Source organism: Salmonella sp. 32031103-2018-00083-FB-01-SM-01, assembly GCF_017571995.1.
GTDB lineage: Bacteria > Pseudomonadota > Gammaproteobacteria > Enterobacterales > Enterobacteriaceae > Salmonella > Salmonella enterica.
Window position 1 is genome coordinate 629,636 of record NZ_JAGEQL010000001.1, and the last position, 114,849, is coordinate 744,484.

Genomic DNA, 114,849 nt, shown 5'->3' on the forward strand with positions numbered 1-114,849 from the left:
GAAATTCGGCCTGCGGCGGCGAAATAAACATTGAGAATGGAACGTTCAGGCCCGTCGCAATTTTCCACAGCGTTGCGACTGTCGGGCTGGATTCATTACGCTCTATCTGCCCCAACATGGCTTTTGAGACGCCGGAGATCTCTGCCAGACGCGATAAACTCCAGCCTCGCTGATGGCGTAACGTTCTTAACGTGGTCGCCAGATAGTGTGTCAGGTTATCCATTTTCCCCCCCTGTAAGACCATAGCGTATCACTTGTACGCTATAACGCACAATGCTACATTGACTGACCGTTATAACGCACAAGAGGCGATCATGCGTCTGTTATCACTCCCGTTACCTACTGTATTATCTGGTCTGGTCGCCGTTCTGGTCGGCTATGCGAGTTCCGCCGCCATTATCTGGCAGGCGGCGCTTGCCGCTGGCGCAACACCCGCAGAGATCGCCGGCTGGATGACCGCCCTCGGTATAGCCATGGGCATAAGCACACTAACGTTAACCTTGTGGTATCGTGCGCCGGTTTTAACCGCCTGGTCAACGCCTGGCGCCGCCCTTTTGGTGACAGGGCTTCAGGGATTATCGTTGCCAGATGCCGTGGGCATATTCATTGTCGCCAATGCCCTGATTGTGCTGTGCGGCGTCACGGGATTGTTTGCGCGTTTGATGCGGATAATCCCCCATTCTCTTGCCGCCGCAATGCTGGCGGGAATACTGCTACGCTTCGGCCTGCAGGCGTTCGGGACGCTCAATGGAGAATTTGTCATGTGCGGCGGTATGCTATTGGCGTGGCTACTCTTTAAAGTATTCGCGCCCCGCTATGCCGTTATTGCTGCCATGGTGATGGGAATAACGGTGGCGCTCATCCAGGGTAAGGTGGCGATGAGCGGTATTCATTTCGCGCCGGTGTGGCCCACCTTCGTTCCCCCCCACTTTTCATTCGCTCAAAGCCTGAGCGTCGCGGTACCGCTCTTCCTGGTGACGATGGCATCGCAAAACGCCCCCGGCGTCGCCACAATGAAGGCGTCTGGCTATCAGCTTCCTGTCTCTCCGTTAATGATTTTTACCGGATTGCTGGCGCTGCTGCTTTCGCCATTTGGCGTTTATTCTATCTGCATTGCCGCCATTACAGCCGCCATTTGTCAAAGCCCGGACGCGCACCCCGATCCAACGCGTCGCTGGTTAGCGGCCGCCGCCGCAGGCGTTTTTTATTTACTTGCCGGGTGGTTTGGCGGTTCGATAACCGCGCTGATGGTCGCCCTGCCGGTTAGCTGGGTGCAAATGCTGGCTGGTCTGGCACTGTTAAGTACGATTAGCGGTAGCCTGTATCAGGCGCTTACTCACGAAAGCGAGCGTGACGCGGCAGTTATCGCATTTCTCGTCACCGCCAGCGGGCTAACGCTGATGGGCATCGGATCGGCATTCTGGGGGTTGATCGCTGGCGGGATAGGCTACGCAGTATTAACGAGAACGCGCCGCCCATCGTTGTCTGGCTGATGGCGACCGCTAATCTGCCGGGGTTTGCGCCATCTTGCGATGGCGCCGCAGAATTATTTTTTGTTAACGTCAAACATAGAGGTATCCGTCGCCATATCATCCACGACCTGTTTCAACGTCTCAAACGCCATTGGCGTACTGGAATTGCTCAGGTCTTTACCTTCACCCTGACGTACTACCTTGACGACCGGCTTGTTGGTCGCGGCATCTATCAGCTCACCCTCAAAATAGAGGTGGGTATCCATGGTCCGGTGGCCTGTCGCCATTTGCGTGCCCGCCACAATCAGCGCTACAGGGATCACCTCATAGAATTGCAGCCCTTCTTTGCTGGTATCCACGCCCGTAATCGCCCCGCGGAAAATCAAACTGCGCGGCCCTGGCGTCGTGACCAGCGGTTTGCGCTGTTCAATTGCTGATTTTACTTTAGTGTTCGTATAAGCCAGCAGTTTATCAAGAACTTGCTGCCCGACCTGGGTCGTTGGTTTGGGGACGGGATAGTATGTTATCGGATTGTAAACAATACTGTCATAGTTAGAGTCATTGAAATGTGGATCTACCCAGCGCAACACCGGTTTCCCCGTGGCGGAGGTAGTTTCCTGCAGGTCCGAATAATTTTTTAAGAATCCAGAATACTTATCCGGCTGTGTGACTTTAGACGCACAGCCGGATAACGCCAGCAAGCCAGTAAGCACTGCAACTTTAAATAAAGTATGAGTACGCATGAAACGATCCCTTTAGTCTTCGCAATGATGCAAAGGAAATAATAGCAAAACGAAATCATTCTGGATGCACTAAAAATGGTAACGACAGCACAATTTGAACGCAGCGCCCGACAAAAAAATGCCGAACGCAGCGAGACTTACAGAACTTGCATCGGTCAGGCCGTTTTTCTCGCCAGCATCGTAGCAAAGCGCAGTTTGATACGGTTGCCGTTTTCGTCCGTGCGGTGAAGCTCGCCGACATCTTCGTTGTATTTCAGCATGTCCCATCCTTCGTAATAGCGGCGTAATTCGCCTTCTTTAAAAGCAAACGGGAATCCCACCGTACAGGGAAAATCCGGCGTATCCATTGCCGCAACAATCAAATTATACCCGCCGGGTTTTGTGCAGCGTTGCATATTGGCAATTAAACCGGGAATGGTTTGCGCCTCAAGAAACATCATAACCACCGTCGAGAGAATAAAATCGTACTCGCCGTCAAAGGTCAATGTATTCAGATCGACTAGGTCGGTTTGCAGATTATCCAGCCCCTCTGCCGCTTTAATACGCTCAAGGTTAGCCATACTGGCCGGATTTTTATCCCACGCGGTAACGTCATAACCGTTCGCGGCCAGATACAGACTATTGCGGCCATTGCCACATCCCAAATCTAGCGTTCGGCCCGGCGCGACAACCTTTGCCGCCGCCAGCACATCCGAATGCGTGCGGGTTAATCCGTATTTCTCAGTAAAATAATTTTCGTCACGAACGGTCATTTTTTTCCTCCGTTTTCAACAGTGCAGCGCGCTCAGTGCGAATAAGCAACGTCCCCTGCACCAGCAATAGAAATGTACGAACCAGCAATAAGGCGATAATAGCGTTAGTGAAAATAAACAGCGGGACGGCCAGAATATGGAAAAGCCCTGATTCACTACCGTGACCAAGATGTAACCCCGTGGTCGCCAGCGCGGAAACGCCGAACGAAAAACTCCAGAAGGAAGCATTAAACGGTTGTGATAAATACCAGGGCATTAATCGCAGCATAAATAAAAGCTGTAACAGACCGTAGCCGAATAGCATTTTCGCCAGCGTGTCGCCCTCCCCGCCATTGACGCTCAGCCAGGCGCTACAGGCGACCAGCGCGGGTGCCAGTTGGATACCCAACGACGTACGCAGCACCGCCGGTAATTCGCCGCAGCTACGCAGTCGCTGCAAAATAACCGGTTCCAGACTTAACCACGAAAAAACGCCTGCGCCTAAAAACACCAGTCCGGCATCATTGTAGCCGAGCGCTCCACAGGCCATGGCGCTGATAAAATTATTCGCTACCGTGGGCAGATAAAGCCCCGGGGTTGTCGCTTCTTCCGGATGCGCTCCGCGCCAAAGTCCCGCCGTCTGCCAGGCGGCATACGCCAGTTGTATGACGACACCCACGCTGAATAGCGCAACGGCCAACGGGCGATACCAGGGAACGAAGCCGATCGCGACCAGCATCGTGGTGGCGGGAAACAGGCTGACAAAACTGCTCATTACCGGATGTCGCACTTCAGCCATCACGCTATGGGGAAAGCGCACCAGACGGCTAAGGAACGCCAGGGTCAAGAGTGCCCAAATAATCATCGCCAGGATCACCATGATGTCGCCGGGCCAGTGGCTTATTGCCCATATCTGGCTGGCATAACGCCAGGCGAATCCCATACCGATAGTGCCAAGGACGATGCCAAAATAGCCCGCAGGCAGATTGAGCACGCGATCGCTCTGCTTGTGATTACGCATTTTGTTTAATTTATAAAGTATATTTGAAATGCATTTTATGGAATTTCTGGTTGTTTCGCCAGTACCTTTGCTACGGTTATCTTAATCGTTCACACGGAATTTCCCTATGACCAAATATCGACTGAGTGAAGAACCTCGTGCTTTTACTTATCAGGTAGACGGTGAGAAGAAAAGCGTCTTATTACGACAAGTTATTGCCGTAACGGATTTTAACGATGTTAAAGCCGGAACCTCCGGCGGCTGGGTTGATGCCGATAATGTGCTGTCACAACAGGGGGATTGCTGGATTTATGATGAAAACGCGATGGCCTTTGCGGGCACGGAAATTACGGGTAATGCGCGTATCACGCAGCCGTGCACGCTCTACAATAACGTGCGAATAGGCGATAACGTCTGGATTGATCGCGCTGATATCAGCGATGGCGCACGAGTAAGTGACAACGTCACCATTCAGTCCTCTTCCGTGCGCGGAGAGTGTGCGATTTATGGCGATGCCCGCGTGTTAAACCAGTCAGAAATTCTCGCCGTTCAGGGACTAACGCATGAACATGCGCAGATTTTACAAATTTACGATCGCGCCACCCTGAGCCATTCGCGGATTGTCCATCAGGTACAGCTTTATGGCGACGCCACTATCACACACGCTTTTATTGAGCACCGGGCGGAGGTCTTTGATTTCGCGCTCATCGAAGGCAACAAAGACAATAATGTCTGGATCTGTGACTGCGCCAAAGTCTATGGCCATGCGCGGGTTATCGCAGGCACAGAGGAAGATGCTATCCCTACCCTTCGCTACAGCTCGCAGGTAGCGGAACATGCGTTAATCGAAGGCAACTGTGTGTTAAAACATCATGTGCTGGTAGGCGGACATGCAGAGGTACGCGGAGGCCCGATTTTACTGGACGACCGCGTGCTGATTGAAGGCCATGCCTGTATACAGGGCGAAATTCTGATTGAGCACCAGGTCGAGATTAGCGGACGGGCGGCGGTGATAGCGTTTGACGGCAATACTATTCACCTGCGCGGCCCAAAAGTGATCAATGGCGAGGATCGTATTACGCGTACCCCCTTAGTCGGTTCCCTTTAATCCGTATCAATAATGCGGGCATACATATTAACGTCGTGATAGCCGCCGTTAAGATACTCTGCCTGTTTCATACAGCCTTCCAGCGTAAAATGGTTGCGCCGTGCGACCGCATTACTGGCCTGATTATCAACGCGGCATTTAATGACGAAGCGCCGAATATCGCCGCGCCGGGCATAATGTGTCATCAGCGCCTGTAATGATTGCGACATTATCCCTTGTCCCTGGAGGGACTCATCCAGCCAGTAACCGATATAGGCGGCTTTGTTTACCGGTTCGATGGCATTAAATGAGAGTACGCCCGCCATCTCATTCTGGCAGAAAATCAGGTACATTTTGGCGTAACCACGCTGGTGCAACAGTATATTACCCTGCACATGCTTACGCGTTTCCTCCTGCGACGTGACATATTGCGGCCAGTCGAGCGACTGTTGTAGCCACGCTTTGTTTTTGAGTACCAGTTGGTGCAGCGCCGGAACATGACTTTCATCTGCCGCTTGCAGTTCCAGCGTCGTGCTAACAGGAATAATTTCCACCATCGCGTTGCCCTTCTTCGTTGTTGGTCGTGATCACATAAATAGCCTGGTTTACCGATAACCCGCAGGTGATATGAGCGTTTTTATTGTATCGCCATCACATTATTTTTTATTGGCCCTATTTAGCGTATTTCCGCGTGACACATTTCACACTTATCCAACCATTCTCCGCCTATAAAACGCTCAACGACTGATTGTTTTATCACCACGGAGACGCCAATGACCTTTTCTGTGCAGGAAACGCTTTTTTCTTTACTGCGGCTAAACGGGATTTCAGGACATGAAAGCAGTATTGCAAACGTTATGCAGCACGCGTTTGAACAGCAGGCCAAAGACGTCTGGCGGGATCGCCTGGGCAATGTCGTCGCCCGTTATGGCAGCGATAAATCCGACGCGCTTCGCCTGATGATTTTTGCGCATATGGATGAAGTGGGTTTTATGGTACGCAAGATCGAACCCTCCGGTTTTTTACGTTTTGAACGCGTGGGCGGCCCGGCGCAAATTACTATGCCCGGTTCGATTGTGACGCTTGCCGGACGTTCAGGCGATATCATGGGCTGTATCGGTATTAAAGCATATCACTTCGCGAAGGGTGACGAGCGCACCCAGCCTCCCGCTCTCGATAAACTCTGGATTGATATCGGCGCAAAAGATAAAGCGGATGCCGAACGAATGGGTATTCAGGTGGGGACGCCAGTAACCCTTTACAACCCGCCGCACTGTCTGGGCAACGACCTGGTATGCAGTAAGGCGCTGGATGACAGGCTGGGGTGTACGGCGCTACTGGGCGTCGCCGAGGCCCTCGCCTCCACACCGCTCGATATCGCGGTATTCCTGGTCGCGTCGGTGCAGGAAGAGTTCAATATTCGCGGCATTATTCCCGTTTTACGACGCGTGCGCCCCGACCTGGCGATTGGTATTGATATCACCCCATCCTGCGACACGCCTGACCTGCAGGATTACTCTGATGTGCGGGTCAACCACGGCGTCGGCATCACCTGTCTGAACTATCACGGACGCGGTACGTTGGCGGGACTGATTACGCCGCCGCGTTTGCTGCGGATGCTGGAGACCACCGCGCACGAAAATAATATTCCCGTACAGCGAGAAGTCGCGCCAGGCGTCATCACCGAAACCGGCTATATTCAGGTTGAACTGGACGGTATTCCCTGTGCCAGTCTTTCTATTCCCTGCCGCTATACCCACTCGCCAGCCGAAGTCGCCAGCCTGCGCGACCTGACTGATTGTATCCGTTTACTGACTGCGCTGGCCAATATGTCGCCAGAACAGTTTCCCATTGAGCCTGAAACAGGCGCTACACAAGAGGCACGACCATGATGAAAAAGATCCTTGTGGCATGTGGTACCGGCATGTCGACATCAACCATGATTGCACAAAAACTGCAGGACTTTCTTGCGGAGCAAGGCATTGCGGCAACCACGGCGCAATGTTGTCTGAATGAGATCCCGTTGAACTGTAACGGTATGGATCTCATCGTAACGTCCATGCGTACGCACAGTGACTATGGCATCCCGACGCTCAACGGCGCCGCCCTGCTGACAGGCATCAACGACGACGCATTAAAACAAGAAATCAAGGCGCTGTTAACACAATAAAGGGGGCATTATGTTTGATTACATCCTGTCTCTCGGCGGCACCGTCTTTGTGCCCATCATTATGATTATCATCGGCTTAATCTTTCGTATTCCCTGGCTGCAGGCGGTGAAAGCCGGGGTGACGGTCGGCATCGGTTTTGTCGGCATGGGGTTGGTGATCGTCATGGCGATCGACAGTCTCAGTCCGCCGATCAAAGTGATGATTGAGCGTTTTGGCCTGACGCTGCATGTGTTTGACGTCGGCGCCGGGCCCGCATCCGGCGTCGGCTATGCGACGGCCATCGGCGCGATGATCATTCCCGTTATCTTTCTGCTCAACGTCGGTATGCTGGTGACTCGTCTGACCAAAACCATGAACGTTGATATTTATAACTACTGGCACTACGCCATTACCGGAACGGTCGTCCAGTTGATGACCGGCAGTCTGATTTATGGCGTACTGGGCGCGATTTGTCACGCCGCCTTGTCGTTGAAAATGGCCGACTGGACGGCGAAACGCGTACAGAACATTGTGGGTCTGGAAGGGATTTCTATTCCGCAAGGGTATGGCTCCAGCTCCGTGCCGTTGTTCGTATTGCTGGATGCGATATACGAAAAAATACCGTTTATGAAAGGACGCAATATTGACGCTCAGGAGATCCAAAAACGGTATGGGATGGTCGGCGACCCGGTGATTATTGGCGTTGTTCTCGGGCTGATCTTCGGGCTTGCCGCAGGCGAAGGCTTTAAAGGGTGCGCAACCTTAATGATTACCGTGGCGGCGATTATGGTGCTGTTTCCGCGCATGATTCGCCTTATCGTTGAGGGATTAATGCCCATTTCCGACGGCGCGCGTAAGTTCTTCCAGAAACACTTTAAAGGGCGCGAAGTCTTTATCGGTCTGGATACCGCAGTGACGTTAGGCCACCCGACCACCATCGCGGTTGGACTGCTGTTAATTCCCATCATGTTAATTCTGGCGAGCATACTGCCGGGCAATAAAGTCCTGCCGCTGGCTGATTTACCGGTTGCGCCGTTTTTTATCTGCATGGCCACGGTTATTCATCGCGGCGATCTGATTCGTACTCTGCTCAGCGGCATCATTGTCATGATTACCGTTCTGCTGATCGCCACCCAGTTCGCACCGTACTTTACCGATATGGCGCTCAAAGGCGGCTTTAGCTTCGCCGCTGAAAACGCGCAAATTACCGCGCTGTCGGTGGGAAATATGTTTGGCTGGTCAATATCTGAATTGATGTCGCTGGGCATGATTGGCGTGGTTATTGTGGTCGGCATTGTCGCCAGCATCATACTTGTCTTACGTAAACGTGAACTACCGGAATAAGGAGCAACCCAGAATGAGTTGGCTAAAAGAGGTAATAGGAACAGAAAAAGCCGTTATCGCCATGTGCCATTTACGGGCGTTGCCGGGCGATCCCGGGTTCGATACCAGGAAAGGCATGAACTGGGTAATTGACCGCGCCCATGACGATTTAATGGCGCTACAAAATGGCGGCGTGGATGCAGTGATGTTCTCCAACGAATTTAGTCTGCCTTATTTAACGAAAGTCAGACCGGAAACGACCACCGCGATGGCAAGAATCATCGGTCAGTTAATGAGTGAAATCCGCGTACCGTTTGGGGTAAACGTGTTGTGGGACCCTGTGGCCTCGTTTGATTTAGCGATGGCGACCGACGCAAAATTTATCCGCGAAATTTTCACCGGCGCTTACGCCAGCGATTTTGGCGTCTGGGATACGAATGTCGGCGAAACCATTCGCCATCAGCATCGCATCGGCGCAGGCCACGTGAAAACGCTGTTTAACATCGTTCCGGAAGCGGCGGTGTATCTGGGAAACCGCGATGTCTGTTCAATTGCGAAATCGACCGTATTTAACAATAACCCCGATGCCCTGTGCGTCTCAGGCCTGACGGCGGGTGCCCGCACGGATAGCGCCATACTGAAGCGGGTAAAAGAGACCGTTCCCGACACGGTCGTGCTGGCGAATACCGGGGTGTGTCTGGAAAACGTTGAGGAGCAGCTCTGCATTGCCGACGGATGCGTAACGGCAACCACGTTTAAAAAAGACGGCGTCTTCGCCAACTTTGTCGACCAGGCGCGCGTGGCGAAGTTTATGGAGAAAGTACGCCATATCCGACAATAAAATGGGGATAAGCAAAACGCTTATCCCCTGCAGAGAGCGATAACTCTTCTGCCGATCTCCGTCGCCTTCGCCAAAAGACACGCCGGGGATCGGTTTCAGAGTAACCCGAACCGGCAAGGAGTCAACGATCGATGATTAATGATGTTAAGTGGGTTCAGGCGCAACGCCATGCCAGCGACTGGCGACACGCGCTGGATATCGCCGTTCGTCCGCTGATTACCTTCGGCGCGGCGGCCCCCTGCTACCTGGACGGTATTATTGAGAACACCCTTAAATGGGGGCCATATTATCTTATCGCGCCGGGGATTGCGCTGCCCCATGCCAGACCAGAGCAAGGCGCCAACCATAATCAAATCAGCGTCACTACGTTAGCAACGCCGGTCGCTTTCGGCAATGCGGATTGCGATCCCATCTGGCTGTTGCTTTGCGCCAGCGCCACGGATGCCGAAGCACATATTCGCACCATTCAACGCATCAGCCAGTGGCTCGACTCGCCGGAAAGCGTCGCGATGCTGCAAGATGCGCCAAATGACGCCGCGCTTTTCGCGCAATTAACCGCATTGCGCTGATGGAGGTTCCGATGATCCTGCACCCTTCACTGGCCTCCGCCGATCCGCTGCGCTATGCCGAGGCGTTGACCGCTTTACACGATGCGCCTCTCGGCTCGCTGCATCTGGATATCGAAGATACCAGTTTCATCAACAATATTACCTTCGGTATGAAAACCATTCAGGCAGTCGCACAACACACTCGCCATCCGCTCTCATTTCACCTGATGGTCTCATCACCGCAACGCTGGCTACCCTGGCTTGCAGCTATCCGCCCCGGCTGGATTTTCATTCATGCCGAAAGCGAGCAAAACCCCTCGGAGATTCTGGCGGATATTCGCGCTATCGGGGCGAAAGCAGGACTGGCGCTTAACCCGGCAACGCCGCTATTGCCCTATCGTTATCTGGCATTGCAACTGGATGCGCTGATGATCATGACCAGCGAACCCGACGGGCGCGGGCAGCAATTTATCGCCGCGATGTGTGAAAAAGTGAGTCAGAGCAGAGAGCATTTCCCTGCTGCGGAATGCTGGGCGGACGGCGGTATTACACTTCGCGCCGCACGGCTGCTTGCCGCCGCAGGCGCACAGCATCTGGTGATTGGCCGGGCGTTGTTCACGACGGCGAACTATGATGTGACGTTGTCACAATTCACCGCGCTATAAAGGAGTCATATGCTGATGAGCCAACAGCGCCCCGACCGTATCAAACAGATGTTGCATTACCTTTGGCAACACAGGCACCTCTCAACACAACAAGCTATTGAGCTTTTTGGCTATGCAGAGGCAACCGTGCGCCGGGATTTTCACTATATCGCCAGCCGTTATCCCGGAATGGTTCGCGGCCATGGTTGTATTGACTTCGACGACAGTACGGAAGATAAAGAATATGTTTTCGACGTTAAGCGAACGTTACAAAGTGAGGCGAAACGCGAAATCGCCGCCCTCGCCCGCACGTTCATCAAGGATGGAGACTGCTTTTTTCTCGACTCCGGCTCCACCTGTCTGGAACTGGCAAAATGTCTGGTTGACGCCAAAGTAAAAGTCATTTGCAATGACATCAAAATCGCTAATGAACTGGGTGGCTTCCCACACGTAGAGAGTTACATTATCGGCGGACTGATCCGCCCCGGTTACTTTTCGGTGGGCGAGAGTCTGGCGCTGGAGATGATTAACGCCTTTGCCGTTGAACGCGCCTTTATCTCCTGCGATGCGCTGTCGATTGAAACGGGCATCACCAACGCTACCATGTTTGAAGTGGGCGTTAAAACGCGCATTATTCAGCGCTCATGCGAGGTCATATTGATGGCCGATCACTCAAAGTTTGATACTGTAGAACCCCATGCGGTGGCGACGCTGTCCTGTATTACTACCATTCTTAGCGACAGTGCGCTCCCGTCTGCTATCGCCCGACGTTATCAGCAGGCGGGATGCCGTCTCATCATGTCAGACCCCTCATCAGGAGCGCGTTAATGGACATCAGGCACATGAACAAAACCCATCTGGAGCACTGGCGCGGATTGCGAAAACAGCTCTGGCCTGGTCACCCGGATGACGCCCATCTGGCGGACGGCGAAGAAATCCTGCAAGCCGATCATTTGGCATCATTTGTTGCGATGGCAGACGGGGGGGCGATTGGCTTTGCGGATGCCTCAATCCGCCACGATTATGTCAATGGCTGTGACAGTTCGCCCGTAGTTTTCCTTGAAGGTATTTTTGTTCTCCCCTCGTTCCGTCAACGCGGCGTAGCGAAACAATTGATTGCAGCGGTGCAACGATGGGGAACGAATAAAGGGTGTCGGGAAATGGCCTCTGATACCTCGCCGGAAAATACAATTTCCCAGAAAGTTCACCAGGCGTTAGGATTTGAGGAAACAGAGCGCGTCATTTTCTACCGGAAGCATTGTTGAGGAAAATCATACAGGAAAAGGTCGGGTATAGTACCCGACCTTTATATTACTGGGGCAGCTCTTTTTCAGTTAACAAGCGTGTCGTTTTCACTTGTTCAATATTCCTGGCGCCACCCAACATCATGTTAATTGTCAGCTCTTTGTTTAGCTGTTCAATCACTGATGCCACACCCTGAGCGCCGCCAAGATTAAGACCGTATAATACAGGCCGGCCAACCGCCACAATATCCGCTCCGCTGGCTAACGCTTTGAATACGTGCGAACCACGGCGTACTCCACTGTCAAAAATAACAGGCACTCGCTTGTTGACAACTTTTGCAATCGCAGGAAGCATATCGAATGAGGACGGCCCGCTGTCTAATTGACGGCCACCATGGTTAGAAACCCATATTCCTGCGGCTCCGGCCTGGATAGCAATTTCAGCATCCTCCGGCGACTGAATGCCTTTTACGATAACCGGCAGACCGGAAATACGATGTACATAGGCAATATCCTCCGGCGTAAAGGCTTGTTTAGCCTGCGCGTAAATTTCACTTATCCCTGCCCCTTTGCCGGTTTTTGAACCATCGTCATTTTTTCTGGCGAACATTTCCAGGTTTGCAAAGCCCAACGGGAACTGGAAGTTATTTTTAATATCTTCTTCCCGATAACCACCGACAGGCGAATCTACGGTCAGAATAATCGCTTTAGCGCCATGCTTTACCGCTTGTGCAAGAATAAATTCGTTAAACTGATTATTCTTACTCATATAAAGCTGGAAGAAGAACGGATTTTTCCCGGAAACGTTAGCCACCTCTTCGATGGTCTTGTTGCCATAAGTGCTCAACGAGAAAATCGAACCGACCTGCGCCATGCCTTTCGCCGTCGCCAACTCTCCGGAGGCGTGGGCCAGGCCCTGCGCTGCCATCGGTGCCTGGATTATAGGCGTTTTAAGCGGAATACCCAGTAGCTGCGTTGATAAATCGATCTCTTTTAACTCAATGCCCTGTAATACGCGCGGCATAATGTATTTTTTGTCAAAGCTTTCGGTGTTGCTGCGAAGATTATTCTCATCTTCGGCTCCACCGCGAATATAACCAAATGCCCCTTTCTCCATTCTGGCCTGAACGCGCGCTTCCAGAGAGGCTACGTTCGTAATTTTTATTGCTTTTTCGTCCGTGCTGGCTTTGTACTCTTCAGCATAAGCCAGGCCTGACGTTGCCAACATCGCCAGCGAGGCCACTACCCGAATGAGGTGATGAGTTTTCATCATTATTCCTTTTATTGCTTAACCGCTTCTGCCTGGATTTTTATATCAACAACTTTCGTCATCCCCATATCGACCAGATAATCTACACCCCATTGGGTGCGATCTATTTGCGTGACAAAATCACCACCGCAAACCTGCGCCTTGAATATCGGGCTCATATAACAGCCAAACTTGGTGGTGGTTAAGGTGACGGGCTTAGTTACCCCCTTCATTGTTAACAAACCGTCAATTGAAACTGGTTTATTATCTTCAAAATGCCATTTTGTCGATTTAAATACTATTTCTGGATATTTTTCCGCATCCAGAATATCGCTACTGCGAATATGGTTATCAAACGCATCCACCCCGGTATTTAAGGCGCTCACGGGAATCGTCACGCGCATCTCTGCGACTTGCTTTTCCGGCTGATATTTCAGTTCGCCGCTAATAGCATAAAACCCGCCATGATTGGTTGAGGTCTGGAAATGATCGATATTAAATACCGCATTGGTATGCGTATTATCAAATTTATATACATCTGCATGAGCAGCACTTAATAAACCCAGAGACAGGACAGCACCAAGAAAACTCTTTTTCATTATATTCACTTTATATCTTAAATAAGGTGAAGCTATCTTAATGTCCCCTGTCCGCAGGATCGAGAGGGATAAACAGGAAGGACTGTTGCAAAAATAGAACGATGGAAAGGCCGTGTCACAAAAACAGCGGCTCACGAATGAGTTTATGCCAGGGCAATTTCCGCAACCTGTACCGCCTTTGTGGCGGTACAGAAGGCAAACTGACTAACGCATGATACGATCGTCGACATAACGGCGCTTATCCGGCGCGGGCGGGAAATACTGATACAGCCAGGTTTCGCTGATAGCCTCCCCCTGGCAGCGCAGGAACATACGCATATCCACCGGTGCCGTAGAATCCGAGGTCGGATACCAGTCAAACTGGATACGATAACCGTCGAAAGGCTCTACGTAGAGGATCTCAATCTGCTTCGCCTCGCCACTGGAGAGCGTAATCACCGGCTCAATGCCTTTTGGCGCGGCCGCTTTCAGATCGCCGCCGACAAAATCAATAGCAAAACGGCGCGCCCATTTATCCGGGTAATGTTCGCCCGGCGCCCAACCTTCGGGAAATCCGCCCATCCCTGTACGGGTCGCCATGACCCGCGCAAGCGGCGATTGTACCGGCGGCTGCGCGCTCCAGTACAAACGATAATTGAACGCCAGCGCATCCCCGGCTTTGATCGCTTTTTCCGGCTGCCAGAAACAGACCACATTATCCAGAGTTTCACCAGTGGTTGGGATCTCCATCAGGCTAACCGCGCCTTTCCCCCACTTACTGCGCGGCTCCACCCACAGGCTCGGACGTTTATTGTACCAGCCCATCACATCCTGATAATGCGAGAAATCACGATCGAGTTGCAGCAGGCCGAACCCTTTTGGGTTATCGTCCATATATGCATTGAACTGCAATTTCTGCGGATTATTCAGCGGGCGGCAAATCCACTCGCCGTTACCCCGCCACATCGCCAGCCGATCGGAATCGTGAATTTGCGGATGAATGGTGTCGCATACCCGGCGTTCATTATTCCCACAGCTAAACATACTGGTCATCGGCGCAATGCCAAGTTGCTTAATATCTTTACGGGCGTAGAGATGGTTTTCTACATCCATGATCACCTGCGATTTTTCGCAATGAATCACAAATTTATACGCGCCCGTCACGCTGGCGCTGTCCAGCAGAGCGTAAACGGTAAATGTAGTATCGCCCGGCTTCGCGGTGTCAAACCAGAATGCGGTGAAGTCAGGGAACTCTTCCTGACCGTCAGTATAGGTATCTATCGCCAGCCCGCGAGCCGACAGGCCATACTGATAAGTATCATCTACCGCCCGGAAATAACTGGCGCCCAGGAAGGAGACGACATCGCGCCGCGCCAGTTCCGGTGCTTTAAAGACACGGAAACCGGCGAAACCGAGATCGCTCTGCCCTTCCAGTTGCGTCGTATCGACGCCGGCATCGTTGTATTTAAACAGTTCCGGACGAAAATGAATCTCGCGAGCAAGATGCGTCGTCGTATCAACGGAAAACATGCGTACGCGACGACGAAAGCCCATCCCTACGTGGAAAAACTGAATATCGAGCTGCCGGTTGGCAACACCGTTCCAGAGTGAATGCGCCGCGTCATACTGAATGCTGTTATAGGCCTGCGGCGTCAGATTGGCGAGCGTATCCGGCAAGGGGCCCGGCGCGCCGCCCCAGGGCTTTTTCGCTAACGCCTGGGCCATTGATTGCAGACCAGCAAAATCAAAACGGACAATTTTACCATCCGCAATATCGGATTCCGCGGCAAACGCCGCCTGAGAAAAGAGTGAAGCAATACCGCTGGAACCGCACACGGCGGCCATTGCCATTGAACCTTTAATAAATCGTCTACGATTCATACCTGAAAATGAGTCCTTCTGGTCTTGTGAATGGTCCCGCGCTGGTTTTTTCAGCAGCAAGAATGTGCCCGTTTCTGACCGCTCACTCTAGACAAAATTCATTAATAATCCAATTGTTGGTCGCCTGGAAACTGTGCAAAAGCGTAAATATTTTATGTCGATAAGAACCGACCTAATCGGATGTAAACCTCACGCAGCATTCTTCAGGTTATGAAAAGTTTATTCCAGACTAACGTGATGTTTCATGACTCGTTTAAACAGCGCCAGACGCGCACGCATAAAGCGGTTTTCCACTTTAAAACCGGCAAGTTTGTTCAGCCCAATCCGCAACAGACGATCTCGCCCCCGAATGCTGGCGGGCCAGCGAACCGGGCCGTGCAGCACGTCGCGCGTGCGGCTGGCATGACGAGCGAAATTCACCCAGTAATCCGCCACCTGCGAGGCAAAGGCCAGGTCATTCTCATTCACATAATGGCATGTGGGCTCAGCCCGCGTTAACGTATCGAATACATACGGTATTTCATTGCCATGACAGGCACCATTCGCGTAGGTGTTATGCTCCGCTTCGGCGACATAATCAAACCAGTAACGCCAGCACGGTTCGCCGATCCGCTGCTGCGCTTGCATGACGACATAACCCAACGTGGTAAATACCATATCCCGACAGACCTGCCGCCCTAGTGCTTCGTCGCCTTTCACTCCAGGATAAAGCAGCCGGATTAACCCCAGGCCAACACGCCGCTCACGGCGCATTTTTTGAATTTGACCGGCAATATCGACGCCAAAAACTGCCAATACGCTGGCTTCATCGCTATTCGAGCCGATCATCACCGGTATGGGATGCTGTTTCGCCGCAAAGAAGGTTTCCAGCATCGGATGCGGCAGCACGACGTCGCCGGAAATCGGCGTCGGCGCAATTTTAAAAGGCTCGTCCAGCGGCCAAAACGTCTCTGCCGGTAAAGCGCGTAGCTGTTCGGCAGTGGCATTGGCTAAACCAAGATGTTCTGCCAGCGCAACGCCTTTTTTTAGCGCCACCTCGCGGGGCGTATCCGGCAGCGTATAACCACTCTGAATAATCGCTTTATGAAAAAGCCCCTTCGCCAACGGCGAAGCCATCAACGACAGCACGCTGCGGGCGCCGGCGGATTCGCCAAATAACGTCACATTCTGCGTATCGCCGCCAAATGCGGCAATATTGTCCTGCACCCAACGCAGCGCAGCGATTTGATCGAGTAAAGCGAAATTATGAATACACTCCGCCTCTCCGCCTTCCAGCGCCGGATGCGCGAAAAAGCCCAGATGGCCAAGCCGATAATTGACCGTCACCACGATCGCGCCGCGCTTCGCCAGCGCATGTCCGTCATAGGGCGGCAAACTCCCCGCGCCAATGGTGTAACCGCCGCCGTGTAGCCAGACCATGACCGGCAACGGTTCATGACGTACGGCGGGAGCCCAGACGTTCAGATAGAGACAGTCTTCGGAAAAATTTCCCGGATCGCCGCCGCCGAGTTCGCGACACCAGGTAATATCCTGCCAACTGGCGCACGAGAAACAATCCGCCTGGCGCACATCCTGCCAGGCTGTAACAGGCTGCGGCGCACGCCAGCGTAGCTCCCCTGTTGGCGGCGCGGCATAAGGTATACCGCGCCAGATATGGATTTCTTCCTGTACGACGCCCACGATTTTACCGTGACGCGTCGCCACCAGCGGGATGGAGGGATTCAACATAACGCCTTCCTTTTACAGTATCCTCACAGCCTGTGAAGCTTACCGCTTTTAAAGCAGACCGCAACGGCGTTTACTGCGTTCTTCCGCTTCCTGATATAACGAAAATTCATCCCGTACTGCACATCCCAGCGCCTGTTCAAAGGCGTCGCGGCTGGCATTACCGTGCCTTCTGGCCAGCGTTTCATTTCCCAAATTCGACTGAAAAATGCCGGCTGCGCTGACCGGAAGAAAATCTTCATAGGTAATCGGCTGCGCGATCACCCAACCGCGCTCAATAAGCGGCTGCGGATCGTCGCCAGGATGAATCGCCTGACGATGCGCCTCGCCGGAAGGCGTTAAGCGATAGCGGAACCAGGCAAGCCCCTGCTGGCGAAGCAGAAATTCGCTATCCGGAAAGGCGTTAAAGACCTCCTGCAAATGGAGTTGATGCGTGAAGTTATCCTTACCCGTTCCCGCCTTGTGCAATAGTTCATCATATAATCGACGACCTTTTGGCGTCAGCGCGACGCCACGTTGCTCAATTTCGCCGAAGCGCGCCGTGTGCGTACCCTGCTTTTCATCAACGAAGAGCACCTGCTCTTCCAGGGCTTTGAAACTGGTTTGCCGCAACAGAATAGGCACTTCGCGGCGAGGCGGACCTTCGATAAGAATTTTAGGCGTAATGCCGCACTCCGGCATCATGGCCTGTACCCGGTCGATATCCAGAGTACGCGGCGTCAGATGGTTAATGTGACATCCCGGAAAACAGACCACGTCGGCAATTAAACGATGCTCACGATGCAGGCTGCGGTACGTTTCTTCATCAACGGTAGCCTGACGATGCCAGCGAAAAGTCTCCAGCGTTTCACGGACGAACTCTTCGGCCTGAGCAGCGCTAAAACCGCCCTGCTCGTCGTACTCATCCAGCAATTGTCGGCAGCGCGATGTAAAAATATCCCGCTGCGATAAGATTTCCGCCGCCCGCTGGCGTAATGCCGCGTTTTCAATGAGCTCCAGGCGTAATAGCGAAGTGAACATGCGAAAGGGATTACGCGAGAGCGAAGCCTCGTCAATGGGACGAAATGCCGTGGAGTGCACAGGCACGCCCGCCTGAGAGAGATCGTAATAACTTACTGGGTACATCCCCATGATGGCGAATATCCGACGCAAGGTAGAAAGTTCTTCTGCGGTGCCAACACGAATGGCGCCATGTCGTTCCACGTTCAATCGCGCCAGTTCATCGGCATTAGCCAACTGCTCATGCAGTTTGGGATTATTTTCCAGCACCGCCAGATTCACGTCAGCCACAAGTTCCAGTAACGTACCGTACTGCGGAACTTCCTGCTGGTACATTGCCGACATTGCCTGCGAAAAGTGTTCCCGAATCTCATCTGCCGTGATGGTGTTCGCCATAATGTCATGCCTCCAGTGAATGTTACCTGGAGTGTAGAAAACCTCATCCATTCCGGGGAGAAGAATTTACAAACTGTGATCCGGCCTGAATTCATTGTGTAGGACGGATTGACATGAGCTGGCGTATCCCCAACCAGATCGCGGCTTAACACGCTTAACGGCAGTTGAATCATCAGTAAAATAAAACAGTTGTAACTTGAAATGGTAAAATGTTAATAATATTTTGCTATCAGGTTATCAAAAACAAACAACTTTACTTGTCACCTGCACGGCTCTGTTTTTAACATCGCTTATGGAAAAAAATGGTCTGTTTAGTCAGCGCATTCGGTTGCGCCACCTTCATACATTTGTCGCCGTTGCGCAACAGGGAACTCTGGGGCGCGCGGCTGAAACCCTTAACCTGAGCCAGCCAGCGCTTTCTAAAACGCTGAACGAACTGGAACAACTCACCGGAACCCGTCTGTTCGAACGCGGGCGACTGGGCGCGCAATTAACGGTTCCTGGCGAACAATTTTTGACTCATGCGGTAAAAGTATTAGATGCATTGAATACCGCCGGGCAGGCGCTGAATCGCAAAGAGGACGCCAGCGCCGATGTGGTGCGTGTTGGCGCGCTCCCCACCGCTGCGCTGGGTATACTCCCGGCGGCTATTGGGCGGTTCCATCAACAGCAAAAATCGACCTCGTTACAGGTCGCGACCATGAACAATACGATGTTGCTTGCAGGTCTGAAATCAGGCGAGATCGATCTGGGTATTGGCCGCATGTCAGACCCGGAATTAATGGGCGGTTTAAATTACGAACTGCTGTTTTTAGAATCGCTTAAATTAGTGGTACGCCCCGGTCATCCCCTGTTACAGGAGACGATCACGCTCAGTCGGGTTATGGAGTGGCCGGTAGTCGTCTCGCCAAAAGGCACGGTACCGCGCCAGAATGCGGAAGCCCTGTTGCAAAGCCAGGGGTGTAAAATGCCTGCCGGATGTATCGAAACGCTATCCGCATCGTTATCACGACAACTGACCGTAGATTACGATTACGTCTGGTTCGTCCCCTCTGGCGCGGTTAAAGAAGATCTTCGCCAGGCAACGCTGGTCTCATTACCCGTGCCGACCCAGAGCGCAGGCGAACCGATAGGTATTCTTACGCGAGTTGATATCCCGCTCTCAACCGGGGCGCAAATGCTGATTGCGGCGATCCGTAAATCGATGCCGCTGTGATAGCGGCTGTCGGGCATTAAACGCGCCCGCGGCTAAAATAGCCCGCTGGCGCGACGCTTACTAAAGGAAGGATGAGCGCATCGTCGCGCCAGTATCCTGTAAACGAAACGCATCAACGGCTTGCGTCAAGCGGGCAGCCTGTTCTTCAAGCGAAGCTGCCGCCGCGGACGCCTCTTCGACCAGCGACGCGTTTTGTTGCGTAACCTTGTCCATCTCAGAAATCGCCTGACTGACCTGAACAATACCGCGACTTTGCTCATCAGAGGCTGCCGCGATATCGAGCATAATATCGGTGACGCGTTTGACGGCATCCACAATCTCATTCATGGTGCTCCCCGCAGCGATAACCTCTTCGGAGCCTTGTTCAATCAGGCTGACCGATGCGCCGATCAAGCCTTCAATCTCTTTTGCCGCCTGCGCGCTGCGACTGGCGAGGGTACGAACCTCACTGGCGACCACCGCAAAACCGCGTCCTTGTTCCCCGGCGCGTGCCGCCTCAACCGCCGCGTTTAGCGCCAGAATGTTGGTCTGGAAAGCGATACTGTTAATGACGGCGGTAATTTCCGAGATTTTTTTCGAGCTGGTGGAAATATTCCCCATCGTTTGTACGACCCCGGAAACCATCTGGCCTCCGCGACTGGCTTTACCGGAAGCATCTTCCGCCAGTTTGCTGGCGTGATGCGCATTATCCGCATTCTGCTTAACGGTTGCCGTCAACTGTTCCATACTGGCCGCGGTTTGTTCAATGGCGGCAGCCTGCTGTTCAGTACGAGAAGATAAATCCGTATTACCGGCGGTAATTTCGCTGGTGCCTCGATAAATTTCCTCCGCCCCCTGACGCACCGCCCCTACCGTTTGTTGCAACGCATGCTGCATCTGCTGAAGATGATGACTCAGACGACCAATTTCACTGCGTCCTGTGGGCTCGTCAGCCATGGTCAGATCGCCCGCCGCAATGCGTTCGATACGTGACGCAGACTGCTGCAAGGGTTGTATCACCGTGCGACGCAGCACCATGAAGGTCATTAACGTCAATACCAGCGCCAATGTAAATGCGCCAATCATAAACATCATACCGAGCCGGGTACGTTGGTAAGCCTGCTCGCTAAGTAGTCTCGCCCGCTCGGTGCGCAGTTCAATCGCTTTCAACAGAACATGGTTATATGCGGCATCCAGTTGTTTTGCCTGCTCGTTTTCATGATTAATGATCGCTTCGAACATGCCATTTTTGGCAAATTTCAGCATCGGTTGCAGGCCGTTGATATAGGCGGTGTAGCGGGCGTTTAACTCGTTATCCAGCGCGTCATCGGCGGGTGTTTTCACCGCTCTGGACATATAAGCGTTAAAGCCGTCCTGAGACTGCTTGATCCGCGTTTCCGCAGCGGCAATATTGGCTTTCATTTCATCCATTTCAGCAATCCGGCTCGCCGCGCCAGCGTGGATCATATTGATACGTGCGGTACGTAAGTGGTTAGCGCTGTTGGATAATCCCATCCGTACCTGAATCTCGTCCGTGACATCACGCTGATCGCGATCGGCCTGTAACAGAAAATAGCCTGCCAGCCCGGCGCTCAAAGCAAAAAGAAGAAGGATGCCACCGAGAATGGAGGAAAACAGCGGAACCAGCCGAATATGATGCAGGAAGCCCAGTTTATGCGAGGCTTGCATCGAGAATGTGTTGCCCATGACCGTCGACTCTCTTGTAAGTTTTATGCGTAAAACACGCCCGTTAGATAGTCATCGGCACTTCGTGACGTTTGCTTATCGCGAAAAGCATCGCCTTCGTCACATTTTCACAACATTCATTCCAGAAAATTCAGAAAAGCGCCAGCGGAAAATCCGCTGGCGGATGAATCAGTTATCGCTAAAGTGGATAACAGTACGGATGGATTTACCCTGATGCATCAGTTCAAAGGCATCGTTAATCTGCTCCAGCGGCAGGCGGTGAGTAATAAAAGGATCTAAACGGATTTTACCGTTCATCGCATCTTCGACCATCCCTGGCAGCTGCGTGCGCCCTTTCACGCCGCCAAAAGCGGAGCCACGCCAGACGCGACCAGTCACTAGCTGGAAGGGACGGGTTTTGATTTCCTGCCCTGCCCCCGCTACGCCAATAATAATGCTTTCGCCCCAACCTTTATGACAACATTCCAGCGCCGCTCGCATCACGTTAACGTTGCCGATACATTCAAAACTGAAATCTACGCCGCCATCAGTAAGCTCAACAATAACGTCCTGGATCGGTTTGTCGTAATCATTCGGATTAATAAAGTCCGTAGCCCCCATTTCGCCCGCCAGCGTAAATTTTTCCGGATTCGTGTCGACAGCTAAAATACGCCCGGCTTTAGCCTGAACCGCGCCCTGAATAACCGCCAGCCCAATACCGCCTAAACCAAAAACGGCAACGGTGTCGCCCGCTTTCACTTTAGCGGTGTTATGGACGGCGCCAATACCAGTCGTCACGCCACAGCCCAACAGACACACTTTATCCAGCGGCGCCTGCGGGTTCACTTTCGCCAGAGAAATTTCCGCGCAAACGGTATATTCGCTGAACGTGCTGGTTCCCATATAGTGATAAACGGGTTCGCCGTTATAAGAAAAGCGGGTAGTGCCATCCGGCATCAGCCCTTTTCCCTGAGTGGCGCGTACGGCCTGACAAAGGTTAGTTTTACCGGACTTACAGAACTTACACTCGCCGCATTCCGCCGTATACAGTGGAATAACATGGTCGCCGGGTTTCAGGCTGGTGACCCCCTCGCCGACCTCGACTACCACGCCGCCGCCTTCGTGACCCAGGACTGCCGGGAATACGCCTTCCGGATCATCGCCGGAAAGGGTAAAAGCATCGGTATGGCAAACGCCGGTATGGGTGATTTTGACCAGAACTTCGCCTTTTTTCGGCGGCGCAACGTCAATCTCGACAATTTTTAGCGGCTGACCGGGACCAAAAGCAACTGCTGCACGTGATTTCATATATCTCTTCCTGTTACGGTGAGGGAAATTGTTATTTTAGATAAGCGCGAAGGAGATGGCCGATTTCCGCCATCCGAACCGCGCGCTGATCTGGCGTAGTTTCCCCGCTGACCAGCTCATCTTTCAGATGGATTTCAACCATTTCACTCATCAGGCCATTAGACGCGCCGCGCACGGCGGCAATCTGTTGCAGAATCGCTAGACAAGGTTCGCCAGACTCAAGCGCCCGCTCCAGCGCTTCGACCTGCCCGCGTATGCGACGAACACGGGTAAGGATACGTTTTTTATCTTCAGGTGAATGCGGCATTCGACCTCCATATACTATAGGGGGGTATACTATCAGAATTTTATATTTATGTAATTGTAAAATTACACACAATATAAAAATCAATAGCTTATAGCTTTCCGGCATAGACCATTAAGAATCAGTTCACATTCAGCATATTCAGCTCACGGGAACTTTTTCAGGCCACAGACAATAAACACCAAAGCTTTCTTTCTAAGCTGCAATGTTCTGCCCGACTGGGGCACAGAGGTAATGCCGGTAAATCCAGTCCCATTACCCAGAAGTAAATATTTGCTTAATAGTTTTTATTTACTCACCAGGTGGTAATGAATAAAGGTTATGATATGCAGATGTCAGTCTTGTAAGAACGTAACATCACAACTGCGATACACCGCCGACGGGTAGCGAAAATATCTCAACCCTGTGTCTTTCCAGACTTAGTTAATAGTGGACAAAAAATCAAATGAGCGTTATTTGAAAGATTTTTAATACTCAAAAGCGTCATCATTATTGTTAATTTGAAATCAATCTCAGGTAATAATCCATGCCTATTTCGATTTGTAAACATGGTGCTCCTTTTGTTGTTCAACATGAAAATCGGTACGGTTCCGGTGCAAGTCAGTCATCATCACTTTTCAAATCAATACGCCATATTAGCAACTCTCATGAGGCAATAAACTTTATAAGTTGCTATAGTGCAAATGGAAGCTGTTTTTCCAATGCACAGATGCTAGCCAATGCCTCAGGGAGCCCTGTTATAGGCTACTTTGGGAAAATAAATAAGTTAACAGCCAATCTGGATAATAGCGGTCGTATATTCCGCCCACAGCATAAGCTTGCGGCCAGGATTTGTTATGTAGGTAATCGGCTTCTGAGCGGTCCAATTCAACTTGGGTTTGGCCTGAAACATCTGCTAAACTGCCACTCAGATGGTAATGTCAGATAAAGTGTCATGCCATGCCCTTCCCGGCATTGCTATTCCACAGCCTACAGATATAGGCGCTCAGTTCTTTCTCTAATCTCTGCCATGGGAAGCTCTGGCGTCATTTCACGCTCTTGCCAACCAGTATTTTATTAAAGTCTGACTTTTACCAGGGTAATTTCATAAGAGTGTCCATCTTCTGGTCTAAAAATAATAAATCTATTGTTATTTTTAGTAAAGGATTTCGACAAAATAAAACTATCATGATACCTGGCCAGGACGTAGTACCAGCCTCCATCATACAATATCATTTCGTATTCTTTCTTTAATTGTGGCTTATAGATCCCAACAAAAAAAGAAAATATAAAAAAATATATAATAAAACCAATCATAACTATAGTGAAACAATGTCTTCGCACCCAACTGAGTTGCGTAAAACAAATCACTGGCATCAATTTACTATAAAAACGCATCCCCACCGATAGGCATAAAGCCACCAGTAAAATGATAAAAAAAAGCTCCCACAAAAACGATTCTGTTAAGAGAGAAAACTCGATAACAATTGGAATAAAGAACAAAACCGCTGCCAAAAAAAGGCGTAAGAAGCTAAGGTCGTGGATACGTGCTTTTTGCTTTACTAAAAAAAATAATAGAATACCCACTCCCCACGCTATTATGAATATAGCCATCAGGCTAATCGCATGGAATAGACTTCGGGCAATGTTGTCAGGGCCGACGCCTACATACCACCACGGGAAACCATAGTACGCGGAGACGCCCCAGCCATAAAAATAGGCGCTCCCCCATCCCAGACCACCTAAATAGGCCAAAAGCATTGAAGAGTTTTTAATAATTGAATCATCACTCATTATAGTTAACTCACTTAAGAAATATTTAATATGAAAATAGAAATCAACACGTTATATAAAACACCACCCCCTTGGAAATAATAGCTTGATGATAAGCTTACCTAATTTTCCTGAGTATCAAGCCAGCTCATACCCACGCCAGCACACTAAAATCAGGAGTGGCTACTTTTTTTAGAGGTTTGCCTTAACCAGACGCACAGTCAATAATGATAGCAGTCAGATAATATGTACCCGGCATTAACCTCACGTTGTTGATGATATATTTACTTCGTTGAAAAATAATAAATATTGCATGTGTTTTTTTGGCGGCGACAAACTGTAAAAGAAGCGCAATTCTATATACACCATTTACCTGATTACTTTTCTTGCTAATATTTGTTAATTAATGTTTTGCTAAAGCGTGATTAATTAGTAAGGAGGACACTATGCCATTGAGTGTTGGACAGGGTTATTTCACATCATCTATCAGTGCTGAAAGATTTAATGTGATAAAAGAAAGCGCACGCCCTCCGGAATTAAGTTTATGGGAGAAAATCAAAGCATATTTCTTCACCACTTACCATGCAGAGGCGCTCGAATGTATCTTTAAACTTTACCACTATCAGGAACTGAATCTAACACCGGTACAGGTTCGCGGAGCCTACATCAAACTTCGAGCCTTAGCGTCTCAGGGATGTAAAGAACAGTTTATTATAGAATCACAGGAACACGCCGATAAGTTGATTATTAAAGATGATAATGGTGAAAATATTTTATCTATTGAGGTTGAATGTCATCCGGAAGCTTTTGGTCTTGCCAAAGAAATCAATAGATTACATCCCAAGCCAAAAAATATTTCTTTAGGTGATATTACCAGACTGGTATTTTTTGGCGACAGTTTATCTGACTCCATGGGGCGTATGTTTGAAAAAACACATCATATCTTACCCTCCTATGGTCAATACTTTGGCGGAAGGTTTACTAATGGATTTACCTGGACTGAGTTTTTATCATCTCCACACTTCTTAGGTAAAGAGATGCTTAATTTTGCTGAAGGGGGAAGTACATCGGCAAGGTATTCCTGCTTTAATTGCCTCGGTGACTTTGTATCAAATACGGACAGACAAGTCGCATCTTACACCCCTTCTCACCAGGACCTGGCGATATTTTTATTGGGGGCTAATGACTATATGACACTACACAAAGATAATGTAATGATGGTCGTTGAGCAACAAATTGATGATATTGAAAAAATAATTTCCGGTGGAGTTAATAATGTTTTAGTCATGGGGATTCCCGATTTGTCTTTGACGCCCTATGGCAAACATTCTGATGAAAAAAGAAAACTTAAGGATGAAAGCACCGCTCACAATGCCCTGCTAAAAACTAATGTTGAAGAATTAAAAGAAAAATATCCCCAGCACAAAATATGCTATTTCGAGACTGCCGATGCATTTAAGATGATAATGGAGGTGGCCAGTAATATTGGTTATGATACGGAAAACCCTTATACTCACCACGGCTATGTACATGTTCCCGGGGCTAAAGACCCTCAGCTGGATATATGTCCGCAATACGTCTTCAATGACTTTGTCCATCCAACCCAAGAAGTCCATCATTGTTTTGCCACAATGTTAGAAAGTTTTATAGCTCATCATTATTCCACTGAATAATGTTCCATCGGCTGCGGTACGCCTTGAGCAAAACACCGCTCAATATCATAGTGCCGGTGGCATGAAAATATGAGGTTGTCTTTGCTGCCGGTTGGTCAATAAGTGATCCATACTCTATGTTCAGTAGGACAAAAATGGATAGAGTCGATAGATCGCCACCGTAACTACAATACTCACTATCACACTGACGATAAAGTATGTTTTGAATGGCTGCTTTTGCGTTTTATGACGGAAGAGTTGTTGACCAACAATCGCACCAGGCCACCCACCGACAACCCCAAACACCAACAAAGTGGATTCCGGCACTCTGCGCCAGGTTTTACGTGCCGCCGTTTTGTCTATACCGTAGATCGCCAGCGTTAGCACGTTGGCGAGCAGGAACCACATCGCGACGGGATGCGATGTAAAAATGCTTCCGACCGCAGCGGAGATCAGGAGTAAATAACAAAAGCGGTTAAGATACATATTATTATGTCATAGCAATGATTAGGGACATCGGAGCCCATTATACGCGATACATGCGCCTATGTGATGTAGAATTTTCTTTTCATTCAGCCAACGAGTCATCGAGTCATCGAGTCATCGAGTCATCGAGTCATCGAGGATTCATTTTTAATTACCATGGTAATCATAAGGTAATTAACGTGTTGTGAACACGATTAAAATGGGTAAAGCCACCAAAAATGTTACCACCTTAACCATTGCCAGGATAACTTAATGAAGAGCCCTCTTTATTGCTGTTTGTTATCCGGTTGGCAGTCTCAGTTTTGGATTTATTTATCGTATTTATATTTATTACATAAGATGTACGATGTTAATTTGAGAATTTTATCTCGACAACCGCATATATTAAGATATTTCTGAATTAAGATTATTGTCGATTAAAACAAGTTAACGTTTTGATAAACATAACAACATCGTCAGAACTCCTGATTTGTTGTCGTTTGTTCATAGGATAAATAATTTATATGCTTGCAAATATAGATAGCACGCAAATCAAATTAGCTCAGAAAATGTATTTGACAAGCAAAGATAAGTCTTTATATTGGCCCTGGATAGAGTGGCAAGATGATACTTAGAGACATTAAATACACCGTCACTGAAGCAATTATCTGCTTATCATGTAAATATGTATGCGTAAATGGAGCATAAACTATGTCCAGTATACTAATGTCTATGGTATTTTTACATTTTCACCTTTCATGGGGTCGCTGCACTCATATCCAGTTGATATCTCATGGTATATTCAATCCATTCCCTTTGATGATTCCTGTCAAACCTCCTGATTAAATTAGTTAACAGCGATGGAATACATAACGTTAAGTACTTTACGCCTGCAAATGTCAGGTTCACGCCCTAATGCTTAATTTATAATACACATTACCTTACTACAGGAAATAGATAGCATGTTATTCAAAAAAATTGGCTTATCGATGATAGTGTTGGGAATAATGTCGTCTTCAGCTTTTGCTGATAGCATCGTTGAAGGGAAAACACTCAATGTCGCAGTATCACCGGCCTCTCCCCCTATGTTATTTAAAAGTGCTGATGGCAAATTGCAGGGGATAGATCTGGAGCTTTTTTCGTCTTACTGTCAGTCACGGCATTGTAAGCTAAACATCACCGAATATGCCTGGGATGGAATGCTTGGCGCAGTGGCGAGTGGTCAGGCAGATGTCGCATTTTCGGGAATTTCAATCACAGATAAACGTAAGAAAGTTATTGATTTTTCTGAACCTTATTACATCAACTCTTTTTATCTGGTCAGTATGGCTAATCATAAAATAACGCTCAATAACCTCAATGAATTAAATCAATATTCTATTGGATACCCTCGAGGAATGGCTTACTCCGACCTTATCAAAAACGATCTGGAGCCCAAAGGATACTACTCGTTAAGTAAAGTAAAATTATATCCAACATATAATGAGACGATGGCTGATCTAAAAAATGGTAATCTTGATCTGGCTTTTATAGAAGAGCCGGTTTATTTTACCTTCAAAAATAAGAAAAAGATGCCGATAGAAAGTCGTTATGTTTTCAAGAATGTTGATCAGCTTGGCATTGCCTTTAAGAAAGGCTCTCCCGTGCGCGATGATTTCAACTTATGGCTTAAAGAGCAAGGGCCACAAAAAATATCTGACATCGTCGATAACTGGATGAAATAGTAAGCTATGTCATCAGGTAATATGCTGGCTATCTTTTATTTCCTATTGGAAGGGATTGGTAATACGCTGCTTGTAACCTTTACCTGTTTTCTCTCAGCGTTTTTTACCGGGCTTACAGTCGCCGTATTACGGCGACTATCCCCCCTTCCACTACAGAAGATACTCGACGCAATGGTCTTTATTCTTCGGGGAATTCCAATACTTATTGCTGTTTTTCTTGTTTATTTTGGATTGCCATCGATTGGCATATATGTTTCACCTCTGGTAGCCATGAACCTCAGCGTCGGCTTAATCAGCGGGAGTTATCTTGCCGAGGTGTTCAGAGGGGCGCTTAAATTAGTTGAGCCATTCGAAATCACGGTAGCGAAAGTAGCAGGAATGCGTCAATTACAGATTATATTAAATATTGAGTTGCCACAGATGTTGCGATTTTCTGTGCCCGGTATTATCAATGAGTTTTCTTCTGTATTAAAAGCGACGCCCTTTGCTTATACTGTAGGTATCGCTGAAATAACGAAGCAGGCAATGTCACTGACAGCCATCACGCTGAACGGGTTACAGATCTATACTCTTGCCGGGGTATTATATTTCATTATTTATAAAATTTTTACTCTTCTGGCCGGAGTGTTTGAGAAAAAATATCGCATCAGTTGAAGCATAAAAATAGAGGTGATACTCATGGCTTTACTGGAACTAAAAGAGATAAGTAAGGAATATTCAGGAAAAAAGGTTCTTGATACGGTTAGTCTAAAAATTCAATCGGGAGACATGAAAGTAGTCATGGGGCCATCGGGTTGTGGAAAAACGACGCTTTTACGCTGTCTGCTTCGATTAGAAGAGCCTGATTATGGTGATATTTATTTTCACGGGAGAAATATTTATGACAAGGAATTTACTATTCTTGAGTTCAGAAAAAAAGTTGGTTGTGTCTTCCAGAATTACGCTTTGTATCGCCATCTTAACGTCATGGATAATATTACCCTTGCCCTATGTAAAGTGTTTGGCATGCCGGGACAACTAGCCCGGGAGAAAGCCTTACATGAGCTACAAAAACTTGATATGGTCTCGCATAGCGCGAAATACCCTTCGCAATTATCGGGCGGGCAGCAACAGCGCGTCGCCCTGGCCCGTACAATGGTCACCGACCCAGAACTCATTATTTTTGATGAGCCGACGTCTGCGCTTGATCCGCTCATGACTCGTGAAGTCGGAATGTTGATCAAGCAACTTCACGACAATGGCGTCACTATATTATGCGTCACTCATGATATTCGCCTCGCCAGATTACTAAGCGATAACGTAACGTTTCTTAATCATGGCAAAATTCGTGCAGAAGGCGCTTTTACCGATCTTGCTTTACGAGAAACGGATCCAGATATCCACTGTTTTTTTAGCGAGGCACAACGATGATCGCTGGCTGGTCTCTCTTCTTTAATGACCTGACTGAACAACTGCCACTTGTTGTGGACGGTATTAAAGAAACCTGTAAACTTGCGCTGATTGTTTCCATCACCGGTTTTTTGTGGGGAATTATTATTTTCTTTCTGAGCCTGAGCCATCGCCCCGTGGTAAAAGCCATAACTCGACTGTACATGGATTTCTTTATCGGTACGCCACTCATTCTTATTCTGTTTGTTATCTATTATGGTTTACCTCAATCTGGCATTCACCTGTCCTCTTTTACCGTGGCGGTTACAGGGTTTACTTTAAACGTCGGCGCATATAATGCCGCGTACATGACAACGGCCTATAACGCATTGAATAAATATGAAACGGAGGCCGCAGTCGTTCAGGGGTTGAACAAACGGCAGGTCTTTTTGTGGATTATACTGCCTCAGGTATTGCTGTCTTCCATTCCAGCCTTAACGAATCAGGTGATTAATAACCTTAAAGACAGCACCATCGTTTTTCTTATCCAATATACTGAGTTTTTCGCGCGAATTCAGGAGGTTGCTGCAACCAGCTTTAAATTCTTCCATGCTTACCTTTTTGCCGCCATAGTGTACCTTATTGGCGTTACCTTTATTGTCGGTTTGACCCGGTTTTTAGAGCATAGACTGCTTCGCCATTACGGTCAGGATTACTGAGTTGCACTGCACTATTCTGATTAATTCATCGCTGACATTATCAAAGTTATTTTTATTTAGTGTTGGTTAAGATTTTAACCTTCATTATTGCGTTAGGTGTCCATTCTGGTCTAAGTCTTACTCCATTGAGGATATTATGGCGCTACCACAACTATCAATATGGCAGCCCGGCGATGGGTTAAGAAAAATAAAGTATAAATATCATGTTTGTCTCATTGTCATATTCTCCCTCCTTATACGGTTGCTGTTTATAACTGACCGCTACCTTTGGTGTGACGAAGCGTCCAGCGTGCTGATTAGTCGACATAGCGTAGATAATCTGCTATTCCATGCCGCTTTTGACGTGCATCCCCCGCTTTATTATCTGTTACTGCATGACTGGATCATATTATTGGGTGATAGCATTGCAGCGGTACGCTCTCTCAGTCTACTCTTTGGGATCCTGACAGTTGTGCTGGTTATCGCGCTTACGCGATGGCTGGCAAATGAGCGTACAGCCTTATTGGCGGGATGGTTCGCCGCCTTGATGCCGATGGCAGTCCATTACAGTCAAGAAACGCGCATGTACGCGTTAATGGGAATGCTAACGCTCGCTGCCGCGTTAGCATTGATGATGTGGATAAAAACACCTACCCATAATCGCTATCTTGTCGCGTATGCTTTACTTATGACGTTCAGTTTTTACACCCATTATTTTACCCTGTTTGCACTTATTGCCCACTGGCTCGCAGTAACAATATTATCCTGCCAAAGCCATAAAACGGCCTGCTACCTTAAACTTCCTGGCTGGTGGTTTGCTAACCTGGCGATTGCTGTCGCTTATCTCCCCTGGTTGCCCGTATTGTTTAATTTACTGACTCATCTGGCGCAGTTGAGAGCCGGTAATGATATCGGTTGGATTCCCCCCGTAACATGGCGTGATCTGCCTGCAATGTACTGGCATTTCTTTACCGGAAACAACGGACAGGGTTTTCCGTCGATCATTCTGTGGCTGGCTGTGGGAAGTTTTATCGGTACTGTGGGGCGAATATCTTTATGCAACGGAGAATATGAAAGATATCAGCTGATATTATTTTGTAATCTGGTCATCCCTGTAATGCTGGTCTTCATCATTTCCTGGTGGATGCCGTTATTTATCGATCGTTATTTCTTCTTCTCATCGCTGAGCATTCCTCCCCTGCTCGCGGTATTACTTACCCGCGCAAAAAAAGCGGTTTGTGGCTTCGGTTTTATCTTATTCACCTTATTATTCGGCTATGGTTCATATCATAATAATCCTGAGCACATAGACGAGTTTAAACCATTGGTAAACTATATTAATACCCGTCACCAGCCTAATGATGCCGTGGTAGTCAGTAAAATGTTCGATTATTTAAGTTATGTGTATTATAATAAACGAGATTATCGTGCGTTTCTTTATACACCACCTAACGCACACGGAACATCAGGCAGACCGAATGCCTATGGCTTTGGTTCACTGTTTTATGCGCAAGCCGACCAGACATATATTGATACTCTGACAACGCTTTCAAAAAGTCACCATCGTGTCTGGTTGATAAGCGGCGGTAACTTTAGTCAGGATTACCCCTTGCCGTCAGAATGGCAAAATATCGCAAAATTCAGAAGTGGTAGATTTCAGGTACAATTATTTGTAATACCGACTCAACAGGCGCATCAAATGCAATGATTACCGTTTTTTATCCAGTGCAGTGATAAACAGTACTGCCACTGCCAGACCGCCTAAAAGTAAGGTCCAGCCAAACGCTTCAAAAACCTCAATCATATCGCCTCCGGGTAGGTGATATTAAATCAAGATGGCTATCTCATCGTAACATTTAAAATATCAATTAATGTGCAATAATCGCTTTATATGTATGAATAAATATTGTTCCTCATGTATTTAATTGCATTGCTATTATCATAGGACTCAATATGTGTATATTAACGATTATTAATTATCAGCTTATAATAATATGAATGTCCAATTCATTTATCAGCTATTATTATCCTCTACCTTCTTTAAGATAGCCGCTTAATTCATAATATCGCCTTTATTCGTCGCATTAAATTACTCACTCACCTGATTAATGCTTGCCTAACGATTGCTTCGTTGTTTTAATTCCAGCGCGAAATTATTTAGTGAGAGAACAATGAAGCATACACAACAATCAGGCGCAAAAGTCTATAACCCATTCACGCTTAGCTTATATGACTGGTGGGTACTCAATATCTCAAACAAATATGCCTGGAAGTGTCCTACTGATACGCGACTACTTCCTTTCTTCCTGCATCACATGGGCGAGACTCACCTGGATATTGGCGTAGGTACAGGTTATTACCTGAAACATGCACCTGCGACTCATGCCATTTCGCTGATGGATTTAAATCCGGATAGCCTGAAAATAGCCGCCAGCCGAGTGGGTAATACGAAAATCCGCGCCACACTACAACACGATGTTTTCGACACGTTCCCGGCGGACTGGCACGGGCGCTTCGATTCCGTTTCGATGTACTATCTTCTGCACTGCTTACCTGGTGAGATGACAACAAAAGCGAAGGCAATTAAAAATGCCAGTATGGCGCTTAAACCCGGCGGCACACTTTTTGGTGCCACGATTCTGGGCAAAGAGGTTCCTCACAATGCTTTTGGCAAGAAATTAATGGCTGTTTATAACAAGAAAGGAATATTCAGTAATACCAATGATTCAGCCGATACGTTACGCAGCGTGTTGGACGAACATTTCGCTAAGGTGACTTTGGAGCAACATGGCGCCGTTGCGCTATTTTCCGCCACTATGCCACGTTCATTGTAAGTGTAGTCACTTCCGGGCGGTCGGCAGCGCGATCATGTGGGTTTAACCCGTTGATTAAACATTGGATTACGGAATAGCAATTGCTTATTTTATTTGTCATACAAATAAGTATAATACCCGCTTCCGATGTAGACCCGTCCTCCTTCGCCTGCGTCACGGGTCCTGGTTAGACGCAGGCGTTTTCTGTATGGAATACGCCATCCCCTCTGATAGATGCCTTGTTTGCCTAAAGCGGTTAACCCCACCAGCGACAAACGTCATGCAGGACGGTCAGTCACGCTTACGCGGCATCATCCGTAACAGCGTATTGTCTTTCCAGAAATAGTGATGCATCAAAGCAGCGATGGCATGAAGTCCAATAACAAAATAGCCCAGATTCGCCAGCGTGACGTGCCAGGATTTCAGCATATCTACGCGTTCAAAGTTAGCTTCGGCGGCATGCGGCATAGTAATACCAAATGCGATCCAGGGATTGCCGCGGTTATACATCATGACCAGACCAATAACAGGCAGCGCGATAAATAACAGGTAAATCACCAGATGTCCTAAATGCGCCATTCCGGTCATCATCGGTTTTGGACGAGGAACAATGGGCGGCGTGGGATATTTCAGCCGAATAATCAAGCGCGCCACCATTAAAAGCAAAATAGTGATACCACATGAAACATGCGTCATATTAAACCAGGGCCGATAACTACGCGGCGCAAAACCGCGTAGCTCCATCGCGGCGTAAGCCACAATAACCAGAAAAAAGACTAACCAGTGAATACCAATTTGCAGGCCGGAATACTTATTGCCCATAGCGCGTCCTGAATGAAAACCGTAAAGCGACAACATAACCAGCTTTTATAAATAATTCATCAAATTTATGAGATGGTGGTCGCACTTGCCCGTTCACCCTCGCAAACGGGCGATTTTTAGCGTAAAGCTCTCTGTTCTAACGCACTGCGCAGCGTCGTATCTGCCTGCAATACCTGCCATGCGTTTTCAATATCGCGTGGGATATCAACGTGAATGATAAAATCTTTACCACGCGGTCCATACCCTGTTTCATCGTCACGCAAACGTGGCAGCTCGCCGGCAATCAGAGACAAATAACGCTCCACCGTCCAGATGCCCTCTTCAACATTGGCAAAACGTGTACCGCCATTAAGGTGGCTCAGTACCGGAACAAAACCAGGAAAACTCAGCCAGCGCGGCGCATCGGTGTCGTCGTTTGTCACGCGCCGGAATGCCGCGATAGTGCGCCGCTGCATGGTGGGGTCTTGCACAACGATAGCCGTGTTAATGTTTTCTTTCGCCTGACGGATCAGTGCGCAGGAGAAACGGGCATTTTCGCCGCAATTAGTTGACCGATCTTCCAGCCAAATTTTCTCAGCCGGAATATGCCAGAACTGGTTCGCGATATCCGCGAGGATAGCGGCTTCAGCGCGTCCGCTTGTGCGAATAGTGTGGTAGCGCGGATGCCGGGCAATCACGGCGTACAAAAACGGCGTCGAATGGCCTATACCGCCGCTAATCAGTAAAGGAACGCCTTGCGCTTTGGCGATGCGACAGGCCGCGTCGATAGTGGGGATCACCGCATTGCCCGCCAGGACGACGCAATCCGACGAATAAGGTTGTTCGCCGGAAAAATCATTTTGCGCCAGCCACTGTCCGACGGTATTCACCGCCAGCAATGTTGCCGCAGAGAGCGCCGGAAATGGCGTTGTATTCATAATTCCTCCTTTTTGTTCCGAACCTGTACCGGATCTCTTTGAAAGACGTCGTCGCCTGGCTTTTTAGGCCGTAATCTGATCCATGGCCTGTAAAATACGCTTATCGGAAATAGGATAAGGCGTACCGAGCTGTTGCGCGAAATAACTGACACGCAGTTCTTCAATCATCCAACGGATCTCTTTAACATCATCATCTTCGCGACGCGCTGGAGGCAATTTATTTATCCATTGTTGCCACGCCTGCTGGACGCTTTCGACTTTCAGCATTTGCGCCCGATCGCGGTGCGGATCGACAGCCAGTTTCTCCAGCCGCTTTTCAATTGCCTGCAGATAACGCAGCGTATCGCCGAGACGTTTAAAGCCGTTGCCAGTCACAAAACCACGGTATACCAGACCGCTCATCTGCGCCTTGATATCGGAAAGCCCCAACGCCATGCTCATATCCACCCGCCCTTTCAGACGCTTATTGATATTGAATACGGTCGTCAGGATGCGCTCAACCTGCTTCGCGATATCCACCACAGTATCATTCAGCTCGGCGCGTACCTTTTCGTGCAGCGCGGTGAAACTTGCTTCGCTCCACACCGGTCCGCCGTTGGCATCTATCAGTTTATCTACCCCGCAGGCAATACAGTCATCAATCAACTCCAGTACTTTGCCGTACGGGTTAAAGTACAGCCCCAGCTTGGCTTTATTCGGCAATTTCTCATGCAGATACTTAATCGGTGAAGGAATGTTGAGCAACAGTAGACGGCGTAAACCGCACCACATCGCCTGTTGTTGTTCCAGCGGATTATCAAACAATTTGATAGCGACGCTGTCACGCTCATCCACTAACGCCGGCCACGCCTTCACTTTATAATTACCGCGTTTCTGTTCGTAGCTTTCCGGCAGCTCGCCGAAACTCCAGATATGCAGCCCGCTCTGCTCGATGCCGTCATCCGCCACCGCCGAGAGCGTCTCCTGCACTTTGCCTTTCAGCGCATTTTTAAGCTCGGCGAGCGAACGCCCTTCCTGCAGTTTCTTGTTTTTGTCATTCACCACGCGAAACGTGATTTTCAGATGCTCGGGCACCTGATCCCAATGCCAGTCTTCCCGGTCGACCGTGACGCCGGTCATCCGGCGCAGTTCACGCTCCAGAGCGTCCAGCAGCGGCAGCTCCAGCGGCGTTACGCGACCTAAAAACGCTTCAGCATAGTTTGGAGCCGGAACAAAGTTGCGACGTACCGGTTTTGGCAACGATTTAATCAGCGCAATAACTAATTCACGGCGCAGTCCTGGGATCTGCCATTCAAAACCGCTCTCATCAACCTGGTTAAGTAGCGGCAACGGAATATGGACGGTCACGCCGTCAGCATCCGCGCCCGGTTCAAATTGATAGCTCAAACGCAGCTTGAGATTGCCCTGGTGCCAGAAATTCGGGTAATCCAGTTTGCTGATTTTTTCCGCGCCTTCTTTAATCAGCATACTTTTTTCAAAGTTGAGCAGATCCGGCGTCTCGCGGCTGATTTTTTTCCACCAACTATCAAAGTGGCGGGCGGAAATAACGTCATGGCTAATACGCTGGTCATAAAACTCAAACAGGGTATCGTCATCCACCAGGATATCGCGGCGGCGAGATTTGTGCTCAAGTTCCTCGACTTCCGCACGCAATTTTAGATTCTCACGGAAGAAGGCATGACGGGTTTGCCAGTCCCCCTCCACCAGCGCATGGCGGATGAACAACTCGCGACACAACGCCGGGTCAATCTGGCTGTAATTCACCTTGCGCGCGGCGACAATCGGCAGACCGTAGACAGTAACCTTTTCCGTCGCCATCACCGCGCCTTGCGCCCGCTCCCAGTGCGGTTCGCTATATGAACGTTTAATCAGGTGCTGGGCTACCGGTTCCACCCATTCTGGCTCAATGCGGGCAGCGATACGCCCCCACAAACGGCTGGTCTCCACCAGTTCTGCGACCATTGTCCATTTCGGCGGTTTTTTGAATAAACCGGATCCGGGGAAAATAGAGAATCGGGCGTTACGCGCGCCGGTGTACTCTTGTTTATCGGCATCTTTCATCCCGATATGCGACAACAGCCCCGTTAACAACGCAACGTGAATTTCCCGGTACTCTGCGGGTTCGCTGTTTACCGGAATCCCCAGTTCTTTTACCACCTGACGCAGTTGGGTATAGATATCCTGCCACTCACGCACGCGTAAATAGTTCAGATAGTCGGTGCGACACAGACGGCGGAATTGATTCGACGACAGGGCCTTTTGTTGCTCGCCGAGGTAATTCCACAGGTTAACAAACGCCAGAAAATCGGACTCCTTATCATGGAAGCGCCGGTGTTTCTCATCGGAAGCCTGCTGCTTGTCCACTGGGCGCTCGCGCGGATCCTGAATAGAGAGTGCGGAAGTAATGATCATCGCTTCGCGCACACAGCCATGCTTTTGCGCTTCCAGAACCATACGCGCCAGGCGCGGGTCGACCGGCAGCTGAGATAATTGTCGGCCCAGCGGCGTCAGCTTATATGCCGTTTGCTGTTCGTCGGCGGTAATCGCCCCCAGCTCTTCCAACAAACGCACGCCATCCTGAATATTGCGCTTATCCGGCGCTTCAACAAACGGGAAGGCAGCGATGTCACCCAGCCCCAGGGCGGTCATCTGCAAAATAACCGACGCCAGGTTGGTACGTAGAATTTCCGGGTCGGTAAATTCCGGACGTGACAAAAAGTCATCTTCCGAATACAGACGAATGCAGATCCCTTCCGATACGCGTCCGCAACGCCCTTTACGCTGGTTGGCGGAAGCCTGTGAGATCGGTTCAATCGGCAGGCGCTGCACTTTAGTGCGGTAGCTGTAGCGGCTGATGCGCGCAGTGCCAGGATCGATCACATACTTGATACCCGGCACCGTCAGCGAGGTTTCCGCCACGTTAGTCGCCAGCACGATACGGCGTCCGCTGTGCGACTGGAAAACGCGGTTCTGTTCGCTGTTCGACAAGCGTGCATACAGCGGCAACACTTCGGTATGCCGTAAGTTCAGCTTGTTCAGGGCGTCGGCGGTATCGCGGATTTCCCGCTCTCCGCTCATAAAAATCAGGATATCGCCGGGACTTTCACGCCCCAGTTCATCAACAGCGTCAAAAATTGCCTGTAGCTGATCGCGTTCAGTGTCGTCAGCCTCTTCCACGATAGGGCGATAACGAACTTCTACGGGATACGTTCGGCCAGAGACTTCGATAATCGGCGCGTTATTAAAGTGGCGCGAGAAACGTTCCGGGTCGATGGTCGCAGAGGTAATAATCACTTTCAGATCGGGGCGACGCGGCAGAAGCTCTTTCAGATAGCCGAGCAAGAAGTCAATATTCAGGCTGCGTTCATGCGCTTCATCAATAATGATGGTGTCATACTGCATCAATAGCCTGTCCTGCTGGATTTCCGCCAGCAGGATACCGTCCGTCATCAGTTTGACCATGGTGTTGCTACTGACATGATCGCTGAAACGAACTTTATAGCCGATGCAGCCGCCAGGCTCCGTTTGCAACTCTTCGGCAATGCGGTTAGCAACGGTGCGCGCCGCCAGGCGACGCGGCTGAGTATGTCCAATAAGTCCTTTAATTCCGCGTCCCAGTTCCATACAAATTTTCGGCAACTGGGTGGTTTTACCGGAACCGGTTTCCCCTGCCACGATCACCACCTGATGATCGCGGATCGCTTCCAGAATGTCCTGTTTTTTCTGGCTAACAGGTAAATTTTGCGGATAAGTGATTGAGGGGCGCGCCGCTTCGCGTAGAGCGACCTGCGCCGCAGCCTGTTCAATTTCTTTCGCCATCGTCTGGAAAATAGCCTGTTGCGCATCAGGATTTTTTACTTTCTTTACGCCATGCAGGCGGCGAGCAAAGCGCTGTTTGTCGCGCAGCATCAGTGCATCCAGCCGCTGCTGTAACACCTGAAGCGTCAACGTAGATTGTTCAGTCATAAAGCTCTTGGGCAGCATTCTGCCTGTTTAAAATCGTTTTAAATGATAGGTATAGAGTACCACATTGGGGCTTTTTTTGTGTTGTTCAATAATTTCGAACAAAGGGTTCGATATATTGCGCTATCCCTGCGACATATTTGTGAATAAAGTGTCAACAAGCAACGGGGCCCGCCCCTTCAAACACATAAAAGGAAACACCCATGAGCAAGGTATTAGTTCTTAAATCCAGTATTCTGGCAGGGTACTCTCAGTCTGGTCAGTTGACTGACTATTTTATTGAACAATGGCGCGAAAAACACGTCGCAGATGAAATTACTGTCCGCGATCTGGCGGCCAACCCTGTTCCGGTGCTGGATGGCGAGCTGGTGGGCGCGATGCGTCCGGGCGATGCGCCTTTAACGCCACGTCAGCAGGACGCTCTGGCGCTGTCTGATGAACTCATTGCTGAACTGAAAGCCCACGACGTCATCGTTATTGCGGCACCGATGTACAATTTCAATATCCCGACGCAGCTGAAAAACTACTTTGATCTGATTGCCCGCGCCGGTATCACTTTCCGCTATACCGAAAAAGGCCCGGAAGGTCTGGTAACCGGTAAACGCGCGGTGGTTCTCTCCAGTCGCGGCGGTATCCATAAAGACACCCCGACGGATTTGATTGCGCCTTACCTGAAAGTGTTCCTTGGTTTTATCGGTATTACCGACGTGAATTTTGTCTTTGCCGAAGGCATCGCCTACGGGCCGGAAGTGGCGGCTAAAGCTCAGGCCGATGCAAAAGCCGCGATTGACTGCGTAGTGGCCGCTTAAATATTTTTGCCTCCCGTTTCGACGGGAGGTGACTTCTTCGGTTCGTAGCGCAAATATCCTACCACGCCGCTACTGCCGCCATCGCTGGGATGCGTTACCCCATCATTGACTTCAACGCAGGCGAAATCAAAAGGCGACACATTTTCGATGCACGCCACATTGACCCCATATTGATCGGGATTGGATCGGCGCTGATGAAAAGTATATATCCCGCATACCGAACAGAAAAAATGCACCGCCTTGCCCGTATTGAAGCGATATTCGGTAAGCTTATCCTGCCCTTTTAGCACTTTAATACCCGATAGCGGCGCAGACACTGCCACCGCTCCGCGCATCCGGCAAAACGAACAGTTGCAGCGCCTGGCGGTATGAAAGCCATCGCTAAGTTGAACGGTAAACACGACGCTGCCACAATGGCAGGCAGCAGATAATTTTTCAGACGTCATACCTGGTTACTCTCGCGAATAGTGATACCAGTCAACAGTATAGAAATGGCGTTTCCGGTTCGCCTAATATAAATACGACCTTCATATTCAGAAATTACCAATATAAAAATGCATTTTGCGGTAAAAAAATTGTCGGAAAGCGGTTATTTACGCATCCATTTGCCATTAATTCCCTGGACATATTCTCCCGGCCTGGCACGCTCAACCAGTTTTTGCCCTGCCATCTTCGCCACCTCGTCCACGGGAAGATGATTGCTATCCGCTAACTGCTGATAACTGGCGCGGCGGGCATGATTGATATCAAGCACCAGCTTCTGGGTTTCGGCATCATTCTTTAAGGCCACCAGATAGCCATTCAGCGTTTCCCCGACCCGGCCCTGCGTGCGCGCTTCGTCCAGGGTTAAGGCCCACACAGAAGGTGTGAGCAAGCTCAGCGTCAGCACCCATAGTATTAAATACTTTTTCATTATGGCCTCAGAATAGATCGCTGCGTGATTTCAGGAGTTCTTCAACGTCTTTATCGACTTTGATATGTATTTCATGCTCGATCTTTACATTCATGTTGATGGTAATCGGCTGTTCCGGCGCGGCGACTTCAATACGTGGCGTGCACCCCACCACGATAAATGACGCAAGCGCTGACAGCATGGCAATACTCATTTTCATTATTTATCCTCACAGTCCTTGTCTTTCCGGCAAGGAGGTTGCGGCAACGCTGTATTTTGTTCAAGCCATGCCTGTAAATTGTCGCCAAAACGCAAACTGCGCCACAGCGTAAACACATTTTCTTCATGGGTATAGTTCAAGTTAACGATCGCGGTTTCACCATCTACCCGGCTTTTGCCGGTAATAGCCGCCTGCATCGTTAGTACGCCCAGGTTATCAACGTTAATTTTCGTCCACGAATGCGTAATCTCCATATAACGTAGCCAGTTAATCGCCGAGCCTGCCGTGACATTATCCTTCACCACCGCATCCGCAGTATCTTTATCGATGCGCAACGTCATTGGCCCGGGATTCGTAAGCCAGCCATCTTTGATTATCCATTTTTCATTGTTCAGCCACAGCGGCAGCGCGCCGCTAACCGGACCAGACATGGCGAATTGCTTTGGATTTATGGCGCTAATCAATTCGCTGGATGAAATATTTTGCACCCGCAAAAGCGCCGGGTCGTGCTGCGGCATTCGCAACTGTTTCATAATGATTTGACCGCCCAGCACGTCTACGCTGACATCGCTTAGCAGTAATGGATTCGACTCGCTCCAGGGATAACCGCCCTGTAAATCAGCAGTGATATTTTTCGCCGTGACCTGGTTGACTATCCCGGCAATACGCAGCGAGACGGGCCCGCGCGTCCCCAATTGCCACGCGCCGTTGTGGAAGCGAAATGGCAGAATGAAATCGACGCCGTTGATTTTGTTATCCGGCATCCAGGCGCTACCGCCTTTTAACACGCCGTGTCCACCTGCTTCAAACCCCTGCCCCTGTGCGGCGGAAAAAGCCACCTGCGCATACAGTGAGCCTTCGCGCAGCGTCATTTTCCAGTCTGGTGGAAGCAACGGCTGGAAAACGATAAGCGACTGCTTCGGCCACCAGGCCTGTCCGCGAAGGCGTTCGCCATCCCAGCGCCCATTCAGCCGTACCGGCCCTATCGCCCCCGCCCGAAGGTCGCCTTTAAACTGGAACAGGGTTGGCTCGCGCCCTTCAACGCTAAAATTAATGGTAGAAGGCGGCAGCACGCTCCCGCTGGTAAATACGGTTTTTCCCGCCTCCAGAGACAGCGCGCCCTGTAGCGACGGCGTTGTGGCGTCGCGAACCCAGACAATAGGTTTATTCAGCGCCAGTCTTGGCGATGTGACGGTCATTGCGCCATAGTGCAACTGATCAAAGCCGGTGGACAAACTGGTCAACCTGATGGTGTTATCATGCCATTCGCCCTGTCCGGCAATATCCCAGCGGGCGCGCATTGGTGTAAAGCTTCCTTGCCCCCAATAGCGCCAACGCCAGCGACCAGCATCAGGGAGAAAATCATTCGCCAGGCCATCAAGATGAAGAACGAAATCGCCCATCTCATTTTCGTGCGCCCGTAAAATAGCCTGTAATCGACCATCAACGCCGCGCGGCGTCACCTTAACGCCCGCCAGCGGCCAACGAATTTCATCAATATCTAACGCATCAATCACCCGTCCGCGCGAGCGTAGCAATGCGCCAGGTGCAAAGGTGAGCTGCGGATCGGCCAGACTGCCGCGGAACATAGCGGGCAATACGGCATAAAAGATTAAATCCTTCTGTTTAGCCTCGCCGGTAAGCTGTAGAGGCATCTCACTGCTATCCATGCTGAGTTTTCCCGGGCCGATAGTCAGTACAGCGTTCGCTTTACCGGCATCGCCCTGGGTCAGAATATTCAGGCGTCCGCTGACTCGCGCATTATCCGGCCCGGCTTGCCAGTTATCGATATTAAAAGCCAGACGTCCGCTCAAGGGGAATCCCTGATATGGCCAGTTCCAGCGGCCATCGCTGATGGTAAGCCGCTGACGCGTTACCGCCCAGGGGAGATCGAGAATCGGGTCAGGATTACCTCGCGCCATCACGATGAGCTGTCCGGCGTTATCACGCCACTCCAGTTCCGCATCCACCAGCGACGGTTCCTGCGGCAGACGCAAGGTCGCTGCCGCATGACCGCTGACCGACAGGCCATCCGGTACCAGCGGCAACATAAACTCCCCCGCCAGGCTAACGGGAGGCTGGTTGGCCAGCGCGGCGATCTCCAGTTGGCTCACCGTCAATGCCTGACCGCGTAACTGCCCTTGAAATTTTACTTTTTCGCCCTGATAACGTATCTGCTGAATGAGCGGCGTCATGGAGATCGCCAGCTTGCCCTGCCATTCCGGCCAGGGCGCGAGAATGACATTATCAATGTTAATCCAGGTATTGGGCAGCATTGACTGCCACTGCGCCAGCGTACGCGGCGCGGCGGGAGAAGCTTCCGAAGCGGGCAGTTTCGCCAGGCACGCGGCATCCAGTTTAAGGCTTTTAATATTCAGCAACCAACGGCTGGGATGCGTCAGTTCCGCCTGGGTAATATGCGCTAACGAACAATCATTGACCAGATAGCGAAGATCGGGAATCACTAACCCATGACGTGTCAAGCGTGGACTTTGTTCCAGAGCGATACGGGTACCGACGGGTAGCCAAATTCCCGCCAGAGTGGGAACCCACAGCCCGAGGGTCATCAGTAGCGTCAGAGGGACAAGAATCAGCAGTAACAGTAGCGCAAGGGCGGCTTTATATTTACCCTTCATGGGCCATTAATTTCCTGATTTAACGAAAAATTCAGTCGGCTATCTCTTTATTTTGGCATGATTGCCCGTACATAGCCTAATAGTTCATGTTGCAAGCGGGTGATGCGTTATGCATGTTGCAGGGGCGCCCTCCGGCTATTTGAGGCGTTGTGGAGAATGATAACCTAAAATTATTCATTATATGTATGACTATCAATTATTTTTGATTTTTTGTAAGATAATTTTAAGTATATTTGTGTGATTCTAACATCACTGGAGAAGGTCATATGAAACTCGCCGTCTATAGTACCAAACAGTATGACAAGAAATATCTACAGCAAGTGAACGAAGCGTTCGGTTTTGAACTGGAGTTTTTTGATTTTCTGCTGACCGAGAAAACGGCGAAAACCGCCAATGGATGTGAGGCAGTTTGTATCTTCGTGAATGACGACGGGAGCCGACCGGTACTGGAAGAGCTGAAAAAATACGGCGTGAAATACATCGCGCTGCGTTGCGCCGGATTTAATAATGTCGACCTGGATGCCGCTAAAGAGCTCGGTTTGCAGGTGGTCCGCGTGCCGGCTTATTCTCCGGAAGCCGTCGCTGAACATGCGATTGGCATGATGATGACATTGAACCGCCGTATTCACCGCGCTTATCAACGCACCCGCGACGCTAACTTTTCCCTTGAGGGACTGACCGGCTTTACCATGCACGGAAAAACCGCTGGCGTCATTGGTACCGGTAAAATCGGCGTCGCCGCGCTGCGTATCCTGAAAGGCTTCGGAATGCGTTTACTGGCGTTTGATCCCTATCCCAGCACCGCCGCGCTTGACCTCGGCGTCGAGTATGTGGATCTGCAAACGTTGTTTGCCGAATCGGATGTCATTTCCCTGCACTGCCCGCTCACGCCGGAAAACTACCATTTACTGAACCATGCGGCATTCGACCAAATGAAAAATGGCGTTATGGTCATTAATACCAGTCGTGGCGCGCTGATTGATTCCCAGGCGGCTATCGAAGCTCTGAAGAATCAGAAAATCGGCTCGCTGGGGATGGATGTGTATGAAAACGAACGCGACCTGTTCTTTGAAGATAAGTCAAACGATGTTATCCAGGATGATGTTTTCCGCCGTCTGTCGGCCTGCCATAACGTACTGTTTACGGGGCACCAGGCATTCCTGACCGCAGAAGCGCTGATCAGCATCTCTGAAACCACGCTACAAAACTTAAGCCAGCTTGAGAAGGGCGAAGCCTGCCCGAACGCGCTGTTCTAATCCTGTCGCTCCCCTGCGCTCAGGGGAGCATTTTCGGATAACCCCTGAAGATCTATCCGGTCATATTATTACTATAGTCAGTGTTAACTATCAGATTACAGAGAATATCAATGAAGAAAATCGTCACGCTGGTCGCCCTGAGCATCATAATCACAGGGTGCGTGAGCAGTGGAAAAGTGTCCGTCAAACGCGAGCAACTGGAGCACCACCGCTTTGTTCTGGAAAGCGTAAACGGTAAAACGGTCACCGGCCCGGAGCTCAGCTTTGGCGAGGACATGACGGTATCTGGCAAAATGTGCAATCAATTCACCGGCGAAGGAAAACTGTCGGACGGCGAATTAAAAGTGAAAAATTTAGCGATGACCCGAATGATGTGCGCCGATCCGCAGCTTAATGCGCTGGACGGTACCCTCAGCGAGCTCTTCAGCAAAGGCGCACAGGTCGATTTAACCGCGAACCAATTAACGCTGGCGACGGCAGAAACAACGCTAATGTATAAACTGGCAGATTTAGCGCACTAAGCCATTAAGTGAAAAGTTATACGCGTCAGGCGAAACGCCGCGCTTAATAACTCCCGCAGCTTCCGGCGGCAAGCGACTGTTCGCTACAACGTTTGCCGTTGGGGAGCGCGCACATACCAATTACTGAACCATCAAGCTGCCGGGCCGCTGAAAGCGAACCGCCAATCATAGCGCAATTCGCTTCGCCGGCGCTGGACATCGCCGCTTTCATCCCTGGCGAAACATGCGCCGCGGTTGCCTGCTGAACAGGTTCGCTACTGCAAGCCGACAATAATAACGCGGCACATCCCACCCAAAACGCTGCGCGCATTTCTCTCCCCTCTGTTTATTCATCCAAACGACACCGCCCTAAATAATAGGCAGCAGAAACTGACGCGTCGAGAGGCAAAGCGCGCATTTATGCGCTTCATTAACATTTATTGGCAATTTTTTACGTCTTTTCGGCAAGAAATCGCCATTCTCCTCCCGCCAGGGACACAAAAGCGAAAATGGGGCTTGAAGGGCTTTGCTAAAATAAAAGGATAACTACAGGATGCGCTCACGATTATGCGTGTCCCTCTTTTTTGCGCAATGTAAGGGTGTCATATGCAAACAATTGACGGTAATGGCGCGGTAGCGTCGGTGGCGTTCCGTACCAGCGAGGTTATCGCCATTTACCCGATTACGCCCAGTTCAACAATGGCTGAACAAGCGGATGCCTGGGCCGGTAATGGGCTTAAAAATGTCTGGGGCGATACGCCGCGTGTGGTAGAGATGCAGTCGGAAGGCGGCGCGATCGCCGCCGTTCACGGTGCGTTACAAACCGGTTCGCTTTCCACGTCATTTACATCATCGCAGGGGCTGCTGCTGATGATTCCAACGCTGTATAAACTGGCGGGGCAGCTCACGCCGTTTGTACTGCACGTTGCCGCGCGCACCGTCGCCACACACGCGCTTTCTATTTTTGGCGACCATTCCGATGTGATGGCGGTCCGCCAGACAGGCTGCGCGATGTTATGCGCCGCCAGCGTTCAGGAAGCGCAGGATTTTGCGCTGATCGCGCACAGGGCTACGCTGAAAAGCCGCGTTCCGTTTATTCATTTTTTTGATGGCTTCCGTACATCGCATGAAATCAACAAAATTATACCGCTAACGGATGAAACCATTCTGAACCTGATGCCGCAGGCGGAGATCGACGCTCACCGCGCCCGCGCGCTGAATCCGGAACATCCGGTGATTCGTGGAACTTCAGCGAATCCGGACACCTACTTCCAGTCTCGCGAAGCGACCAACCCGTGGTACAACGCCGTTTATGATCATGTTGAAGAGGCGATGAAGGCATTTGGCGACGCTACGGGCCGTCAGTACCAGCCATTTGAATATTATGGCCATCCCCAGGCTGAACGCGTCATCATTATGATGGGCTCCGCCCTCGGCACCTGCGAAGAGGTCGTGGACGAGCTACTGATACGCGGAGAAAAGGTCGGCGTTCTGAAAGTCCGTCTGTTCCGCCCCTTCTCCGCCAAACATTTGTTACAGGCATTACCGGAAACCGTTCGCGCTATCGCCGTGCTGGATCGCACCAAAGAGCCTGGCGCGCAGGCCGAGCCGCTTTATCTGGACGTGATGACCGCACTGGCGGAAGCCTTTAATAATGGCGAGCGCGAAACGTTGCCGCGCACCATTGGCGGCCGTTATGGGCTATCATCCAAAGAGTTCGGCCCGGCGTGCGTACTGGCGGTCTTTAATGAACTCAGCCGCGCGAAACCCAAACCACGGTTTACAGTGGGCATTTATGATGACGTCACTAATCTCTCGCTGCCATTACCGGAAAATACCCTGCCCGGCAGCGCTAAACTTGAAGCGTTATTTTACGGTCTGGGAAGCGACGGCAGCGTATCCGCCACGAAAAATAATATTAAAATTATCGGTAATTCTACGCCGTGGTATGCGCAAGGTTATTTCGTTTATGACTCTAAAAAAGCTGGCGGGCTCACGGTATCGCACCTGCGCGTCAGCGAAAAACCCATTCGTTCCGCTTACTTAATTGCTCAGGCGGATTTTGTCGGCTGCCATCAATTACAGTTTATCGATAAATATCAGATGGCGGAACGTCTGAAGCCAGGCGGAATCTTTCTGCTTAATACGCCGTACAGCGCCGACGAGGTCTGGTCGCGTCTGCCGCAAGAAGTTCAGGCGGTGTTGAATCAGAAAAAGGCGCGTTTTTACGTGGTTAACGCGGCGAAAATCGCCCGCGAATGTGGACTTGGCGCCCGCATCAATACCGTCATGCAAATGGCTTTCTTCCACCTGACGCATATTCTTCCGGGCGATAGCGCCCTGGTTGAGCTGCAGGGCGCGATTGCCAAAAGCTATAGCAGCAAGGGTCAGGATCTGGTTGAGCGTAACTGGCAGGCATTGGCGCTGGCGCAGGCATCGCTGGCGGAAGTGCCGTTGCAGGCGGTTAATCCGCACAGCGCGCATCGCCCGCCGGTCGTCTCCGACGCCGCGCCGGATTTCGTGAAAACCGTTACCGCCGCCATGTTGGCGGGCCTCGGCGACGCACTGCCTGTTTCCGCCCTGCCGCCGGACGGAACATGGCCAATGGGCACCACCCGCTGGGAAAAGCGCAATATCGCCGAAGAGATTCCTGTCTGGAAAGAGGAACTGTGTACACAATGTAATCACTGCGTCGCCGCCTGCCCTCACTCGGCGATTCGTGCGAAAGTAGTTTCCCCGCAGGCGATGGAGAACGCGCCAGCCAGTCTGCATTCGCTGGACGTGAAGTCCCGCGATATGCGCGGCCAGAAATATGTGCTGCAGGTCGCGCCGGAAGACTGTACTGGCTGTAATTTATGCGTAGAGGTCTGCCCGGCTAAAGATCGGCAAAATCCACAGATCAAGGCGATTAACATGATGTCACGCCTTGAGCATGTGGAAGAAGAGAAAGTGAATTATGACTTTTTCCTCGACTTGCCGGAAATCGATCGCAGCAAACTGGAACGAATTGATATCCGCACATCGCAGCTTATTACGCCGCTGTTTGAATATTCCGGCGCCTGTTCCGGCTGCGGTGAAACGCCGTATATTAAACTGCTGACTCAGTTATATGGCGACAGAATGTTAATCGCTAACGCCACGGGGTGTTCCTCTATTTACGGCGGTAACTTACCCTCAACGCCTTATACCACCGATGCCAACGGACGCGGCCCGGCATGGGCGAATTCGTTATTTGAAGATAACGCGGAATTTGGCCTCGGTTTCCGTCTGAGCGTGGATCAGCACCGGGCGCGCGTCATGCGTTTACTGGCGCAATTCGCCGATCGCATTCCGGCGGAATTAAACGATGCGCTGCATGCCGAAGCAACGCCTGACGTTCGGCGTGAGCAGGTCGCCGCATTACGCCAACATCTGAAATCGGTTGCGGGCGCAGAGGAACTGTTAAAGGATGCTGATGCGCTGGTAGAAAAATCAATCTGGCTGATTGGCGGCGATGGTTGGGCATACGACATCGGCTTTGGCGGTTTAGACCATGTGTTAAGCCTGACGGAGAATGTCAATATTCTGGTTCTGGATACGCAGTGTTACTCCAATACTGGCGGCCAGGCGTCGAAGGCGACGCCGCTTGGCGCCGTCACTAAATTTGGCGAACATGGCAAGCGTAAAGCCCGTAAAGATCTTGGCGTCAGCATGATGATGTATGGTCATGTTTATGTCGCACAAATTTCGCTGGGCGCGCAGTTAAACCAGACGGTGAAAGCGATCCAGGAAGCCGAAGCCTGGCCAGGGCCGTCGCTGATCATTGCCTATAGCCCCTGTGAGGAACATGGTTACGATCTGGCGCTAAGCCATGACCAAATGCGCCAGTTAACGGCGACCGGTTTCTGGCCGTTATACCGCTTTGATCCCCGCCGTGCGGATGAAGGCAAGCCGCCGCTGGCTCTGGACTCTCGGCCACCGTCAGATGCACTGGCGGACACGTTGCTTAATGAACAGCGTTTCCGTCGCCTGAATGCGCAACAGCCTGAAGTAGCTGAACAATTATGGCGAGATGCCGCATTGGATTTGCAAAAACGCTATGACTTTCTTGCCTTGCTGGCAGGAAAAGCGGAAAAAACCGGCGCAGATTAAAAAATATTCTAAGGATTAGCCTGGAAACAAAAAAAGCCCGAACATCCGTTCGGGCTTGTCAATTTATACGCTGGAAAGCAAAGGTTAACGCAATGGCCCAGCGATAAAATGAATATGTGACAATAAAGGCATATAACAGGCGTAGAATATCGTAACCGAATGATATTGTATAATTTTTATTTCATATAATACCCCCAAAAGCATTCGTATAAATTATATCTATTTCACTGCGAATTATTTCATTAATTATTGAATTAAACGGTAACATCTCTTTTTAGGTCTTTCCTGACAAGGCAGAAATAACGTTTTAACGTCAACTCGCTGATTATTTACGGGGAATGCGCGTAATATTACGTCGCCCTCCCCTGTAGGCAGTCCCCGCAGAGTATCGTGGAGCAGCACCTAAAATGTGACGTATGTCATTGTACATAAAGTGCCTTTAGGGAGTAGAATTTCAGTGGATACTTAAACAGGAGGTTTTATGAACAGAACGATTCTTGTACCCATCGATATTTCAGATTCAGAATTAACTCAACGCGTGATTTCACATGTTGAAGCCGAAGCAAAGATTGACGACGCTAAAGTGCACTTTTTGACTGTAATCCCGTCTTTGCCCTATTACGCTTCACTGGGACTGGCTTATTCAGCAGAGCTTCCCGCAATGGACGATTTGAAAGCCGAAGCCAAATCTCAACTGGAAGCGATTATCAAGAAATTCAACCTTCCTGCGGACCGCGTGCAGGCTCACGTTGCAGAAGGCTCTCCTAAAGATAAGATTCTGGAAATGGCAAAAAAATTACCGGCCGATATGGTGATTATCGCCTCGCATCGCCCGGATATTACTACCTATCTGTTGGGTTCCAACGCCGCAGCCGTTGTGCGTCATGCGGAATGCTCCGTACTGGTGGTACGCTAAATACCCGAGCCCGCATAAGAGAGTGCGGGCTCAAATCAATCATCATCGCCTAGTGACTGACACTTTTTGAAAACAGATTGATTACGATTACGCCGCAGATGATAAGCAACATGCCAATAATAGCCGGCATATCCAGTTTTTGGCCGAGAAATAACCATCCTATCAATCCAATAAGAACAATCCCTACCCCAGACCAAATAGCATAAATGATACCCGCAGGGATGGTTCGCATTGGGATGGTAAGACACCAGAACGCAATACAATATCCGATGATAGTAACGAGGCTCGGTACCAGACGCGTAAAACTATCTGATAATTTTAATGAGATCGTGGCGATAACTTCTACCACGATGGCGATAAATAGAAAGATTACAGCTTCTTTAGTCATACATCTCTTCGTTCCAATATTTTTCGGGTCGTGATGATATCTTAAGTAATACGGATGACAGAATAAAGACGCTTTTGAACCATTGCGTATCTTGCCATAAAAACGTGCTGGCATTCGTCGCCGTAATCCGTACCATACGCGACATACTTTTGCCTGCTGGCTGTTGACGGCAGGAGCGAACCCGGCATTTATCGCCAGCCAAATGGGGCATGAAACTGCACAGATGGTGTATGAAATTTACGGTATGTAGATTGATGACATGAACGACGAACAAGTAGCGATGTTGAATGTGCGGTTATCGTAGTTGCAAAGTTTGCCCCCAATTTGCCCCATTTAGTACCAGAGAACTGAAATAATGCAAGAAATTCAAAAGAATACAAAGAAAGAACAATACAACCTGAACAAGTTGCAAAAGCGCCTGCGCCGTAACGTTGGCGAAGCGATTGCCGATTTTAATATGATTGAAGAAGGCGATCGCATTATGGTTTGCCTTTCTGGCGGCAAAGATAGCTATACGATGCTGGAAATTTTACGTAATTTGCAGCAAAGCGCCCCGATCAATTTTTCACTGGTCGCCGTCAATCTCGATCAAAAGCAGCCAGGTTTTCCGGAGCATATCCTGCCAGCCTACCTTGAGCAGCTGGGCGTAGAATATAAAATCGTCGAAGAAAACACCTACGGCATTGTGAAAGAGAAGATTCCGGAAGGAAAAACCACCTGCTCGCTGTGCTCGCGTTTGCGTCGGGGTATCCTGTATCGTACGGCGACTGAACTGGGCGCTACCAAAATCGCCCTGGGCCACCACCGCGACGATATTCTGCAAACCCTGTTTCTGAATATGTTCTATGGCGGAAAAATGAAAGGGATGCCGCCGAAGCTGATGAGCGATGACGGCAAACATATCGTGATCCGCCCGCTGGCTTACTGCCGCGAGAAAGATATTATCCGTTTTGCTGAGGCCAAAGCCTTCCCTATCATTCCTTGTAATCTGTGCGGTTCGCAACCCAACCTGCAACGCCAGGTGATTGCCGACATGCTACGCGACTGGGATAAGCGCTATCCTGGACGGATCGAGACGATGTTTAGCGCCATGCAGAATGTCGTGCCGTCTCACCTTTGTGACACTAACTTGTTCGATTTCAAAGGGATCACTCACGGTTCCGAGGTCGTCGACGGCGGCGATTTAGCGTTCGATCGTGAAGAGATTCCCTTGCAGCCCGCTGGCTGGCAGCCGGAAGAAGATGACACCGCCTTAGAGGCGTTGCGGCTTGATGTTATCGAAGTGAAATAATCTGCAGGCGTCTCAGCACTCCGCTGAGACGCCATGCTATCGATCATTTTAATAGCCGTACCCGGCATGACTTGCCTTTGATCTTCCCGTTTTGCAACTGCTTCCAGGCTTTTTGCGCTACTGCTTGACGTACGGCGACGTAAACGTGCATGGGATGCACGTTAATTTTGCCAATATCCGCCCCGTCTAATCCAATATCGCCGGTCAGCGCGCCCAAAATATCTCCCGGACGCATTTTCGCTTTTTTGCCGCCGTCAATGCATAGGGTAGCCATCTCTGCGGCCAGAGGGAGTAACGGCTGCCGGGCGGGCGCATTCAGCCAGTTCAGCTTGAGTTGCAGCATTTCTGAAAGAATATTCGCCCGCTGCGCCTCTTCCGGCGCGCAGAAACTGATCGCCAGGCCGCTGCTTCCCGCGCGCGCCGTACGGCCAATACGATGGACATGCACCTCCGGGTCCCAGGCCAGTTCATAGTTAACCACCAGTTCGAGCGATTTAATGTCTAATCCTCGCGCGGCAACGTCGGTGGCAACCAGAATGCGCGCGCTACCGTTTGCAAAACGCACCAACGTCTGGTCGCGGTCGCGTTGTTCCAGATCGCCGTGGAGCGCCAACGCGCTTTGTCCTACCGCATTAAGCGCATCACAAACGGCCTGACAATCTTTTTTGGTATTGCAAAACACCACGCAGGACGCTGGCTGATGCTGGCTAAGCAACGTTTGTAGCAGCGAAATTTTTTCATGCGCAGATGTTTCGAAGAACTGTTGTTCGATAGCCGGTAGCGCATCTACCGTATCGATTTCAATACGTATTGGCTGCTGCTGTACACGACCGCTAATCGCCGCAATGGCGTCAGGCCAGGTTGCTGAAAACAATAACGTCTGGCGCGTCGCAGGCGCAAAGTGGATCACCTCATCAATGGCGTCACTGAATCCCATGTCCAGCATTCGGTCAGCTTCATCCATTACCAGAATATGCAGCGCATCCAGCGATACGGTTTCTTTTTGTAAATGATCCAGCAGGCGCCCCGGCGTCGCGACAATGATATGCGGAGCGTGCTGAAGCGAGTCGCGCTGTGCGCCAAAGGGTTGCCCGCCACACAAGGTCAGAATTTTGGTATTTGGCAGAAAACGGGCCAGGCGACGTAACTCTCCGGCAACCTGATCCGCCAGCTCCCGCGTCGGACACAGCACTAACGCCTGTGTCTGGAACAGCGTGACATCAATTCGATGCAAGAGCCCAAGACCAAACGCCGCCGTTTTGCCGCTACCGGTCCTGGCCTGCACACGCACATCATTTCCCGCCAGAATGACGGGTAATGCTGCGGCCTGAACAGGCGTCATCTCAAGATAGCCCAGCTCAGTAAGGTTATTGAGCTGGGCGGCGGGCAAAACATTCAGGGTTGAAAAAGCGGTCACAATTTACTCTCGCGGTAACGACTCATAGTCAGCAGGCGCGTATCCTCGCAGATCCGGGCGTTTGATGCGACATTTTAATCGGTTCTTCGTCCGGCGGCGGGTCGGGCATCGGCTGAGGACGGGGAAGCGGCTCAGGAATGGGAACAGGGTCAGTGGGAATCGGGTCCGACAAGGACGAGTGTAGATATAATAAGGTCAAAAGACAGCTCATATTACCCTCCAGAATGTCATTCAGACTCTTAAAGGGTAGACGCTGATATTCTACAGGCAAAAAAAAGCCGACTAATCTAAGCCGGCGTCGTACGAATCAATTGTGCTATGCAGTAATTCAAAAAAGGAAGTAAGACAATATGGAGCGCAACGCCCATCGCTTGACGTTGCATTCACCTGCGAGAGAGATATTGCCCCGAATAGGTAGATGGTTTATTGACTTCGCTCAAATTTCTCGGCGTTTTTTCACCCGAAATGGTCTGAAAAGCGCTTTTGTTACAACCATTTACTGCGATGCAACCATAAAGTAACACCACCGATCAGGACAACTAACAGAATACAAAACAGAGAAAAGCCGAACCGCCATCCGCCGCCAGGAATACCGCCCAGGTTAACGCCAAATAACCCTGTTAAAAAGGTGCTGGGCAGAAAAACCATCGCCATAAGCGACATGGTATAAGTTCTGCGCGCCAGAGACTCCTGCATCACCTGGGCAATTTCATCCGCCATGATGCCAGTACGCGCGATACAAGCGTCAATTTCATCCAACCCCCTTCCCAGCCTGTCGGCGATATCCTGCATTCTGCGCCGGTGATCGTCGCTCATCCACGGCAGCCGTTCACTCGCAAGCCGGGCATAGACGTCGCGCTGCGGCGCCATATAGCGACGCATAACAATTAGCTGTTTACGTAGCAATGCGAGGAAACCGCGCGGTGGGATTTGCTGGTCGAGAAGATTATCTTCCAGATCGATAATTTTATCGTGTAGCTCTTCAATAAATTCACTGGCGTGATCGGTTAACGCATCGCACACATCCACTAACCAGCCGCCGCAATCTACGGGCCCGGTGCCCTCCTGCAAATCACTGACCACATCGTCCAGCGCCAGAACCTTTCGCTGACGGGTAGACACAATGAATCGCTCGTCCATATATAAACGCATTGCCACTAATTGATCCGGGCGTTCGTCAGTACTGCCATTAATACAGCGCAGCGTAATGAGCGTCCCTTCCCCCAAACGACTTACGCGCGGGCGCGAGCTTTCACCAGCCAGCGCATCACGCACGTTATTGGGGAGTAAAGGCGTTGAAGCCAACCAGCGGGCGCTGTCCGGGTGGGTATAATTAAGATGTAGCCAACAGGGATGCTGACTATCGATCACATCATTATCTTCGAGCGGTTTTACTCCACCACGACCATCCAGTAGCCATGCGAAAACGGCATCCGGCACGTTCACATCCGATCCCTTAATGGCTTCCACAGCGCCTCCACGTTACAACTCTCATGCCGTTAGTCTAGCTTTCGGGAAAGGTTAAGCAATCTCTCATTTTCTCATTGCGCAAAAAGAATGACGGGAACGTGCGGAAAAAGCGCCTTAGCAACAGGCGCTTACCAAACATGTATTATCAGGCCTGGCCGCGCCTGGTAATGGTCGAAAGAGATGATACATGAGAGCGCGTCAGCGCATGTTCACTGTAACCCGGCTGGCTTAAACGAAATTTGTCGGTTTTAGTCTGTAACTCGATCACCTGCGCCTTTAAAACATCCGAAGAAGCAGATAGCGCTTCAACCATTAAGACATTGCTATGGGTTGCGCTTTCCAGATCGCTCAACGCCAGGGTTATCTGGTTAATGCCTTTTTCCTGCTCCCGCGTGGTGGTGGAAATTTCACTCATCAGCACGTTTAATTGCCCGGAGCCGCCAACAATCTCCTGCATATTTTTTTCAGCCTCTTGCACTATGGCGGCCCCCTGCCGCACATTGTCATGCGTAACGTCGATCAGCGCCTTGATACTTTTTGCCGCCTCGGCGCTACGATGCGCCAGATTACGCACTTCCCCGGCCACCACGGAGAAACCTTTTCCATGATCGCCCGCCCGCGCAGCCTCTACCGCCGCGTTAAGCGCCAGAATATTAGTCTGGAATGCGATACCGTCAATCAATGAAATAATCTCCGTCATCTGCGAGGCACAGTCGGTAATAGAACGCATATTTTCTGTAACCCGCCCCATTAACTCCCCGCCTTTACGGGCGCATTGGGTTGCACAATCCGCCTGTATGCTCGCCATTCGGGTATTATCCGCATTGTTTTTGGTACTCGCCGCCATTTCATCCATACTGGCGGCAGTTTGAATTAACGAGGCCGACTGCTGTTCCGTCTTTACGGATAGCGACATACTGCGCGCCGCCAGTTGTTCGGAAAGGGTCATTGCCGTTTGCGAAGAGGATCTGATTTCACGTACCAGCGCGGAAATATTCTCCGACAGGCTATTAATCCCGGGGATGAGTCGTCCGGCGCAATTATTGCCAAATTCGGAGATATGAATAGACAAGTTTCCTGCTGCGACCTCTTCAATACTTTTCTTCACGGTATTAATCGGCACTACCAGATAGCAGGTCATATACCACCAAAGCAGTAATGCCGAGATCAGATAAATGATATTACACGTAATTAAAATAGGGAGATCGTGCAGAAAAGCTATTTGTAAAGTATCCACCAAAAGAAACGTACATACCATAAATAGAATAATGCATGTCCTGACGCTGATATTTCTCAACATTTTTGACGGCCTACAACCAGGATAGGAGACAGGTTTTATTTTTATAGCATTTCAGATATCTATTGCCATTCGTTTCTTTGACATTCTCCATATTCAATACCAGACCATCGCCATTTCCCTTAGTGCAACAGATAAAATTACCTATATTCGCTATGCCAGGATATTCATCCATCCATATTGACAAGTGATGTACTTATCACCATTTTCTGCTTAATAGTTAAGTCGAAAGCCAGTATATTTTAATAGACGCTTAAATAAGCGAATGACTGTTTCTCCGTGTTATTACCGCGGACAGCGTTATCGCCCGTTCTCTTGCAGAATCCTGAGCATTTGGATGAGGCGTTATATCAGGCATAAAATCGGGTTCGCGCGAGCTTGCGCTGGCGGTCCTGTCCGCCAGCGGCAACGATTTACCGACTACGCTTCGCATGGCGCTCCCAGTTATCCTGCTTAGCCTGCACCGTTTTACGTAACGCGACATAACATGCCCCGCCGCCGCCATGATGCGGCAGCGCCGAACAATAAGCCTGTACATCTTCAAACTCTGTCAACCAGCGGGCCACATAGCTTCGGACGATATTGGCATGCGACTTCGCCTCTCGCCCTTTACCATGAATGATCAGGACATTACGCAACCCCTCTTTCTGCGCCTCCAGGATAAAACGAAACAGCATTTTTCGGCACGTTTCGACCGGCTGGCGTAACAAATTGAGGCTGGCTTGCTGAGGATATTTCCCACTGCGTAACTTATCGATGACACCCTGCTGCAATCCTTCCCGACGAAATTCCAGCGGTTCATTCAGCGGCAGAATATCCAGAAAGCCCGTCGTCAGGAAATTATCAAGCTGAAGCGTGTCGATACGCTGGGGCGTTTTAAGATTACGCGTTGGCTGCCAGTGTACATCAGTATGGCGTTTCAGCGGCTGGACATCCTCCATGGCGTCAAGAAACAGCGCTTTATCGTCAAGGTTCATGGTTCATCCTCCAGCGTTTTTGCGACTGCCGTTATCATAACCGTGCCCTGTTATACCGACAACGGTTTACAGTTATTTCCAATAACAATGACAATGTCAGGCAATTAACCGCCTCGCCCGGCTCTCTTTTTCTCCGCCAACGATATTACTGTCGCTAAATGTGTTATCCCTGACTATCTTTTAAGGAGTATGGTTGCGGGTATTCCTGGCATGATATCTTGTCTCTTACGTTAGATTAAGACGATGTGAGAGAACGGATGCTGAGATTACTTGAAGAGAAGATAGCCACGCCATTAGGACCGTTATGGGTGGTTTGCGATGAGCAGTTTCGACTGCGGGCCATTGAGTGGGAACAGTACCGCGATCGTATGGAGCAACTGCTAAATATCCACTACCGTCACGAAGGCTATGAACGCCTTTCTGCGACTAACCCCGGTGGACTCAGCGATAAGCTTGCAGATTATTTTGCAGGCAATCTCGCCGTAATTGATACCCTGGAAACCGCAACGGGGGGCACACCTTTTCAACGGGAAGTATGGCAGGCGTTGCGCGCTATCCCCTGCGGGCAGGTGATGCACTATGGTCAGCTGGCGGCGCAACTGGGACGACCGGGCGCCGCACGCGCAGTCGGTGCTGCGAATGGCGCTAACCCCATCAGTATTGTTGTTCCCTGCCATCGCGTCATCGGGCGTAACGGCACTCTGACCGGATACGCCGGTGGCGTGCAGCGAAAAGAGTGGCTATTACGCCATGAAGGCTATCTTTTATTATGAATATACAGGCAAAAAGTGCCTTATCGGTCACACTTTTATGTAAAGCAACAACAAATAAATTACGTATTTTCAAATAGATAAAAGTATTCATCAAACTTATACTTGAATTATTCCTTCTCCGGGATAGCTCAGACTTACGCGCTCACCAAAAAGATGTTAAAATTGACAAATATCAATTACGGCTTGAGCAGACCTATGATCCCGGAAAAGCGAATTATACGGCGCATTCAGTCTGGCGGTTGTGCTATCCATTGCCAGGATTGCAGTATCAGCCAGCTTTGCATCCCGTTCACACTTAACGAGCATGAGCTTGATCAGCTTGATAATATCATCGAGCGCAAAAAGCCCATTCAGAAAGGGCAAACTCTGTTTAAAGCAGGTGATGAATTGAAATCGCTCTATGCTATCCGCTCCGGAACGATTAAGAGCTACACCATTACCGAGCAAGGCGATGAGCAGATTACTGGATTCCATTTAGCAGGCGACCTGGTGGGTTTTGACGCCATTGGCAGCGGTCATCATCCGAGCTTTGCACAGGCGCTGGAAACCTCAATGGTATGTGAAATACCCTTTGAGACACTGGATGACCTGTCCGGCAAAATGCCTAACCTGCGTCAGCAAATGATGCGTCTGATGAGCGGTGAAATTAAAGGCGATCAGGATATGATCCTGTTATTGTCGAAGAAGAACGCCGAAGAACGTCTGGCTGCGTTTATTTACAACCTGTCCCGCCGCTTTGCGCAGCGTGGTTTTTCACCGCGTGAATTCCGCCTGACGATGACCCGTGGCGATATCGGCAACTATCTGGGCTTAACAGTCGAAACTATTAGCCGTCTGCTGGGGCGTTTCCAGAAAAGCGGTATGCTGGCGGTGAAAGGTAAGTATATTACTATTGAAAACAGCGATGCGCTGGCGGCCCTCGCCGGTCATACCCGCAACGTCGCTTAAACGTCAGCTAAACCATTGATGTTATCTTCTGCCATATCGTTAAATTTTTCTCATTTATTGATCTGGCAGAAGCGCTTCCTCTGTTTCATTCACCATATTTGAGTTACTCTTTAGTTACAAACTGCGATGACAGTTGTAAGGAGACCCTGTATGGCTATGTATCAAAATATGCTGGTGGTCATCGATCCCAATCAGGACGACCAACCCGCATTACGGCGAGCAGTTTATTTGCATCAACGGATTGGCGGCAAAATTAAAGCTTTCCTGCCTATTTACGATTTCTCGTATGAGATGACCACCCTGCTTTCTCCTGACGAACGCACCGCAATGCGTCAGGGCGTAATAAGTCAACGCACAGCCTGGATACGTGAGCAGGCGAAATATTATCTTGAAGCCGGTGTCCCCATTGAAATTAAAGTGGTCTGGCACAATCGTCCCTTTGAGGCCATCATCCAGGAGGTTATCGCCGGCAGTCACGATCTGGTGTTGAAAATGGCGCATCAGCACGATCGACTGGAAGCGGTCATTTTTACCCCTACCGACTGGCATTTGCTGCGTAAATGCCCAAGCCCGGTGTGGATGGTCAAAGATCAGCCGTGGCCAGAAGGCGGCAAAGCCCTGGTCGCCGTGAACCTGGCAAGCGAAGAGCCCTATCACAATGCTCTCAACGAAAAGCTGGTAAAAGAGACCTTACAATTGGCGGAGCAGGTTAATCATACCGAAGTACACCTGGTCGGCGCCTACCCCGTTACGCCAATCAATATCGCCATTGAGCTGCCGGAATTTGATCCCAGCGTGTATAACGACGCCATCAGAGGCCAGCATTTACTGGCGATGAAAGCGCTGCGCCAGAAATTCAGCATTGATGAAAAAGTTACGCATGTAGAAAAAGGCTTGCCGGAAGAAGTTATCCCGGATCTTGCCGAACATCTCCAGGCGGGGATCGTTGTGCTTGGCACCGTTGGACGTACCGGACTCTCGGCCGCGTTTCTGGGGAACACGGCCGAACAGGTCATTGACCATCTGCGCTGCGACCTGTTAGTCATTAAGCCTGATGAGTATCAAACACCGGTTGAACTGGACGACGAGGACGATTAATCCCTCTTGCGTCCTGCCGGATGGCACTGCCATCCGGCCAATACCCTATTCCTGTTACTCATCTCCGCCGAGGAAATAGATCCCCAAAGGAATCGCCAGCAGAATAGTGAACACCAGACTGTAAACGAAAATCATTGCCGACTGAATGGCATACATAGAGCTTGTCCACTCGGACAGTGGAATATGATATTGCTCAATCACACCGCCGATAGTCGCGCGCGTTACCACCGATGCCGCAACGATAAACACTGCCAGCAGGCATAACAGAAATTTTTTCCCCTTCGCCGATTTCAGCTTCATCATGATCATAGTATTGTCCTTTACAGATGGCTTTGTTACCTGATAGCAACAATACCATGACAATCACGCGATGTCTGCCCTATAAAACGTGACATTGTATTTACATAAAAAGTAAACCGCTGAGATTAAAGCTGATAGCACTATTTCTTCTTTTTACTTATCGATGATCTACGCGTTTATCCTGGGTAAAATACCTGTTAATCAGGTCATTCTGAGCTGTTATCGTAGGAAGGAGCGGAAAACAATAATGTTCACTGAATTTTTTCTCAAAAACGCATTTAATCTGGCGATACTTTTCAGTTGCGGTATGGCGTTGCTGGTCGTGAGATTTTGGCTCAGCCGTAACGTACAGTGGAAGAAAGGATTCACGTTCCATGCGGCACAGTTTTTTATTTATGCAATTATTATTGGGACCATCGGGAGCATCCTGAATAATGCTATTGAAGATTATAATTTGCGTTTTATCTCTTCCGGGGTCATTGATTTTATCTGCACCTCGCTCATTGCGCTTATTCTGACGATAAAACTTTTCCTGATTATTAACCAATTTGAAAAAGCACAGGTCAATAAAGGTAGAGATGTCACCAGTACCCGTATTCTGGCACGGGTCATAAAAATAACTATTATTGTCGCGATTGTCTTACTGTATGGAGAACATTTTGGCATGAGTCTGTCCGGTCTGCTGACCTTTGGCGGTATCGGCGGTATCGCTGTTGGTATGGCGGGCAAAGATGTCCTGAGCAATTTTTTCTCCGGTATTATGCTCTATTTCGATCGCCCCTTCAGTATCGGAGACTGGATTCGTTCTCCTGACAGAAATATCGAAGGTACGGTCGCCGAAATCGGCTGGCGAATTACGCGAATTAACACATTCGACCACCGCCCGTTGTACGTGCCTAATTCCGTCTTTTCATCCATTAGCGTTGAGAATCCGGGACGGATGACCAACCGTCGAATAAAAACGGTTATTGGGTTACGTTACGAAGATGCCGACAAAATTGGCCTCATTGTTGACGCTATCAGAAACATGTTGCAGGCGCACAGAGATATCGATCAGAAACAGACGCTGTTGGTCTATTTTAATGAATTCGCCGACTCTTCGCTGAATATTATGGTGTATTGCTTTACCAAAACAACAGTATGGCAGGAATGGCTTGCCGTACAGCAGGATGTTTACCTGAAAATTATTGCGATTGTCCAGGAAAACGGCGCTGACTTCGCCTTCCCAAGCCAGACGCTCTATATCGATGACCCGGAGGCCGCGCCTGCGACAAAATAAAAGATAGCCGGTGCCCGATAAGTGTTATCGGGCACCGAGGCTTCCCTGTCCGGATGGCGGGTTGTTAGCGCCTTACGGTGATCAACGGCTCTTTTCATTCACCGTCATGGTAAATTCAAGCACCTCATTAGTGTCGTTAACGTAGGCATGAGGCATGTCGGTTCTGGCTACAGCGGAGCAGCCCTCCCGAATAATAAAGCGTCTACCGTCGACTGTTAATGTCAGTGTTCCCTGATTAACAAACAGTAATTCACAGGTGTCTGCCGGATGCCCTGCCGATTCAAACTGTTCACCAGGATGCATTATCCATTGCCAGAGTTCCAGCATATCCGGCCCGCTGGTTCCCGCCATCAGTTTTGCGCTGCCGCCTTTCTCGCCGCGCCACAACACCGGAATAGCATCCCGGTCGATAAGATGGACCATCGGCTCGCTGGCGACGTTGACAACATCCGCCACGGACACTCCCATTGCCGCCGCGATCTTACATAACAGCGCAATGCTTGGATTGGCTTTACAGCCTTCAATTTCCACCAGCATTCCTTTACTGACGCCGGAACGCCGCGCAAGCTCATCCAGCGACATCTTTTTTTGGCTACGAAATTGTTTGATACGTTGGGAAACAGCTTCATTTATCGTGCTGACGTCAGCGCCCGCCGTGGTCGATAAGTTGACTTTTTTGGTCATTGGTCGATATCATAGAATAAAATAGTCATTACAGGATTATGCGATGTCTTCTATGTTACCGTCAATCAGCCCGGAACTGGCCCGTATCGCTCCCGGCTTTCGTGCATTAAGTATTAATGTTATTGCCGCTCCGATTCGCGATGCGCAGGTCGGAGAAATCGCGCTAAAAGAGGCCTGTCAGGCCGTAATTAACGGCCAACCGACGTGGGCACAGGCGCATATAGACGCCTGGAATGCGGTGTTTAAAGCATTCGGCGCAAAACCAAAGCGCACCCCCTGCTCGGCTGAAGCGCTACGAAAACGCGTGTTGAAGGATGGAACAATGGCGGCGCTGGATCCGGTCGTTGATCTTTATAACGCGGTGAGCCTGCGCTATGCCGTACCGGTAGGCGGCGAAAATAGCGCGGCTTATTGTGGATCGCCGCGGCTGGTTTTCGCAGACGGAAGTGAAACATTTGATACCCTGAAAGAAGGACAACCCGTCACCGAGTCGCCAGAACCGGGCGAAGTTATCTGGCGCGATGACAGAGGCGTCACCTGTCGGCGCTGGAACTGGCGTCAGGGAGTACGTACCCGACTAAGCGCTTCAGATAAAGCGATGTGGTTTATCCTTGAAAGCTTGCCGGAAATGCCGGTTGATGAATTGTACGCGGCAGGAAACATGCTGACTGACGGCCTTGAAAAAATGATGCCAGGTTTACGTTTTGAATCCACGTTGATGGGTGTCTGATTGATATTGCGTAACAGGAGAAATACCATGTCGCTGTTTCTGACAAGTTTTATTTTCGAAAAAAAAGAGTACGACGAAGAGTTTTATCAACTGGATGGCTGGATTGAGCGCTATACGCAGTCTATTGATGGCTATATTGGGATGGAAAGCTATACCGATGCCGCCAGCGGAAGAATGGTTAATAATTATTACTGGCAGACCCGCGAATCAATGGAGCTATTGATAAATAATTTACAGCACCAGCAGGCCAAATCACAAAGTCATAAGTGGCTTTCCGGTTACCAGACGATTATTGCAGAAATTCAGGGGTGCCATAACGTTAACCTGCCCCATCCGCTGGCATCATTTTCAGTTCCTTATGCGTGATGCAATAGTATATGTGTTAAATGTGGGGGCACTACAGGAGGATGTCTGCGCCCCTGCATTGCCGGTTATTCGGTTCTCTGTGCAGGGACGGTGCTGATATAAGTGATTAGTAAACAGGAAGATGAGTGATATCTCGTGGTACAATAACACGCGTAACCACATTGTTTTCATCGCACTCTATCAACGCTCTGGCAAAAATACTGAGCTCATTAATTTTCAGCCCGGAATTATCCAAAAACTGGCGGCAAGCGTAGTCAGAAACAAAGGTTATGCCGGGATGAATATCATGTTCCCGAATAAAACGGGCCTGAGCAAATGGCGTATCCATACTCAGCACATATACCGCCCGGTTTGAGTGGCTACCCGCTGATTTAAGGCGGTCACTATAGTCTTTTACCTGCCATTCACAAACCGGCGTATCCAGTGACGGGACGACAATAATCCGCTTTTTTATCCCCGGGATACAGTAACCCGGTAATAAATTATGGCTCACCAGCCCCTTTGTGCAGGGTAATGGTTTGCCTTCAGCCAGTATACCGGGTTTGAGGGTCAGCTGCGTTTTGCCAAAGGTGACAGCGTGTTCCTGACCCAATGAGATATAATCTTGTGTTGTTGCTGGTGTCATAAAAAGTTCTCCTTTTAACGTTTGTATTATTTTAGCCATAATAATTATTTAGCAATCTACTAAAGAACCAAGTCAACATCCATAATAAGAGCAGTGAAATAAAAGCCAACCCATTATTCATTGCTGTTTTTACTCTACTTTTTTATTGTCCCGGAGATAGTAAATTTATCTTTAATCAATTCCCCAAAATATTTATATGTCAATTTCAACTCTCCATTTGAACCTCCATTATAAGTTACCGTCTGCAGATACTCTCCGGGATTACCCCCGGCTTTGATATCGCATCGACTATTCCAACTTCCTGTTGAAAAATGCCCACACTGGAGATTGAGATTAGATATGGGGTTATTATTTATATCTTTAACAATAATTTTCACAACAGCACTCTCTCCTGGCATCAGTAAAGATTTATCTGCACTAATGACAGATAAATCTTTACTCAATTTAACTATACGTTTTGTTTCAATAGAATGGAGTTCAGAAACCATCGGCACAGGCGTATATCCTGGTGCTGAGACCATATCTGTTTCGTTATAATGCTCAATTCTTATCTTCGAACCTACATTATCCTCGCTGATAACAATTTCATATTTACACGGCTTTTCACGTAGAAGCTCATGCTGTGAGTCATCTTTCTCAACGCGATAATATGTACATACTGTGGTAGCCGTTTCATTAGCTTGATATTTTTCAGAATCAAGATCACTGACTCTCCCAACCATTCTTGCTTTTAAAAGCATGCCTGGTATAGGTATATATGATTCAAAATATCCATAATACCCATTCAATTCCAACCCATAATCACTCAACGGCGAACTAGGCCTGTGCCCAACGCTCGGCGCCGTAGGAGGAGAAAACATCCCGACGGTTGCCGCGGACGTTGTCGACGAATCCGCCAAGACGCTTATCGGCGCAGCCGCCAGAAGCAGGCTATAGATAATAAGATTATGTTTCGACATACGCACTGTTGATCCTTTTTAAAACATTAATTCGCATCAGATGCTGCGGTAGAACTCTTGGCATTTTCCTTATCAGAAATAATTCTGACCCGGATATATTTATTCTGAAGCGATTCCCCATTAAGACTATAAGGAAGAAGCCAGGTGGCTTTTGTCGCCCCCGGTACGGATTGCCAGGATTTCATTTCATCCGAGATTTCCCACTGATAATTAAACGCATCAGTACAGTCCGTGTTATTTACACAAAGCGTTCTGGCTCGCATTTCTGTTCCGACGACTGGCGCAGTAACGCTTCCGTTGGCTTCTTCAGTACCCGGCGTAAAAAGCACCTCCACAGAAGTGACCTTCTGCGCAATACTGTCTGACTGCGCTTGTAGTAGTACGGTACCCTTCACCGGATGTTTATCGTCTGGTCCGCTTGCTTCAATATGTAATTTGAGCGAGCGGGCATCATCGCCGATATGGGTCACCAGAACCCGTTCAACCCAATGGCCGTCACGCTCTGTACCACCGAGCGCTTTAAATGCCAGACCCGGCATATCTGATTGATACTTAATATTACGTGGTTTGAGCGATGCCCACTCCTCTTCAGAACGCTCGCGCACGTAGTGCCACTCAATAACCTTCCCCTCTTCTCCGGCAGGAAGCGGCGTACTGATAACAAAGTTGCCGTCCTCAACCTGAACATCGTCATTGATAACATTTATCCAGGAACGGAAACTGGTCTCATCCTGTGTCACCCTTACCGGGATACGCTCGGAGGTCACGCGAGTACCCCGGCTGTCAGTCACCGTTAAATAAAGGCTATACTCCTGACCGTCGGTCGCCGTCAGCGGAAGTTGTGGAAGGATAAGGCCGCTGCCCAGACTCCCCTGAAGCTGGAGTCCGGCGAGAAGCTCCGCATCACCCGACCACTCAACTTTCTCAATCGGGTAACGGCTATCTACCGTCGCCATTAATGTCACGAGCGTCCCGGACAGGCCTGACACTGGCATTGCCGTAATGCGGATTTTACTGGCCTGCTCCCGATACGCCATGACGATATCGTAATTACGATCGACAAAGGCACGCCGATTAGTCGTATTTGACGGCGCCCCAACGTTGCGGTAATCAAGCTGTTCATGTAACGGCGTACCGAAGGAATAGTTGACTCTCAGACCGCCCTCAGCCTGCGATCCGCCATTACCGGCGTCCCGATATCCTGCTCTGACCTCAAGCAAGGGGACAGGATTCCAGACCAGAGCCGCACCTGCGGCGCGGGGATTCCGGCTTAATGTACCGTTACCCAATAGATCAACTTTATCCCCGTAATACTGTTCATATGTCAGCTCGCCACTGAACCAGGGAAAATCGGGGAGCGTGCCTTTTGTTCGCAGATCAAAGCCATATGCCGGACGCTCATCATGTAATTCATGAACTGCTGACGTTTTCCAGCCGGTGAGAGGGAAATAATAGTTGCCGGAAAAGGCCAGACTGTCTTTATAGACTTCCCCGCCAATGCCGCCACGCAAGTGGGAATAACGGATGTCGGCATCCAGAAACGTATTGACGCCGAGCAGCCATCCATTGACCTCCTGGCGGTAACCCACACCAACGTTAACATAGGTGCGGCCATCGAAACGGCTGCTGTCGTGGTCGCGAAAGCCAAGCTGGCCAAAGAGTAAAGACGATGTCGTTTCCTGGACGGGAATAAACATATCGAACTCTGATGAACGATATTTCGCGCCGTCTTCAAGATTGACGCCACCACGGAAAATAATCTCCGGAAAAGCGCTCTTCATCCCCTCGTTCACCAAATGATTAGCGGCTTGCCCTGGTAATGCCTTTATTTTTCCTTTGGCATAATCCTCCAGCGTCCCCTCCTGCAGATGCGGAGAAATAGACGATGCCGTCCCCGCAATCCACGACTGAATTTCATTATCGCTATCAGCAATGACCGGGAGTGGAATCTGACTGGTAACAATGGCCCAGGTTATATATTTAGTAATGGGTTTTTTAGAAAAAACCACTTTATTGTCTCCTGCTATATCCCCCTGCCTGGCAGAGGGAGTATTTAAATAAGAGGTTTATTTAGCGATAACCATCAGCGACGGATAGCGCGTTTATTCTCCGGCGTGGCTTTCGTCGTTTTAGGCGTAACGTGGACACGGAACAGTTTATTCTGCTCAGTTCCCTTAATAATATATTTATGTTTTTCAGCGTTAGTATTATTCAGATCGGTGAACTTATCTGGTGTCCCGGCATCCGCCATCTGCCAGGTAAAGTTATAATTACTGACCTCACACTCAGCCGCCGCTGTGGCGGCACATTCCAGTACCGCTTCAAGGGTGCCGCCCACCACTGGAGTGTTGGCGTCATTGGTACCGTTGAGTTCATCAGTCGGTTTACCACTTTCATTCACCACATTGATAGTGACAGAACGTAGCTTATTAGAAATTGTACCGTCTGCGGCGGAGTCGCCGCCCACGCCAGAAGATGAAGAAGTTAATAAGACAGTGGCAGGCAAGAATGCACTATCCGGCGTCCCCGTTGCCGTCTTAATCCGGTAAACGATTTTAATTTTTTTACCGCCTGCATCAGCAGGAATGGTAAAAGCCGTCCCGGTTGCCGCCGGGGTTCCAGAAGGATCGGCAGCCTCATTATCCACCAGGTACCATTTAATATCGTCGGCATTATTCATTTTATCCAGCGATAAGGGATCCCCATCCTCATCCCTAATAAAAACATCCGCTATCTGGAGGGTTGAACCGGTCGTCAGTTCCCCAGACACTTCTATCTTTTTTGCATTAGTAGTTGCCACAGGACGGTGACCAACAGAAGCAGGTGTAGCAGAAGAAGCCATATCATTGGCTCTGGTATTCGCCACCGCCTCTACTGAGACCACGGATGCACAAATCGCTAACGCTAATAAAGATTTTTTGAAGTACAAAACAATTCCCTTTTATTAAATCATTAGAAATAATTACGAGATTTATAATCTCACGAGCTAAAAATTCAGGGTTATTCAATCATTTTAACCCCCTGTGAAATTATGCCCTTCGCCATGCTAATTACTTAGCTTTACAGGCAAAAACCGATCTCCAAGTGTAAAGTTTATTCAAAAACGTCAAGCAATTTAAATATTTCTTGTTTTGCCAGAAAAGCTAACAACCCCACTAGTTTAATAACACAGTATGTCAAATACCTTAAATGTTTATATTTTCGGCTTCAATAAAGAGGAATGATGATGAAAAAAGCCATAATAATCTCAGTATTAGAGCAAATAGAAAAAAATATTGAAGAGAGGATTGATATTGAAAAGCTGGTTGTTATAACAGGTTATTCGCGAAGGAGTTTGCAGGATTTTTTTAAAGAAAAGTGTGGAGTCTCTATCGGAAAATATATCAGACAACGCAAGTTGAGCAGAAGCGCCACTCTGCTAAAGCTGACCTCTCAGTCGGTCACAGATATCGCGTTCAGAATGGGGTTTGATTCAGTGCAGTCCTATAGTCGAGAGTTCAAAAAAACATTTGGTGTCAATCCCAATAACTATCGCAAGGCTGATTTCTGGGATCTCAGAAACCTACGGCCTCCCTACTGGCTTGACTGTGATGAGCATTATCAGTTCGAAATTTGTCAGCTTACGTCAAAAGAAATTTTCGGATTTCAAACATCTCATCAGATCGCAACAAATGACCTTCCTAAAAAAGCGTCGCCTATAAAATGGAAAATCATTCATGAGACGCTCAGAACGTGGGGCGAAAATGTGTATTGTCTCTCGTCTTTTAAGCCGGATAATACCAATGACCAGGTCATCGCCGTAAGCAGTTTTTTTGGTATGGAACATAATTCCGTCGATGGAGGCAAAATGCCCATGTCGAGGGTAATAAAATGTGGTAAATATGCAAAATTCCATTTCGTTGGTCATAAGGAAAAATATCAACAATTTTCCAATACAATATATATGTGTATATTGCCAAAACTGAATCTTATCAGGAGAGAAGGAGAAGATATTGAATACTTCCATTTGGCATCCGTCCAAAAGCAACAGAATAATGAATCCATTGTCGATCTTTATTATTATATCCCTGTACTGTAATGACTTCGTACCATCCACGTATTTCATCTGAAAAGCCTTCTCTTTTCAGAGCGGTAATAAAACTCTCAGTATTGATTCTGATAAAATAAGTGACTATTAAATAAGTTAACATTTTGAAAGGATTGAGAAAATAACTTGTTGTCACGCAACACCGGAGCCAGGTTTCTGACAGTACTGTACGGTGTAGTGATCAGGTAATATTGGCTACAGTTTACGGTAAAAGCAAAGTCCATACTTTAACTATTAATGGGAGTATGCTGGCCGGGCGGCTTGCGGGGCCTTCATGCTCCCACATCTATAATGTTGGTATGATTACATTCTCTCTATACTTTCCTGTGCTAACCTTTTATCTCGTTGAGATAACGTTTAATTAAAATGTTCTCTTTTTGATGTACATTATAAGAGGAGACATTATTCATATTTTCGAAATCAGGGCAGACGATATGTATACAACCATCAGAAACACAGCGCTAGCAATGGTAGCTTGTTTTTCGTATATCGCACATGCCAGTACCCCCCCTCCTCTTATTATCACCAGGGGAGCCGGAGGAGACGCCTCCGGAGCCACAGTCATTCATGATAATTGGCGGCATGGCACTCCTGACCTGGTCAATCTTACCGATATCCCCATAGATAAAATCAGACCAGAAAAATACAGTTGCGTACTGATTATTGGGCAAGGAGCTATAAAAGAAATGCTTCTTGCGAACAATGCCTCAGCAATACTTTCCGGAAAAACTGTTGGTCTTTATAGTCATCTGATCGATCAGAACGCGCTCAGATTACTTCGGCAATTGCAGAACAAAGTGAGATTCAATCTCTTTTTTACCCGCTCACAGATAACTCTACTAAAACTAAGGAACATTTCAGAATATAATTTTTTGAGTTCTAAAGTAAATAATGTCTGGGGACAAGACTCACTAGCAATTGAAACAGTGGCACCTGACAGGGGTAATATACCGGAAAAAGCGCTTCCCCTCAAAACAACGGATTATGTGATCTGGCTGGGTGGAAACTATACTACCTCCTCTGGTACGCAGCGTATCTTCACAAACGATCAGATTGTTGTAGCCCTGAAACCACTACATAATGTTATTTCATCAAACGCATCGATTGCTATTATGCTTTCACCACGTTTTTTTGATAATAGCATGAGTAAAGAAGCAAAAGTTAAACGACTGAAGGCAGTACTTAACACCTTTTCGCGAAACAGGGTCACATTTTATATGAGTAAGGAGATGCTTGCTAATCTGAAAGAATTTGATTTGCCTGTTCAACTATCCCCTTCTTACGCGGAGCTGATGCGAATGCCCTGGGCCAGCGCTACCCAGCATTTTGCCTCTGTGGATCAATATAACCTGTTTGCTGATCTCATACCTAAAGTCACGCCGTTTCTTCTTGAACCGAATGATGCCGATCAAGCTCTCTATGCGACGGATTATCTTAATACCCGGCGTGTAAGTCTGACCCAAAATATTCTTAACCATGGTTGTGACTAAATAAAACGCGCAGAATCCGGGATAGTTAGCAATCCAAAACAGACCGTTAGCCATGAGTACTGTTTATCTTCACTATACAGGGAAAAACCAAATAACTGACGACACAAATCAAGCTGAGACCCTGTATTCGGCTATACAGGCACTCTATTCAATTCAGGCCCAGAAACAGTCCGGTACCCATACTGGACACGGCCTCCCAACTGCTTTAGCGCATTACCAGTCCAGCTTCGATGCGCCTTCTGTCGTCTGCACTATTTCACTGGTTTTAATGACGCGATGATAACCATAAGCATCAGCGTATTTCGTCATTCCGGTTGCGGTGTCAACCTCCGGCTTACCCTGCGTTTCAATAATATCTCCCGTCCGGGTCGTCATGGTATAGGTCGTTGTACATCCGGCTAGCATCAACACTGATAAGCTAAGTACCGTAATAAGACTACATTTTTGCATCTCTCGTTTCCCTGACACCTCTATTTTTGATGTACTTTACCGAATACCGCAACGGCAAGATGGATGATTAGGGCTATTGCTCCCTGTTTGCCCGTACTGATTGGCTCAGGTTTTTTGATGCGCTGCGTTAATCCGGTAGTAATCGCTCCAGCACATCTCCAGCCAGAAGTACGCTCTCCTGAAGACGCTCCAGGCTATACCCCGCTCGCGCCTTGGCGGAAAGCCCCGCCATTAGCGTCCCCATAAAGTCAGTCATCCGGTCAGCCTCTTGCGGATACCGCATGGCGACATAAGTGCGAATCAGGTTTTCAGCAGCGATGTAAAACTCGCAGGCGGCCTCTCGTGCCGGTTTATCGTTACAATGAGCGCCCTCCAGAACCAGACATCCAGTGGCATCAGGATCGGCAACGTAACGTCTTGCCGCTTCCATCAGCACATCAATAAGGCACTTCGCGGTCGGGCGATCGTGACGCAGAAGCGCCCCGAGCGGAATCGCGTCGGTCATCCTGTAACGCTTTAATACGCGGGTATACAGCCCCAGCTTGCTGCCAAACGCCGCATAGAAACTGGGAGGATTGATCCCGAACGCTTTTGTCAGATCCGCTACGCTCACCGCGTCGTAGCCGCGCGAATGAAATAAGTGTTGAGCGGTTTCAATGGCTTGCTCCGGATCGAACTGGCGAGGACGACCCGGCGTTCGACTATGTTTTGTAGTCATTACTACATAACTCCTTGACGGCATGATTTCATTACGCATATTGTAGTGGCTACTACAATATCATAAAGGACATCCTGATGATGCTATTTCGCAACAAATCTGTACTGGTTTTAGGGGGAAGTCGTGGTATCGGCGCGGCTATTGTACGACGCTTTAGCGCTGACGGCGCATCGGTCGTTTTCAGCTACGCCGGATCGCGCGAAGCCGCCGAAAAACTGGCAGCGGAAACCGGAAGCACCGCCATCCAGACGGATAGCGCCGATCGGGATGCCGTCATCAGCCTCGTGCGTGAGTACGGACCACTGGATATTCTGGTCGTCAATGCGGGCGTGGCTCTCTTCGGCGATGCGCTGGAACAAGATAGCGATGCGATAGATCGTTTGTTCCGTATTAATATCCATGCGCCTTACCATGCGTCAGTCGAAGCAACCCGCAACATGCCGGAAGGTGGACGCATTATTATTATCGGTTCCGTGAATGGCGATCGGATGCCCGTACCGGGAATGGCCGCGTACGCCGCCAGTAAATCAGCCCTGCAAGGGCTGGCGCGCGGCCTGGCTCGTGATTTTGGCCCCCGCGGGATTACGATAAATGTGGTGCAGCCAGGCCCCATTGATACCGACATCAATCCGGAAGATGGCCCCATGAAAGAGCTGATGCACAGTTTCATGGCGATCAAACGACACGGAAGACCTGAAGAAGTGGCTGGAATGGTGGCATGGCTTGCCGGCCCGGAAGCCTCTTTCGTCACCGGCGCGATGCACACCATCGATGGTGCCTTCGGCGCCTGACGGCCAGGCGAATATCATACGGTTGCCGTCTACGCTCCGGCAACCGTGTTAGAAGCTGTTCATGCGAGAAAACATCCGCAAGCGCCGCGATCAATCGTGGATTTTAACGCCAAGACAACCGCGAACAAATTCGGGATTAAAATGCTTCACCGCTTCGCCAACATAGCCTAAATCAAGTGTGTTGATTTGAGCCATTTCGTTATCCGTTAGTGAGAAATCCCAGATGGCAAAGTTCTCTTCAATACGTTCCTGTCGAGTGGATTTAGGAATAACCGTGACACCACGCTGCACGTTCCAACGCAGGACAACCTGAGCGATGGTTTTTTGATGGGCATCGGCAATCCTTTGAAGCATTTCATTTTCATACGGTTTATGTCTTCCGCCGCCTAACGGCGCCCACGCTTCAGGCTGAACGTTATAATGCTTCATGGTTTCCAGCGCGGCGGGTTGTGCAAAGTATGGATGCAATTCGACCTGGTTTACCATTGGCGTAATTCTGACGGTTTCACAGAAGTTGGCTAACACATGCGCATAGAAGTTGGACACGCCAATGGCTTTTAGTTTACCGGCTTCATAAGCGTCTTCCAGCGCGCGCCACGCGCTAAAATAATCGCCCATGGCCTGATGCAATAAATAGAGATCAAAATAATCTAACCCGGATTTTTTCAGCGACGCGTCAATACCTGCTTTGGCCAGATCGTAGTTAGCCATATCTTGCACCCACAGTTTAGAAGTAATAAATAACTCCTCACGGGTACACAGGCCTGTCGCGATGGCTTCACGAACAGCGTCACCAACGGCATCTTCATTGCCGTATACCGCAGCGGTATCGATAAGACGATAACCACTGCGAATAGCGCTTAACACTGACTGCTGACATTCTTCTTTGTCGGTTACCTTAAAAACGCCAAAACCCACCATAGGCATTTTAAGGTTGTTACTTAATATTGAATATTCCACGCTAAAGCACCCTTTCGTTGTAAAGACGCCATGATAAGAGCAAAAGACAGGTACAATGAGTATTGTTAAATCCGATTATTTTTATACAAAAAGTTCATTAATAACAGTTGTACAGATTTTTTATTGCATCCAAACGTTCAGTGCTTGCTATATCCTCGCCGTGTAGCACCTGTTTGATAATGCCTTTTACTTATGCGTCAAAACCAGTACCGTCATTTTGACCGTCTGTGAAAAAGTTTTCTGAACAGGCAATGCGATATCCGGAATAATATTTTTTAGCGAAGAGACTCCGGCTGGCTCAGCGCCGTTTTGCACCAGTCATAAAAAGCGCGTACCGTAGGCGGCAGAAACCTGTTTTGCGGATAGACCAGCGCAAGCGGCAAATCATAAGAATGGTTGTCCATGCAGGTCACCAGCGCCCCACTGTGCAGATACGGCGCAACCAGATAGCTGGCGACGCGAATTAACCCCAGCCCCTGTATTCCGGCCTGAATATAAGCGTCCGTATCATCGACAACCAGCGTCTCCTGCACCCGCATCGCGTAATCCTTCCCCTCACGCGTAAAAAACCAGTCGGTGGTACGCCCGGTGCGGTGGTTCAGGTAGCCGACCGCATGGTGTTTTTGCAGATCATCTAAATTTTCAGGGCTACCGTAACGCTCAATGTAAGTGGGCGATGCTGCTATCACCCAGTTAAAGCTGGCAAGTGGACGGGCAACCAGCGTGGTGGAATCATCGATCCTGCCGGCCCGAATCACGCAGTCATACCCTTGCAGGATAATATCCTCCACGCTATCGCTGGAACAAAATATCAGCTCCAGCTCCGGATACTGGCGCAAAAAGGCCGGGAGCGTGGGAATAATGCAATGCCGGGCGAGAGATTGCGGCATCCCTACTTTAAAACGCCCTTTGGGTTGTGCCGCCCGGCCGGGAAATGACGACTCCATGGCCGCGATATCTGCCAGCACTCTTTTGCACTCTTCGTAGTAACGCCGCCCCTCTGCGGTCACACTAAGTTTGCGAGTTGTACGTTGCAAAAGTTGAATCTTAAGCCAGGATTCCAGTTCTTTAACCACTCGCGATACCGTTGAGCGCGGCACGCCCAGCACTTCGGCGGCTCTGATAAAACTATGGGTATCCACTACGCAAACATAGACCTGCATCGCTTCCAGCTTGTCCATTTTCCCCCCGCCAATTATCCCATTTATCAGAACAGTCTAACCCGTCTTCGGCGTCTTATCGAACGCAGATCCCTGACGTAATCTCTATCTACAGGTGAATCAACACAGAGAGGTGCAAATGAAACAATCCAATAATCAGGTGGGTGAAAAAGTATTGGTGCTGGGCGCGGGACAACTGGGGGCGTCAGTGCTGGCGTCGTTGGTTCCGGCGGTCACACAGCGTAATGGTTCCGTTTGCGTTATTGTGTCAGGGCGATCCAGGGATAAACAGAGCAAACGACGTTCCAGCATTCATCAACAACTGGCGGATGCCGGTGCGCGGTTTATCCCGGTCGACATCGCAGACAGTTCGGTTGCAGCGTTAAAAGATCAATTCCACGGTTTTGATACGATCATCAATTGTATGGGGTTTGTCGCCGGTGCGGGTACCCAGATAAAAATCACCCGCGCGGTACTGGAGGCGGGCGTTAAGCGCTATTTCCCCTGGCAGTTTGGCGTGAATTACGATGTGGTCGGCAAAGGCAGCGGCCAACCGGTGTGGGACGAACAGTATGACGTCAGGACGCTTTTGCGCGAGCAAAACGTCACAGAGTGGGTGATTGTTTCAACCGGTATATTTACCTCTTTTCTCTTCGAACCGGCCTTTGGTGTGGTCAACTTAGCCAAAAAAACCATCAATGCCCTCGGCGGATGGGAAAGGCAGGTCACCGTCACGTCGCCTGCGGATATTGGTCGCCTGACCACTGAAATTTATCTGCATCAGCCGCGTATCACTAACGAAGTCGTCTTTGTCGCGGGGGAAACGACCTCTTATGCAAAACTGGCGGAAACGGTCGAACGCGTGACGCAGCAAACCTTTACCCGAGGCGTATTGACGCTACCTGACTTACAGGAGCAGCTCCGTTTACATCCGCATAACCCAATGCTGCGCTATCGCGTCGCCTTCGCGCGTGGTGACGGTATGTGGTGGCCGATGAGTGACACCTGGAATGCACAACATCATCTGCCGACACAGGATATTGCCGCCTGGCTGAAAACACAGCAATGAGAACGGCGGCATCAGGCGCTCGCTTAATCCCCATGCCTTCTGCCAGCATCAGGCGGCGGGCGTGGCTACCTTGCGTTAACAAGAAACCAGTACGCATCAGTGCCTAGTTATGTACTCGTGCTGTAACACCATGTCTGATAATGCTTTTTTCTTATCTGCAAAAACTGATGCCGACATTTTTACCGTAGGGAAAATAGTTTTCCGTTTTGTGATCTAACGATGCTTTTAACAAAACGCTTTAATCCATAGAGATAGCGTCACGAATAGCTTCCGGTTCCGGCCCAAAACTGAATGCGCCCTCAAGAATAAAGGAAAGAATGATACTAAAGTGCTCTCTTGTTCTCATCACCCCAGAGATAAACACTAAAAAGCCACAGCTTGAATTGCGATTGCGGGTGTCGTTCCTCTTATTTTGCCATAACTTACACCGGTTACCTTCCTGACACTGAGGTAAATATTACTCATGCTTTACGACAACTGTCTTGTGACTCCTTTTTAAGATACACAGAAATGCAATGCCAACAGGGATAAGTGACCCCCATAATACGGCATTCCAGCCATAAAGATTCAGCAACGCACCGGATGAAAACGACCCGACAATCATTACGCCAAATACCACAAAATCATTCAGGGACTGCACCTGAGTCTTCTCTTCGGGGCGATGATAATCAATGATCTTCGCTGAAGCGCCGGTAAAGCCAAAATTCCAGCCAACTCCCAGTAATATCAAAGAGAGCCAGTAGTGAAAGATATCTGTTCCGCTGAGCCCGGCAAGAACAGAACCTGCCGTAATAAGCAATCCAGTTGCGGAAATCCGCAGCGCGCCGAAACGGTTAATTAACCTACCGGTGAAGAATCCAGGCCCATACATAGCAATAACGTGCCATTGAATACCCAGATTGGAGGCTTGTTGAGAAATTCCATGCATATGCATTGAAAGGGGAGCGGCGGTCATCAGGAAATTCATCACCATATACGCAACCGCGCCGCTAAACACGGTCTTCAGGAAACCCGGCTGCCGAACAATTTCCTTCAGAGAACGCCCTCCTGATTTGGCTGCCACGGCTGGCTCGGCAGGAATTACGCCCTTAAGAATGAAGGCTGAAATGGTTGCTACCAGAGCCTGAGCTATAAAGGTAATAACAAATGTGTGTGGTGGCAGAAGATTCATTGTTCCCGTCACCAGCATTGGCCCAATGACACCAGCTACCACACCGCCCCCCATTACCAGGGATAATGCACGCGCTCGCCTTTCGGATGTCACTCCATCCGTTGCAGCAAAGCGAAAACTAAGTGCCACTGCAGCGTAAGCCCCTCCCAGGAAAGCGGCAAGACAAAATAGCAAAAATGAACCAATAAAAACCGCAAGGGCAGCAATCAAGCCAGTAATCACTCCGGCCCCCGTCCCGACCATAAATGCGGCTTTACGTCCCTTTTTTTTCGCCAGTGCGCCAAAAGGAAGAATGCAGGCGGCCATGCCCAGGACAAATATAGTGATGGGGAGTGTGGACAGAGCACCACTGGGAGCTATGGCATTACCAACAATGGCACCGGTGGCGTAGAAGACTACAGAGTTAGCCCCGGCAAGCGCCTGAGCTAAAGATAAGCGAATGATATTATTATTCTGCGCAGCTACTGGCAGCGTGTGTTCCAATGTCATTAGTTAAATTATCCTGATTCATGGCGAGTACAATTTGATAGCGTTCCTTTCCTGCTTTTAGCCTGTAAAGTGCGTCTTTGCCCCAGCTCGGAATTAAATCGCCTTCAATGTATGTTTTGTGTCACAAACTATCTATTTAGTGAGGCATTAATAACCCAGTAATGGCTCTCCTCAAACTAATGGATATTTCCACAGACACGAATAACGTACTTAATCTTGTTAGTGTTATTTTCTGCGTATGATTGGCAACAGGTGAATAAATTTATCATGCTTCCTCTGCCCAACACTTCTGGTTCATCCGCATCAATGACATAATGTGAACAGGATTGAATCTGCTCCCTAATAACCACACACGGTTGTCCGCGTGTGGCCTTGTTATCAGGCGTTACGACCAGCCATCACACCACCGTCGATATCCCAAATCGCGCCACTAACCCAGCCTGTCTTGTCAGACAGCAGGAATGCTACCGTTTCAGCTATATCAACCGGTGTCCCCACACGACCAATCGGATGGAAGCTATCAAAGCTGTTCATTACATCCTTCACATCGTCTTTAGGGATAAAACCTTCGTAAATCGGTGTATGTACGACCGCAGGAGAAACTGCGTTCACACGAATCCCGTTGCTGCCCAACTCAATCGCCAGATTTTTAGTCAACGCATGAAGACCCGCTTTTGCCATGGAGTAAGCTGAAGACGGTGTAGCGCCTATAGCTTGCTGTGCCCACATAGAGCCAATATTGACGATAGATCCCTTGATACCTGCCTCAACCATATTGCGCACAACATCACGGGTAATGAAGAAAGTGGCACGGTTAATGCTCATATACATGTCGTAATCGGAAGGTTCGTGCTCGGTAAACGGTTTTGGGAAGAACACGCCAGCCGCATTCACCAGCAAGCTAACGTCTTTATGCTCCGCATTGATGGTATCCAGCACATGTTTCATTCCTTCTTCTGTCATCAAATCGGCAACAATAATGGCAACCTGACCTTCTGTCGCCAGAGCCTGACGGGCTTGCTCTGCTTTGTCCTGGCGATTGCCAATCAGCACCACGCTACCACCATTTTTCAATACCCGTTTCGCTGTTTCGAAACCCATACCGCTGGTACCACCTACTACTAACAATTTTTTACCTGTAAATAATGCGCTCATCGTTAACCTCTTAAATAATTGATTACTGCTTTTATGTGAACTAATGATGGCTTCAACGACGAGGACTGACGAATCAGAAGATTTTGCTGGCCGCTAAAGAAAATCTATCTCGCAATTAGCAACATCTAAGAGCCAGATTCTCTCTTAGATGTTATACCGTTTAATGACTTGTAAAACCTTTATTTTTCAAGGAGCTTAAATAATGGCGATACCACCAGCATAAAGCCCATTAGTGATACGAAAATTACCGCAGGGGATTTATATTTTTGTAAAGATGGCACTCGCCAGATCAGATAGCACGGAATAAGGCAAGAAACTAATCCAAAGGTTCCCACAGTCCATTGGAGTAATGCCATTGTAGACACATCGGCAACAACCCATCCCCAAAGAAGCACGATCGCAGTAAGTGTAACCAAATAAGGGAGAAAATTATTAAATTTCTTACCACGTACAATGAAGCGGTCTGCAATATTAATAATAATTCCTGATAATGCATCGTAAAAACCGAGATAAATACCAAAAAAAGAAGTTAAAATAGCAGAAATGCTTAGTAAAACCGAAAGTACTGGTATAAATCCGCCAGTGTTTTCAGGGATAATCTTTGCCATCAGCGCCAGCGCTGATGTATTTTGAGAAATCCCCATCTTTGCTTGTTCCGGGGTGGTTGAAAACATAAATGAAAACGCAAAAAACAGAACAGACACAACAAGGATAATATATGCTATCCGACTTGCCCTGAGAGCGCGAAATGTTGCGACTTTAGGGTCTGATTCAATTTTCCTGAATGCAATATTCATTGGATTAAGAACCTGAATAAATACAATCGAAAATAATGCAAAAGGGAGAGAAACCAAAACATCTCTCATTAAATCAATTAAACTGTCAGGGCTTGCCATGCTGACATTATTCATGTTCCAATAAGGGACCATCAATGCACCTAACACAATTATAATCATGAGTTTAAATACAATAAATGGCCCGGAAATTTTAAAGAGCAAACGTTCCCCACGGGAGGCAACCAGAACCATTGCTACCAACAATACCAGAGGAAACCATAACGTATCGGATAGTGAATGTTGAGTAACACCAAAACGCTGCAAATAACTGGAAGTATCATTAGTTATAGTAGCCGCATAACCCAGCATCCCCTTCAATATTGTAAAAAAATAGAGGAAGCTCAAAAAAGCCCCCCAGTTTCTCCCTAAATATTGCGTTATAGTCCCCGCATAATCTGTCTGTTTCGTTTCTGAAAGAGAGGTAATATACAATTTTGTTAATAGATAAACTATAGGATATGTAATAAGTAATGCAATCGCAGTTGCCCAAAAACCTTTAACACTCATTTGCAATGGCATAAATACAATTCCGGAGCCAATTGCCATGCCGATACACATTATTACCCAACCGACATCATAAGAAGTAAATGGGATTTTATTTTTTCCAACATTTTCCTTAACATTGTCTAATGCCATTTCTTGTTTCATTTATTGATAAACTCCAGGACAGATGTTCAGTAGGCAAATCTTTATATTAGATCTTATTACTTAGATCATATGGGAAGAAAAGATTCTGCTGTCAGATCTATTTCCCCCCATACTATTTAGTTAGTAGAATTCATTTCACCAATAATTATTTTTCACAGATAGTTACTATATTCATCCGTTTTTCAGCATCTTTTCTAAGTGTCATACCAAAACCGGGTGTTACAGGAACAGCAATTTTTCCATTTACTGGCTGTAAATCTTCTTCAAACAACTCCCGGTTACAAGATTTAAGATTAAAAGAGTGGTGCTCATGGATCTCAAAATTTGGAATAGCTGCTTCAAATTGTAATGCCATCGCGATAGCAAGTGGCGAACCACAATTATGCGCCTGAACCCCGACGTCAAAAGCATGTGCCAAATGAGCAATCTTCATACCTTCTGTGATACCACCAACCAGGCCAATATCAGGTTGAATCATGTCGATGGCACCTTGTTGTAGATACGGCAGGAATCCCCATCGGGTATATAATCGCTCCCCTGTTGCAACAGGAATGGATGACTCCCTGGAGACTTTTATTTGCGCCTCTGGACTATTGTAGTGGGTAGGTTCTTCCATGAACAAAATATTTAAATCAGAAAAGTAATCGGCTAGCTGTAACGCTCCGGAGGTTGAAGTAAGTGAATTCCATTCGATAATGATGTCACACTCCTCACCAATTCCTTCACGGACCGCCTCCATACGAGAACGCGCCAGTTTGCGTTCGGCTGGAGTAAACACTCCCCGTTTACGAATACGTTCCCCATTAGCATCAACATAAACAGGACAAAGCTTCACGCAATCATAGCCTTCAGCTCGCGCAATTTGTGCTGTTTCTCGAAATTCAGCAGGATCGTTAAGCATCAATGATTCATCGGTCCAACCAAAATGAAGCTGGCTCGCATAGCAACGCAAAGGTGCTGGTGTTTTTGCTCCCAGCAGGCGATGAACCGATAAGCCTGCGGCTCTGCCTTTTATATCCCAAAGTGCCGCATCCAAAGCGCTCATAGCCCCAAATATCACGGGGCCTCCCCCTAAGGCCCAAAATGAACGCTGTCGCATGATTTCCCATAGCGTTTCAGTATCATTAGGGTCCTGTCCCAGAAGAAAACGTTCAGCAAGTATACGAATCATCGGAGCAATAGCCTCTGATGCCGTACCATAAGCAAGGCTCGCTTCCCCCATACCAGAGATTCCTTCATCAGTATGTATTCGCACGTAAATTGGTCGCCACAAATCAAGTCCATTTTGCCCGGACAGATCAATTTCAAGTGTTTCTATCTTCGTAATCTTCACTCTAAAAACTCCTTTAGATAAATTTTTTCATCTGGCCGAATTTATCGCCCTGACTTTTGTTATTACTAAGTTCTTTCATTTATATATTATTTGGTACCGAAAAATTCTATACGCCTGATAGCTACTTTGTCATTTCTAAAAAAAGACAGATGATGTAGAGTAGCCGCCATTTATGTTACAGCGAAAAATATAAAAATTAACATACTTATTCAGTGAGTGAGGTAAGTCACATTTATAAAATAAAACTAATACCTTCTCTTCATATAATCCAGAGGAGCATATCCCATAGTAAGATGAAATGCATAAACAAATGCAGAACTCGAGCTATATCCTAAGTCTATAGCTATTTCTGTTACTCCTTTACCACAGTCGAGTAACTCAATAGCTTTCATTAATCGCAGGCGTTTTTTCCAGGAACGTAAACTCATTCCTGTTTCGATAGTAAAACGTCTTGATAATGTACGCCCCGACATTCCCAGTTCATGGCACCATTCTTCCTGTGATCGTGTATCCGACGGGTTTTCGCATAATGATTCACATATTTTTACCAATGATCGATTTTGAGGCCAGGGTAAAATAAATTGAGCGCTACGAACATTTCCCAGATGGTATAAAATTAACTGTATTAGTTTCTCTATATAAACTTCATCATTTATTCTTCTGTCTGATATTTCTAAGATAAGCGCCTTAAGGAATGGGGAAACATCAAAAATGGTAGGTTCCGACATGTCAAATTGATTATGAGCATCGTTAGCTATCCATAAGCTATTAAAATAAGCCCCTTGTGATGAGCCGACCTGATGTTGAGTTCCCGCAGGCAACCAGACAGCCTGTAATTTCGGCGAAATCAAAAATGATTGTTCAATTGTTTTAACCATTAAATCACCTGCTGTTGCATAAACGACCTGATGCCATTTATGCTTATGCTCAGGAAAACAATGAGCTGCAGGTATAAATTCTTTCCGTATGGCTAACGGATTCGGAGCGGTGATATGGTGCGCTATATTCAGTGAAGTCCATTCCATAATATCGCCTAAAATATAAAATTATTACATTAAATATACTGTCACTGTTAATGAATGAACACCAATGAAAAAATATTTCAACATCAAATAGAATAAATTCCTTGACGGAGCAAAAAAAACACGCTAAAGAGATTTTTGTATCGGCATCACTGATGCCAGAAAAAATCATCATAAACAAAGAAATAAATCATCAGCTTATTATCTTATTCAAGATAAGCAAAACAACGTTTATCCGGTTCCGCATGAGTATTTACATTGAAAATTGAGGAAGAAAATCTATCTCGATCACGTATACTAGTTCCATTGTATGAGATGGAGAATAAAATGCGTTCGCTTAATCGCTTGAAATGGCTGCACGCTTTTGAAGCAACTGCGCGTCATGGTAGCTTCACAGGTGCAGCCAAAGAGCTAGGCGTCACCCCGGCAGCCGTAGGACAACTGGTTCGGGCACTTGAAGACTGGGTAGGCCACCCCCTTTTACACCGTACACGTTCTGGTAAAGAAAGGCTCACGCTCGTGACTGAGGCTCAGGATGCGCTAAAAGAGATCACTCAAGGGCTCGATAGCCTTGAGTCAGGACTTAATAAACTGCGCGGTCGTCAGGCTCGATCCGTCGTCATTCTCACGGCCTCACAAGTTCTGGTGATGAACTGGTTAATGGAAAAATTAAATCGTTTTTCCGAAACGCATCAAAATATCGAGCTACGCCTGAATGTGACGGAAAAACTCATGGATGTGGCTCACGGAGAGGCAGATATTGGTGTTCGTTGTGGCAAAGGAGACTGGTCGGGGGTAAATAAGACATGGTTAATGGATGAGGAAGCTGTTCTGGTATGCAGCCCACGCATTGTACCGCCTGAGAAAATTACGTGTGGCGAATGGCTGGCAGAACAAAAACTCATTCATGATGATACCCTGCACCCTGGTGCAAATTTTCCTTCATGGGAAGAAGTCTTAGCCGCAACGCAAGCTCCAGCTACGCGTTATACAGGATTACATATTAACTCTACCTCAGCGGTTATTATGGCCACGCTTAGCGGCCAGGGTGTGGCAATTGTCCGCCGTGCGCTGGTTGAACAGTTAATTGCCACAGGACAACTGATACAACTTCATCCAAATATACGCTGGCCGCTAACATGGTCCTATTACATTGTTACACCACAAAAAGCAGTGATGCGTCCTGAAGTAAAAGTTTTTCATGACTGGTTAATTAATGATATTTTGATTAAAAATAGCCCAACCTCCTGAATTTCAGGAGGTCATCCTTTTAATTTTAGTGACTAAAGCCATCAAAGGCTATTTTTCATACACTTAAGATAGAAAATCTTTACTGCAACTAAAGTTTATCTCCCTTGCCCGTGCCATTATCCACTTCGATAATACCCACAATGAAGTAAAGGGTTCGTTTTCCGAATAGAGAAAAATTTGAATTTTACCCGTCAGGTAAATAGCTCAAACTTTCTTCGCCCTTAACTCATATATATTATATAAAAGCCAGCCTAATGTTAATTAATATCATTCATTATTACACAAAAATGAATATTCATATTTTAACACTGGCTATTTTTGTATGCTTTTTAAACAATGTCATAATAACAGGTGAACGTAATGGATCGTTGCGAGGAAGAACGGTTAATCGAAGTTCCTGTCTCCCGGAGAAAGCTAATTCAGGCTGGGGCAACAACAGGACTAATGGCCGCAGTGGGAGGATTATCATTACCATTCAGTTTCACAAGTCAAGCCGCGAACAAAACCGCTATCGTCGAAGATAAGGCCGTCTGGAGTTCCTGCACAGTAAACTGTGGAAGTCGCTGCCTGCTTCGATTGCATGTAAAAGATGATTCTGTTTATTGGGTAGAATCTGATACCACAGGCAACGATGAGTACGGAAACCATCAGGTCCGGGCCTGCCTTCGTGGACGCTCCATTCGTCGTCGTATGAATCATCCTGATCGATTGAAATATCCCATGAAACGCGTTGGTAAGCGTGGTGAAGGTAAATTTGAGCGGATATCCTGGGATGAAGCACTGGATACTATCGCGGATAATCTGAAACGAATTATTGCAAACTATGGCAATGAAGCAGTACATGTTATTTACGCCACAGGTGTCGCTGGCGGAAATATTACTAAATCATCAATGCCCTTCCGCCTGATGAATTCCTGCGGTGGCTTTTTAGGTCGTTACGGTACCTATAGTACTGCACAAATCACAGCGGGCATGAATTATCTCTATGGTGGCAGAAGCGGAAACAGCCCGGATGATATCGCTAATACTAAATTGGTTGTAATGTTCGGAAACAATCCAGCCGAAACACGTATGAGCGGCGGTGGTGTTACCTATTATGTTGAACAAGCGCGCGAACGCTCCAATGCGCGGATGATCGTTATCGATCCTCGCTACAACGATACCGCAGCCGGACGAGAAGATGAATGGTTACCCATTCGTCCTGGAACGGACGCCGCCTTAGCTGCAGCACTTGCCTGGGTTCTCATCACCGAAGATATGGTCGATAAACCTTTTCTTGATAAATATTGTGTAGGCTATGACGAGGTTACGTTACCAGCAAGCGCACCAAAAAATGGTCATTATAAAGCTTATATACTCGGCGACGGTCCGGATGGTATAGCAAAAACACCTGAGTGGGCAGCTCAAATCACAGGTATTCCGGCAGACAAAATTATTAAGCTGGCGCGTGAGATCGGCCAGGCGAAACCAGCCTATATTTGCCAGGGATGGGGGCCACAGCGTCAATCAAACGGAGAACAAACGTCAAGAGCCATTGCAATGCTCGCCATTTTGACCGGCAATGTCGGTATTTCTGGCGGCAACTCTGGCGATCGAGAAGGCACCTTTGATCTCGGTGTTGAAATGTTTTCCCCTCTAAAAAATCCTGTTAAAACTGAAATATCCTCCTTTACCTGGACCGAAGCTATTGAGCGCGGAACTGAAATGACCTCTACTCGTGATGGCGTACGAGGTAAAGACAAACTAGATGTGCCAATAAAATTCATGTGGTGCTACGCCAGCAACACGCTGATAAATCAGAACAGCAATATTAGTCGCACACATGAAATTTTGCAGAATGAAAATAAGTGCGAAATGATTGTCTGCATTGACCATTTCATGACCGCCTCAGCAAAATATAGCGATATTTTACTCCCTGACCTGATGCCTACTGAGCAGGAAGATCTGATCCCGCATGAAGAGGCCGGGAATATGGCATATGTTATTTTGGGGCAACCATCAACATCGCCAAAATTTGAACGCAAGCCCATTTACTGGACAATGAGTGAAATAGCAAAACGTCTTGGACCTGATGTTTACCAGACCTTTACCGAAGGCCGTACACAACATGAATGGGTTCAATATCTTTGCGCCAAAACGAAAGAACGTCATCCCGATATGCCGGATTATGAAGAGATGAAAACGGCAGGTATTTATAAACTTAAATGTCCGGATGAGCATGTTGTCGCATATAAGGATTTTCGCAAAGACCCTATTGCCAATCCCCTTAAAACACCATCGGGAAAAATAGAAATCTATTCTGAGCGACTGGCCAATATCGCAAAAACATGGGAATTGAAGCCTGATGAAGTCATCGATCCTTTACCCATTTACACTCCAGGCTTTAATGGCTGGGAAGATCCAGCCCGTCGCAAGTATCCATTGCAAATGACCGGGTTCCACTTTAAAGGCCGCGTACATTCCAGCTACGGCAATATTGATGTTCTGAAACAGGCCTGCCGACAGGAGATTTGGATAAACCCCATTGATGCCCGGGATCGTGGAATCAAAAACGGAGACACCGTTCGGGTATTTAATCAGTATGGCCAGACGTTGATTCCCGCAAAAGTCACACCACGTATCATGCCTGGCGTTACTGCTATGGGCGAGGGAATGTGGCTGAATGCCGATATGTTTGGTGACAAAGTCGACCACGGTGGCTCAATTAACATCCTGACAACACATCGCACTTCACCGCTGGCAAAAGCTAATCCTTCGCACAGTAATCTCGTTCAGGTCGAAAAGGCATAAGGAGTAACCGATGACAACCCAGTATGGATTTTTTATTGATTCCAGCCGTTGCACCGGTTGTAAAACCTGCGAACTGGCCTGCAAAGACTACAAAGATTTAACCCCGGACGTCAGCTTCCGTCGCATTTATGAGTATGCGGGTGGTGACTGGCAGGAGAATAACGGCGTCTGGCATCAGAATGTCTTTGCCTATTATCTCTCTATTTCATGCAACCATTGTGCCGACCCGGCCTGTACCAAAGTCTGTCCGAGCGGAGCGATGCATAAGCGGGAAGACGGTTTTGTGGTGGTGAACGAAGAGGTCTGTATCGGCTGCCGCTACTGCCACATGGCCTGCCCGTACGGCGCGCCGCAGTACAACGCCGCCAAAGGTCATATGACCAAGTGCGACGGCTGCCACGACCGGGTGGCGGAAGGCAAGAAGCCGATTTGCGTCGAATCCTGCCCGCTGCGCGCGCTGGACTTCGGGCCGATTAACGAGCTGCGTAAGAAACACGGCGAGCTGGCGGCGGTAGCGCCATTGCCGGGTGCGCACTTCACCAAACCGAGCATAGTGATTAAACCTAATGCCAATGCACGTCCGTGCGGCGATACCACTGGCTATCTGGCCAATCCGAAGGAGGTGTAAAATGGGAAATGGATGGCATGAATGGCCGCTGGTACTGTTTACGGTACTGGGACAGTGTGTCGCGGGTGCGCTGGTTGTCAGCGGACTTGGTTGGCTGGCGGAAAAAAACGATCTGCCCGCCAGGCAGCGTATTGTACGCGGTATGTTTTTTCTTTGGGTGGTGATGGGGCTGGGCTTTCTGGCGTCAATCATGCATCTGGGTTCACCCATGCGGGCGTTCAACTCGCTCAACCGCGTCGGCGCGTCCGGATTAAGTAATGAAATTGCCGCAGGGTCGATCTTTTTCGCTGTCGGCGGTTTCTGGTGGCTGGTGGCCGTTCTGGGGAAAATGCCAGAAACGCTTGGTAAACTCTGGCTGCTGATCAGTATGGTGCTCGGTATCATCTTCATCCTGGCGATGACCCGCGTTTATCACATTGAAACCGTCCCCGCCTGGTATACTGGGTATACGACTCTCGCCTTTTTCCTGACTGCATTCCTCGGCGGCCCACTGTTTGCCGCACTCCTGTTCCAGGCATCCAGAGTCCCCTTTAACAGCACGATATTTTCCAGCATCAGCTTACTTGCTCTATTGGTCTGTATTGCTGTCATCGCGTTACAGGGTATGGCTCTGGCCAGCATTCATAGCTCAGTACAGCAAGCCAGCAGTCTGATACCGGATTATGCTGTATTGCAGGTCTGCCGTGTGGCACTTCTTGTCATCGGCCTGGGCTGCTGGATCTGCCCATTGGTACGTCGCAAAGAGCCACATATCGTTGGGTTACTACTGGGTCTTATCCTGGTGCTTGGCGGCGAAATTTTAGGCCGCGGCCTGTTTTATGGGCTACATATGACTGTCGGTATGGCAGTGGCAGGTTAACAAATTAGTGCGGGGGAACCCGCACTTTACGGAATGGTTTTATGACTGATTTCACACAATGTGACAATTTTTCCATGACGGCACGCGTACTGGGCGCCCTCTTTTACTTTGCGCCAGAGAGTGCTGAAGCCTCTCCGCTGGTTTCAGCATTCACATCTGATGACTGGCAAACACAATGGCCGCTGCCGTCGGAGGAGTTGTCTCAACTGGCAAGAATGTTTAAAAGTGGCGGCGATGACTCTCTTACTGAGTCCTTTCAGCGTTTATTTATCGGGCCTTATGCCTTACCGTCACCGCCATGGGGCTCCGTCTGGCTGGATCGTGAGAACGTTTTATTTGGTGAATCCACACTGGTGCTGCGCCAGTGGATGCGGGAAAACAGTATTCAGTTCGAGATGCAGCAAAATGAGCCAGAAGATCACTTTGGTTTTTTATTGCTGATGGTGGCCTGGCTTGCAGAGCAGAATCGACACAACGAATGTGAACAGTTACTGGCATGGCATCTGTTCCCATGGTCATCCCGTTTCCTCGAGGTGTTCATTGAGAATGCCGGACATCCTTTTTATCTGGCTTTGGGAAAACTGGCGAGTTTAACACTGGCAAAGTGGCAAACCATGTTATCAATCAATACTAAAAACCTACCTCTCTACCGCTAATATTGCCTATACAGGGGGATTTATTCAAAACAAATATTCTAATGAGACCTCCATATTCCAGACTCACCCAGGTGAATTAAGTCCTCGTCAGGACAATACACAACATAGAAAATCTTCTCCGCCACACAAGAATATGTGATTTGTTAGAACAGACGGTCATGTTGATAATTCCCCTACTGTCATTCGTCAATGACTGTGAATACTTTGCTTATCTCGGTCCCTTTTGAAGGAGAATACTATGGCTTACTTACAAATCACCCTGAATATCAGCAACCACAACCGCCCTGCCGCAGCAAATGTTTATCAAAAATATAAAGCGCCATTTTTAAATACCATTGCCGGAGCGACCTCAAAAGAATTGCTTATTCGGGATGAAGACGTGCAAGTTTTACATGGCTTTGAAACTACTGCTCAAGCGCAGGCGTATCTTACCAGTGAATTATTTACAAAAGACGTTGTGGAAGAATTGAAGCCTTTTCTGAACCAGGCACCAGATATTCGCATTTATTATGTGATCTAAATACACAATCCTCTAATATAAAACAGGAGCAGATATGCTTTCAAACTGGAATGAGTATCGTAGTGGCCTACTGGCTGCCATTGGTAAATTTGCCACATTGCAGCCGGAGTTCATGAAAGGCTTTCAGCAAATGGACAAGGGGACTTTAGAAAATGGGCATCTGGATCCCAAAACACAGGAATTGATTGCGCTGGCCGTGGCGGTTACTACCCGTTGCGATGGTTGTCTGGCAGTGCACGTCGATGCGGCCGTGAAACATGGCGCAACCCGGGAAGAGATTTCTGAAGCATTGTCCGTGGCTATAAAAATGAACACTGGGGCAGCCCTCACCTACACAGCACGCGCACTGGATGTGTACGACAACCTGCCGAATAAATAACGGTATCTCTTCTCTAAGCTACCGCCATTTTAGGGGAAATGGATGGTACTATCCGTAATTTAGTGCAACCGTTTTTCCTTGAATACGCCAGTAATACTGTCAGGAAAGTACAGTTTCAACTTTAGCAGGAGATGGTCAGAAGAAGAAACTGGCGCTGCAAGCCGTGCCAGTTCTGAGTTTGGCAGTGGTTACCTTTCATCAAAAGGCAACCAGTACGCATCAGTGCTTCACAATATACATCGTACGGCTATAGGCCACATCTTCCGGGTTAGTAATGGGGTATCCCTTTACCCACGGTTTAATTAACCGGCCATTGGTATACTGATAAATAGGCGCTATAGGCGCTTGTTCCGTTAAAATTTTCTCCGCTGCATTGTAATCCGCGTTACGCGCTTCGGCGGTATTTTCCATCGTCGCTTGCGTCAGGATTTTGTCATAAGTCGGATTAGTAAAGCGTGAAATATTCCCCGTATGCGTGGACGTTAATAAGGATAAGAAAGCCGACGGTTCGTTGTAATCCCCCACCCAGGAGGCGCGAATAACATCAAAATTACCGGTATTCCGGCTGTCGATATACGTTTTCCACTCCTGGTTTTGCAATTTCACATCCACCCCCAGATTTTTCTTCCACATTGACGCCACCGCAATCGCGATTTTCTGATGGTTTTCTGAGGTATTGTAAAGCAGGGTTAATTTAAGCGGCTTCTGCGATCCGTAGCCTGCTGCACGCAGCAATGTTTTCGCCTGGGCATTAAGTTCTTCCTGGCTCATTTGTTCAAACGGTGAAGGATCGGGCTTAAATCCTGCCGTGACATCCGGTGTAAAATGCCAGGCCGGTTTTTCACCGGTACCTAAGACTTTTTCCGCCATCAAACGGCGATCAATGGTCATACTTAGCGCCAGACGAACGCGGGAATCCGCCGTCGGCCCTTTCTGCGTATTAAACGCATAATAATAAGTCCCTAATTGCGGCGGCGTATAAACTTGCCCTGGAATATCCTTCAATAATTTCTGGTACATATTTTTAGGGAAAGATTCGGTGATATCAATATCACCGGCAAGATAACGTTTCGTCGCAGCCGACTCCTGGTTAATGGGTAAAAATGTCACTTTTTGCAGTACCGTTTTCGCGTTATCCCAGTAATGCGTATTAGGCACGACCACCAGTTTTTCATTTACCACGCGCTCTTTAAGCACATACGCGCCATTGCCGATCAGTTTTCCCGGCTTCATCCAGTCTTTACCGCTTTCAACATTCGCTTTTTGGACCGGATAAAAGGCAAAACTGGCGGTCAGACTGGCAAACCAGGGCAACGGCTTGTCAAGCTGAATACGCAAAGTGTGCGCGTCCACGGCACTGACGCCAAGCTGATCCGGCGTGGCTTTACCGTCGATAATGGCTTGCGCATTAGTGATGCCAGCCAGAGCGGCAAACCAGGCGAAGGGGGAAAGCGTTTTGGGATCAACGAGACGTTGCCAGCTATAGACAAAATCCTGGGCGGTCACCGGCGTTCCATCGGCCCATTGCGCATTATCCCGCAACGTAAACGTCCAGATACGATTATCATTGCTCTTCCACTGGCTGGCGACGCCAGGGATAATTTCACCCTTTTCGTTCTGGTTAACCAGCCCTTCAAATAGATCGCGGATCACCTGAATTTCAGGCAGACCAACGGCTTTCGCTGGATCTAACGAAGCGGGCTCATCTTTGATATGACGCACCAGTTCTTGTTTCTCTGCCAGTACCGTTCCACCGGGAACATCCGCAGCATATGCCAGGGAAAAGCTGCTAACCAACAGCGCACAACAGGTTACTGAAACAGAATGCCTCATAGAAGTTCCTCAAAGATGAGTTAAATAACAACGTAATTATTTGTTTCAGCAGAAAGAAATGCAATTATCTTCCGCCAGAAAGTTGATATCGCGCCATACAAGAGGGTAAATAGAAACCATTTGATAATCGGCGGGTTTTACACAACACTACGATGATTACCCTACTGGTCTCAGCTTCGGGAAACATGTATGACTGTCACCCGCCCCCGTGCCGAGCGCGGCGCATTTCCGCCAGGCACTGAACATTATGGACGTTCGCTACTAGGCGCACCGCTAATCTGGTTTCCGGCGCCTGCCGCCCATCGCGAAAGCGGCCTGATACTGGCTGGCACCCACGGGGATGAAACCTCATCCGTGGTGACGCTCTCCTGTGCGTTACGCACCTTAAATCCTTCCCTTCGCCGTCATCATGTCGTACTTGCCGTTAATCCTGATGGCTGTCAACTAGGATTAAGGGCAAATGCAAATGGCATTGATTTAAACCGTAACTTTCCCGCCGCCAACTGGAAAGCGGGTGAAACAGTTTATCGCTGGAATAGCCGCGCGCAAGAGCGTGATGTCGTGCTGCTAACCGGCGATCATCCCGGCTCAGAACCGGAAACCCAGGCGCTTTGCCAGTTAATACATCAACTCCAACCCGCCTGGGTCGTCTCTTTTCACGATCCCCTGGCCTGCATTGAAGATCCACGTCGCAGCGAGCTAGGCGAGTGGCTGGCCGATGCGTTTGCGTTGCCGCTGGTGACCAGCGTTGGTTACGAAACGCCCGGTTCGTTTGGCAGCTGGTGCGCCGACCTCAACCTGCACTGCATTACCGCCGAGTTTCCCCCTGTTTCTGCCGATGAAGCCAGCGAAAAATACCTGCTGGCTATGTCGAATCTGCTCCGCTGGCATCCTAAAGATGGAGTTGACCCGTCGTAAAGCGTAGCGCGGGCTCAACATCAACCGCCAGCCATGTTGGGCCATCAAGATCGGCGAAGCTCACCTGCGGCATAAGCGGCAGCGCGGCGCTAATCGCTCTTGATGTACAGAGCATACAGCCCAGCATCAGGCCGAATCCTTGCTCCCGCGCCTCCGTTGCCAGCGCCAGCGCCTCGGTCAGACCGCCGGTTTTATCCAGCTTAATGTTAATCATATCGTAGCGCCCCGTCAGGGCTTTCAGACTACTGCGAGTATGGCAGCTCTCATCTGCACAGATGGGCAACGGATGAATAAAATTTTCCAGGGCGGCGTCATCCTGCGCGGGCAGCGGCTGCTCCAGCATCGCGACATTCAGATCCGCCAGTAACTGGCAACGCGCCGCCAGCCCCTCCGGACGCCACGATTCATTGGCGTCCACAATGAGCGTCGCCTCCGGCACCGCCGCGCGGATCGCCACCATACGTTCGCTAATCAGACGAGCATCGAGTTTGATTTTCAGCAACGTCGCCCCTTTTTCCCATAGTGCCGCCGCACTGGCTGCCATCTGTTCCGGCGTGCCTATCACTACCGTTTGCGCGGTAGTAAAAACCGGGGCCAGCGTCACGCCGAGCAACCCGGCAAGGCTTTGCTGCCGCTGGCGGGCCTGCAAATCCCATAAGGCGCTATCCACCGCGTTGCGCGCCGCGCCTGCCGGCAACAGTTTCTGCAATGCTTCGCGAGTCAGTCCGTTTTCCAACTGAGGCACAATACTCATGATTTGCGCCATGACCGAGGCATCACTTTCACCATAACGTGGATATGGCGTACATTCCCCGATGCCTTTTACGCCCTCTTCTTCCAGTTCGACAACGACAACATGCGCTTCGCTTCGGCTACCACGCGCAATAACGAAAGGCGTATGCAACGGCCAGGTTTCCTCATATACCTTAACAGATCTCATCTCTTCCCCTCTGATAGCGCCGGACGCGGCTTGCTACAAATAGTATTTGCCGTGTTAATGAATAATGACTTAAACTGGATTTCGACGTTAACTATAAGTAAATAGGAACATAATTATGTCACAGACTGTACATTTCCAGGGTAACCCGGTCACCGTTGCCAACGTTATTCCGCAGGCTGGTAGCAAAGCACAGGCTTTTACTCTTGTCGCAAAAGATTTGTCTGACATTTCCCTCAGCCAATATGCAGGCAAACGCAAAGTGCTGAATATTTTCCCAAGCATTGATACTGGCGTATGCGCCGCATCAGTTCGTAAGTTTAATCAACTGGCCACAGAAGTGGAGAATACCGTCGTATTGTGCGTTTCTGCTGACCTGCCTTTTGCACAGTCGCGTTTTTGCGGCGCGGAAGGCCTGAGCAACGTTATTACGCTTTCCACTCTGCGTAATAACGAGTTTCTGAAAAACTACGGCGTCGAAATCGTTGACGGCCCGCTGAAAGGTTTGGCGGCGCGCGCAGTCATCGTGCTTGACGAAAACGACAACGTTATTTTCAGCCAGTTGGTGGATGAAATCACCCACGAGCCGGATTACGACGCCGCGCTTAATGTCCTGAAGGCATAAGCCAGCGCCTGCTGGCGCTACGTTTGTCAGTGCTACAGGCGGTGCTCTTTTGTCACAAGAAGGCCTCTATCCAGAGGCCTTCTTTTTCCTACTCTTCACCCTTCTTCTGGCTCAGACCATATTCACGCAGCTTATTGGCAATCGCGGTGTGCGATACCCCCAACCGTTTCGCCAGTTTACGCGTACTCGGATAGCTACGATAAAGCTGGGTCAGGACAGAACGTTCGAAACGACTGGTAATGTCATCCAGCGAACCTTCCATCGCATCCTCGCCGACTGCCACCGTCGCGGCATCGTAGTCAGGCAGCAGGATATCCTGCGGACGCAGCTCATACCCTTCCAGTTGCGTCAGCGCCCGGTAAATAGCATTTTTAAGCTGGCGAACGTTACCCGGCCAGCCGTAACGAGTGAGGACCGTACTCAGATCGGCAGACAGTTTCGGTCGCGGAACGCCCTGTTCGTCGGCAAAACGCGCCACGAACAGTTCGGTCAACGGCATAATATCCTGCGGACAATCGCGCAACGGCGGCAAATTAAGCGTCAGAACGTTAAGTCGATAATAGAGATCTTCGCGGAACAGTCCTTTTTGCACCAGCTCCACCAGATTTTTCTGCGTGGCGCAGATAACGCGGACATCAACATGAATTTCGTGATCTTCGCCGACGCGACGGAACGTACCATCATTGAGAAAACGTAGCAGCTTCGCCTGCATACGCGGCGACATTTCGCCAATTTCATCCAGCAGCACCGAGCCGCCATTCGCCTGTTCAAAAAAGCCTTTTTTACCTTCCGGCGCATGGCCAAATAGTTCGCTTTCTACCGCATCTTCCGGGATTGAAGCGCAGTTGAGCGCCAGATACGGTTTCGCTGAACGAGGGCTTGCCTGATGACAGGCATAGGCGAAAAGATCTTTGCCGGTTCCCGTATCGCCGGTAATCAGCAGCGGCGCGCTGAGCATCGCCAGTTTGCGCGCCTGCTCAACAACGTGCTTCATCTTTGCGCTCACGGCAATGATCTGACTAAACGCGCTCAGATCCTGCGTGGACAAATTCTGTAGCTGCTGCCCCATACGAATCGTGGAACGCAACATCACGACCGCCCCGGTCAACACGTATTCGTCATTTTCGTTTTGTAAATGTACCGGCGTAATCTCCATCAGGAAGTTTTGCCCGTTGATCACGACATGTTCGTTATGGGAGCTTTGCGGGTTACCGTCCAGCCAGCGCTGAAAATTGAAGCCGTTGATTAATTGTGCGGCGGTATGGTGCCGCATTCGCTCCTGGCTCTGGGCAAAAAGCTGACAACTCGCCGGGTTCGCCATCTCCACTTTACTCTTCATATCCAATGAGAGCACCGGCTCCGGCAACGCCTCAAGCAGCGCGCTCAGGGCCAGATGTTCACGCTCGGACGGCATCCAGGGAACGGTACGGACATCCGTTACGCCGGAAATACGGCGGATTTCGGCCATCAGGCTGCTGAAGTCGGTGAATTCCAGCTCAGCAAAATTAAGATAAATTCGCCCAATGGGATCAATCTCGATTCCGCGTAAATCAATGCTACGTAACACCAGTAAATCAAGTAATTCGCGGGTCAGACCAAGTCGGTCTTCACAAAAGACTTCCAGACGCATGGGAACCTTCACCTGAATAATGAACCATTAAATAGATGATAAGCCACTATTCGGCTGGCAGGAAGGATTCTGTCAACAAATATTGACAGCATGGCGGAAAAACGGGCGCTGCGGCGTAAAGCCAGGCCGTCAGCGCCCTGTGAAAGGTCATTTCTCAGGCGACGACTTACTCTTTTGCAGCGTCTCTTTTAGCTGACCGATAAGCTGACGACGAAAATCACCGAGACGTGGTTTATCGTTGTCGATCCACGGCAATGGCCGACATAGCTCCATCGCTTTTATTCCCAGTCGAGCAGTAAGGAGACCTGCGCCAATCCCCTGCGCCGCGCGCGTGGACAGGCGTGCGGCCAGATCCTGAGACATCCAGTCCATACCGACTTCACGCACCAGCTCACTGGCTCCCGCGAACGCGATATTCAGCAACACCAGACGGAACAGACGAAGGCGGCTGTAATAACCAAGTTCAATGCCATACAGCGTTGCGATACGGTTAATCAGGCGTAAATTACGCCAGGCAATAAATGCCATATCCACCAACGCTAACGGGCTGACGGCGATCATCAAAGTCGATTCCGCGGCGAAACGGCTAATCTCACGTCGCGCCTGCGCGTCAAGTACCGGCTGTACCAGATGCGCATACAAACCGACGATTTCCCTGTCGTTTTGCGTTTCGTGAATAGCGGCATACCAACGTTGTAATGCCGGATGTGATTGATCAATCCCCGCCTGCTGCGCCAGTTTTTCGCAAAATGCGCGACCTTTCCCGACGCTATGGCTATGTAACAGTTCACGCGCTTCATCCCGCTCATGCGCCCGCTGGCGCAAGCGCCATAATCGCCGCCACTCCGTGACCACCGATCCCACGCCAGCGCCAACGATCAGCGCGCCTGCGGCACAGCCGCCTAAAGCGACCCAGTCCTGAGTTTGCCAGGCATTCATTGTCCACTGTACGCCTTGCCCGACCACGCTCGCGCCAAACAGCGCCAGCCCTCCCATCACCATTTTACGCCACAGGCTGCGTTTGGGACGCAGCGCGGCATCGACCGCCGCTTCTGCCACGCCTTCGTCTTCCGGGCGCTCATCGATAGCTGCAGGCGCAAATGTACGCGACTCCGCTTCGCTGAAAGTTTGCTGCGCTTTGAAGGCCGACGTAGGCTCCTCCTTTAGCGGTTCTGCAAAATCAATACGCGGTTTTAACGGCTCGCTCATCGCAGCTTATCTCCTATTAAAAACTCCAGCGCAGCGTCCAGACGAATATGCGGTAACGGTTTATCAACATCCATCACCTGCGGACGAAAGGCTTCGAACTGAAAACCCTGACTATCCCAAAACGCTTGCCCCGGCAAACGCGAAGGCACTTCGCCGGGGTACACGGTTAACGGCGCGCCGTCACTCAAACGGTTTCCACGTAAGGCCGGGATTTTTTCGCCGTTGACCTCAATCACGCCGCTGGTGGTCGCCTGTACCGACGCCAGCCCCAGGCAATCCATACTAATGCCTTCAAACGCGGCATTTTGCCAGGCATCCTGAATAAGCTGCTGGAGCAAGGCCACCATATTGGCATGTTGGTCGAGGGTGACATGGTCGGCTTTCGTCGCGGCGAACAGCAATTTATCAATCACCGGCGAAAACAAGCGGCGAAACAGAGTCCGCTGACCATAGTGAAAACTTTGCATCAGCTGCGTTAAAGCGAGACGCATATCATTAAACGCCTGCGGCCCGCTATTAAGCGGTTGCAGACAGTCGACCAGCACAATCTGGCGATCAAAGCGTAGAAAATGATTTTTGTAGAACCCTTTGACCACTTTTTCGCAATAGTAGTTAAAGCGTTCGCGCAGCATTCCAGCGTTGGTCTGCTTATCCGCCTGCGCCAGTTTTGACTCGCCGAAGGCGTCCACATCCGGCCACGGGAAAAACTGCAACGCTGGCGCACCCGCCATATCGCCCGGCAAAACAAACCGTCCAGGCTGAATAAAATGCAATCCCTGCGATTTACACTGATGCAAATAATCCGTCCAGGCGGCGGCAATCTCCGCCAGCCGATTTTCATCGGCGGGTGCCAGCGGATCGAGTCCGTCGCAAAGTTGCCGCCATTTTGCGGCCCACTCAGCGCGTTGTCCTTGTAACAAGCCGTTCATCTGACGGGACCAGCTTAAATAATCCTGAGCCAGCATGGGCAGATCGAGTAACCATTCCCCTGGATAGTCCACAATCTCCAGATACAATGTCGAGGTATCTTTAAAATGGCGCAGCAGCGAGTCGTTTGAGCGATAGCGCAACGCCAGCCGAATCTCACTCACGCCGCGCGTCGGTGTGGGCCAGGCGGGAGGATTGCCATAAAGCTGAAGTATCCCCTCGTCGTAGGTAAAACGGGGAATACCAAAATCACGTTGAGGCACACGCTTTACGCCAAGCAGGCGTTCTTCACGTACCGCGCTGAGCAACGGTAAGCGCGCGCCCGCGTGGACATTAAGCAACTGGTTAACCATCGCCGTGATAAACGCCGTTTTGCCGCTGCGGCTCAACCCGGTTACGGCAAGTCGCAAATGCCTGTCTACCCCACGATTGACCAGCGCGTTGAGTTCAGTTTTAAGTCGCTTCATTGACATCCTGTTGAGCCTGAAGAGAAGAAAAAATAATAACGAGCCTACGTTATAGATATGTGCAAAAACGTTATTATCAACTACCCGGAGAGATCAACAACGGCGCATTAAGCGCCGCGGTTAGTATGAGTATTGAGCAATAGATTATCTATTTTTTTACTTTCGGCATATCAAGACGACTGATGCCGCCCATATTCATCGCGTGCGTATACCCCATATCAAGCAACATTTGTTTTGCCATGCCCGACTGTCGCCCGGAGTTACAATATAACTTTACCGTATCGTTCCTGTCTGGAACTACCGTTTCGATATGAGATTTAATCTCCTTCAATGGGATATTAATCGCGCCCTGAATATGCTCTCGTTGATATTGTTCAGGAATGCGGACATCTATCCAGTATTCTGCGGCATAAAGCGGCATGGCTATGAATAACGCTAACGCAAATATTCCTTTTTTCAACATACTCCCGTCCTGACACGTAATGTATTTCGCACACACTATACGCCAGAGCTTAACGAAATATTATGACCAGACTCGCTATTTGTAACGCTGCGAAATTTTATTCGCCGCCTTACGAAGTACTGGCTCCAGCGCAAACGCCAGCAACATTTTTAGCGGACGACGGGCGACGGATTTTACCGCCCATCCCGCCACGCCGGCAGGCCCGTAGCGTAACGCGGTCAATAGAACCAGCTTACCTGCTATTTTGAAGCCGGGCTTCACCTTCTGCCCGGCGCGTTGCCAGCGAGTATTCATCTTCACCTTCCCGATATAACACTTAAAGTTGACGGAAACGACTACGCAGTGTGAACGTATCTGACGTGACGTAGCGTTCCATTTCTCGCAAACGCTTTTCGCCTGCGGCAAGCTCTCTGTCTACGGTATCCAGCAGTTCGCCGCTGGTCGGCTGCGGTTTGCCTGCGGCCAGATTATCCGGCATAGGGTCCAGTACAAAAGACAGAACGATATAGGCCACTACGGTAAAAAACGCCAGCCCAAAGAAAATCGACAGCACGACCAGAATACGTACCAGTTTTACCGGTACATCAAGGTAGTCGGCGATCCCGGCGCAAACGCCACGCACCATGCCCTTTTGCGGCATACGCCATAGTTTTTTATTGAGATTGATTCCACCCATTAGCGCTCTCTCCAGTTCGGATGCTCTGCATCAAGAATGTCTTCCAGCGCCTGAATGCGCTCGCGCATACGTTGCGCGTCGTCTGTGAGTTGCAGTAAGCGTTGCTGCTCGCTTTGCGACAGTTCTCCCCGACCGGCGCGGTTGCTGTAATGCAGCCACAGCCAAATCGGTAACACAAACAACACAAAAATGGTTAACGGGATGGCCAGAAATAGCGCGCTCATGCGTTCTCCTTACACCTAAAGCTGATGAGCGACGGCGCGTATCGGCGCCGCCATTGTCATTATTGATTATCTTGCTTCATTTTGGCTTTCAACTGCGCCAGCTGCTCGCTGATTTCATCATCGGCTTTCAGGTTGGCAAACTGTTGGTCCAGCGATTGCTGCTTACCAAAACGATGGCTTTCCGCTTCCGCTTCCATTTGATCGATACGACGTTCAAAGGATTCAAACCGCGCCATGGCTTCATCCAGTTTGCCGCTGTCAAGCTGACGACGAACATCGCGGGAAGAACTTGCCGCCTGATGACGCAGCATCAGCGCCTGCTGGCGAGCGCGTGTTTCGCTGAGTTTGTTTTCCAGCTCGCCAATCTCTTTCTTCATGCGCGCCAGCGTGTCATCCACCAGCGTGACTTCCTGTTCAAGCGTAGCAATTAAATCGGTCAGCTTTTGTTTTTCAATCAATGCGGCGCGCGCCAGATCGTCTTTATCTTTGCGCAGAGCCAGTTCCGCTTTTTCCTGCCACTCGGTCTGCTGAGCCGTAGCCTGTTCAATACGACGGGATAACTGTTTCTTTTCCGCTAAAGCACGCGCGGAGTTCGAGCGAACCTCCACCAGCGTATCTTCCATCTCCTGAATCATCAGGCGCACCAGCTTCTGCGGATCTTCCGCTTTTTCCAACAACGCATTGATATTGGCGTTCACGATGTCGGCAAAACGAGAAAAAATACCCATAATTCAATCCTCACATAATGTTCTGATAACGGGCGATGCCCTGCTACATGATTAATACAATTTGCGTGCCAACTTTTCATATCACTGATAATAAAAAAATTGTTTCGTTTTACCTCGCCAGCAAAAAAGGATAAAGTGGTGAAAAACACTAACAAGTGGCGATTTTCATCATGGCTGAATTTAAAGATAACCTGCTCGGCGAGGCAAACCGTTTTCTTGAAGTACTGGAACAAGTCTCCCGGCTCGCGCCGCTGGATAAGCCAGTGCTGATTATTGGCGAACGCGGTACGGGTAAAGAACTTATCGCCAATCGCCTGCACTATCTCTCTTCACGCTGGCAGGGGCCGCTTATCTCGCTTAACTGCGCGGCGCTTAACGAAAATCTGCTGGACTCCGAACTGTTTGGTCATGAAGCGGGCGCTTTTACCGGGGCGCAAAAACGTCATCCCGGTCGCTTTGAACGCGCCGATGGCGGCACGCTGTTTTTGGATGAACTGGCGACAGCGCCGATGCTGGTACAGGAAAAGCTGCTGCGGGTGATTGAATATGGCGAGCTAGAGCGCGTCGGCGGCAGCCAGCCGTTACAGGTTAATGTGCGATTAGTATGCGCCACCAATGCCGATTTACCCGCCATGGTGAAGGAAGGGACATTTCGTGCCGATCTGCTCGACAGGCTGGCTTTTGATGTTGTACAACTGCCGCCGCTGCGCGAACGCCAGAGCGATATCATGCTGATGGCCGAGCATTTTGCTATTCAGATGTGTCGTGAACTACGTCTGCCCTTATTTCCCGGTTTTACCGATCGGGCAAAAGAAACGTTGTTGCATTACGCCTGGCCGGGTAATGTCCGCGAGCTGAAAAACGTAGTCGAACGTTCAGTGTATCGCCACGGCAGTAGTGAACATCCTTTGGATGAAATTGTTATCGATCCTTTTCAACGCCATCCCGCCGAACCGCCCGCGCCCGCCCTGCCATCGGCAACCGCCACGCCCGACCTGCCGCTCAAGTTGCGGGAGTTTCAACTGCAACAGGAAAAAGCGCTGCTGCAACGTAGCTTACAGCAGGCGAAATTTAACCAGAAACGAGCCGCCGATTTGCTGGCGCTCACCTACCACCAGTTTCGCGCCTTGCTTAAAAAGCATCAGCTTTAGCTATTTCTCCGGCTAATTGACGACATTTACGCCAGTTATCCACCGACATTTTTACGTGGCGGGCCGAAGTGCGATACACTTTGCAAATTGAACTTCAAAAACTTAACTATTATGCGCCTGGTTTTATCGTCTCTGATCGTGATAGCGGGTCTACTGAGTAGTCAGGCTACGGCTGCGGCTGCGCCCGAACAAACTGCGAGTGCAGATATTCGCGATAGCGGCTTTGTGTATTGTGTTAGCGGGCAGGTCAACACCTTTAATCCGCAAAAAGCGAGCAGCGGCCTCATCGTCGATACCCTGGCCGCCCAGTTATATGATCGCCTGTTGGATGTCGATCCCTATACTTATCGTTTAGTCCCTGAGCTGGCAGAAAGCTGGGAAGTGCTGGATAACGGGGCAACGTACCGTTTTCACCTGCGCCGCGACGTTTCCTTTCAAAAAACCGCCTGGTTTACGCCGACCCGAAAACTCAATGCTGATGATGTTGTCTTTACCTTTCAGCGGATTTTTGATCGTCGGCATCCGTGGCATAACATCAACGGCAGTAGCTTCCCCTACTTTGATAGCCTACAGTTCGCCGACAATGTAAAAAGCGTGCGTAAGCTGGACAATAACACCGTTGAGTTTCGCCTGACGCAGCCAGACGCCTCCTTTTTATGGCATCTGGCTACACACTACGCTTCCGTCATGTCCGCTGAGTACGCCGCGCAGCTTAGCCGAAAAGATCGTCAGGAACTGCTAGACCGCCAACCGGTCGGCACCGGGCCTTTCCAGCTTTCGGAGTACCGTGCCGGGCAGTTTATTCGTCTCCAGCGCCACGATGGTTTTTGGCGCGGCAAACCGCTGATGCCGCAAGTAGTAGTGGATTTAGGCTCCGGCGGTACCGGGCGTTTATCAAAATTACTGACCGGTGAATGCGATGTTCTGGCCTGGCCCGCCGCCAGCCAGCTAACTATTTTACGCGACGATCCGCGTTTGCGCCTGACGTTGCGCCCGGGGATGAATATCGCCTATCTGGCCTTTAACACCGATAAGCCGCCGTTGAATAATCCCGCAGTGCGCCATGCGCTGGCCTTATCGATCAACAACCAGCGCCTGATGCAGTCGATTTATTACGGCACGGCAGAAACCGCAGCCTCCATTTTACCGAGAGCCTCATGGGCTTACGATAACGATGCCAAAATTACGGAGTACAATCCGGAAAAATCGCGCGAACAGCTAAAAGCGCTGGGCATTGAGAATCTTACGCTGCATCTCTGGGTGCCGACCAGTTCTCAGGCCTGGAACCCAAGTCCGCTAAAAACGGCGGAGCTTATTCAGGCGGATATGGCGCAGGTTGGCGTAAAAGTGGTCATTGTGCCGGTTGAAGGTCGTTTTCAAGAGGCGCGTCTGATGGATATGAATCACGATCTGACCTTATCCGGCTGGGCCACGGACAGCAACGATCCGGATAGCTTTTTCAGACCGCTGTTAAGCTGTGCAGCCATCAATTCGCAAACCAATTTCGCCCACTGGTGTAACCCTGAATTTGACAGCGTGCTGCGTAAAGCACTGTCGTCGCAGCAGTTGGCTTCGCGCATAGAAGCGTATGAGGAAGCGCAGAATATCCTGGAGAAAGAGCTGCCGATACTGCCGCTGGCATCATCACTACGCCTGCAGGCTTACCGCTACGATATTAAAGGGCTGGTGTTAAGCCCGTTCGGCAATGCGTCTTTTGCCGGCGTCTCCCGCGAAAAACACGAAGAGGTGAAAAAACCATGATTATCTTCACCCTGCGTCGGTTATTGCTGTTGCTGGTGACGCTATTCTTCCTGACCTTTATCGGCTTTAGCCTGAGCTATTTTACGCCGCACGCGCCGCTACAAGGCGCATCATTATGGAATGCCTGGGTTTTCTGGTTCAACGGTCTGCTGCACTGGGACTTTGGCGTGTCCAGCATTAACGGCCAGCTGATCTCCGAACAGCTTAAAGAGGTGTTTCCCGCCACGATGGAGCTGTGCATTCTCGCCTTTGGTTTTGCGCTGATGGTCGGCATCCCGGTCGGGATGCTGGCTGGCGTGACGCGTAGCAAATGGCCGGATCGTTTTATCAGCGCGCTGGCGCTATTAGGTTTCTCAATTCCGGTTTTCTGGCTGGCGCTTCTGCTCACACTGTTCTTTTCGCTCACGCTGGGGTGGCTGCCGGTATCCGGGCGATTTGACCTACTTTATGAAGTTAAACCGGTTACCGGTTTCGCCATCATTGACGCCTGGATTTCAGATTCGCCGTGGCGCGATGAAATGGTGATGAGCGCCATACGACATATGGTTTTACCGGTGCTCACGCTTTCCGTCGCGCCGACCACAGAAGTGATCCGCCTGATGCGAATCAGCACTATTGAGGTCTACGATCAGAACTACGTTAAAGCGGCGGCCACGCGCGGCTTGTCGCGCTTTACGATTTTACGCCGTCACGTGTTGCATAATGCGCTGCCGCCGGTCATTCCCCGTCTTGGCCTGCAGTTTTCAACCATGTTAACGCTGGCGATGATTACCGAAATGGTTTTCAGCTGGCCAGGGCTGGGACGATGGTTAATTCACGCCATTCGTCAGCAGGACTATGCCGCTATTTCCGCTGGCGTGATGGTCATTGGGTCGCTGGTTATTGTGGTCAATGTGATTTCCGATATTTTGGGTGCTATGGCTAACCCGCTGAAACATAAGGAATGGTATGCCTTACGATAAGAAACAATAAAAATATCATTAAATCAAAAAGTTATGCTTTTATTTTTGTGATAAGTTCGTTTTTTAGTACACAAATATATACACTTTGTTTTCTACTTTCTCCGGCAGTCCATGCTTCGATGATGATTGCCGGAGATTTATCTTCTGTATCAGCGCCTCCGGGTTTCACTACGTATCGCTACCTGCTGTCGCGGTACGCCAGCCCCAATCAAACGCCCGGCCTGCGCCTATTGTTCCAATGTTAGTTTCGGTCGTCGGCCACCATTACACCCCCTCTCCCTTGTCGCTTCCAGTCCAGCGCGGGTTCTTTCCACAATCAATTCACGTTCCATTTCATCGAGTGTGCCCATGACATGAAAGAAGAATCGCCCCATTGGCGTCGACGTGTCTATGCTGCTGTCGGTCAGGCTGTGGAAATTAACGCCGCGTTCGCGCAATTCTTCTACCAGAACGACCAGATGACGCATACTGTGACCCAGGCGATCAAGCTTCCATACAACCAGTGTGTCCCCTTCTGATAACGTCCTGACTAAAAGGAGCAGGCTTCACGGGCTGGATTTATCCAACAAAGCGCGTAGTGAGTGTTTCCCGTGAGGCTGAATACGAAAAAGGCCACGTAAATGCGCAGCCTTTATGGTGAGAGTTCTAATCTTAAGAGGCACTCCATCAAACAAACCACCCACAATTGTCAGAAGCTTGAAGGAGTGCTTTGGGGTGACAGTATCTGCGGCATTGTTGCCACGAACAACGTTCCCGCAAATGCTCAAAATACAATCCCAAAATCCGCTCCAGTAAACAGTCTGAATATCGTTGCCCCACAGATCGCTACAGCCATACAGGAACCTGATAAAGGTTCAGACATAATCGTCTCACCAACAAGATTAAGCCTGTTCTTTAGAGCGTTTAATACCCAGCAACATTTAATTTGTCAACATAGGCCCCATACAATAACTTGATGAGCTACAAGTAGTTATCGCAATTAATTCCCTGGAAGAGAATGCACTTTTGAAATCGGGGTCGCGCCAAACATTCTCTTTATAATATATCCTTACATCCCCCCCTGTTGTATAATAATACTTTGCTATATTTAGCATGTTATCAAACCCCTGTTTATGATTCCCGTACACATCCACTTTACACATGGCATTGACACTAATAGCCTCACTCCCGCGCTTCAGTTCGATACAAAAAAACTGAGTTTCCTTATCCCCTGACGTATACACACCATAAGACAGGTTTTTAATCTGAACATTACTCACATACGTATCATAATCAGCCATAGCTGCATAACAAACACTGGATAATGACGCAAGAGCAAGAGTCAGAACCTTTAATTTCTTTTTCATAATCCACTCCAACAATATTTACCATACTTGCATTTCTCTCGTAAACAAGCTCAACTGCTTCATGGATATTTTCAATTGGGATAGAATTTACAGATACATACTCACTTTGTAACCGCATCATCACTCGCTCAAAATGACCAAACTGGATACCACATAACTCAATATAAGCAACAGACGGCGGAAGGCTGTAGAAACTATTGTCTGCACGGATTCTGTATCTGTACAACCTGCCGCTAAATGTTGCTCTGGAGTAATATAATCGTGCTATATTATAAGACTCATTAATATCTGAGATAGTCGCAATATAGTACTGTCTCGACTACCGGATGCACAGGAGTCATCTCTTATATGTTGCTGAAGATTCCTGTTATTACCGTGCGAAGCAAAACCATCCCGAAAAATCACATCTGAAGGTCTCGAGTCAACACGATATACAAAATCAACGGCACTTGCATAATCAGAAAAACACTAAAAATAATATTACTTTTTTATCATACCCCCTCCCACAGAAACTATCAGGCAAACCACCTAATGTGTTAAACCGAGTGCTAACCATAGCTCAGTCATACTTTACGTCTCGCTGGATAAAATTAGAAAAACAAACCTCCCTGGTTTACGGGCACGAAAATCCCCGTAATCACACAATGCCTATCCTTAAACTGCGGCGTTCGCCTGGCGTTCGGCTTTATCCGTCTGGTATTTATCCCTGATACGCCTGGCACGCAGTTCCAGCGCGTAGATAGCGCCATGTTCAGGACAGCACCAGACAACGTTGCTGTAAGCAGGAGAAAACCATTCCCGGCAAACTTTGCATTTACGGCGCGGTAATTTAGCCATGCTCACCTCAGACCCGGTTACGGATATAGCATCTAATAACGTTAGATTATGCATGCGTAATAATTCATAGCATATTTATATTAATGTAAATAAAATACAGTCAACAGATTTCTCCAATTTTATTATATATAAACAGAGGCTTACGTTGAGTAATAACAAGATCATACAATCCCGCACCAGTAAAATTAATGTAAAAATAGGCGTAATCATGTATTAATATTGACTGGACAGCAGGTAAGTGATAACAAATAAATATTAAAAAGTAAATATCACATAATAACCATTATCACTACATGAGAGGTGAATATGATGAAACCTATTTCTGCCGCGATTCTCAATATTAGAGGGACAGCCCCCGGCACTGCCACTTCGGAAATGGCGCAACTAACCTAGCCAAAGATATTATTAGGGTAGCTAATATTGCTTATAATATTTCACAGGTTGAGCAAAAAAGTGGTTTCTTGTTAGTAATGGGAGAGAAAGGCTTCAACAAATCGGCTTGCCTGCATATGCTGGGACAACAAATATCCAGAGTTTTTTCTGGGAAGCACTTATATCCTGGTGTTTTTATAAGTAAAGACGCAGCGTCCGAATTTGAAAAAACAATCAGCACTCATTATAAAACTCTTTCGAGTCACATTGATCTGCAACAATACACTAATGATGTAAATTGCGGAGCAGCTGTAGGTATTGTTGCACGGCAGCAAGAAAACCTCATACTAGATGAGATCACATTAAGTGCGTTTAAAAAGGTCTATATTACCGGTCATGGTGCAGCAGGCACTAATGTTCTAGCCAGTGGCGACTCTGTTTTTTCTGCAAAACAACTGGTTGATATTCTGGTTGCTAATAAAGTTTTAGAGGTTATAAAGGATATAAGGATTAGTAGTTGTTATTCCGCAGATAAAAGAGAGCCTAATAGTTTTAAAAAGGAGGACATAGATAAAGCGAATAGAAATGCTGGTTTCTTTGAACGAATGGTGTTTGGAGAACGTGATACTTTGATAGAGAGGGTTGCTAATGAGATCTGGAGTAGAGGCTACATAGATGTCAAAGTTTCTGGTTACCATGGTGCTGGTGTATTTTATGCTGGTGAAATCCCATTTACACATCTTAGAAGCACGACGATCCCGCCAACTATCACTGTAAAAAGAAAGTCCGTAAGAGTAACGCTGGAAAGTCCTATAGATTAAATCATAAACTCAGCTCTATTACTTTTGGGTAGATCAAGGGGTTATCATCAAAATTATATTTTTGTTAATGTTTTTGCGATATTGTAAACTGACAGTTACTGTATAAATAATCGGTAACTGTCAGCTCACATCTGAGCTAATAAATATAATTCCCCCTGCTGACCCGCTGCAGCGGTTTAAGACGCAACACCCCATGCCGGAGTATTCCGATCTGTCTTATTGTGAACCTCCCAGAGACTAATACCGCAACATCCTGATCGCGCCATACTCCGAACTGGCGCCAGCCGCCACTGTCGGTCTTAATGACCCTGGCCCAAATTCCGTACAGTGCTAAAACTTCTCCCAGTAGTCGTATGTTCTTTTACGGTTAACGCTTCTGTTTTTTTCTTCTTCTCCAGTACCATCTGGTGACGAGGATCGAGTCCCTTAGTTAACCATGATCTAAAGTACTGACGGCGTTCCCTGGCATGAGATAGTGATATGGTTGGATAATCGCCAATCGTCAGTTGAGCAGCGTTCCCGTTCCATCTGTATCGGTAAAAGAATGTTATACTGCCGGATGTAGAGAGCCTGACATTGAGACCATGAGCGTCTGAGATGACCTTGATTTGGTCTCTTTTTTTGCCTGGAGCCTTTCTTAATTTTGTATCGGCAAGCAATGTGTACACTTCATGAGAGGATATACACATTAGTGTACATATTTTGCATAAATTGATAACCTCAAAGTACACAAAATTAAAACGCCAACGCTCGATAACGAATTGATAATGTTTAAAAATTTCAAAAGACATAAAGCATGGTAAACAAAAATAAAACGAGTAAATATGCCTTACGATAGCGTCTACAGCGAAAAGCGCCCGCCAGGCACCCTGCGTACTGCCTGGCGCAAATTTTATAGCGACGCGCCTGCGATGGTGGGTCTGTATGGATGCGCCGGACTGGCGTTGTTGTGTATTTTTGGCGGCTGGATCGCGCCCTATGGTATCGATCAGCAATTTTTGGGCTATCAGCTACTGCCGCCCTCCTGGTCACGCTATGGTGAAGTCTCCTTTTTTCTGGGGACTGACGATCTGGGGCGCGATGTGCTGAGCCGCCTGTTAAGCGGCGCGGCACCCACAGTCGGCGGCGCGTTTATCGTAACGCTGGCGGCTACGCTATGTGGATTAGTCCTCGGCGTAGTGGCAGGCGCGACGCACGGTTTACGCTCTGCCGTACTGAACCATATTCTGGACACGCTGCTTTCCATCCCTTCGCTCTTGCTGGCGATTATCGTCGTGGCATTTGCCGGCCCACATCTGTCACACGCGATGTTTGCCGTCTGGCTGGCCCTGTTGCCGCGAATGGTACGTTCCGTCTATAGCATGGTGCATGATGAACTGGAAAAAGAGTACGTCATTGCCGCCCGTCTGGATGGCGCGACAACACTGAATATTCTGTGGTTCGCCATTTTACCGAATATTACCGCCGGTCTGGTCACCGAAATTACCCGGGCGCTGTCGATGGCGATTCTGGACATCGCCGCGCTGGGATTTTTAGATCTCGGCGCGCAGCTTCCCTCTCCTGAATGGGGCGCCATGTTGGGGGATGCGCTGGAGTTAATCTATGTCGCGCCGTGGACCGTTATGCTACCCGGCGCGGCGATAACGCTCAGTGTTTTACTGGTAAACCTGCTCGGAGATGGGATTCGTCGTGCGATTATTGCGGGGGTGGAATAATGCCGTTACTGGATATCCGCAATCTCACCATTGAATTTAAAACCAGCGAAGGTTGGGTAAAAGCGGTCGATCGCGTCAGTATGACATTAAGCGAAGGCGAAATTCGCGGCCTGGTAGGTGAATCGGGTTCCGGAAAGAGCTTGATTGCTAAAGCTATTTGCGGCGTCGCGAAAGACAACTGGCGAGTCACTGCCGACCGTATGCGTTTTGATGATATCGATCTGCTGCGCCTCTCCTCTCGTGAACGGCGTAAGCTGGTCGGGCATAATGTGTCGATGATCTTCCAGGAGCCGCAGTCGTGCCTTGATCCTTCCGAACGCGTCGGCCGCCAGCTAATGCAAAATATTCCCGCCTGGACCTATAAAGGCCGCTGGTGGCAGCGTTTAGGCTGGCGTAAACGGCGTGCTATTGAATTACTGCACCGGGTGGGAATTAAAGATCATAAAGACGCGATGCGCAGTTTTCCCTATGAACTGACCGATGGCGAGTGTCAGAAAGTCATGATCGCTATCGCGCTGGCGAATCAACCGCGACTCCTGATCGCTGATGAACCCACCAACTCAATGGAACCAACGACGCAGGCGCAAATTTTTCGCCTGCTGACCCGACTGAATCAAAACAGTAATACCACCATTCTGTTGATTAGCCACGACCTGCAAATGCTGAGTCAGTGGGCTGACAAAATCAACGTTTTATACTGCGGCCAGACGGTAGAAACCGCGCCAAGTAAAGATCTGGTGACGACGCCACATCATCCTTATACGCAGGCGCTTATCCGCGCGATTCCGGATTTTGGCAGTGCGATGCCGCATAAAAGCCGTCTGAATACGCTGCCGGGCGCGATCCCGCTACTGGAGCAGTTACCGATAGGTTGTCGTCTGGGGCCGCGCTGCCCTTACGCGCAACGAGAATGCATTATCACGCCACGCTTAACCGGCGCGAAAAATCATCTCTATGCCTGTCATTTTCCGCTGAATATGGAGAGAGAGTGATATGGTGGAAACTCTGCTTGAAGTGCGCAACCTGAGTAAAACCTTTCGCTACCGGACAGGATGGTTTCGACGCCAGACCGTCGACGCCGTGAAACCATTAAGCTTTACGCTTCGTGAGCGTCAGACTCTGGCCATTATCGGCGAAAACGGTTCCGGCAAATCCACGCTGGCAAAGATGCTGGCCGGCATGATTGAACCCACCAGCGGCGAGCTTCTTATTGACGATCATCCCCTGCATTACGGCGACTATTCGTTTCGAAGCCAACGTATTCGAATGATTTTTCAGGACCCCTCAACGTCACTGAATCCACGTCAACGTATTTCACAGATCCTTGACTTCCCCCTGCGCCTTAATACCGATCTGGAGCCGGAACAGCGGCGCAAACAAATTGTCGAGACGATGCGTATGGTGGGGCTATTGCCCGATCACGTGAGCTACTACCCGCATATGCTGGCGCCGGGGCAGAAACAGCGTCTGGGCCTGGCCCGCGCGCTGATTTTACGCCCTAAAGTCATTATCGCGGACGAAGCGCTGGCTTCGCTTGATATGTCCATGCGCTCGCAGCTCATCAATCTGATGCTTGAATTGCAGGAAAAACAAGGCATCTCCTATATCTATGTCACGCAGCATATCGGCATGATGAAACATATTAGCGATCAGGTATTAGTGATGCATCAGGGGGAAGTGGTTGAACGCGGCAGCACCGCCGATGTGCTCGCCTCTCCGCTACATGAGCTTACCCGTCGTTTAATCGCAGGCCATTTTGGCGAGGCGCTGACCGCTGACGCATGGCGAAAGGATCGCTAAACGAAACAAATACCCTCAGTTCGATTCTCTGAGGGTGTTCATGCGACTGCCCAACAGCAATGTTTCAACCTCTTCTAACGCAACGGAAGGAAATAACGTGCCCTGGGTTGCCCAAATGCCTGCCGTTTTTAACGCCGGCAAATAGCGTGTGTTTTCCTGGCCACCCACCACGATCTTGTCACAATAACGCCGGATATGTTTGACAAGCAGCGGAAACGTCATTTTTTCAATTTGTGAGACAAAAAAGCTGCGATCAAGTTTTACGCCGCTAAAACACCCGCAAACTAATGGCGCAGCGGTTGCGTTCCCTACGCCCAGGTCGCCCAGCCATAATGGATTAGGTTGTTTATGAAGCGCGTGTATTAAAGGATCGACTAAGACGTTATCTTGACATGAAAAATGTTCAGCGACCTGCAGCTCCACAAATAGCATGGCGTGTAGTAATGCGCGAATATCTTTGTCCTGAAGGACAAGCTGCGCCATACCCCGATCGATATTTACGATACAGAACAGGCCGTGGCGTAGAAACCAGCCATGTTTGGCCGCGATTGTCCGCAACAGATCAAGCAGAAAACGGCGCTTCTGCGAATTGTCCCATGACGAGATAACAAACTCAGGGTGTAGCGGACGAGCGGGCGACGATGCAAAATGGGTAGTGATTTCGACACCCAGTAAATCCCCCTCCATTGCCCTTATCGGCTCTGCCATAAAAAAATAGCGCATGTGACCACTCCACTTGATCTTAACTCCCTGATAATGCGCTTTTAACGCAAATCAATCAATAAAAACGATCAATATATAAAAAATGATCGAAAAAAACAATATATGTTAACTTCATGATAACTTGCTAATTTTATGTTTTGAGAATGTTCTTCTATTGCTATAAGGAAATTTACATACTACGCCGAACAACGCTAATACGACGGCATGAGACCATCCGTAAAGCCGGGGTCTTCTTGCCAGGTAGAGGGGAAAAATCAAGGCGAGTTAATGTTGTTGCACCATCGCGAGGCATTTCATCCACTATGGCGGCGCGGCATCACCAACCGTACTTGCGAGTTGCATCTCCGCTGCAGGCTGTCCAGATCCCCTGAACGACCTTTAAACGAATAGCAACTCTCAATAATTGATCGGCAAATCTGTAGCGAATGAGCCCCGGCGATTCGCAGAAAAGAACGGAACTAAATGCTATTTTTTTAATTCATCCTTTAATACTTTAGCCACAAGAGTCCCTTCCTCCGGCGCGGCTAGTTTAAAACGTCTTCCTGACGCAGGTGTCTGTTCTTCCTCTCCGATTAACTCATCAAGCTCTGTAATAAGTGACTTATAATATTCAATATCTTCAGTATTTCCTTCGGTCTCGGCCTGCTTTAATTTTATCAGGTAACGGGCCTTAATTTGCTCTTCCAATTGTGTTGTTGCAAGAGAAGCGCTTCGCTGTTGCCGGGATTCTTGTGACAGCACGATTTGATCGCCATCCACAAAGAAAAGTACCCCCTCTTTAACCAGAATATTACCTACGTTATCTATATCATGCATATAAACCCCCCGGGATTCAAGAAGCGCCTCCGCCATTCGATAGTTATCTTCATCTTCAATATCGAACTCCTGACCTTGAATATATTTTGAAACTAAAACCGTAACGTCTTTACCATTAATATTCATGATGGCCGAACGAGAAAAATCCTTGTCGCCATTGGCCATGTTCAAATACTTACTGACACGATCAGGATGACAATTACGATGTTCCGGAGAGTTAACATCCACTTTTATTCCCCGCTCATTAATTGGAATCTTAACAACAAACTCATCATTTAACAGATAGACTGTCCCATAACTTCCGCTACCTATTTTATTTTTTTCAATATCACGCATGCGGATATTTTTTTTAAACTCCGACGAGTTAATAAACGCCTCTATTGCCGCTGGTTGTGATGCATCCGTCTGATCAGTATCGCCGCTCTCATCACCAGACGCCATGGCGGGCGTGGTCAGGAAGTCTATCAAACGTTGCTCAAAAGCCTCATAGATTCCATTACTACCTGCTTCGCTCGGCGGCTGGTTATCATTATCTAAAGCGGCAAGCGTAATTTCCCCGGAATTATAATTAAACATCGTTTCTTTTAAAAAATCGACGCAATGTTCAGAACACTCCGTCTCGGTCACTAATACTCCATCGTAAAACATCTGTAGTAGTAACATATTTTCTTGATACGCTAATACCTCTACAGTGTATTTATCTCTTGTTTCAGGTCTGGAGGCATCAATCAGTTTAATATATCCAAGAAGGGGGCGCCATCGTGTACAGTCTTCATCTCGCCTCGAAAATGGTCGTAGCGAGAAAGGCTTCGTAATATCGGGACGCTCGTTTTTTTGGCACAGTAGATTATATATTTCTCTATAATCAGAGATTAAACTTCGACTGGTAAATATATTCCTGAAAAAATCTATGAATTTCTCATACGTTGAAAAAATATGCTCTTTTTTATTATCGATGATATCTCTTAAATACCTTTCTGATATCTGGCAACTATGATTTCCGATCTGAAATGTAAACGGCATATGCCTCATCCTCTGAAAATTTATTATAATACACATGCAAACATATAAAAACCCGATTTGTAACTACTGTAATCACCTGATTTCCAAAATTTTTCATATTAAGTATTACTCTGCATCAATAAATAGAGAAAACCTTCAGCACCTAAAAAAGAAATTATTTTTGTTAAGCATTTGATGGTTAAAATTACATGTCCATAACATCGCTAATAGGTGAGGTAAACCATTCGGATGAATATTCAGGCTTCCTACAGAACCTTTATTTGTCTGGTGGAAGGTGCATCGCTATGCGTACTTGCTATCCGTCCCGGTGTCTCTGGTTGGATGAGGCGAACCTTACACCAGCTGGTATACTGCAGCGTAGGGCCTGTCCCATTAGACTCTTTGATTTGCCAGTTTGGCCCTGGGGAGTGCTCAAAATCCTCAGGGACTTCGTTATCGTGTGGTTTTAGAACGTCACCAGCTGGAGATAGCAGCGGAAAAATAGCGTGACACACGGGGTCAGGAGTGAGATATAATTTCAGACTAATTTCGAATAATGTTGAAAAGTTGCTGTTAACCATTGTTCGTAAAAGCAAAAAATAAGCAATGACTATAAGGATTAAAGCTATGGGTTTTCTTTCCGGTAAGCGCATTCTGGTCACTGGCGTGGCCAGTAAACTGTCCATCGCCTACGGTATCGCACAGGCGATGCACCGCGAAGGAGCTGAACTGGCGTTCACCTACCAGAACGACAAACTGAAAGGCCGCGTAGAAGAATTTGCTGCCCAGCTGGGTTCCAGCATCGTTTTACCGTGTGATGTCGCTGAAGATGCCAGCATTGACGCTATGTTTGCGGAGCTGGGTAACGTTTGGCCGAAATTTGACGGTTTCGTACACTCAATTGGTTTCGCGCCTGGCGATCAGCTGGACGGCGATTATGTTAATGCGGTTACCCGCGAAGGCTTTAAAATCGCTCACGATATTAGCTCTTACAGCTTTGTTGCCATGGCGAAAGCCTGCCGCACCATGCTGAATCCGGGTTCTGCGCTGTTGACCTTGTCTTATCTGGGAGCGGAGCGCGCCATCCCGAACTACAATGTCATGGGTCTGGCGAAAGCCTCTCTGGAAGCTAACGTGCGTTATATGGCAAACGCTATGGGACCGGAAGGGGTTCGCGTCAACGCCATCTCTGCGGGTCCAATCC

Annotated in this window: 111 protein-coding genes and 7 pseudogenes (2 of these 118 only partly in view); 56 read left to right on the plus strand and 62 right to left on the minus strand. The window is 48.9% G+C overall.

The window, feature by feature from the left end; genetic code table 11:
- Nucleotides 1–223: the 5' end (the start) of an XRE family transcriptional regulator gene (locus J4614_RS03075; RefSeq protein ID WP_000369544.1), read on the minus strand. The gene continues 314 nt to the left of window position 1, outside the view; 223 of the gene's 537 nt are visible here — the first part of the coding sequence; its start codon is at nt 221–223; the stop codon falls past the left edge of the window.
- Nucleotides 224–314: 91 nt separating this feature from the next.
- Here J4614_RS03075 and J4614_RS03080 point away from each other — a divergent pair, with 91 nt between their 5' ends.
- Entirely contained in the window at nt 315–1,493 is a 1,179-nt protein-coding gene (locus J4614_RS03080; RefSeq protein WP_001238501.1) for a benzoate/H(+) symporter BenE family transporter, read from the plus strand.
- A gap of 53 nt (nt 1,494–1,546) precedes the next feature.
- On the opposite strand, the gene J4614_RS03085 is transcribed toward J4614_RS03080, so the two are convergent.
- The 3 genes from J4614_RS03085 to tehA all read right to left on the minus strand — a co-directional run bounded on the left by J4614_RS03085 (nt 1,547) and on the right by tehA (nt 3,967).
- Nucleotides 1,547–2,215, minus strand: a complete 669-nt coding sequence (locus J4614_RS03085) for a DUF3313 domain-containing protein (protein ID WP_001259025.1) — start codon at nt 2,213–2,215, stop codon at nt 1,547–1,549.
- 155 nt (nt 2,216–2,370) lie between these two features.
- Nucleotides 2,371–2,967, minus strand: coding sequence for a tellurite resistance methyltransferase TehB (gene tehB, locus J4614_RS03090; protein WP_000218280.1), 597 nt, complete (start codon nt 2,965–2,967; stop codon nt 2,371–2,373).
- Nucleotides 2,954–3,967 carry a dicarboxylate transporter/tellurite-resistance protein TehA gene (gene tehA, locus J4614_RS03095; RefSeq protein WP_001243996.1) on the minus strand — a complete coding sequence of 338 codons (1,014 nt, stop codon included), beginning with the start codon at nt 3,965–3,967 and terminating at the stop codon, nt 2,954–2,956. The genes tehB and tehA overlap by 14 nt, the downstream gene beginning before the upstream one ends.
- Nucleotides 3,968–4,073: 106 nt before the next feature.
- On the opposite strand from tehA, the gene ydcK reads away from it, so the two are divergent.
- Nucleotides 4,074–5,054: a YdcK family protein gene (gene ydcK, locus J4614_RS03100; RefSeq protein ID WP_065348468.1), complete on the plus strand. Its 981-nt coding sequence runs from the start codon at nt 4,074–4,076 to the stop codon at nt 5,052–5,054.
- Here ydcK and rimL read toward each other — a convergent pair.
- Complete coding sequence (rimL, locus tag J4614_RS03105) at nt 5,051–5,590, minus strand: 50S ribosomal protein L7/L12-serine acetyltransferase (RefSeq protein ID WP_001634082.1); 540 nt, start codon at nt 5,588–5,590, stop codon at nt 5,051–5,053. The genes ydcK and rimL overlap by 4 nt on opposite strands.
- Before the next feature lie 216 nt (nt 5,591–5,806).
- Here rimL and J4614_RS03110 point away from each other — a divergent pair, with 216 nt between their 5' ends.
- The 8 genes from J4614_RS03110 (at nt 5,807) to aac(6') (ending at nt 11,804) form a co-directional block, all read left to right on the plus strand.
- The gene (locus J4614_RS03110) at nt 5,807–6,925 is read left to right on the plus strand and encodes a M42 family metallopeptidase (RefSeq protein ID WP_000144624.1); all 1,119 of its coding nucleotides are present in this window, start codon (nt 5,807–5,809) and stop codon (nt 6,923–6,925) included.
- Nucleotides 6,922–7,203 (plus strand): PTS sugar transporter subunit IIB SgcB, encoded by a 282-nt coding sequence (gene sgcB, locus J4614_RS03115; protein WP_000976132.1) that lies wholly within the window; start codon nt 6,922–6,924, stop codon nt 7,201–7,203. The genes J4614_RS03110 and sgcB overlap by 4 nt, the downstream gene beginning before the upstream one ends.
- Before the next feature lie 10 nt (nt 7,204–7,213).
- Nucleotides 7,214–8,527 (plus strand): PTS sugar transporter subunit IIC SgcC, encoded by a 1,314-nt coding sequence (gene sgcC, locus J4614_RS03120; RefSeq protein WP_000460835.1) that lies wholly within the window; start codon nt 7,214–7,216, stop codon nt 8,525–8,527.
- A gap of 13 nt (nt 8,528–8,540) precedes the next feature.
- On the plus strand, nt 8,541–9,347 hold the full coding sequence (sgcQ, locus tag J4614_RS03125) for a BtpA family protein SgcQ (protein WP_000118619.1): 807 nt from the start codon (nt 8,541–8,543) through the stop codon (nt 9,345–9,347).
- Nucleotides 9,348–9,478: 131 nt separating this feature from the next.
- Nucleotides 9,479–9,916, plus strand: a complete 438-nt coding sequence (sgcA, locus tag J4614_RS03130) for an SgcA family PTS sugar transporter subunit IIA (RefSeq protein WP_000606454.1) — start codon at nt 9,479–9,481, stop codon at nt 9,914–9,916.
- 11 nt (nt 9,917–9,927) lie between these two features.
- Entirely contained in the window at nt 9,928–10,560 is a 633-nt protein-coding gene (locus J4614_RS03135; protein ID WP_183054727.1) for a ribulose-phosphate 3 epimerase family protein, read from the plus strand.
- A gap of 15 nt (nt 10,561–10,575) precedes the next feature.
- Complete coding sequence (locus J4614_RS03140) at nt 10,576–11,367, plus strand: DeoR/GlpR family DNA-binding transcription regulator (RefSeq protein WP_079972446.1); 792 nt, start codon at nt 10,576–10,578, stop codon at nt 11,365–11,367.
- Nucleotides 11,367–11,804: a cryptic aminoglycoside N-acetyltransferase AAC(6')-Iy/Iaa gene (gene aac(6') / locus J4614_RS03145; RefSeq protein WP_208293060.1), complete on the plus strand. Its 438-nt coding sequence runs from the start codon at nt 11,367–11,369 to the stop codon at nt 11,802–11,804. The genes J4614_RS03140 and aac(6') overlap by 1 nt, the downstream gene beginning before the upstream one ends.
- Before the next feature lie 46 nt (nt 11,805–11,850).
- Here aac(6') and J4614_RS03150 read toward each other — a convergent pair whose 3' ends face one another.
- The 5 genes from J4614_RS03150 to J4614_RS03170 all read right to left on the minus strand — a co-directional run bounded on the left by J4614_RS03150 (nt 11,851) and on the right by J4614_RS03170 (nt 18,611).
- Nucleotides 11,851–13,053 carry a lactate oxidase gene (locus J4614_RS03150; RefSeq protein ID WP_079972414.1) on the minus strand — a complete coding sequence of 401 codons (1,203 nt, stop codon included), beginning with the start codon at nt 13,051–13,053 and terminating at the stop codon, nt 11,851–11,853.
- Nucleotides 13,054–13,064: 11 nt separating this feature from the next.
- Nucleotides 13,065–13,640 carry a YceI family protein gene (locus tag J4614_RS03155; protein WP_001024319.1) on the minus strand — a complete coding sequence of 192 codons (576 nt, stop codon included), beginning with the start codon at nt 13,638–13,640 and terminating at the stop codon, nt 13,065–13,067.
- A 195-nt stretch (nt 13,641–13,835) separates the two neighbouring features.
- Nucleotides 13,836–15,491 carry a glucan biosynthesis protein gene (locus J4614_RS03160; RefSeq protein WP_001081945.1) on the minus strand — a complete coding sequence of 552 codons (1,656 nt, stop codon included), beginning with the start codon at nt 15,489–15,491 and terminating at the stop codon, nt 13,836–13,838.
- A gap of 219 nt (nt 15,492–15,710) precedes the next feature.
- Nucleotides 15,711–17,219, minus strand: a complete 1,509-nt coding sequence (locus tag J4614_RS03165) for a carboxylesterase/lipase family protein (RefSeq protein WP_023212384.1) — start codon at nt 17,217–17,219, stop codon at nt 15,711–15,713.
- A gap of 48 nt (nt 17,220–17,267) precedes the next feature.
- On the minus strand, nt 17,268–18,611 hold the full coding sequence (locus J4614_RS03170) for a VOC family protein (RefSeq protein WP_024797926.1): 1,344 nt from the start codon (nt 18,609–18,611) through the stop codon (nt 17,268–17,270).
- A gap of 292 nt (nt 18,612–18,903) precedes the next feature.
- Between J4614_RS03170 and J4614_RS03175 the strand changes: the two genes are divergently transcribed.
- Nucleotides 18,904–19,827: a LysR substrate-binding domain-containing protein gene (locus J4614_RS03175; protein ID WP_000414259.1), complete on the plus strand. Its 924-nt coding sequence runs from the start codon at nt 18,904–18,906 to the stop codon at nt 19,825–19,827.
- A gap of 60 nt (nt 19,828–19,887) precedes the next feature.
- Here the strand turns inward: J4614_RS03175 and J4614_RS03180 are convergent, their stop codons facing one another.
- The 3 genes from J4614_RS03180 to J4614_RS03190 all read right to left on the minus strand — a co-directional run bounded on the left by J4614_RS03180 (nt 19,888) and on the right by J4614_RS03190 (nt 23,107).
- Entirely contained in the window at nt 19,888–21,513 is a 1,626-nt protein-coding gene (locus J4614_RS03180) for a methyl-accepting chemotaxis protein (protein ID WP_000528481.1), read from the minus strand.
- A 168-nt stretch (nt 21,514–21,681) separates the two neighbouring features.
- Entirely contained in the window at nt 21,682–22,800 is a 1,119-nt protein-coding gene (locus J4614_RS03185; protein WP_000842142.1) for an S-(hydroxymethyl)glutathione dehydrogenase/class III alcohol dehydrogenase, read from the minus strand.
- 31 nt (nt 22,801–22,831) lie between these two features.
- Nucleotides 22,832–23,107, minus strand: a complete 276-nt coding sequence (locus J4614_RS03190) for a metal/formaldehyde-sensitive transcriptional repressor (RefSeq protein ID WP_001120770.1) — start codon at nt 23,105–23,107, stop codon at nt 22,832–22,834.
- A gap of 523 nt (nt 23,108–23,630) precedes the next feature.
- On the opposite strand from J4614_RS03190, the gene J4614_RS03195 reads away from it, so the two are divergent.
- Entirely contained in the window at nt 23,631–24,032 is a 402-nt protein-coding gene (locus J4614_RS03195) for an effector protein (protein WP_077905323.1), read from the plus strand.
- Between the two features lie 128 nt (nt 24,033–24,160).
- Here J4614_RS03195 and J4614_RS03200 read toward each other — a convergent pair whose 3' ends face one another.
- A complete protein-coding gene (locus J4614_RS03200; protein ID WP_001527697.1) occupies nt 24,161–24,877 on the minus strand; it encodes a hypothetical protein in 717 nt (238 codons plus the stop codon).
- A 425-nt stretch (nt 24,878–25,302) separates the two neighbouring features.
- Between J4614_RS03200 and sseJ the strand changes: the two genes are divergently transcribed.
- Nucleotides 25,303–26,529, plus strand: a complete 1,227-nt coding sequence (gene sseJ, locus J4614_RS03205) for an SPI-2 type III secretion system effector SseJ (protein WP_001131418.1) — start codon at nt 25,303–25,305, stop codon at nt 26,527–26,529.
- A gap of 120 nt (nt 26,530–26,649) precedes the next feature.
- Here the strand turns inward: sseJ and J4614_RS03210 are convergent, their stop codons facing one another.
- Nucleotides 26,650–26,994 carry a DUF1294 domain-containing protein gene (locus tag J4614_RS03210; RefSeq protein WP_000281190.1) on the minus strand — a complete coding sequence of 115 codons (345 nt, stop codon included), beginning with the start codon at nt 26,992–26,994 and terminating at the stop codon, nt 26,650–26,652.
- Between the two features lie 941 nt (nt 26,995–27,935).
- Between J4614_RS03210 and J4614_RS03215 the strand changes: the two genes are divergently transcribed.
- The 6 genes from J4614_RS03215 to J4614_RS03240 all read left to right on the plus strand — a co-directional run bounded on the left by J4614_RS03215 (nt 27,936) and on the right by J4614_RS03240 (nt 33,597).
- Nucleotides 27,936–28,697 (plus strand): transporter substrate-binding domain-containing protein, encoded by a 762-nt coding sequence (locus J4614_RS03215; RefSeq protein WP_000897695.1) that lies wholly within the window; start codon nt 27,936–27,938, stop codon nt 28,695–28,697.
- Between the two features lie 6 nt (nt 28,698–28,703).
- Complete coding sequence (locus J4614_RS03220) at nt 28,704–29,351, plus strand: amino acid ABC transporter permease (protein WP_000094442.1); 648 nt, start codon at nt 28,704–28,706, stop codon at nt 29,349–29,351.
- A 24-nt stretch (nt 29,352–29,375) separates the two neighbouring features.
- Complete coding sequence (locus J4614_RS03225) at nt 29,376–30,107, plus strand: amino acid ABC transporter ATP-binding protein (RefSeq protein ID WP_001185903.1); 732 nt, start codon at nt 29,376–29,378, stop codon at nt 30,105–30,107.
- Nucleotides 30,104–30,784, plus strand: coding sequence for an amino acid ABC transporter permease (locus tag J4614_RS03230; protein WP_000560165.1), 681 nt, complete (start codon nt 30,104–30,106; stop codon nt 30,782–30,784). Before J4614_RS03225 ends, J4614_RS03230 begins: the two co-directional genes overlap by 4 nt.
- A 136-nt stretch (nt 30,785–30,920) precedes the next feature.
- Nucleotides 30,921–32,471, plus strand: coding sequence for a glycosyltransferase family 39 protein (locus J4614_RS03235; protein WP_208293061.1), 1,551 nt, complete (start codon nt 30,921–30,923; stop codon nt 32,469–32,471).
- A 463-nt stretch (nt 32,472–32,934) separates the two neighbouring features.
- Complete coding sequence (locus J4614_RS03240; RefSeq protein WP_001527769.1) at nt 32,935–33,597, plus strand: class I SAM-dependent methyltransferase; 663 nt, start codon at nt 32,935–32,937, stop codon at nt 33,595–33,597.
- Nucleotides 33,598–33,867: 270 nt separating this feature from the next.
- Here J4614_RS03240 and cybB read toward each other — a convergent pair whose 3' ends face one another.
- The 3 genes from cybB to hrpA all read right to left on the minus strand — a co-directional run bounded on the left by cybB (nt 33,868) and on the right by hrpA (nt 39,281).
- A complete protein-coding gene (cybB, locus tag J4614_RS03245; RefSeq protein ID WP_094914934.1) occupies nt 33,868–34,398 on the minus strand; it encodes a cytochrome b561 in 531 nt (176 codons plus the stop codon).
- A 116-nt stretch (nt 34,399–34,514) separates the two neighbouring features.
- A complete protein-coding gene (locus J4614_RS03250; RefSeq protein ID WP_086801315.1) occupies nt 34,515–35,315 on the minus strand; it encodes a YdcF family protein in 801 nt (266 codons plus the stop codon).
- Nucleotides 35,316–35,378: 63 nt separating this feature from the next.
- Nucleotides 35,379–39,281 carry an ATP-dependent RNA helicase HrpA gene (gene hrpA / locus J4614_RS03255; RefSeq protein ID WP_058111846.1) on the minus strand — a complete coding sequence of 1,301 codons (3,903 nt, stop codon included), beginning with the start codon at nt 39,279–39,281 and terminating at the stop codon, nt 35,379–35,381.
- A 200-nt stretch (nt 39,282–39,481) separates the two neighbouring features.
- Here hrpA and azoR point away from each other — a divergent pair, with 200 nt between their 5' ends.
- Complete coding sequence (gene azoR / locus J4614_RS03260) at nt 39,482–40,087, plus strand: FMN-dependent NADH-azoreductase (RefSeq protein WP_114047141.1); 606 nt, start codon at nt 39,482–39,484, stop codon at nt 40,085–40,087.
- On the opposite strand, the gene J4614_RS03265 is transcribed toward azoR, so the two are convergent.
- The 4 genes from J4614_RS03265 to J4614_RS03280 all read right to left on the minus strand — a co-directional run bounded on the left by J4614_RS03265 (nt 40,084) and on the right by J4614_RS03280 (nt 43,835).
- On the minus strand, nt 40,084–40,533 hold the full coding sequence (locus J4614_RS03265; protein ID WP_001518898.1) for a GFA family protein: 450 nt from the start codon (nt 40,531–40,533) through the stop codon (nt 40,084–40,086). The genes azoR and J4614_RS03265 overlap by 4 nt on opposite strands.
- 143 nt (nt 40,534–40,676) lie before the next feature.
- Complete coding sequence (locus tag J4614_RS03270; protein ID WP_000760345.1) at nt 40,677–41,000, minus strand: YdbL family protein; 324 nt, start codon at nt 40,998–41,000, stop codon at nt 40,677–40,679.
- 7 nt (nt 41,001–41,007) lie between these two features.
- Nucleotides 41,008–41,199: a YnbE family lipoprotein gene (locus tag J4614_RS03275; protein WP_000784063.1), complete on the minus strand. Its 192-nt coding sequence runs from the start codon at nt 41,197–41,199 to the stop codon at nt 41,008–41,010.
- On the minus strand, nt 41,199–43,835 hold the full coding sequence (locus J4614_RS03280) for a YdbH family protein (RefSeq protein ID WP_208293062.1): 2,637 nt from the start codon (nt 43,833–43,835) through the stop codon (nt 41,199–41,201). The genes J4614_RS03275 and J4614_RS03280 overlap by 1 nt, the downstream gene beginning before the upstream one ends.
- A gap of 266 nt (nt 43,836–44,101) precedes the next feature.
- On the opposite strand from J4614_RS03280, the gene ldhA reads away from it, so the two are divergent.
- Both ldhA and hslJ read left to right on the plus strand, forming a co-directional pair.
- Complete coding sequence (ldhA, locus tag J4614_RS03285; RefSeq protein WP_208293063.1) at nt 44,102–45,091, plus strand: D-lactate dehydrogenase; 990 nt, start codon at nt 44,102–44,104, stop codon at nt 45,089–45,091.
- Between the two features lie 110 nt (nt 45,092–45,201).
- Nucleotides 45,202–45,612, plus strand: coding sequence for a heat shock protein HslJ (hslJ, locus tag J4614_RS03290; RefSeq protein WP_000725238.1), 411 nt, complete (start codon nt 45,202–45,204; stop codon nt 45,610–45,612).
- 43 nt (nt 45,613–45,655) lie between these two features.
- Here the strand turns inward: hslJ and J4614_RS03295 are convergent, their stop codons facing one another.
- Nucleotides 45,656–45,922 carry a DUF333 domain-containing protein gene (locus tag J4614_RS03295; RefSeq protein ID WP_001200680.1) on the minus strand — a complete coding sequence of 89 codons (267 nt, stop codon included), beginning with the start codon at nt 45,920–45,922 and terminating at the stop codon, nt 45,656–45,658.
- On the opposite strand from J4614_RS03295, the gene J4614_RS03300 reads away from it, so the two are divergent.
- From J4614_RS03300 to uspF, 3 genes are all read left to right on the plus strand, one after another.
- The gene (locus tag J4614_RS03300; RefSeq protein WP_031601775.1) at nt 45,826–46,137 is read left to right on the plus strand and encodes a hypothetical protein; all 312 of its coding nucleotides are present in this window, start codon (nt 45,826–45,828) and stop codon (nt 46,135–46,137) included. The two genes, J4614_RS03295 and J4614_RS03300, sit on opposite strands and share 97 nt — an antisense overlap.
- A 60-nt stretch (nt 46,138–46,197) precedes the next feature.
- Nucleotides 46,198–49,722 carry a pyruvate:ferredoxin (flavodoxin) oxidoreductase gene (gene nifJ / locus J4614_RS03305; RefSeq protein ID WP_208293064.1) on the plus strand — a complete coding sequence of 1,175 codons (3,525 nt, stop codon included), beginning with the start codon at nt 46,198–46,200 and terminating at the stop codon, nt 49,720–49,722.
- A 481-nt stretch (nt 49,723–50,203) separates the two neighbouring features.
- Entirely contained in the window at nt 50,204–50,638 is a 435-nt protein-coding gene (gene uspF, locus J4614_RS03310; protein ID WP_001082296.1) for a universal stress protein UspF, read from the plus strand.
- Between the two features lie 49 nt (nt 50,639–50,687).
- Here the strand turns inward: uspF and J4614_RS03315 are convergent, their stop codons facing one another.
- Both J4614_RS03315 and J4614_RS22290 read right to left on the minus strand, forming a co-directional pair.
- On the minus strand, nt 50,688–51,026 hold the full coding sequence (locus J4614_RS03315; RefSeq protein ID WP_000159240.1) for an SMR family transporter: 339 nt from the start codon (nt 51,024–51,026) through the stop codon (nt 50,688–50,690).
- Entirely contained in the window at nt 51,019–51,171 is a 153-nt protein-coding gene (locus J4614_RS22290) for a hypothetical protein (RefSeq protein ID WP_000089155.1), read from the minus strand. The genes J4614_RS03315 and J4614_RS22290 overlap by 8 nt, the downstream gene beginning before the upstream one ends.
- On the opposite strand from J4614_RS22290, the pseudogene J4614_RS03320 reads away from it, so the two are divergent.
- Nucleotides 51,127–51,276, plus strand: a pseudogene (locus J4614_RS03320) (tyrosine-type recombinase/integrase); the annotation flags it as partial. The gene J4614_RS22290 and the pseudogene J4614_RS03320 sit on opposite strands and share 45 nt — an antisense overlap.
- Nucleotides 51,277–51,381: 105 nt before the next feature.
- On the plus strand, nt 51,382–52,317 hold the full coding sequence (ttcA, locus tag J4614_RS03325; RefSeq protein ID WP_001156208.1) for a tRNA 2-thiocytidine(32) synthetase TtcA: 936 nt from the start codon (nt 51,382–51,384) through the stop codon (nt 52,315–52,317).
- Between the two features lie 43 nt (nt 52,318–52,360).
- Here ttcA and dbpA read toward each other — a convergent pair whose 3' ends face one another.
- From dbpA to smrA, 4 genes are all read right to left on the minus strand, one after another.
- Nucleotides 52,361–53,734 carry an ATP-dependent RNA helicase DbpA gene (gene dbpA, locus J4614_RS03330; protein WP_001527783.1) on the minus strand — a complete coding sequence of 458 codons (1,374 nt, stop codon included), beginning with the start codon at nt 53,732–53,734 and terminating at the stop codon, nt 52,361–52,363.
- Between the two features lie 486 nt (nt 53,735–54,220).
- On the minus strand, nt 54,221–55,204 hold the full coding sequence (gene zntB / locus J4614_RS03335; protein ID WP_000387370.1) for a zinc transporter ZntB: 984 nt from the start codon (nt 55,202–55,204) through the stop codon (nt 54,221–54,223).
- A gap of 145 nt (nt 55,205–55,349) precedes the next feature.
- Nucleotides 55,350–56,504 carry a methyl-accepting chemotaxis protein gene (locus J4614_RS03340; protein ID WP_023262572.1) on the minus strand — a complete coding sequence of 385 codons (1,155 nt, stop codon included), beginning with the start codon at nt 56,502–56,504 and terminating at the stop codon, nt 55,350–55,352.
- Between the two features lie 410 nt (nt 56,505–56,914).
- Entirely contained in the window at nt 56,915–57,478 is a 564-nt protein-coding gene (smrA, locus tag J4614_RS03345) for a DNA endonuclease SmrA (protein WP_001046799.1), read from the minus strand.
- 257 nt (nt 57,479–57,735) lie between these two features.
- Between smrA and ogt the strand changes: the two genes are divergently transcribed.
- The 3 genes from ogt to uspE all read left to right on the plus strand — a co-directional run bounded on the left by ogt (nt 57,736) and on the right by uspE (nt 60,297).
- Nucleotides 57,736–58,251: a methylated-DNA--[protein]-cysteine S-methyltransferase gene (ogt, locus tag J4614_RS03350; RefSeq protein WP_000945034.1), complete on the plus strand. Its 516-nt coding sequence runs from the start codon at nt 57,736–57,738 to the stop codon at nt 58,249–58,251.
- A gap of 195 nt (nt 58,252–58,446) precedes the next feature.
- Nucleotides 58,447–59,199: a fumarate/nitrate reduction transcriptional regulator Fnr gene (gene fnr, locus J4614_RS03355; RefSeq protein WP_000611914.1), complete on the plus strand. Its 753-nt coding sequence runs from the start codon at nt 58,447–58,449 to the stop codon at nt 59,197–59,199.
- Between the two features lie 150 nt (nt 59,200–59,349).
- The gene (uspE, locus tag J4614_RS03360; protein WP_001262138.1) at nt 59,350–60,297 is read left to right on the plus strand and encodes a universal stress protein UspE; all 948 of its coding nucleotides are present in this window, start codon (nt 59,350–59,352) and stop codon (nt 60,295–60,297) included.
- A 54-nt stretch (nt 60,298–60,351) separates the two neighbouring features.
- On the opposite strand, the gene J4614_RS03365 is transcribed toward uspE, so the two are convergent.
- Complete coding sequence (locus tag J4614_RS03365) at nt 60,352–60,606, minus strand: DUF2534 family protein (RefSeq protein WP_000605645.1); 255 nt, start codon at nt 60,604–60,606, stop codon at nt 60,352–60,354.
- Nucleotides 60,607–60,844: 238 nt separating this feature from the next.
- Here J4614_RS03365 and J4614_RS03370 point away from each other — a divergent pair, with 238 nt between their 5' ends.
- On the plus strand, nt 60,845–61,876 hold the full coding sequence (locus tag J4614_RS03370; RefSeq protein ID WP_000493665.1) for a mechanosensitive ion channel family protein: 1,032 nt from the start codon (nt 60,845–60,847) through the stop codon (nt 61,874–61,876).
- Nucleotides 61,877–61,957: 81 nt separating this feature from the next.
- Here the strand turns inward: J4614_RS03370 and J4614_RS03375 are convergent, their stop codons facing one another.
- Nucleotides 61,958–62,560 carry a helix-turn-helix domain-containing protein gene (locus J4614_RS03375; protein ID WP_000163371.1) on the minus strand — a complete coding sequence of 201 codons (603 nt, stop codon included), beginning with the start codon at nt 62,558–62,560 and terminating at the stop codon, nt 61,958–61,960.
- 43 nt (nt 62,561–62,603) lie between these two features.
- Here J4614_RS03375 and J4614_RS03380 point away from each other — a divergent pair, with 43 nt between their 5' ends.
- Nucleotides 62,604–63,290, plus strand: a complete 687-nt coding sequence (locus J4614_RS03380) for a B3/4 domain-containing protein (RefSeq protein ID WP_000097255.1) — start codon at nt 62,604–62,606, stop codon at nt 63,288–63,290.
- Nucleotides 63,291–63,317: 27 nt separating this feature from the next.
- Complete coding sequence (locus J4614_RS03385) at nt 63,318–63,656, plus strand: hypothetical protein (RefSeq protein ID WP_000051812.1); 339 nt, start codon at nt 63,318–63,320, stop codon at nt 63,654–63,656.
- Nucleotides 63,657–63,762: 106 nt separating this feature from the next.
- Here J4614_RS03385 and J4614_RS03390 read toward each other — a convergent pair whose 3' ends face one another.
- From J4614_RS03390 to zirU, 4 genes are all read right to left on the minus strand, one after another.
- On the minus strand, nt 63,763–64,320 hold the full coding sequence (locus tag J4614_RS03390) for a peroxiredoxin (RefSeq protein ID WP_001062620.1): 558 nt from the start codon (nt 64,318–64,320) through the stop codon (nt 63,763–63,765).
- A gap of 95 nt (nt 64,321–64,415) precedes the next feature.
- A complete protein-coding gene (locus tag J4614_RS03395) occupies nt 64,416–65,240 on the minus strand; it encodes a ZirS family two-partner secretion-like system exoprotein (protein ID WP_001527813.1) in 825 nt (274 codons plus the stop codon).
- A gap of 26 nt (nt 65,241–65,266) precedes the next feature.
- Nucleotides 65,267–67,249, minus strand: coding sequence for a two-partner secretion translocator ZirT (gene zirT, locus J4614_RS03400; RefSeq protein ID WP_208293065.1), 1,983 nt, complete (start codon nt 67,247–67,249; stop codon nt 65,267–65,269).
- A gap of 74 nt (nt 67,250–67,323) precedes the next feature.
- Complete coding sequence (zirU, locus tag J4614_RS03405) at nt 67,324–68,169, minus strand: two-partner-like secretion system exoprotein ZirU (RefSeq protein WP_000273676.1); 846 nt, start codon at nt 68,167–68,169, stop codon at nt 67,324–67,326.
- A gap of 291 nt (nt 68,170–68,460) precedes the next feature.
- Between zirU and J4614_RS03410 the strand changes: the two genes are divergently transcribed.
- Both J4614_RS03410 and J4614_RS03415 read left to right on the plus strand, forming a co-directional pair.
- A complete protein-coding gene (locus J4614_RS03410; protein WP_077905324.1) occupies nt 68,461–69,318 on the plus strand; it encodes a GyrI-like domain-containing protein in 858 nt (285 codons plus the stop codon).
- Between the two features lie 389 nt (nt 69,319–69,707).
- Complete coding sequence (locus J4614_RS03415; protein ID WP_000275497.1) at nt 69,708–70,817, plus strand: hypothetical protein; 1,110 nt, start codon at nt 69,708–69,710, stop codon at nt 70,815–70,817.
- Nucleotides 70,818–71,030: 213 nt separating this feature from the next.
- Here the strand turns inward: J4614_RS03415 and J4614_RS03420 are convergent, their stop codons facing one another.
- Nucleotides 71,031–71,267 (minus strand): YgdI/YgdR family lipoprotein, encoded by a 237-nt coding sequence (locus tag J4614_RS03420; protein ID WP_001168013.1) that lies wholly within the window; start codon nt 71,265–71,267, stop codon nt 71,031–71,033.
- 127 nt (nt 71,268–71,394) lie between these two features.
- Nucleotides 71,395–71,985: a TetR/AcrR family transcriptional regulator gene (locus J4614_RS03425; RefSeq protein ID WP_000208475.1), complete on the minus strand. Its 591-nt coding sequence runs from the start codon at nt 71,983–71,985 to the stop codon at nt 71,395–71,397.
- Nucleotides 71,986–72,062: 77 nt separating this feature from the next.
- Between J4614_RS03425 and bdcA the strand changes: the two genes are divergently transcribed.
- Nucleotides 72,063–72,776 (plus strand): SDR family oxidoreductase, encoded by a 714-nt coding sequence (bdcA, locus tag J4614_RS03430; protein WP_000979086.1) that lies wholly within the window; start codon nt 72,063–72,065, stop codon nt 72,774–72,776.
- A 90-nt stretch (nt 72,777–72,866) separates the two neighbouring features.
- On the opposite strand, the gene J4614_RS03435 is transcribed toward bdcA, so the two are convergent.
- Together J4614_RS03435 and J4614_RS03440 are read right to left on the minus strand one after the other, a co-directional pair.
- On the minus strand, nt 72,867–73,736 hold the full coding sequence (locus tag J4614_RS03435) for an aldo/keto reductase (protein ID WP_023137138.1): 870 nt from the start codon (nt 73,734–73,736) through the stop codon (nt 72,867–72,869).
- Between the two features lie 275 nt (nt 73,737–74,011).
- Entirely contained in the window at nt 74,012–74,917 is a 906-nt protein-coding gene (locus J4614_RS03440; protein WP_208293066.1) for a LysR family transcriptional regulator, read from the minus strand.
- A 118-nt stretch (nt 74,918–75,035) separates the two neighbouring features.
- Here J4614_RS03440 and J4614_RS03445 point away from each other — a divergent pair, with 118 nt between their 5' ends.
- A complete protein-coding gene (locus J4614_RS03445; protein WP_023214026.1) occupies nt 75,036–75,965 on the plus strand; it encodes an aromatic alcohol reductase in 930 nt (309 codons plus the stop codon).
- A gap of 457 nt (nt 75,966–76,422) precedes the next feature.
- Here the strand turns inward: J4614_RS03445 and J4614_RS03450 are convergent, their stop codons facing one another.
- From J4614_RS03450 to J4614_RS03470, 5 genes are all read right to left on the minus strand, one after another.
- Nucleotides 76,423–77,625, minus strand: coding sequence for an MFS transporter (locus J4614_RS03450; protein WP_023137140.1), 1,203 nt, complete (start codon nt 77,623–77,625; stop codon nt 76,423–76,425).
- Between the two features lie 378 nt (nt 77,626–78,003).
- Complete coding sequence (locus J4614_RS03455) at nt 78,004–78,780, minus strand: SDR family oxidoreductase (RefSeq protein WP_023137141.1); 777 nt, start codon at nt 78,778–78,780, stop codon at nt 78,004–78,006.
- Between the two features lie 179 nt (nt 78,781–78,959).
- Nucleotides 78,960–80,264 carry an aromatic amino acid transport family protein gene (locus J4614_RS03460; protein ID WP_000807034.1) on the minus strand — a complete coding sequence of 435 codons (1,305 nt, stop codon included), beginning with the start codon at nt 80,262–80,264 and terminating at the stop codon, nt 78,960–78,962.
- 145 nt (nt 80,265–80,409) lie between these two features.
- Nucleotides 80,410–81,597, minus strand: a complete 1,188-nt coding sequence (locus J4614_RS03465; RefSeq protein ID WP_000704980.1) for a mandelate racemase/muconate lactonizing enzyme family protein — start codon at nt 81,595–81,597, stop codon at nt 80,410–80,412.
- A 245-nt stretch (nt 81,598–81,842) separates the two neighbouring features.
- On the minus strand, nt 81,843–82,622 hold the full coding sequence (locus tag J4614_RS03470; RefSeq protein ID WP_208293067.1) for a helix-turn-helix transcriptional regulator: 780 nt from the start codon (nt 82,620–82,622) through the stop codon (nt 81,843–81,845).
- A gap of 324 nt (nt 82,623–82,946) precedes the next feature.
- On the opposite strand from J4614_RS03470, the gene J4614_RS03475 reads away from it, so the two are divergent.
- The 7 genes from J4614_RS03475 to J4614_RS03505 all read left to right on the plus strand — a co-directional run bounded on the left by J4614_RS03475 (nt 82,947) and on the right by J4614_RS03505 (nt 89,702).
- Nucleotides 82,947–83,870 (plus strand): LysR substrate-binding domain-containing protein, encoded by a 924-nt coding sequence (locus J4614_RS03475; protein ID WP_001257182.1) that lies wholly within the window; start codon nt 82,947–82,949, stop codon nt 83,868–83,870.
- A 360-nt stretch (nt 83,871–84,230) separates the two neighbouring features.
- Complete coding sequence (locus tag J4614_RS03480) at nt 84,231–86,660, plus strand: DMSO/selenate family reductase complex A subunit (RefSeq protein ID WP_208293068.1); 2,430 nt, start codon at nt 84,231–84,233, stop codon at nt 86,658–86,660.
- Nucleotides 86,661–86,670: 10 nt separating this feature from the next.
- Entirely contained in the window at nt 86,671–87,288 is a 618-nt protein-coding gene (locus J4614_RS03485) for a DMSO/selenate family reductase complex B subunit (RefSeq protein ID WP_000213088.1), read from the plus strand.
- 1 nt (nt 87,289) lies between these two features.
- A complete protein-coding gene (locus J4614_RS03490; protein ID WP_023137144.1) occupies nt 87,290–88,147 on the plus strand; it encodes a dimethyl sulfoxide reductase anchor subunit family protein in 858 nt (285 codons plus the stop codon).
- A 41-nt stretch (nt 88,148–88,188) separates the two neighbouring features.
- A complete protein-coding gene (gene dmsD, locus J4614_RS03495; protein WP_023137145.1) occupies nt 88,189–88,803 on the plus strand; it encodes a Tat proofreading chaperone DmsD in 615 nt (204 codons plus the stop codon).
- A 238-nt stretch (nt 88,804–89,041) separates the two neighbouring features.
- Entirely contained in the window at nt 89,042–89,323 is a 282-nt protein-coding gene (locus tag J4614_RS03500) for a hypothetical protein (protein WP_000323820.1), read from the plus strand.
- Between the two features lie 34 nt (nt 89,324–89,357).
- Nucleotides 89,358–89,702 (plus strand): carboxymuconolactone decarboxylase family protein, encoded by a 345-nt coding sequence (locus tag J4614_RS03505; RefSeq protein WP_000950636.1) that lies wholly within the window; start codon nt 89,358–89,360, stop codon nt 89,700–89,702.
- Nucleotides 89,703–89,921: 219 nt separating this feature from the next.
- Here the strand turns inward: J4614_RS03505 and J4614_RS03510 are convergent, their stop codons facing one another.
- Nucleotides 89,922–91,535: a peptide ABC transporter substrate-binding protein gene (locus tag J4614_RS03510; protein ID WP_001216560.1), complete on the minus strand. Its 1,614-nt coding sequence runs from the start codon at nt 91,533–91,535 to the stop codon at nt 89,922–89,924.
- A gap of 189 nt (nt 91,536–91,724) precedes the next feature.
- On the opposite strand from J4614_RS03510, the gene mpaA reads away from it, so the two are divergent.
- Nucleotides 91,725–92,453, plus strand: coding sequence for a murein tripeptide amidase MpaA (gene mpaA / locus J4614_RS03515; RefSeq protein WP_088523916.1), 729 nt, complete (start codon nt 91,725–91,727; stop codon nt 92,451–92,453).
- On the opposite strand, the gene ycjG is transcribed toward mpaA, so the two are convergent.
- Nucleotides 92,428–93,393 carry an L-Ala-D/L-Glu epimerase gene (gene ycjG, locus J4614_RS03520; RefSeq protein ID WP_001258072.1) on the minus strand — a complete coding sequence of 322 codons (966 nt, stop codon included), beginning with the start codon at nt 93,391–93,393 and terminating at the stop codon, nt 92,428–92,430. The two genes, mpaA and ycjG, sit on opposite strands and share 26 nt — an antisense overlap.
- Nucleotides 93,394–93,508: 115 nt before the next feature.
- Between ycjG and tpx the strand changes: the two genes are divergently transcribed.
- Complete coding sequence (gene tpx, locus J4614_RS03525; RefSeq protein WP_023213816.1) at nt 93,509–94,015, plus strand: thiol peroxidase; 507 nt, start codon at nt 93,509–93,511, stop codon at nt 94,013–94,015.
- Between the two features lie 88 nt (nt 94,016–94,103).
- Here tpx and tyrR read toward each other — a convergent pair whose 3' ends face one another.
- From tyrR to pspA, 8 genes are all read right to left on the minus strand, one after another.
- Nucleotides 94,104–95,645, minus strand: a complete 1,542-nt coding sequence (gene tyrR / locus J4614_RS03530; protein WP_001235493.1) for a transcriptional regulator TyrR — start codon at nt 95,643–95,645, stop codon at nt 94,104–94,106.
- A gap of 147 nt (nt 95,646–95,792) precedes the next feature.
- On the minus strand, nt 95,793–96,854 hold the full coding sequence (locus tag J4614_RS03535) for a TIGR01620 family protein (RefSeq protein WP_001294472.1): 1,062 nt from the start codon (nt 96,852–96,854) through the stop codon (nt 95,793–95,795).
- Complete coding sequence (locus J4614_RS03540) at nt 96,851–98,248, minus strand: YcjX family protein (RefSeq protein ID WP_000825860.1); 1,398 nt, start codon at nt 98,246–98,248, stop codon at nt 96,851–96,853. Before J4614_RS03540 ends, J4614_RS03535 begins: the two co-directional genes overlap by 4 nt.
- A gap of 148 nt (nt 98,249–98,396) precedes the next feature.
- Nucleotides 98,397–98,711, minus strand: coding sequence for a thiosulfate sulfurtransferase PspE (gene pspE, locus J4614_RS03545; RefSeq protein ID WP_000913428.1), 315 nt, complete (start codon nt 98,709–98,711; stop codon nt 98,397–98,399).
- A 75-nt stretch (nt 98,712–98,786) separates the two neighbouring features.
- On the minus strand, nt 98,787–99,005 hold the full coding sequence (pspD, locus tag J4614_RS03550) for a phage shock protein PspD (RefSeq protein WP_001097607.1): 219 nt from the start codon (nt 99,003–99,005) through the stop codon (nt 98,787–98,789).
- A gap of 22 nt (nt 99,006–99,027) precedes the next feature.
- Nucleotides 99,028–99,387: an envelope stress response membrane protein PspC gene (pspC, locus tag J4614_RS03555; RefSeq protein WP_000508938.1), complete on the minus strand. Its 360-nt coding sequence runs from the start codon at nt 99,385–99,387 to the stop codon at nt 99,028–99,030.
- Entirely contained in the window at nt 99,387–99,611 is a 225-nt protein-coding gene (gene pspB / locus J4614_RS03560) for an envelope stress response membrane protein PspB (protein ID WP_001274953.1), read from the minus strand. The genes pspC and pspB overlap by 1 nt, the downstream gene beginning before the upstream one ends.
- Nucleotides 99,612–99,670: 59 nt before the next feature.
- On the minus strand, nt 99,671–100,339 hold the full coding sequence (gene pspA / locus J4614_RS03565) for a phage shock protein PspA (protein WP_000511000.1): 669 nt from the start codon (nt 100,337–100,339) through the stop codon (nt 99,671–99,673).
- Between the two features lie 170 nt (nt 100,340–100,509).
- Between pspA and pspF the strand changes: the two genes are divergently transcribed.
- The 3 genes from pspF (at nt 100,510) to sapB (ending at nt 104,213) form a co-directional block, all read left to right on the plus strand.
- Complete coding sequence (pspF, locus tag J4614_RS03570) at nt 100,510–101,490, plus strand: phage shock protein operon transcriptional activator (RefSeq protein WP_001543112.1); 981 nt, start codon at nt 100,510–100,512, stop codon at nt 101,488–101,490.
- Between the two features lie 111 nt (nt 101,491–101,601).
- The gene (sapA, locus tag J4614_RS03575; RefSeq protein WP_001241620.1) at nt 101,602–103,251 is read left to right on the plus strand and encodes a peptide ABC transporter substrate-binding protein SapA; all 1,650 of its coding nucleotides are present in this window, start codon (nt 101,602–101,604) and stop codon (nt 103,249–103,251) included.
- Complete coding sequence (gene sapB / locus J4614_RS03580) at nt 103,248–104,213, plus strand: peptide ABC transporter permease SapB (protein WP_000583298.1); 966 nt, start codon at nt 103,248–103,250, stop codon at nt 104,211–104,213. Before sapA ends, sapB begins: the two co-directional genes overlap by 4 nt.
- Before the next feature lie 230 nt (nt 104,214–104,443).
- Here sapB and J4614_RS03585 read toward each other — a convergent pair.
- From J4614_RS03585 to J4614_RS03605, 5 genes and pseudogenes are all read right to left on the minus strand, one after another.
- Nucleotides 104,444–104,746 (minus strand): annotated as a pseudogene (locus J4614_RS03585) (recombinase family protein); the annotation flags it as partial.
- Between the two features lie 233 nt (nt 104,747–104,979).
- Nucleotides 104,980–105,075: pseudogene (locus J4614_RS03590) on the minus strand (holin); the annotation flags it as partial.
- Between the two features lie 58 nt (nt 105,076–105,133).
- Nucleotides 105,134–105,559, minus strand: a complete 426-nt coding sequence (locus J4614_RS03595) for a subtilase family AB5 toxin binding subunit (protein ID WP_000727928.1) — start codon at nt 105,557–105,559, stop codon at nt 105,134–105,136.
- A gap of 31 nt (nt 105,560–105,590) precedes the next feature.
- A pseudogene (locus tag J4614_RS03600) lies at nt 105,591–106,024 on the minus strand (pertussis toxin-like subunit ArtA); the annotation flags it as partial.
- Nucleotides 106,025–106,231: 207 nt separating this feature from the next.
- A pseudogene (locus tag J4614_RS03605) lies at nt 106,232–106,396 on the minus strand (recombination protein NinG); the annotation flags it as partial.
- Nucleotides 106,397–106,866: 470 nt separating this feature from the next.
- Here J4614_RS03605 and J4614_RS03610 point away from each other — a divergent pair.
- On the plus strand, nt 106,867–107,589 hold the full coding sequence (locus tag J4614_RS03610) for a hypothetical protein (protein WP_023212458.1): 723 nt from the start codon (nt 106,867–106,869) through the stop codon (nt 107,587–107,589).
- A 333-nt stretch (nt 107,590–107,922) separates the two neighbouring features.
- Here J4614_RS03610 and J4614_RS03615 read toward each other — a convergent pair.
- Nucleotides 107,923–108,278, minus strand: a pseudogene (locus J4614_RS03615) (Arm DNA-binding domain-containing protein); the annotation flags it as partial.
- Nucleotides 108,279–108,413: 135 nt separating this feature from the next.
- Here J4614_RS03615 and sapC point away from each other — a divergent pair.
- The 3 genes from sapC to sapF are packed head-to-tail and all read left to right on the plus strand — an operon-like array spanning nt 108,414 to nt 111,104.
- Entirely contained in the window at nt 108,414–109,304 is an 891-nt protein-coding gene (sapC, locus tag J4614_RS03620; protein ID WP_001146150.1) for a peptide ABC transporter permease SapC, read from the plus strand.
- Complete coding sequence (gene sapD, locus J4614_RS03625) at nt 109,304–110,296, plus strand: peptide ABC transporter ATP-binding protein SapD (protein ID WP_001128869.1); 993 nt, start codon at nt 109,304–109,306, stop codon at nt 110,294–110,296. Before sapC ends, sapD begins: the two co-directional genes overlap by 1 nt.
- Nucleotide 110,297: 1 nt before the next feature.
- Nucleotides 110,298–111,104, plus strand: a complete 807-nt coding sequence (sapF, locus tag J4614_RS03630; RefSeq protein WP_000230462.1) for a peptide ABC transporter ATP-binding protein SapF — start codon at nt 110,298–110,300, stop codon at nt 111,102–111,104.
- Nucleotides 111,105–111,119: 15 nt separating this feature from the next.
- Here the strand turns inward: sapF and J4614_RS03635 are convergent, their stop codons facing one another.
- Both J4614_RS03635 and steC read right to left on the minus strand, forming a co-directional pair.
- Nucleotides 111,120–111,827: an EAL domain-containing protein gene (locus J4614_RS03635; RefSeq protein ID WP_023212460.1), complete on the minus strand. Its 708-nt coding sequence runs from the start codon at nt 111,825–111,827 to the stop codon at nt 111,120–111,122.
- Between the two features lie 465 nt (nt 111,828–112,292).
- Entirely contained in the window at nt 112,293–113,666 is a 1,374-nt protein-coding gene (steC, locus tag J4614_RS03640) for an SPI-2 type III secretion system effector kinase SteC (protein WP_001116919.1), read from the minus strand.
- A gap of 34 nt (nt 113,667–113,700) precedes the next feature.
- On the opposite strand from steC, the gene J4614_RS03645 reads away from it, so the two are divergent.
- From J4614_RS03645 to fabI, 3 genes and pseudogenes are all read left to right on the plus strand, one after another.
- On the plus strand, nt 113,701–113,841 hold the full coding sequence (locus J4614_RS03645; RefSeq protein WP_043942882.1) for a hypothetical protein: 141 nt from the start codon (nt 113,701–113,703) through the stop codon (nt 113,839–113,841).
- A 13-nt stretch (nt 113,842–113,854) separates the two neighbouring features.
- A pseudogene (locus J4614_RS03650) lies at nt 113,855–114,155 on the plus strand (hypothetical protein).
- A gap of 117 nt (nt 114,156–114,272) precedes the next feature.
- A protein-coding gene (gene fabI, locus J4614_RS03655; protein ID WP_000506501.1) for an enoyl-ACP reductase FabI crosses the window boundary here: on the plus strand, nt 114,273–114,849 show its 5' portion. The gene runs 212 nt beyond the window's last position; 577 of the gene's 789 nt are visible here — the first part of the coding sequence; its start codon is at nt 114,273–114,275; its stop codon lies off the right edge, out of view.

What these genes read in the sequence shown, in the direction of transcription:
- J4614_RS03470 (WP_208293067.1), bottom strand. Translation starts at nt 82,622, where the DNA reads ATGGAATGGACTTCACTGAATATAGCGCACCATATCACCGCTCCGAAT.
- pspD (WP_001097607.1), bottom strand. Translation starts at nt 99,005, where the DNA reads ATGAATACTCGCTGGCAACGCGCCGGGCAGAAGGTGAAGCCCGGCTTC.
- hrpA (WP_058111846.1), bottom strand. Translation starts at nt 39,281, where the DNA reads ATGACTGAACAATCTACGTTGACGCTTCAGGTGTTACAGCAGCGGCTG.
- pspB (WP_001274953.1), bottom strand. Translation starts at nt 99,611, where the DNA reads ATGAGCGCGCTATTTCTGGCCATCCCGTTAACCATTTTTGTGTTGTTT.
- J4614_RS03445 (WP_023214026.1), top strand. Translation starts at nt 75,036, where the DNA reads ATGAAACAATCCAATAATCAGGTGGGTGAAAAAGTATTGGTGCTGGGC.
- J4614_RS03485 (WP_000213088.1), top strand. Translation starts at nt 86,671, where the DNA reads ATGACAACCCAGTATGGATTTTTTATTGATTCCAGCCGTTGCACCGGT.
- J4614_RS03475 (WP_001257182.1), top strand. Translation starts at nt 82,947, where the DNA reads ATGCGTTCGCTTAATCGCTTGAAATGGCTGCACGCTTTTGAAGCAACT.
- hslJ (WP_000725238.1), top strand. Translation starts at nt 45,202, where the DNA reads ATGAAGAAAATCGTCACGCTGGTCGCCCTGAGCATCATAATCACAGGG.
- J4614_RS03135 (WP_183054727.1), top strand. Translation starts at nt 9,928, where the DNA reads ATGATCCTGCACCCTTCACTGGCCTCCGCCGATCCGCTGCGCTATGCC.
- sapD (WP_001128869.1), top strand. Translation starts at nt 109,304, where the DNA reads ATGCCGTTACTGGATATCCGCAATCTCACCATTGAATTTAAAACCAGC.
- J4614_RS03225 (WP_001185903.1), top strand. Translation starts at nt 29,376, where the DNA reads ATGGCTTTACTGGAACTAAAAGAGATAAGTAAGGAATATTCAGGAAAA.
- J4614_RS03415 (WP_000275497.1), top strand. Translation starts at nt 69,708, where the DNA reads ATGTACATTATAAGAGGAGACATTATTCATATTTTCGAAATCAGGGCA.
- cybB (WP_094914934.1), bottom strand. Translation starts at nt 34,398, where the DNA reads ATGGGCAATAAGTATTCCGGCCTGCAAATTGGTATTCACTGGTTAGTC.
- J4614_RS03395 (WP_001527813.1), bottom strand. Translation starts at nt 65,240, where the DNA reads ATGTCGAAACATAATCTTATTATCTATAGCCTGCTTCTGGCGGCTGCG.
- J4614_RS22290 (WP_000089155.1), bottom strand. Translation starts at nt 51,171, where the DNA reads ATGTCGCGTATGGTACGGATTACGGCGACGAATGCCAGCACGTTTTTA.
- rimL (WP_001634082.1), bottom strand. Translation starts at nt 5,590, where the DNA reads ATGGTGGAAATTATTCCTGTTAGCACGACGCTGGAACTGCAAGCGGCA.
- J4614_RS03315 (WP_000159240.1), bottom strand. Translation starts at nt 51,026, where the DNA reads ATGACTAAAGAAGCTGTAATCTTTCTATTTATCGCCATCGTGGTAGAA.
- tpx (WP_023213816.1), top strand. Translation starts at nt 93,509, where the DNA reads ATGTCACAGACTGTACATTTCCAGGGTAACCCGGTCACCGTTGCCAAC.
- J4614_RS03610 (WP_023212458.1), top strand. Translation starts at nt 106,867, where the DNA reads ATGGGAGAGAAAGGCTTCAACAAATCGGCTTGCCTGCATATGCTGGGA.
- J4614_RS03385 (WP_000051812.1), top strand. Translation starts at nt 63,318, where the DNA reads ATGTCGCTGTTTCTGACAAGTTTTATTTTCGAAAAAAAAGAGTACGAC.
- J4614_RS03420 (WP_001168013.1), bottom strand. Translation starts at nt 71,267, where the DNA reads ATGCAAAAATGTAGTCTTATTACGGTACTTAGCTTATCAGTGTTGATG.
- J4614_RS03215 (WP_000897695.1), top strand. Translation starts at nt 27,936, where the DNA reads ATGTTATTCAAAAAAATTGGCTTATCGATGATAGTGTTGGGAATAATG.
- J4614_RS03210 (WP_000281190.1), bottom strand. Translation starts at nt 26,994, where the DNA reads ATGTATCTTAACCGCTTTTGTTATTTACTCCTGATCTCCGCTGCGGTC.
- smrA (WP_001046799.1), bottom strand. Translation starts at nt 57,478, where the DNA reads ATGAACCTTGACGATAAAGCGCTGTTTCTTGACGCCATGGAGGATGTC.
- sgcQ (WP_000118619.1), top strand. Translation starts at nt 8,541, where the DNA reads ATGAGTTGGCTAAAAGAGGTAATAGGAACAGAAAAAGCCGTTATCGCC.
- J4614_RS03110 (WP_000144624.1), top strand. Translation starts at nt 5,807, where the DNA reads ATGACCTTTTCTGTGCAGGAAACGCTTTTTTCTTTACTGCGGCTAAAC.
- J4614_RS03185 (WP_000842142.1), bottom strand. Translation starts at nt 22,800, where the DNA reads ATGAAATCACGTGCAGCAGTTGCTTTTGGTCCCGGTCAGCCGCTAAAA.
- J4614_RS03235 (WP_208293061.1), top strand. Translation starts at nt 30,921, where the DNA reads ATGGCGCTACCACAACTATCAATATGGCAGCCCGGCGATGGGTTAAGA.
- J4614_RS03410 (WP_077905324.1), top strand. Translation starts at nt 68,461, where the DNA reads ATGATGATGAAAAAAGCCATAATAATCTCAGTATTAGAGCAAATAGAA.
- J4614_RS03380 (WP_000097255.1), top strand. Translation starts at nt 62,604, where the DNA reads ATGTCTTCTATGTTACCGTCAATCAGCCCGGAACTGGCCCGTATCGCT.
- pspE (WP_000913428.1), bottom strand. Translation starts at nt 98,711, where the DNA reads ATGTTGAAAAAAGGAATATTTGCGTTAGCGTTATTCATAGCCATGCCG.
- J4614_RS03230 (WP_000560165.1), top strand. Translation starts at nt 30,104, where the DNA reads ATGATCGCTGGCTGGTCTCTCTTCTTTAATGACCTGACTGAACAACTG.
- ttcA (WP_001156208.1), top strand. Translation starts at nt 51,382, where the DNA reads ATGCAAGAAATTCAAAAGAATACAAAGAAAGAACAATACAACCTGAAC.
- J4614_RS03295 (WP_001200680.1), bottom strand. Translation starts at nt 45,922, where the DNA reads ATGCGCGCAGCGTTTTGGGTGGGATGTGCCGCGTTATTATTGTCGGCT.
- J4614_RS03635 (WP_023212460.1), bottom strand. Translation starts at nt 111,827, where the DNA reads ATGCGCTATTTTTTTATGGCAGAGCCGATAAGGGCAATGGAGGGGGAT.
- fnr (WP_000611914.1), top strand. Translation starts at nt 58,447, where the DNA reads ATGATCCCGGAAAAGCGAATTATACGGCGCATTCAGTCTGGCGGTTGT.
- sapB (WP_000583298.1), top strand. Translation starts at nt 103,248, where the DNA reads ATGATTATCTTCACCCTGCGTCGGTTATTGCTGTTGCTGGTGACGCTA.
- pspF (WP_001543112.1), top strand. Translation starts at nt 100,510, where the DNA reads ATGGCTGAATTTAAAGATAACCTGCTCGGCGAGGCAAACCGTTTTCTT.
- J4614_RS03265 (WP_001518898.1), bottom strand. Translation starts at nt 40,533, where the DNA reads ATGACGTCTGAAAAATTATCTGCTGCCTGCCATTGTGGCAGCGTCGTG.
- J4614_RS03645 (WP_043942882.1), top strand. Translation starts at nt 113,701, where the DNA reads ATGCAAACATATAAAAACCCGATTTGTAACTACTGTAATCACCTGATT.
- J4614_RS03190 (WP_001120770.1), bottom strand. Translation starts at nt 23,107, where the DNA reads ATGCCGCATTCACCTGAAGATAAAAAACGTATCCTTACCCGTGTTCGT.
- sapF (WP_000230462.1), top strand. Translation starts at nt 110,298, where the DNA reads ATGGTGGAAACTCTGCTTGAAGTGCGCAACCTGAGTAAAACCTTTCGC.
- J4614_RS03175 (WP_000414259.1), top strand. Translation starts at nt 18,904, where the DNA reads ATGGAAAAAAATGGTCTGTTTAGTCAGCGCATTCGGTTGCGCCACCTT.
- bdcA (WP_000979086.1), top strand. Translation starts at nt 72,063, where the DNA reads ATGATGCTATTTCGCAACAAATCTGTACTGGTTTTAGGGGGAAGTCGT.
- J4614_RS03340 (WP_023262572.1), bottom strand. Translation starts at nt 56,504, where the DNA reads ATGTTGAGAAATATCAGCGTCAGGACATGCATTATTCTATTTATGGTA.
- J4614_RS03425 (WP_000208475.1), bottom strand. Translation starts at nt 71,985, where the DNA reads ATGACTACAAAACATAGTCGAACGCCGGGTCGTCCTCGCCAGTTCGAT.
- J4614_RS03270 (WP_000760345.1), bottom strand. Translation starts at nt 41,000, where the DNA reads ATGAAAAAGTATTTAATACTATGGGTGCTGACGCTGAGCTTGCTCACA.
- tehA (WP_001243996.1), bottom strand. Translation starts at nt 3,967, where the DNA reads ATGCGTAATCACAAGCAGAGCGATCGCGTGCTCAATCTGCCTGCGGGC.
- J4614_RS03540 (WP_000825860.1), bottom strand. Translation starts at nt 98,248, where the DNA reads ATGAAGCGACTTAAAACTGAACTCAACGCGCTGGTCAATCGTGGGGTA.
- ogt (WP_000945034.1), top strand. Translation starts at nt 57,736, where the DNA reads ATGCTGAGATTACTTGAAGAGAAGATAGCCACGCCATTAGGACCGTTA.
- J4614_RS03220 (WP_000094442.1), top strand. Translation starts at nt 28,704, where the DNA reads ATGTCATCAGGTAATATGCTGGCTATCTTTTATTTCCTATTGGAAGGG.
- mpaA (WP_088523916.1), top strand. Translation starts at nt 91,725, where the DNA reads ATGACTGTCACCCGCCCCCGTGCCGAGCGCGGCGCATTTCCGCCAGGC.
- J4614_RS03510 (WP_001216560.1), bottom strand. Translation starts at nt 91,535, where the DNA reads ATGAGGCATTCTGTTTCAGTAACCTGTTGTGCGCTGTTGGTTAGCAGC.
- J4614_RS03150 (WP_079972414.1), bottom strand. Translation starts at nt 13,053, where the DNA reads ATGAAAACTCATCACCTCATTCGGGTAGTGGCCTCGCTGGCGATGTTG.
- J4614_RS03375 (WP_000163371.1), bottom strand. Translation starts at nt 62,560, where the DNA reads ATGACCAAAAAAGTCAACTTATCGACCACGGCGGGCGCTGACGTCAGC.
- J4614_RS03440 (WP_208293066.1), bottom strand. Translation starts at nt 74,917, where the DNA reads ATGGACAAGCTGGAAGCGATGCAGGTCTATGTTTGCGTAGTGGATACC.
- tyrR (WP_001235493.1), bottom strand. Translation starts at nt 95,645, where the DNA reads ATGCGTCTGGAAGTCTTTTGTGAAGACCGACTTGGTCTGACCCGCGAA.
- J4614_RS03080 (WP_001238501.1), top strand. Translation starts at nt 315, where the DNA reads ATGCGTCTGTTATCACTCCCGTTACCTACTGTATTATCTGGTCTGGTC.
- J4614_RS03180 (WP_000528481.1), bottom strand. Translation starts at nt 21,513, where the DNA reads ATGGGCAACACATTCTCGATGCAAGCCTCGCATAAACTGGGCTTCCTG.
- sgcC (WP_000460835.1), top strand. Translation starts at nt 7,214, where the DNA reads ATGTTTGATTACATCCTGTCTCTCGGCGGCACCGTCTTTGTGCCCATC.
- J4614_RS03165 (WP_023212384.1), bottom strand. Translation starts at nt 17,219, where the DNA reads ATGTTGAATCCCTCCATCCCGCTGGTGGCGACGCGTCACGGTAAAATC.
- J4614_RS03160 (WP_001081945.1), bottom strand. Translation starts at nt 15,491, where the DNA reads ATGAATCGTAGACGATTTATTAAAGGTTCAATGGCAATGGCCGCCGTG.
- J4614_RS03490 (WP_023137144.1), top strand. Translation starts at nt 87,290, where the DNA reads ATGGGAAATGGATGGCATGAATGGCCGCTGGTACTGTTTACGGTACTG.
- J4614_RS03240 (WP_001527769.1), top strand. Translation starts at nt 32,935, where the DNA reads ATGAAGCATACACAACAATCAGGCGCAAAAGTCTATAACCCATTCACG.
- pspC (WP_000508938.1), bottom strand. Translation starts at nt 99,387, where the DNA reads ATGGGTGGAATCAATCTCAATAAAAAACTATGGCGTATGCCGCAAAAG.
- sapC (WP_001146150.1), top strand. Translation starts at nt 108,414, where the DNA reads ATGCCTTACGATAGCGTCTACAGCGAAAAGCGCCCGCCAGGCACCCTG.
- azoR (WP_114047141.1), top strand. Translation starts at nt 39,482, where the DNA reads ATGAGCAAGGTATTAGTTCTTAAATCCAGTATTCTGGCAGGGTACTCT.
- dmsD (WP_023137145.1), top strand. Translation starts at nt 88,189, where the DNA reads ATGACTGATTTCACACAATGTGACAATTTTTCCATGACGGCACGCGTA.
- pspA (WP_000511000.1), bottom strand. Translation starts at nt 100,339, where the DNA reads ATGGGTATTTTTTCTCGTTTTGCCGACATCGTGAACGCCAATATCAAT.
- uspE (WP_001262138.1), top strand. Translation starts at nt 59,350, where the DNA reads ATGGCTATGTATCAAAATATGCTGGTGGTCATCGATCCCAATCAGGAC.
- steC (WP_001116919.1), bottom strand. Translation starts at nt 113,666, where the DNA reads ATGCCGTTTACATTTCAGATCGGAAATCATAGTTGCCAGATATCAGAA.
- J4614_RS03250 (WP_086801315.1), bottom strand. Translation starts at nt 35,315, where the DNA reads ATGAATACAACGCCATTTCCGGCGCTCTCTGCGGCAACATTGCTGGCG.
- J4614_RS03280 (WP_208293062.1), bottom strand. Translation starts at nt 43,835, where the DNA reads ATGAAGGGTAAATATAAAGCCGCCCTTGCGCTACTGTTACTGCTGATT.
- J4614_RS03480 (WP_208293068.1), top strand. Translation starts at nt 84,231, where the DNA reads ATGGATCGTTGCGAGGAAGAACGGTTAATCGAAGTTCCTGTCTCCCGG.
- J4614_RS03390 (WP_001062620.1), bottom strand. Translation starts at nt 64,320, where the DNA reads ATGGCTAAAATAATACAAACGTTAAAAGGAGAACTTTTTATGACACCA.
- J4614_RS03455 (WP_023137141.1), bottom strand. Translation starts at nt 78,780, where the DNA reads ATGAGCGCATTATTTACAGGTAAAAAATTGTTAGTAGTAGGTGGTACC.
- sseJ (WP_001131418.1), top strand. Translation starts at nt 25,303, where the DNA reads ATGCCATTGAGTGTTGGACAGGGTTATTTCACATCATCTATCAGTGCT.
- J4614_RS03170 (WP_024797926.1), bottom strand. Translation starts at nt 18,611, where the DNA reads ATGGCGAACACCATCACGGCAGATGAGATTCGGGAACACTTTTCGCAG.
- sgcB (WP_000976132.1), top strand. Translation starts at nt 6,922, where the DNA reads ATGATGAAAAAGATCCTTGTGGCATGTGGTACCGGCATGTCGACATCA.
- J4614_RS03085 (WP_001259025.1), bottom strand. Translation starts at nt 2,215, where the DNA reads ATGCGTACTCATACTTTATTTAAAGTTGCAGTGCTTACTGGCTTGCTG.
- J4614_RS03500 (WP_000323820.1), top strand. Translation starts at nt 89,042, where the DNA reads ATGGCTTACTTACAAATCACCCTGAATATCAGCAACCACAACCGCCCT.
- J4614_RS03365 (WP_000605645.1), bottom strand. Translation starts at nt 60,606, where the DNA reads ATGATCATGATGAAGCTGAAATCGGCGAAGGGGAAAAAATTTCTGTTA.
- sapA (WP_001241620.1), top strand. Translation starts at nt 101,602, where the DNA reads ATGCGCCTGGTTTTATCGTCTCTGATCGTGATAGCGGGTCTACTGAGT.
- J4614_RS03460 (WP_000807034.1), bottom strand. Translation starts at nt 80,264, where the DNA reads ATGAAACAAGAAATGGCATTAGACAATGTTAAGGAAAATGTTGGAAAA.
- J4614_RS03450 (WP_023137140.1), bottom strand. Translation starts at nt 77,625, where the DNA reads ATGACATTGGAACACACGCTGCCAGTAGCTGCGCAGAATAATAATATC.
- uspF (WP_001082296.1), top strand. Translation starts at nt 50,204, where the DNA reads ATGAACAGAACGATTCTTGTACCCATCGATATTTCAGATTCAGAATTA.
- ydcK (WP_065348468.1), top strand. Translation starts at nt 4,074, where the DNA reads ATGACCAAATATCGACTGAGTGAAGAACCTCGTGCTTTTACTTATCAG.
- nifJ (WP_208293064.1), top strand. Translation starts at nt 46,198, where the DNA reads ATGCAAACAATTGACGGTAATGGCGCGGTAGCGTCGGTGGCGTTCCGT.
- J4614_RS03370 (WP_000493665.1), top strand. Translation starts at nt 60,845, where the DNA reads ATGTTCACTGAATTTTTTCTCAAAAACGCATTTAATCTGGCGATACTT.
- sgcA (WP_000606454.1), top strand. Translation starts at nt 9,479, where the DNA reads ATGATTAATGATGTTAAGTGGGTTCAGGCGCAACGCCATGCCAGCGAC.
- ycjG (WP_001258072.1), bottom strand. Translation starts at nt 93,393, where the DNA reads ATGAGATCTGTTAAGGTATATGAGGAAACCTGGCCGTTGCATACGCCT.
- tehB (WP_000218280.1), bottom strand. Translation starts at nt 2,967, where the DNA reads ATGACCGTTCGTGACGAAAATTATTTTACTGAGAAATACGGATTAACC.
- J4614_RS03535 (WP_001294472.1), bottom strand. Translation starts at nt 96,854, where the DNA reads ATGAGCGAGCCGTTAAAACCGCGTATTGATTTTGCAGAACCGCTAAAG.
- ldhA (WP_208293063.1), top strand. Translation starts at nt 44,102, where the DNA reads ATGAAACTCGCCGTCTATAGTACCAAACAGTATGACAAGAAATATCTA.
- J4614_RS03195 (WP_077905323.1), top strand. Translation starts at nt 23,631, where the DNA reads ATGCCTATTTCGATTTGTAAACATGGTGCTCCTTTTGTTGTTCAACAT.
- J4614_RS03595 (WP_000727928.1), bottom strand. Translation starts at nt 105,559, where the DNA reads ATGAAAAAGAAATTAAAGGTTCTGACTCTTGCTCTTGCGTCATTATCC.
- J4614_RS03140 (WP_079972446.1), top strand. Translation starts at nt 10,576, where the DNA reads ATGAGCCAACAGCGCCCCGACCGTATCAAACAGATGTTGCATTACCTT.
- J4614_RS03505 (WP_000950636.1), top strand. Translation starts at nt 89,358, where the DNA reads ATGCTTTCAAACTGGAATGAGTATCGTAGTGGCCTACTGGCTGCCATT.
- J4614_RS03275 (WP_000784063.1), bottom strand. Translation starts at nt 41,199, where the DNA reads ATGAAAATGAGTATTGCCATGCTGTCAGCGCTTGCGTCATTTATCGTG.
- J4614_RS03200 (WP_001527697.1), bottom strand. Translation starts at nt 24,877, where the DNA reads ATGAGTGATGATTCAATTATTAAAAACTCTTCAATGCTTTTGGCCTAT.